At 70.2% G+C, this 115,343-nt stretch carries 88 protein-coding genes and 6 pseudogenes; 44 read left to right on the forward strand and 50 right to left on the reverse strand.

From position 1 onward, the window contains the following. The first annotated feature begins 86 nt into the window (after positions 1-86). Positions 87-2,423 carry a DUF4365 domain-containing protein gene (locus ACGF4F_RS26040; RefSeq protein WP_393081089.1) on the forward strand — a complete coding sequence of 779 codons (2,337 nt, stop codon included), beginning with the start codon at positions 87-89 and terminating at the stop codon, positions 2,421-2,423. Positions 2,424-2,484: 61 nt separating this feature from the next. Here ACGF4F_RS26040 and ACGF4F_RS26045 read toward each other — a convergent pair whose 3' ends face one another. From ACGF4F_RS26045 to ACGF4F_RS26055, 3 genes are all read right to left on the reverse strand, one after another. Next, positions 2,485-3,267, reverse strand: coding sequence for a transposase family protein (locus tag ACGF4F_RS26045; RefSeq protein WP_393081092.1), 783 nt, complete (start codon positions 3,265-3,267; stop codon positions 2,485-2,487). 1,112 nt (positions 3,268-4,379) lie between these two features. Then, positions 4,380-5,183 (reverse strand): DUF6308 family protein, encoded by an 804-nt coding sequence (locus ACGF4F_RS26050; RefSeq protein ID WP_393081095.1) that lies wholly within the window; start codon positions 5,181-5,183, stop codon positions 4,380-4,382. 143 nt (positions 5,184-5,326) lie between these two features. Then, positions 5,327-5,884 (reverse strand): hypothetical protein, encoded by a 558-nt coding sequence (locus ACGF4F_RS26055; RefSeq protein ID WP_393081098.1) that lies wholly within the window; start codon positions 5,882-5,884, stop codon positions 5,327-5,329. Positions 5,885-5,996: 112 nt separating this feature from the next. On the opposite strand from ACGF4F_RS26055, the gene ACGF4F_RS26060 reads away from it, so the two are divergent. The 7 genes from ACGF4F_RS26060 (at position 5,997) to ACGF4F_RS26090 (ending at position 15,318) form a co-directional block, all read left to right on the forward strand. Continuing rightward, positions 5,997-6,968: a nucleotidyltransferase domain-containing protein gene (locus ACGF4F_RS26060; RefSeq protein WP_393081101.1), complete on the forward strand. Its 972-nt coding sequence runs from the start codon at positions 5,997-5,999 to the stop codon at positions 6,966-6,968. 3 nt (positions 6,969-6,971) lie between these two features. Beyond that, complete coding sequence (locus ACGF4F_RS26065; protein WP_393081104.1) at positions 6,972-7,541, forward strand: hypothetical protein; 570 nt, start codon at positions 6,972-6,974, stop codon at positions 7,539-7,541. Continuing rightward, on the forward strand, positions 7,538-8,821 hold the full coding sequence (locus ACGF4F_RS26070; protein WP_393081107.1) for a HesA/MoeB/ThiF family protein: 1,284 nt from the start codon (positions 7,538-7,540) through the stop codon (positions 8,819-8,821). Before ACGF4F_RS26065 ends, ACGF4F_RS26070 begins: the two co-directional genes overlap by 4 nt. After that, on the forward strand, positions 8,818-9,330 hold the full coding sequence (locus ACGF4F_RS26075; protein ID WP_393081109.1) for a Mov34/MPN/PAD-1 family protein: 513 nt from the start codon (positions 8,818-8,820) through the stop codon (positions 9,328-9,330). The genes ACGF4F_RS26070 and ACGF4F_RS26075 overlap by 4 nt, the downstream gene beginning before the upstream one ends. A 92-nt stretch (positions 9,331-9,422) precedes the next feature. Then, positions 9,423-10,805 (forward strand): SAVED domain-containing protein, encoded by a 1,383-nt coding sequence (locus tag ACGF4F_RS26080; RefSeq protein WP_393081112.1) that lies wholly within the window; start codon positions 9,423-9,425, stop codon positions 10,803-10,805. Between the two features lie 796 nt (positions 10,806-11,601). Beyond that, positions 11,602-14,202: a hypothetical protein gene (locus tag ACGF4F_RS26085; RefSeq protein WP_393081115.1), complete on the forward strand. Its 2,601-nt coding sequence runs from the start codon at positions 11,602-11,604 to the stop codon at positions 14,200-14,202. A 174-nt stretch (positions 14,203-14,376) separates the two neighbouring features. Then, positions 14,377-15,318, forward strand: coding sequence for a hypothetical protein (locus ACGF4F_RS26090; protein ID WP_393081118.1), 942 nt, complete (start codon positions 14,377-14,379; stop codon positions 15,316-15,318). 139 nt (positions 15,319-15,457) lie between these two features. Here the strand turns inward: ACGF4F_RS26090 and ACGF4F_RS26095 are convergent, their stop codons facing one another. The 5 genes from ACGF4F_RS26095 to ACGF4F_RS26115 all read right to left on the reverse strand — a co-directional run bounded on the left by ACGF4F_RS26095 (position 15,458) and on the right by ACGF4F_RS26115 (position 21,307). After that, on the reverse strand, positions 15,458-16,405 hold the full coding sequence (locus ACGF4F_RS26095) for an endonuclease/exonuclease/phosphatase family protein (protein ID WP_393081121.1): 948 nt from the start codon (positions 16,403-16,405) through the stop codon (positions 15,458-15,460). A gap of 375 nt (positions 16,406-16,780) precedes the next feature. Then, positions 16,781-17,074, reverse strand: coding sequence for a hypothetical protein (locus ACGF4F_RS26100; RefSeq protein WP_393081124.1), 294 nt, complete (start codon positions 17,072-17,074; stop codon positions 16,781-16,783). A gap of 12 nt (positions 17,075-17,086) precedes the next feature. After that, complete coding sequence (locus ACGF4F_RS26105) at positions 17,087-18,928, reverse strand: FAD-dependent oxidoreductase (RefSeq protein ID WP_393081127.1); 1,842 nt, start codon at positions 18,926-18,928, stop codon at positions 17,087-17,089. A gap of 579 nt (positions 18,929-19,507) precedes the next feature. After that, entirely contained in the window at positions 19,508-19,663 is a 156-nt protein-coding gene (locus ACGF4F_RS26110; RefSeq protein ID WP_393081130.1) for a hypothetical protein, read from the reverse strand. A 1,167-nt stretch (positions 19,664-20,830) separates the two neighbouring features. After that, entirely contained in the window at positions 20,831-21,307 is a 477-nt protein-coding gene (locus tag ACGF4F_RS26115) for a hypothetical protein (protein WP_357442027.1), read from the reverse strand. Between the two features lie 326 nt (positions 21,308-21,633). On the opposite strand from ACGF4F_RS26115, the gene ACGF4F_RS26120 reads away from it, so the two are divergent. Both ACGF4F_RS26120 and ACGF4F_RS26125 read left to right on the forward strand, forming a co-directional pair. Further along, on the forward strand, positions 21,634-22,752 hold the full coding sequence (locus ACGF4F_RS26120) for a transposase (protein WP_393081133.1): 1,119 nt from the start codon (positions 21,634-21,636) through the stop codon (positions 22,750-22,752). A gap of 54 nt (positions 22,753-22,806) precedes the next feature. After that, entirely contained in the window at positions 22,807-23,094 is a 288-nt protein-coding gene (locus tag ACGF4F_RS26125) for a hypothetical protein (RefSeq protein WP_393081136.1), read from the forward strand. Here ACGF4F_RS26125 and ACGF4F_RS26130 read toward each other — a convergent pair. Next, positions 23,049-23,552: a hypothetical protein gene (locus ACGF4F_RS26130; protein WP_393081139.1), complete on the reverse strand. Its 504-nt coding sequence runs from the start codon at positions 23,550-23,552 to the stop codon at positions 23,049-23,051. The two genes, ACGF4F_RS26125 and ACGF4F_RS26130, sit on opposite strands and share 46 nt — an antisense overlap. Before the next feature lie 397 nt (positions 23,553-23,949). Then, complete coding sequence (locus ACGF4F_RS26135; RefSeq protein ID WP_357442022.1) at positions 23,950-24,567, reverse strand: hypothetical protein; 618 nt, start codon at positions 24,565-24,567, stop codon at positions 23,950-23,952. 525 nt (positions 24,568-25,092) lie between these two features. Here ACGF4F_RS26135 and ACGF4F_RS26140 point away from each other — a divergent pair. The 13 genes from ACGF4F_RS26140 (at position 25,093) to ACGF4F_RS26200 (ending at position 35,286) form a co-directional block, all read left to right on the forward strand. Continuing rightward, positions 25,093-25,269 carry a hypothetical protein gene (locus ACGF4F_RS26140; RefSeq protein WP_357442020.1) on the forward strand — a complete coding sequence of 59 codons (177 nt, stop codon included), beginning with the start codon at positions 25,093-25,095 and terminating at the stop codon, positions 25,267-25,269. 335 nt (positions 25,270-25,604) lie between these two features. Continuing rightward, positions 25,605-25,910, forward strand: a complete 306-nt coding sequence (locus tag ACGF4F_RS26145) for an HAD family hydrolase (protein WP_393081144.1) — start codon at positions 25,605-25,607, stop codon at positions 25,908-25,910. A gap of 131 nt (positions 25,911-26,041) precedes the next feature. Continuing rightward, positions 26,042-27,094 carry a LacI family DNA-binding transcriptional regulator gene (locus ACGF4F_RS26150; protein WP_393081147.1) on the forward strand — a complete coding sequence of 351 codons (1,053 nt, stop codon included), beginning with the start codon at positions 26,042-26,044 and terminating at the stop codon, positions 27,092-27,094. After that, a complete protein-coding gene (locus ACGF4F_RS26155) occupies positions 27,091-28,026 on the forward strand; it encodes a carbohydrate kinase family protein (protein WP_393081150.1) in 936 nt (311 codons plus the stop codon). The genes ACGF4F_RS26150 and ACGF4F_RS26155 overlap by 4 nt, the downstream gene beginning before the upstream one ends. A gap of 53 nt (positions 28,027-28,079) precedes the next feature. Next, on the forward strand, positions 28,080-28,730 hold the full coding sequence (locus ACGF4F_RS26160) for an ECF transporter S component (RefSeq protein WP_393081153.1): 651 nt from the start codon (positions 28,080-28,082) through the stop codon (positions 28,728-28,730). Continuing rightward, entirely contained in the window at positions 28,727-29,530 is an 804-nt protein-coding gene (locus ACGF4F_RS26165; protein ID WP_393081156.1) for an energy-coupling factor transporter transmembrane component T, read from the forward strand. Before ACGF4F_RS26160 ends, ACGF4F_RS26165 begins: the two co-directional genes overlap by 4 nt. Positions 29,531-29,544: 14 nt before the next feature. Then, positions 29,545-30,384, forward strand: a complete 840-nt coding sequence (locus tag ACGF4F_RS26170; RefSeq protein WP_393081159.1) for an energy-coupling factor ABC transporter ATP-binding protein — start codon at positions 29,545-29,547, stop codon at positions 30,382-30,384. Continuing rightward, positions 30,374-31,168 (forward strand): energy-coupling factor ABC transporter ATP-binding protein, encoded by a 795-nt coding sequence (locus ACGF4F_RS26175; RefSeq protein WP_393081162.1) that lies wholly within the window; start codon positions 30,374-30,376, stop codon positions 31,166-31,168. Before ACGF4F_RS26170 ends, ACGF4F_RS26175 begins: the two co-directional genes overlap by 11 nt. Positions 31,169-31,216: 48 nt before the next feature. After that, a complete protein-coding gene (locus ACGF4F_RS26180) occupies positions 31,217-31,951 on the forward strand; it encodes a BtpA/SgcQ family protein (RefSeq protein WP_393081165.1) in 735 nt (244 codons plus the stop codon). Positions 31,952-31,983: 32 nt separating this feature from the next. Continuing rightward, a complete protein-coding gene (locus ACGF4F_RS26185; RefSeq protein WP_073836501.1) occupies positions 31,984-32,745 on the forward strand; it encodes a glutamine amidotransferase in 762 nt (253 codons plus the stop codon). Next, entirely contained in the window at positions 32,742-33,413 is a 672-nt protein-coding gene (locus ACGF4F_RS26190) for a M24 family metallopeptidase (RefSeq protein ID WP_357442011.1), read from the forward strand. Before ACGF4F_RS26185 ends, ACGF4F_RS26190 begins: the two co-directional genes overlap by 4 nt. Then, the gene (locus tag ACGF4F_RS26195; RefSeq protein ID WP_393081170.1) at positions 33,410-34,354 is read left to right on the forward strand and encodes a nucleoside hydrolase; all 945 of its coding nucleotides are present in this window, start codon (positions 33,410-33,412) and stop codon (positions 34,352-34,354) included. Before ACGF4F_RS26190 ends, ACGF4F_RS26195 begins: the two co-directional genes overlap by 4 nt. 26 nt (positions 34,355-34,380) lie before the next feature. Beyond that, positions 34,381-35,286 carry a ribokinase gene (locus ACGF4F_RS26200; RefSeq protein WP_393081173.1) on the forward strand — a complete coding sequence of 302 codons (906 nt, stop codon included), beginning with the start codon at positions 34,381-34,383 and terminating at the stop codon, positions 35,284-35,286. A gap of 810 nt (positions 35,287-36,096) precedes the next feature. On the opposite strand, the gene ACGF4F_RS26205 is transcribed toward ACGF4F_RS26200, so the two are convergent. Beyond that, positions 36,097-37,248 carry a ThuA domain-containing protein gene (locus ACGF4F_RS26205; protein ID WP_393081176.1) on the reverse strand — a complete coding sequence of 384 codons (1,152 nt, stop codon included), beginning with the start codon at positions 37,246-37,248 and terminating at the stop codon, positions 36,097-36,099. Between the two features lie 17 nt (positions 37,249-37,265). Further along, positions 37,266-39,683: a PQQ-dependent sugar dehydrogenase gene (locus tag ACGF4F_RS26210; RefSeq protein ID WP_393081179.1), complete on the reverse strand. Its 2,418-nt coding sequence runs from the start codon at positions 39,681-39,683 to the stop codon at positions 37,266-37,268. Between the two features lie 443 nt (positions 39,684-40,126). Here ACGF4F_RS26210 and ACGF4F_RS26215 point away from each other — a divergent pair. Beyond that, positions 40,127-40,787, forward strand: a pseudogene (locus ACGF4F_RS26215) (transposase); the annotation flags it as partial. Between the two features lie 72 nt (positions 40,788-40,859). On the opposite strand, the gene ACGF4F_RS26220 reads toward ACGF4F_RS26215, so the two are convergent. Continuing rightward, the gene (locus tag ACGF4F_RS26220; protein ID WP_393081182.1) at positions 40,860-41,237 is read right to left on the reverse strand and encodes a nuclear transport factor 2 family protein; all 378 of its coding nucleotides are present in this window, start codon (positions 41,235-41,237) and stop codon (positions 40,860-40,862) included. A gap of 262 nt (positions 41,238-41,499) precedes the next feature. On the opposite strand from ACGF4F_RS26220, the gene ACGF4F_RS26225 reads away from it, so the two are divergent. From ACGF4F_RS26225 to ACGF4F_RS26255, 7 genes are all read left to right on the forward strand, one after another. Beyond that, complete coding sequence (locus ACGF4F_RS26225; protein WP_393081185.1) at positions 41,500-41,835, forward strand: hypothetical protein; 336 nt, start codon at positions 41,500-41,502, stop codon at positions 41,833-41,835. Positions 41,836-42,440: 605 nt separating this feature from the next. Further along, on the forward strand, positions 42,441-43,937 hold the full coding sequence (locus tag ACGF4F_RS26230; RefSeq protein WP_393081188.1) for a hypothetical protein: 1,497 nt from the start codon (positions 42,441-42,443) through the stop codon (positions 43,935-43,937). 215 nt (positions 43,938-44,152) lie between these two features. Next, entirely contained in the window at positions 44,153-44,608 is a 456-nt protein-coding gene (gene coaD / locus ACGF4F_RS26235) for a pantetheine-phosphate adenylyltransferase (protein WP_393081190.1), read from the forward strand. Between the two features lie 499 nt (positions 44,609-45,107). Beyond that, positions 45,108-46,742 (forward strand): DUF4331 domain-containing protein, encoded by a 1,635-nt coding sequence (locus tag ACGF4F_RS26240; protein ID WP_393081193.1) that lies wholly within the window; start codon positions 45,108-45,110, stop codon positions 46,740-46,742. A 276-nt stretch (positions 46,743-47,018) separates the two neighbouring features. Beyond that, on the forward strand, positions 47,019-47,519 hold the full coding sequence (locus ACGF4F_RS26245; RefSeq protein WP_393081196.1) for a sortase domain-bontaining protein: 501 nt from the start codon (positions 47,019-47,021) through the stop codon (positions 47,517-47,519). Positions 47,520-47,575: 56 nt separating this feature from the next. Next, positions 47,576-48,862 (forward strand): tetratricopeptide repeat protein, encoded by a 1,287-nt coding sequence (locus ACGF4F_RS26250; RefSeq protein WP_393081199.1) that lies wholly within the window; start codon positions 47,576-47,578, stop codon positions 48,860-48,862. Between the two features lie 35 nt (positions 48,863-48,897). Then, a complete protein-coding gene (locus ACGF4F_RS26255; protein WP_393081202.1) occupies positions 48,898-50,424 on the forward strand; it encodes a sulfite exporter TauE/SafE family protein in 1,527 nt (508 codons plus the stop codon). 575 nt (positions 50,425-50,999) lie between these two features. On the opposite strand, the gene ACGF4F_RS26260 is transcribed toward ACGF4F_RS26255, so the two are convergent. The 4 genes from ACGF4F_RS26260 to ACGF4F_RS26275 form a co-directional block, all read right to left on the reverse strand. After that, positions 51,000-52,829: a S8 family serine peptidase gene (locus ACGF4F_RS26260; protein ID WP_393081205.1), complete on the reverse strand. Its 1,830-nt coding sequence runs from the start codon at positions 52,827-52,829 to the stop codon at positions 51,000-51,002. Between the two features lie 864 nt (positions 52,830-53,693). Then, complete coding sequence (locus ACGF4F_RS26265) at positions 53,694-54,158, reverse strand: hypothetical protein (protein ID WP_393081208.1); 465 nt, start codon at positions 54,156-54,158, stop codon at positions 53,694-53,696. Further along, a complete protein-coding gene (locus ACGF4F_RS26270; protein WP_393081211.1) occupies positions 54,133-54,759 on the reverse strand; it encodes an RNA polymerase sigma factor in 627 nt (208 codons plus the stop codon). Before ACGF4F_RS26270 ends, ACGF4F_RS26265 begins: the two co-directional genes overlap by 26 nt. A 28-nt stretch (positions 54,760-54,787) precedes the next feature. Then, the gene (locus tag ACGF4F_RS26275; RefSeq protein WP_393081214.1) at positions 54,788-56,101 is read right to left on the reverse strand and encodes a S8 family serine peptidase; all 1,314 of its coding nucleotides are present in this window, start codon (positions 56,099-56,101) and stop codon (positions 54,788-54,790) included. A 187-nt stretch (positions 56,102-56,288) separates the two neighbouring features. On the opposite strand from ACGF4F_RS26275, the gene ACGF4F_RS26280 reads away from it, so the two are divergent. Continuing rightward, the gene (locus ACGF4F_RS26280) at positions 56,289-58,904 is read left to right on the forward strand and encodes a CHAT domain-containing protein (RefSeq protein ID WP_393081217.1); all 2,616 of its coding nucleotides are present in this window, start codon (positions 56,289-56,291) and stop codon (positions 58,902-58,904) included. After that, positions 58,795-59,427 (forward strand): tetratricopeptide repeat protein, encoded by a 633-nt coding sequence (locus tag ACGF4F_RS26285; RefSeq protein WP_393081220.1) that lies wholly within the window; start codon positions 58,795-58,797, stop codon positions 59,425-59,427. Before ACGF4F_RS26280 ends, ACGF4F_RS26285 begins: the two co-directional genes overlap by 110 nt. Here ACGF4F_RS26285 and ACGF4F_RS26290 read toward each other — a convergent pair. Then, a pseudogene (locus tag ACGF4F_RS26290) lies at positions 59,370-59,867 on the reverse strand (transposase); the annotation flags it as partial. The gene ACGF4F_RS26285 and the pseudogene ACGF4F_RS26290 overlap by 58 nt on opposite strands. A gap of 239 nt (positions 59,868-60,106) precedes the next feature. On the opposite strand from ACGF4F_RS26290, the gene ACGF4F_RS26295 reads away from it, so the two are divergent. Next, positions 60,107-61,543: a beta-propeller fold lactonase family protein gene (locus ACGF4F_RS26295; protein ID WP_393081223.1), complete on the forward strand. Its 1,437-nt coding sequence runs from the start codon at positions 60,107-60,109 to the stop codon at positions 61,541-61,543. Between the two features lie 388 nt (positions 61,544-61,931). Here ACGF4F_RS26295 and ACGF4F_RS26300 read toward each other — a convergent pair whose 3' ends face one another. Together ACGF4F_RS26300 and ACGF4F_RS26305 are read right to left on the reverse strand one after the other, a co-directional pair. After that, positions 61,932-62,300, reverse strand: coding sequence for a winged helix-turn-helix transcriptional regulator (locus tag ACGF4F_RS26300; RefSeq protein ID WP_393081226.1), 369 nt, complete (start codon positions 62,298-62,300; stop codon positions 61,932-61,934). 131 nt (positions 62,301-62,431) lie between these two features. Then, entirely contained in the window at positions 62,432-65,695 is a 3,264-nt protein-coding gene (locus tag ACGF4F_RS26305; protein ID WP_393081229.1) for a BTAD domain-containing putative transcriptional regulator, read from the reverse strand. Between the two features lie 119 nt (positions 65,696-65,814). On the opposite strand from ACGF4F_RS26305, the gene ACGF4F_RS26310 reads away from it, so the two are divergent. The 3 genes from ACGF4F_RS26310 to ACGF4F_RS26320 all read left to right on the forward strand — a co-directional run bounded on the left by ACGF4F_RS26310 (position 65,815) and on the right by ACGF4F_RS26320 (position 68,439). Further along, positions 65,815-66,456 carry a hemerythrin domain-containing protein gene (locus ACGF4F_RS26310; RefSeq protein WP_393081232.1) on the forward strand — a complete coding sequence of 214 codons (642 nt, stop codon included), beginning with the start codon at positions 65,815-65,817 and terminating at the stop codon, positions 66,454-66,456. 62 nt (positions 66,457-66,518) lie between these two features. After that, positions 66,519-66,944 (forward strand): DUF4267 domain-containing protein, encoded by a 426-nt coding sequence (locus ACGF4F_RS26315; RefSeq protein WP_393081235.1) that lies wholly within the window; start codon positions 66,519-66,521, stop codon positions 66,942-66,944. 184 nt (positions 66,945-67,128) lie between these two features. Beyond that, positions 67,129-68,439: an FAD-binding oxidoreductase gene (locus ACGF4F_RS26320; RefSeq protein WP_393081238.1), complete on the forward strand. Its 1,311-nt coding sequence runs from the start codon at positions 67,129-67,131 to the stop codon at positions 68,437-68,439. On the opposite strand, the pseudogene ACGF4F_RS26325 reads toward ACGF4F_RS26320, so the two are convergent. From ACGF4F_RS26325 to ACGF4F_RS26345, 5 genes and pseudogenes are all read right to left on the reverse strand, one after another. Next, positions 68,436-68,699, reverse strand: a pseudogene (locus ACGF4F_RS26325) (hypothetical protein); the annotation flags it as partial. The gene ACGF4F_RS26320 and the pseudogene ACGF4F_RS26325 overlap by 4 nt on opposite strands. 350 nt (positions 68,700-69,049) lie before the next feature. Further along, positions 69,050-70,255 carry an ABC transporter permease gene (locus tag ACGF4F_RS26330; protein ID WP_393081241.1) on the reverse strand — a complete coding sequence of 402 codons (1,206 nt, stop codon included), beginning with the start codon at positions 70,253-70,255 and terminating at the stop codon, positions 69,050-69,052. Next, positions 70,252-70,926, reverse strand: a complete 675-nt coding sequence (locus ACGF4F_RS26335; protein ID WP_393081244.1) for an ABC transporter ATP-binding protein — start codon at positions 70,924-70,926, stop codon at positions 70,252-70,254. Before ACGF4F_RS26335 ends, ACGF4F_RS26330 begins: the two co-directional genes overlap by 4 nt. After that, entirely contained in the window at positions 70,923-71,951 is a 1,029-nt protein-coding gene (locus tag ACGF4F_RS26340) for a peptidoglycan-binding protein (protein ID WP_393081247.1), read from the reverse strand. The genes ACGF4F_RS26335 and ACGF4F_RS26340 overlap by 4 nt, the downstream gene beginning before the upstream one ends. 80 nt (positions 71,952-72,031) lie before the next feature. Then, positions 72,032-72,541: a hypothetical protein gene (locus tag ACGF4F_RS26345; RefSeq protein ID WP_393081250.1), complete on the reverse strand. Its 510-nt coding sequence runs from the start codon at positions 72,539-72,541 to the stop codon at positions 72,032-72,034. Between the two features lie 181 nt (positions 72,542-72,722). Between ACGF4F_RS26345 and ACGF4F_RS26350 the strand changes: the two genes are divergently transcribed. Next, the gene (locus ACGF4F_RS26350) at positions 72,723-73,379 is read left to right on the forward strand and encodes a response regulator transcription factor (RefSeq protein WP_393081253.1); all 657 of its coding nucleotides are present in this window, start codon (positions 72,723-72,725) and stop codon (positions 73,377-73,379) included. Then, on the forward strand, positions 73,376-74,602 hold the full coding sequence (locus ACGF4F_RS26355) for a sensor histidine kinase (RefSeq protein ID WP_393081256.1): 1,227 nt from the start codon (positions 73,376-73,378) through the stop codon (positions 74,600-74,602). Before ACGF4F_RS26350 ends, ACGF4F_RS26355 begins: the two co-directional genes overlap by 4 nt. A gap of 63 nt (positions 74,603-74,665) precedes the next feature. Here the strand turns inward: ACGF4F_RS26355 and ACGF4F_RS26360 are convergent, their stop codons facing one another. Together ACGF4F_RS26360 and ACGF4F_RS26365 are read right to left on the reverse strand one after the other, a co-directional pair. After that, positions 74,666-76,009, reverse strand: coding sequence for an aspartyl protease family protein (locus ACGF4F_RS26360; RefSeq protein WP_393081258.1), 1,344 nt, complete (start codon positions 76,007-76,009; stop codon positions 74,666-74,668). A gap of 423 nt (positions 76,010-76,432) precedes the next feature. Further along, positions 76,433-76,624 carry a hypothetical protein gene (locus ACGF4F_RS26365; RefSeq protein WP_393081261.1) on the reverse strand — a complete coding sequence of 64 codons (192 nt, stop codon included), beginning with the start codon at positions 76,622-76,624 and terminating at the stop codon, positions 76,433-76,435. Positions 76,625-76,882: 258 nt separating this feature from the next. Between ACGF4F_RS26365 and ACGF4F_RS26370 the strand changes: the two are divergent. Then, positions 76,883-77,079 (forward strand): annotated as a pseudogene (locus ACGF4F_RS26370) (transposase family protein); the annotation flags it as partial. 21 nt (positions 77,080-77,100) lie between these two features. On the opposite strand, the gene ACGF4F_RS26375 reads toward ACGF4F_RS26370, so the two are convergent. Further along, complete coding sequence (locus tag ACGF4F_RS26375) at positions 77,101-77,505, reverse strand: hypothetical protein (RefSeq protein WP_393081264.1); 405 nt, start codon at positions 77,503-77,505, stop codon at positions 77,101-77,103. 749 nt (positions 77,506-78,254) lie between these two features. Here ACGF4F_RS26375 and ACGF4F_RS26380 point away from each other — a divergent pair. Further along, on the forward strand, positions 78,255-78,494 hold the full coding sequence (locus ACGF4F_RS26380) for a hypothetical protein (protein ID WP_393081266.1): 240 nt from the start codon (positions 78,255-78,257) through the stop codon (positions 78,492-78,494). Positions 78,495-78,830: 336 nt separating this feature from the next. Here the strand turns inward: ACGF4F_RS26380 and ACGF4F_RS26385 are convergent, their stop codons facing one another. The 21 genes from ACGF4F_RS26385 to ACGF4F_RS26485 all read right to left on the reverse strand — a co-directional run bounded on the left by ACGF4F_RS26385 (position 78,831) and on the right by ACGF4F_RS26485 (position 111,141). Continuing rightward, a complete protein-coding gene (locus ACGF4F_RS26385; RefSeq protein WP_393081269.1) occupies positions 78,831-79,955 on the reverse strand; it encodes a ScyD/ScyE family protein in 1,125 nt (374 codons plus the stop codon). Between the two features lie 750 nt (positions 79,956-80,705). Beyond that, positions 80,706-84,137: a DUF6519 domain-containing protein gene (locus tag ACGF4F_RS26390; protein ID WP_393081272.1), complete on the reverse strand. Its 3,432-nt coding sequence runs from the start codon at positions 84,135-84,137 to the stop codon at positions 80,706-80,708. After that, positions 84,134-86,257 carry a hypothetical protein gene (locus tag ACGF4F_RS26395; protein WP_393081275.1) on the reverse strand — a complete coding sequence of 708 codons (2,124 nt, stop codon included), beginning with the start codon at positions 86,255-86,257 and terminating at the stop codon, positions 84,134-84,136. Before ACGF4F_RS26395 ends, ACGF4F_RS26390 begins: the two co-directional genes overlap by 4 nt. Then, on the reverse strand, positions 86,254-88,710 hold the full coding sequence (locus ACGF4F_RS26400; RefSeq protein WP_393081278.1) for a putative baseplate assembly protein: 2,457 nt from the start codon (positions 88,708-88,710) through the stop codon (positions 86,254-86,256). Before ACGF4F_RS26400 ends, ACGF4F_RS26395 begins: the two co-directional genes overlap by 4 nt. Then, entirely contained in the window at positions 88,707-91,085 is a 2,379-nt protein-coding gene (locus ACGF4F_RS26405; protein WP_393081281.1) for a baseplate J/gp47 family protein, read from the reverse strand. The genes ACGF4F_RS26400 and ACGF4F_RS26405 overlap by 4 nt, the downstream gene beginning before the upstream one ends. Next, positions 91,082-91,444, reverse strand: coding sequence for a GPW/gp25 family protein (locus tag ACGF4F_RS26410; protein WP_357444588.1), 363 nt, complete (start codon positions 91,442-91,444; stop codon positions 91,082-91,084). Before ACGF4F_RS26410 ends, ACGF4F_RS26405 begins: the two co-directional genes overlap by 4 nt. Continuing rightward, positions 91,441-91,785, reverse strand: a complete 345-nt coding sequence (locus tag ACGF4F_RS26415) for a hypothetical protein (RefSeq protein ID WP_357444591.1) — start codon at positions 91,783-91,785, stop codon at positions 91,441-91,443. The genes ACGF4F_RS26410 and ACGF4F_RS26415 overlap by 4 nt, the downstream gene beginning before the upstream one ends. Next, a complete protein-coding gene (locus ACGF4F_RS26420) occupies positions 91,785-92,291 on the reverse strand; it encodes a phage baseplate assembly protein V (RefSeq protein ID WP_357444594.1) in 507 nt (168 codons plus the stop codon). Before ACGF4F_RS26420 ends, ACGF4F_RS26415 begins: the two co-directional genes overlap by 1 nt. Continuing rightward, positions 92,288-93,439 (reverse strand): hypothetical protein, encoded by a 1,152-nt coding sequence (locus tag ACGF4F_RS26425; RefSeq protein WP_393081286.1) that lies wholly within the window; start codon positions 93,437-93,439, stop codon positions 92,288-92,290. The genes ACGF4F_RS26420 and ACGF4F_RS26425 overlap by 4 nt, the downstream gene beginning before the upstream one ends. Then, complete coding sequence (locus tag ACGF4F_RS26430) at positions 93,432-93,854, reverse strand: hypothetical protein (RefSeq protein ID WP_393081289.1); 423 nt, start codon at positions 93,852-93,854, stop codon at positions 93,432-93,434. Before ACGF4F_RS26430 ends, ACGF4F_RS26425 begins: the two co-directional genes overlap by 8 nt. After that, positions 93,851-94,507, reverse strand: coding sequence for a hypothetical protein (locus ACGF4F_RS26435; protein WP_357444603.1), 657 nt, complete (start codon positions 94,505-94,507; stop codon positions 93,851-93,853). Before ACGF4F_RS26435 ends, ACGF4F_RS26430 begins: the two co-directional genes overlap by 4 nt. Beyond that, positions 94,504-102,066 carry a DUF4157 domain-containing protein gene (locus tag ACGF4F_RS26440; RefSeq protein ID WP_393081293.1) on the reverse strand — a complete coding sequence of 2,521 codons (7,563 nt, stop codon included), beginning with the start codon at positions 102,064-102,066 and terminating at the stop codon, positions 94,504-94,506. Before ACGF4F_RS26440 ends, ACGF4F_RS26435 begins: the two co-directional genes overlap by 4 nt. Before the next feature lie 14 nt (positions 102,067-102,080). Then, entirely contained in the window at positions 102,081-102,305 is a 225-nt protein-coding gene (locus tag ACGF4F_RS26445) for a hypothetical protein (protein ID WP_393081296.1), read from the reverse strand. Next, positions 102,302-104,146, reverse strand: coding sequence for an ATP-binding protein (locus ACGF4F_RS26450; RefSeq protein WP_393081299.1), 1,845 nt, complete (start codon positions 104,144-104,146; stop codon positions 102,302-102,304). The genes ACGF4F_RS26445 and ACGF4F_RS26450 overlap by 4 nt, the downstream gene beginning before the upstream one ends. Next, entirely contained in the window at positions 104,146-105,432 is a 1,287-nt protein-coding gene (locus ACGF4F_RS26455; protein WP_393081302.1) for a DUF4255 domain-containing protein, read from the reverse strand. Before ACGF4F_RS26455 ends, ACGF4F_RS26450 begins: the two co-directional genes overlap by 1 nt. Next, positions 105,429-106,199, reverse strand: coding sequence for a hypothetical protein (locus tag ACGF4F_RS26460; RefSeq protein WP_393081305.1), 771 nt, complete (start codon positions 106,197-106,199; stop codon positions 105,429-105,431). Before ACGF4F_RS26460 ends, ACGF4F_RS26455 begins: the two co-directional genes overlap by 4 nt. Further along, on the reverse strand, positions 106,196-106,897 hold the full coding sequence (locus tag ACGF4F_RS26465) for a hypothetical protein (protein WP_357444620.1): 702 nt from the start codon (positions 106,895-106,897) through the stop codon (positions 106,196-106,198). Before ACGF4F_RS26465 ends, ACGF4F_RS26460 begins: the two co-directional genes overlap by 4 nt. Then, positions 106,894-107,412, reverse strand: a complete 519-nt coding sequence (locus tag ACGF4F_RS26470) for a phage tail protein (RefSeq protein ID WP_357444622.1) — start codon at positions 107,410-107,412, stop codon at positions 106,894-106,896. Before ACGF4F_RS26470 ends, ACGF4F_RS26465 begins: the two co-directional genes overlap by 4 nt. 12 nt (positions 107,413-107,424) lie before the next feature. Beyond that, positions 107,425-109,440: a phage tail sheath family protein gene (locus ACGF4F_RS26475; protein WP_393081309.1), complete on the reverse strand. Its 2,016-nt coding sequence runs from the start codon at positions 109,438-109,440 to the stop codon at positions 107,425-107,427. Positions 109,441-109,934: 494 nt separating this feature from the next. Continuing rightward, on the reverse strand, positions 109,935-110,567 hold the full coding sequence (locus tag ACGF4F_RS26480) for an HNH endonuclease family protein (RefSeq protein WP_393081312.1): 633 nt from the start codon (positions 110,565-110,567) through the stop codon (positions 109,935-109,937). 397 nt (positions 110,568-110,964) lie between these two features. Next, positions 110,965-111,141: a helix-turn-helix domain-containing protein gene (locus ACGF4F_RS26485; protein ID WP_393081315.1), complete on the reverse strand. Its 177-nt coding sequence runs from the start codon at positions 111,139-111,141 to the stop codon at positions 110,965-110,967. Positions 111,142-111,203: 62 nt separating this feature from the next. Between ACGF4F_RS26485 and ACGF4F_RS26490 the strand changes: the two genes are divergently transcribed. Beyond that, positions 111,204-111,491: a hypothetical protein gene (locus ACGF4F_RS26490; RefSeq protein WP_357444634.1), complete on the forward strand. Its 288-nt coding sequence runs from the start codon at positions 111,204-111,206 to the stop codon at positions 111,489-111,491. 440 nt (positions 111,492-111,931) lie between these two features. Here ACGF4F_RS26490 and ACGF4F_RS26495 read toward each other — a convergent pair whose 3' ends face one another. Next, positions 111,932-113,134 carry a low temperature requirement protein A gene (locus ACGF4F_RS26495; protein WP_393081320.1) on the reverse strand — a complete coding sequence of 401 codons (1,203 nt, stop codon included), beginning with the start codon at positions 113,132-113,134 and terminating at the stop codon, positions 111,932-111,934. Between the two features lie 489 nt (positions 113,135-113,623). Between ACGF4F_RS26495 and ACGF4F_RS26500 the strand changes: the two are divergent. Beyond that, a pseudogene (locus ACGF4F_RS26500) lies at positions 113,624-114,114 on the forward strand (GNAT family N-acetyltransferase); the annotation flags it as partial. 378 nt (positions 114,115-114,492) lie between these two features. Then, positions 114,493-115,163 (forward strand): annotated as a pseudogene (locus tag ACGF4F_RS26505) (helicase-related protein); the annotation flags it as partial. Positions 115,164-115,343: the final 180 nt, after the last annotated feature.

A 115,343-nucleotide genomic window follows, 5' to 3' on the forward strand; every position in this document is an offset into this window, starting at 1 on the left:
CCCATCGCAGCCAAGAACATCTTAATGTCGTACCGGCCAGCTACGGTGTCGCTGCGTGGACAGCCGCACCCTCGGCTGACAGCACCGTGGAACCCACGACCAAGACGAAACGCGGTTGCGACGTGGCCGAACCCGGAGAGGAACTGGCCTGTATGACCCGGACAACAGCACAGAGCGAGCGCATCGGCGTCTCCGCCGTCGAAGGCGCTTTCAGCATCATGGGCTGGGCCTTCCGGGAACAAATTGTGTCCGACCACGGGATTGATGCCCTTGCCGAGGTCGACGGGCTCACAGCCGAGCCGTCGGGACGGTATCTTGCCGTGCAGATCAAGTGTGGGCCGTCCTACTTCAAACGCCGGACCGCCGGCGGCTGGCGGTTCATGGGAGAACCACGACACCTGCGGTACTGGCTTGCGAACCTGATGCCCGTGATCCTGGTGATCGTCGACGCCGATACCCGGGCCGGCTACTGGGTCCAGATCACGCACGACGCCGTCCACTACACCGACAAGTCCTGGTGGATCGAGATACCAGAAGCGCAGATCCTCGACGACCGAGCGCAGCTGCGGCTTCGCGAGCTCGCGCTCGCCACCGTTCCGGCAATTGCGGACCCCGTCGAACAGGCGCTGCCGTTGCTGCCGCCGTCTGCGGTGGAGATGCTGTCGGCGCTGCGTCCAGTCGACCCGGACGGGGCACTTCGCTTGGCGAAGTTTTTGAGCGAGGGTCGCGAACAGTCCCGGGACACGGTGGAGGCGCTGCTGGACGCGAGCCGGGGCTGGTCGCACGCGAGCACGTTGCGGCTGACGACGATCGGCGCGTATGCCAACGAGCACGGCCACCGTGACCTGGCAATGAGAGCGTTCGCGTTGGCCTCCGCCCGGACCGTGCCAGAGGCGGCCATGGCCGAACGGGTCCGGCTCGCCGGCGTCGCGGCCGTGATGGCGATGGTGGCCGACGACCGCCAGCACGCGAACGACCTGCTACGGCTCGCCCGCGAGCACGCCGGGGTGAGCCTGCTCGCCGACGTTGCAGTCTGTGCCTTCGACGCCGACGAAGCAGGCCGTGAAAGTGCCCTCGAAACACTGCTCCGCAACGCTTCGGATGAACAACTCAACGCTGAACCCACCTGCCTGCTGTTTCTCGCCGAACGCGCGTTCGCACGGGGAGATCTCGACCAAGCGCTGACGCTGTACGACCGGTCTTGCCGAAGGTTCCCGCGCATCGTCGGCGGCAGACTCGGGCAGGCGCGCGTGCTGATCGAACGCATGGTCCGAGGCAGTTCGGTGGTGCCGCACCACGACCAGCGCCGCGCGGTCGAGCTGGCCGTAGCCGTCCGCGACGAGATGCGCCGATGGGCCGGACCCAGCGAGGACGCCCACCGACTCGTCGTGCAGGAACGCATGCTCGCCCAGGCCTTCACCGAGGTTATCGAGCTGGCCACCCCCGTGGACTTCGGCGGGCAGGCCACCGATCGGGAGGCCGCCGATCCGACGGTCGCCATCGTCGGCGCCCAGGCCAGCATCGCCCTCGGCGACCGTGCGCGGGCCGCTCGGTTCGCCGACGCGATGCGTGACACCACGACCGAACCGCTGCTACGCGCCCTCGCCGCCGATCCCCGTCAGCCCCGGGAGCAGACGGTCATTGCGTGGAGGGCCGCGCTCGACGCCGCTGACACCGCGTTCGCCGCCCGGATCATCCTGCATCGGCTCGCCGCGCACGGAGCCCTCGCACCGGCCGATCTCGACCGCTTGGGTGCGCTGGCGAACCTCGACGACCACGATCGGCTCCTGTTCACAGCCCGCCACACCGCCGCGGCAGGAGACCTCGATGCCGCAGTCGCGATGCTACGGTCGCAGCCCTCGCCGTCTGCGGGGGAGATGCTGGTCGAACTGCTGCACGAGGCGGGTCGTTTCGACGAGGCGCTCGCGGTCTGCGATGAGATCTGGAGAATCTACGGGGCGCTTAAAGGCCTCCAAGATAAGATCAACATTTTGGCGTCGCGCGGCGACTTCGACGGAGCCGAGGCCTGCGCCGCACAATTGCTCGCCACCGGCGAGCTCCCCGCCGAACATCGTCGGCAACTGCACCGCCGCATGATCGAGCGACGCATGACGCTCGGGAACTGGACGGGCATGGAGGCGGTCTGCCGCACCGCGCTGCGCGACCAGGCCGACGACGCCGAGTACGGCTGGGGGCTGATCTATGCCCAGCTCAACCAGGACCACTGGGACACGGCCTGGACCACGTACTGCCAGCTACGCCCAAACGTCTTCCACCCGAGCGTCGTGCGCGCATGGGTCGAACTGCACCTGAAGTTCGGTGTCGGCCCGCAGTGTCAAGCCACGGCCATGACCCTGATGGACCGCTTCGAGTCGGATCACGACGCGCGTGCTCAACTCGCGAGGCTCGAAGCCCAGGACTGAGTTACGGGAGTCGCGGATGAACGGAGCAGACGGCGAGTGGACGCCCGATAATGAGCCCTTTTCATCCTGCGTAGCGGTTGGCTTCGACGTGGTGCAGAACGAGGATGGCCTGCACGATCGTGGTCGCTCGCCGTGGGCAGCAGCGCAGCTTGACCAGGATTTTCCAGGTCTTGAGGGTGGCGATCGCGCGTTCGCCGCGGGCGCGGATTTTCGCGTGGGCGCGGTTCACGGCCTTCTGCCGGCGTGACAGATTCGGCCGGAAGCGGCGCCGCTTGAACGGAGTGCGCACGCTGCCGCAGGCTCCTTGGTAGCCCTTATCGGCGAAGGTCATCACGTCTGCCCTGGTCAGCGCTTCGATGATGCCGTGGGTCCGGGCTGCGGTCAGGTCATGCACCGAGCCGGGCAGCGCCGGCGAAGCCCAGACGAGGCGGCCGGCGGCATCGGCGATGACCTGCACGTTCACGCCGTGGCGCTTGTGTTTCCCGGAGTAGTACGGCTTCTGGTCGGCGACTCGGTCGATCGGAATCAAGGTGCCGTCCAGGATCGCGTACGCCAGTCGGCGGATCCGGTCCATGGCGGTGGCCAGGTCGTCGGCGGCCGTAGCGAGCAGCGTGATCGCTTCCTGCACGTACCGCCATGCGGTGCTCACGCCGACGGCGAACCCGGCGGCCAGCCGGGTGTAGGTATCACCGTTGCGCAGGTGAGCCAGGGCGAGCAGTGCCTGCCGTCCCGCGTCGAGGCGCCGCCACCTGGAACGGCGCTGGCTGCGGTGGCTGCGGATGCGATCGGCCAGGTGGTTCAAGGTCCGACTGGACAACGAGATTGTGGAGGGGTAGGACAGCACAGGCGAGGCTCCCGGTCGGGGCATCGGGTTTTGGTCGATTTGCTGTCTTACCTGGAGCCTCGCCCTCATCGATCTGCGGACCCCGCCTACCACCCTGACCTGCAAGATCAGGTTGGAAAGGGCTCAATGTTGTTGCCATGATCGGCGACCCTTTCTATGCCGTGAACATCGCCCCCGACCTGGTTGTCGCGCACGATCCGATAATTCGGAGGAAGAATGGGTTGCGGCGAACGCGGGATTGATCGGCGAGCTTGATCCAGAGCCTTATCTGCGTAACCTTGTGGCGATTTTCAAGGGCGCGTACCCGAGGGGGTGACAACTCCAGCGTCCCCTTGAAATTATGCGCCGGTGCCCGTCGCTGGTGTCTTGCGGCGCAAACTCCAGTGCAAGCTATGCCTGCTGGAGATGCCCTTCTCCGTGGCCGGATTGACGGCTATGCTGCCATCGGCGCAGGCGGATCGAATTGGTTGCTCAAATTGCGCCACGCGGCAGCTCATGCCTGTAGTGGCTGAGGCCGCGCGAATGGCTGCGGCGATCACCATGACGGCCGCCCGGCAACCGCCCCCGCCGACGCCTCGACGAGCAGCTGATCGCCGCGGTCGTCCCCACCCCGCTTCCTCGCCCGGCACCGCCAGCGCTGCCCGCAGCCGTCCCACCTGCGCGGGAACCGGTCGACGGCATCGTCTTCGACGTGGCCCGCCCGGACGCCGACGGCCGGGTGGCCGCCCGGGCGTTGCTGCGGGCGCTGGGCTGGCCGTCCGGTCACCGCCTCCATGTCGACGTCACCGATGGCATTCTCCTGATCACCGCGAGACCTGACGAAAAGCACGCCGTCGGCGCCCGCGGGGCACTACCGCTGCCCGTCGCGGCCCGGCAGATGTGCGGCATCACCTCACACCAGGTGGTGCTGCTGCTGGCGGCGATCCCGGCGCGCGATTTGCTCGTCGTGCACCCCTCGACGCCGGGTCCGCTCCATTCAAGCCGACACCATCTGAATCCATGTCGCGTTGTCGGACGAAAGGGGCGCGCCATGATCACTTCTTGCGTGCGATCCGCAGCCGCGCCTCACGGATGGACGTTGACCAAGGTTCATATTTCATGCCAGCGAGTGGCTACTCGGCTGCGGGGATCGGTTCAGGCCGTAGCTCCTCGGCTGTGGCATGCTGGCCGACTGGCCGGTTGATCCATCGTTCACCTTGGCCGGGCCGCCGGTATGTCGGCTTGTCGTCCTGCGATGTCCACAAGACGATGTCGATCAACTGAAGGTCTGGTAGGTCGTGGATCTCGGGAACGTTTGGTGTCACGGCATCCCGCAGGGCCGCTATCTCGGCGCGGTGGATGCGAATCCAGATTGCCAGGGCCCGAACGACCTTGTCGATGCGCTCGCGGCGGTCCAGGCCGTGCTGGCGCGCCTTGCTCGAGAAGCCCTCACGGTTGAAGCCGAACACTTCCGCAACGTGTCCGTCGAGCACGGGAACCGCGTGGGGCCGATACAGTGCACCCAACTTGGTGATCTTGGGTCCCCAGACACCGTGGTACCCGAAGTGGCACAGGTTGACAACCGTGGCTACGCCATCGTCGTTCATCGTGTGCAGGTCGGTGTCCTCCGGTATGGCGGCGACTCGGGCTGCGAAGTCGCGTCGGCGGTCACGGGAGAATCCGGCCACGTCTTCGATGTCCACTCGGCCGGCGAGCGCGTTGGCGTAGAGCAGTGACCAGGTGGTGACCTGATCGAACAGGCCGGAGGTATGGGTGCTGCGGGCGGCGAGATGGTAGGTGACCCATCCGCTGCGCGGCTCGGTGCAGAAGGCGAGCACTCGTCGGGCTGCATCCGTCACGGGCACCGGAGCCAGCACGTCGCCGTCAAACCCTGCCGCTGCCGGGTCGATGACCATCTCGGGGAGGTCAGTAGTCACAGCGACACCGTACGGGCTGGTCTCCTGAAGATCGACGGACGACCCTGCCGTGGCAAGTCGTCGAGAGGTAGATGCTGGTTAGCCACTCGTCACTCCGGCCTGGAAGCGCGCCGGTCGGCTCCGCTCAGGGCAGGGTGAGCGCGTCATCCGGCAGGACGGGAAGCGACCAGCTCACCGAGATCTCCCAATACGACCAGTCCGTCGCAAAGGGCCACCGCGAGCTCAATGAACGCGACGGCCCGGTCGCGAGCCCGCTCAACCCGAGCGTGATCAGCGTCGGTGATCACGCCGAGCCGCCGCGCCCGCTCGTACTCGTCGCAGTCCTTCCACCTCCAGTTGAGGTCCTGGTCGAGCGTAATGTCGAGCAGCAGGTCGAACGTGTCGAAACCGATCGGGGTTTCGCGCACTGGCTGCTCGAAATCGACGCCCCACTGGACCGCGCCGCCGGCGATTGGACGGTAGAGGCGAACGCTGAAATCCGTGTCGAGGCCGTACCAGGCCAACATCAGGTTGTCTTGCCAGGTCCACCGGCTCAGCGCCCACTTGCCGCAGGCCATGTTCGGGATGCCCGCCTTGCCGATGTGGTCGTCCCTCGTCAGCATCCACTGGACCCAGGTCGCCGGACCCACGACTCGACACCAGGCCAGCAGGCGAGGCGTGATCCCGGACTGGATGTCGTACCCCGGCGGTACGGTCGGCATCTTCGACGCGAAGTCGGGAATGGACGGCCCGCCAGCGAGGTAGGTGACCGTGGGCTACCGATGAGCCCGGCGATCGCTCACCGATGCGATGGTTTGACCGTATAGGAGAGAGATGGGCGTAGACGAGGCGTTCGACGAGTTCCAGAAGACCGTGGACGCCGAGCGGCTGCAGGTGGTGTTGGCCCGCGCTCGGCGTGACATATTCAAGGAGGCGTTCGAGGCCGAGAGTGACGTCGCGGAGGTGTTCGGGTCGGGTTCGCTGCGCCGCAGCACACAACTCAAGCCGATCCACGACGTGGACCTGGTGGTCGTGTACGCGGAGGACGACCACCAGGATTGGGGCCAGCCCGGCGACTCGGCCGAGGAGGCTCTGGACTACACGCGGGGGCGGGTCAACGCGTTGCTGGGGGCGACCAACGGCACCATCGACAAGTTGGTCCGGCTGGCCCGCTGGCGCAACCACGCGGTGAAGTGCTTCATCGACGACCCGGACGACCCGGAGGCATTCACCGTCGACACGATGCCGGCGCTTCGACAGGCCGACAGCACGCTGCTGATCCCGGAGGCGCTGTCGCAGACGTGGGTGACCGCGGACCCGGAGGACCTCGTCCGGCGCGTGGCCAGCCATCAGGCGGACTGGGCGTATTTCCGGCCGATCGTGCGCGTCCTCAAGGACTGGCGGCGCTCCGTGAAGGTCGAGGGCAAGATCAAGTCGCTGCTGATCGAGGTCCTGGCTCTCGAATGCATGCCCCGCTCCGGGAGCCGGGCCGAGGCGTTGCGGGCGTTCTTTACGGCCGCGGCGGTCCGGGTGAACACGCCGATCGAGGACCCGGCGGGCCACTGCGGTCTGATCCAGCCGGACCTGGACAAGATCGGCCTGCGGACCGCGCTGGAGGAGGCGTCGGAGATCGCCACGTGCGCGTGCGAACATGCGGCGGCCGGCGACACGGACGACGCACTGCGGGCCTGGCAGGAGATCTTCGGCGAGGACTTCCCGGCACCGGCGAAGAAGAAGGCCAGGCCGGCCGTGACCGGACCCGCGTTGATCGTTCCTCGGCCGATCAAGGACGCCCCGCAGGGCTGACCGATGACACCTGACGATGGCGGCGCGGTGACGTGGTGGCAGTGCGAGCCGCGCCGGCTCGCCCGTGACGAGGCCGAGATCGGCGAATGGTTTCCCGGATTGCAGTGGGTCGACGAGGGCGCGGGCGGATGGGTTGGGCGGCTGCCTCGGTGGCCGTTCGACCGGCCAGAGCCCGCCGGCCTACCGGCGCTGGTCGGCGAGGAGGGTCTGGAGGCCCTTCTCGTGTACGGGCACGCCTACCCGATGGTCGCGCCGTTGATCTATCCAGGTGATCCGAGACCGGGGATCGCCCAGCGCACGGACCACAAGTGGCACGTCAACGGCAACGGCAGCCTGTGTCTGCTGCAGGACGATGCCACATGGAACGGCCGCGGGTCTGTGCTGGACCTGCTGCTGAAAGCGGCTGGCTGGCGGGTGGAGTACGCGCTGATGAAGGCTGGCGTGATCGAGGCAATGACCTTGCACGGCATCGTCGACGACGCGCAGTCCGATCACCTGATCGCGGTCGCGGTCAAGGCCATCGAGGCTTTCGGTGATCAACCGGCAGAGCGTGAACTGGATGGCGCCACGTGAACCGGCTACTGGTCATGGTCCCGCGCGAGGGCGTTGACCGACTGCGTGCCGCGGGCAGCCACGGAAGTGCGACCTTCATGGTCTCCGACGCCGAGAACGTCGGCTACCTGTGCGCGATCTCCGTGAAGGAGGGGCTGACCCTCCCCGTAGGGATGACGCCGCGTACGCATTTCCTGAACTCCGGCGAAGCTCGCCAAGGGGGCTTCTGGTACCGAGCCACAGCGGACCTCCACGTCCATGGGATGGCCGCGGGACACCGCCAGAGCGCGCTGACCGTCGCGTACTTCGCCGAGCAAGTACGCTCCGGGTTCAAGAACCCGGGCCGCAGCGACTACATCGCGTTGACGTATGCGCCCGGCGTGGAAGCCGACTATCCCGGCGCTGGGATCTCCGAGTTCGCGGCCTGGCGCGTTACCGCCGACGGCGTTGAGCCCTTGGACGTGGCCTGCGAACCGCAGGTCGTCGGTCACGCGCAACTCGCCCCGCAGTGGCCGGTCGACAGCCTGGCTGCGGCAACGGTAACCGTGGTCGGGGCCGGCAGCATCGGCGGCGCTACGGTGCACGCACTCGCTGATTACGGTGTAGGCCGGCTGGTGCTCGTCGACCCTGACCGCCTGCTGTGGCGCAACCTCGTGCGTCACGTCAGCGGCCCGGCACAGGTCGGCAAGATGAAGGTCTTCGCCCTCCGTGACGACCTCGAACGATTGCGACCCGGCACGAGCGTCGAGCCGCACGCCCTCGACGTCATCCGCGACGCCGACAAGGTCCGGCCGCTCCTGGCCCGCAGCGACCTCGTCGTGTGCACCGCCGATGGCGTTGCCCCGCGCCGGGTCGTCAGCCACTTAGGCCGCCGCGCCGGGCTGGACGCCGTACTCGCCTGCGTGCTGGAGGACGGCGGCATCGGCGAGATCCTGCGACTACGGCCGTGGCCGGACCGGGGATGCCTGGTCTGCCAACGGCAGGCACTCACCGACGCCGGAGCCATCGACCCCGAACCCGCCCTGGACGCCGGCTACGGCACCGGCACCCGCCACCGACCCATGACCGCAGTCGGGTCCGACCTTCACCTGGTCGGCCAACTCGCCGCCAAGGCCACCGTCGCTACGCTGCTGGAACGTGCGGGCCACCCGGACCAGCGGCTGCCCGGTGACCACGGGCTGCTCGCGCTCCGCCCGAAACTAGGCTGGCCGCCGCCGTTCGACCTGGCACGCGCCGGAGAACTTCGCTGGCTGGACGCTCGCCCGCCTGTACCCGGTTGCCCGACCTGCGAGGAACCGTGACCGTCGAGTCGCCGGTCCAGCGCGTCCATCTCACGGCCGCCGCCCACACCGTCGTCAGCCGAGAATGTGGTCGCTCCCTGGACGGCAACGAGACCGGAGGCATCCTGCTCGGCCACCTCCACGATGGCATGGCGGAAGTCCGGGTCGCCGGCGATCCCGGGCCGACGGCAGTACGGCAGCCCGACTTCTTCCTCCGCGATCTTGGACACGCCCAGCAGCTCGCTCACGACGCCTTCACCCGGGATGGCAGCATCTGGATCGGCGAATGGCACACCCACCTCGCCGCAGCCCCAGTCCCCAGCGAACGCGATCTCGCCACGTACGCACGGCTGCTCGCCGACCCCGATCTCGGCTTCGAGGCCATCGTCTCGATCATCGCCGTCGCGAACCCAGGGTGGGATCGGCCGGCCGCGTACGCCTGGACCTGCTTCGGAGACCAAGCGGTCGCCGTCCCCCTGATCCTTTCCACCGACGATTACTGCCCAACCGCACCGGAGGAACACCGATGAACGCGCCTCGTCCTGCCGCTGGCTCGCGGTCCCGGGTCGGAAACTTGCGATCTGGGTTCCACTACCAGGACCTCATCGCGTGGTCGGCGGCCATGCGCGTCATCCAGCCCCGCAGCCCGTACAGCCAACTGGAGATCGAATCCAATGGTGCCGGCAACGTGGACGACGTCATCCTCCGCGCCAACGCCGACCGGCACCGGTACGCGCAGGTGAAGTGGGCAGCCCAGACCGCCGACCTCATCAACGACGCCTACCTGACCGTCCCGCCGAGCAAGACGGGCAAGGCGCTGCTGACCAAGTTCCACGCGAGTTGGAAACTGTTGCGCCACCGTGACGACGCCCCGCCGATCATGGAACTGACCACCAACCGGGCGCTCGACCCTGCTGACCCGCTGCTGAGCCTCGTTGACGGGCGCACCGACTGCCTCAACCCGTTAGCCCGCCTCGCAGATCCCGCCTCCGACGCGGGCCGCCGCATCGACGACTGGGCGAAACTTCTGAAGTGCGACCGCGACGAGGTCCTCGCCATGCTCGACGCTCTCTTCTTCAAGGTTGGCCTGACCGTGAGCAGCGAAGAAGACCGGGCACGGACCCTCATGCTCGCCAACGGTCTGCTCTCCGACAAGGACGCCCTTGACCGCGGAGTCGGCCTCGTCGCCGAATGGGTACGCGAAGGCAGGAGAGTCCTCAGCCCCGAGGACATCCGCACGGAGGTGGAGCGAGTGAGTCTGCACGCCCACGATCCCCGCGCCGTACTCCTCGTACAGGCGATCAAACACGACCCGCACCCGGATGACGCCACCGTCGTCCTCGACTGGGTCGATCTGTACGAGGGCGACACACCACCCCTGCGACGCCGACCCCGTGATCCGGCGGACTGGGCCACCATGAGCGACGACATCGACCAAGCCGTCGAGACCATCGCTCTGCAGGGCCTCAAGGACATCGTGCTGCGCGGCTACATGCGTCAGGCGACCTTTTTCACCGTCGGGACCCGCTTCGCCCAAGTCAGCGGCACCACCATCACCTACCTACAGAACGGTGTCGCCTGGGCCTCGAACGCCAAGCACGTTCCGGTTCCCGCGCCCAGCAACATCACCACCACCATCGGCGCGGGCAAGGAACTTGCCGTGGCCATCGGCATGAGCGTCGACCCGACCACCGCGGTGACCCGCTACATCACCGACGCGAACCTCCCGATCGGCAGAGTCCTCACGCTCCTGCCCGCCGACGGTGCCCACGACCAATCCGTCGCCGGTCCCGGCGCGGCCGTCGCCTATGCCCAGGCCCTGCGTAACGCCATCCGGCAAGAACTCGAACGCGACCCTGCCACCCGTGTTCACCTCTTCCTCGCCGGACCAGGCGGCCTCGCATTGCTGCTCGGGCACCGCTGGAACAGGGTTGCCCCGACAGCCGTTTATGAAGATCTGGGCACCGGCCACGGCTACGTTCCTGCGTTCGAGGTTGATGCCTAACCGACGGTCGGCGGATGGGGAGATCTCGGTTCAGCGCGGCCAGGACGGGCCGATGCGCGATCGGTTGAGCACGCGGTTTGGGCGAACGATGCAAGCCACGCCGAGAGGGACCCCAGAAATCGCTAGATCGATTCGGCCTGATATGGAGGATGGCCGCCGAGGGTATGCCACGCAAAACCGGGGTGCTCAGACCGCAAGGCAGCGAGACCAGCCGCAGCCAGACCATGCCGCCTGACAGAAGGCGGCGTGTAGGGCTGCTCCACCCAGCCGATCCGGCAACGTCTGCAAACCTCGTAGTCGACGGCGAAGGCGTAATCACCCTGGCAGAGCCCTTCACAGACCGGGTCACGGAGATTCTCCGCGCGTGTCCGCCAGCCCGGTCGCTCCGCCGAGATGGTGCCCTGCCAAGGCGTGGTGAGGCGTGGAACCACCGGCCACCCGGATCGGCGTCCCCACCGCCCTCTGGTCAGCCAGACGAACGCATCTCGCCAAGGCTCGCGGCCGGAGACCCGGCCGACGTCGCGAGCGCGAGCGACGAGTTGCTCGATCGCTGCAACCTGCGCCGGGGTCAGAACCGCTTCGCCGGCACCTCCATCATCCACGTAAGTCACTGTTTTAGCGACTGCGTCGTTGCCGATGCATGCGCAAACCGGAACGCGCTCAACCCTGATGGAGCAGTCATCATCGGTGCGAAGCAGCGTGCGGGTAGACCAAGGTGGACGAACTACCCGTCGTCACTCCTGGTAGTTTCCGGCGGCCACCTCTTCCCAGTAGTACCAACGGTCGGAGAACAGTCATGACGCCCGGCGGCCTGAGTTACGCGACCCTGCGCACTACCCTGCGGCCCCCGCGGGTCGCAGTGGTGTTCGACGGGGGCCCGGACTGGCACTACTGGGTACGCCTGGCGTTGCGGGCGTGTTCGCGAGTTTGGGGCGGCAGGGGCTTCATCCTGGTTCCCCACCAGGACGGCCAGGTCGCTCCGGAGATGCTGCGAGCAGTCCGCACCTACGATCCTGACTACGTCGTCGCCCTGGAACGTACATACGGAACCACGGAGGCGGTACGTCGTGGTTCGGTCCGTATCCGATTCGATGAGACCCGAGAACTCGACGGGGACGAACGGACGAAGTTCATCGCAGAGCATCATGACGAGCCGATAGACGATCCGGCCGACGAGCGGGGACGGCGGGCGGTCGTGGAGGCGTGCGCAACCTACCGGCGGAGGTCGACGACAGGTCGTGCTGCCGGAGACCGCGAATGGATGGAGGGCGTAACGTCCTGCACTGCAGACGGGAAGTTCGAGCACCTCACCAGCGCCTCCGCGTTGGCTGTGAGCGCGTACGACGAGGTCATCGAAGGGTTCCCCTACCCGCGGGAGTCTTGCTTGGCGAGCCCGGCCGACTGGGGCGGAACTCTGGGTGTCGCCGTTGCGGCAGCATGTGGTGTCGTGGACTTCCCGCAGGTCGGCGTCGATCCAGTGCTGTCAAGCGACGACTTCAAGTCGGTTACTTCGTGGCTCGTAGACAACGGCTTGCCGTCGGATCGGTCGAGGGCAGGCTTTGCGAAGCCGGTTCAGCAGATGGTGTGGCATCCCGGTGCCGCGCTTAATCATGATCTGGCTCGGCTGCCGGCGGTCTTCGACTTCACGACCAAGGGGACCGTGCCAATTGCCCGTGACTTCGACTACCCTGGGCAGTCGCTGGTGTGCGTCGGCGACTCGGCGGTGGACTTCGCGCTCGCGTTCGCCCACCGTCGCATGTACGGGCAGGGGTTGTGGCTGCCTCCGGATTGGCTGTGGAAAGACGGGGTCCTGGATACCTCGTCGAGGGTCTTCCTTCTGTTGCGCTCGTCCGTGTATTGGCCAGCGAGGAATGGCCGCGAGATCCGGGTCACCTCATCGAAGTTGTCCGCCACCGAGTTGGACGAACTGTGCGACCGGCTTCGCGATCCAACGATGTACCGGGACCGCGACGGGCAAGCGGAGCGACTGGCCGAACGGATCAAGAGTGAGTCGGCGTCTTGGCCGAAGAAGGCTGTGCTCTACTTCGCGATAGCCGGAGACTTCGGGCGCGACTTCGCCGCGCCGGTCAACGCGGACGTGAACGGCGATGTCGAGATGGTCACACCGCTCCCGCCTCCGCTTGTCACCGACGGCATGTTGGCCGACCTCGCGACCGGGTTAGACCGCAATGGCGCTGCTCGGCTTCGGTGGCAGGTTGACGTCGAGTTCGATCCGAGTGAAACACCACACGGCCGTGGTCTCGACGGATCATCCTTGCTGGCATCGGGGTCGTCGCCGTTCGGCGAACGTGTCCGCAGCGGCCGGGACGGGGCCACCTTCGAGTCCGAACGGCTCGGCCTGCTCATAGCGGGGATGCCACCAGGGGCGAGACTCACCCGCCCAAGGTTGCGCATGCCGGGTCTGGCGACCTGGGCGAACCTGATGGCAAATCAGCACGGCAACACGATGGCGTTCTCCGCGGCGGGCCGTCAGGTAGAAGTGGTCCGCGAGTTGTGGGGTGATCGTGCGGCGCTGGCGACCGATTTTTCCGGCCCAATCGCGGCTGTGCTTCGCCGATTCCGCCCGGCCAAGACTTCGCAGCGACTCGAACTCACCGAGACGACCGGTGTCGCGATGCGCACCGGCGCGGGCGATGAACTGTTCGAGCCCTACCTGACGTTCGACGGGATCATCGCTGCAGCGGGAGACAGCCTGCCCATCGAACGGCTCCGTCACGACATCGATGGCTTCCTCCGCCGAGGAATCCTGCGGCGCGGCCTCGCGCTCGGCTGTGCCCGCTGCTCCACACTCGCCTTCTTCGCCATCGATGAAGTTAGCCAGGTAAACCGGTGCCCCCGGTGTCTGTCGCCCAACGACCTCGATCAGGCGCGATGGCGCAAACCCTTGAACGAGCCCGCCTGGTACTACGACCTGCATGCCGCTGCGCGGGGCCTCGTCGCGCAGAATGGCGACGTCCCGCTGATGCTGTCGCACTACCTGCGATCTGCGGCCCGGAACTACGCAGACGTCGCTGAACTCGAACTCCTCAATGAAGCGGGCAAAGCCATCGCCGAACTCGATCTTCTCGCACACGCCGACGGCCAAGTGATCACCGCCGAAGCCAAGCGACCAGCCGACCTAGGCAAGAACTCCGCCGACGCCATGGTCAAGCGTGCTCGCTTGGCCGAGCAGTTGCAGGCCGACCAGATCCTCCTCGCGACCGCCGCGCCCGAATGGCCTCCCGGAGTCGTTGCCGCGCTCGCCAAGGAGTTGAGAGAACACCCCTGGGAGCGCGTCGTCCCTCACGGGAGACTCGTCGCCGGCCTGAGAACGCCGAAGATCACCGACCTTGCCGTCGACGCCCAGACCGGAACAACCTCACCGTGGCCGCAGTAGCCCCTGATCAAGTACGGAGAAACCTCGCCGTCGATGTCAACGGAACACCTCGACCGTCGAACCCACCGCCAACAGTTTGGCCGACCGCAAGCCCTCAACGTTCCGGTCCGACTACCCGCCGGGCCCGGCGCGTCCAGCCCTCCTCCGCGGCAGGTCGTCAGGCACGATCTAGGGGTGCCTGATCTGACCTTGCAGACTCACGAGGGCGATGGGCTTCCGCCTGCGACGTCCGCTGACGCCCTCTCCCTAACGATCGAACCACTGCTCGATCGGCATGCGCCCCGTCCTCGGCGGTTGAGCGTGACGGTCATCGTTGCCGCCGACTTCGCGGCTGCGGTAGACGAGGCGTATCGGGTCGGTGGGCACGACTTCGGCCCATTCGGGGCAGCCAGGCTCGGCGGCGACGTCAACGGCAAGACGGTGCCGATCAGCGCCGACCATGCCTCAGCACGGGTGATCATCGACGCGAACTGGTGGACCAGGCAGTCAACCGCAGATGCCCAGAGAGCCGGCCTGCTGGCCCACGAACTGTTCCATCCCCGGCTCGATCGGCTGCGCGTCGAAGCCGGCAGTGCCGAACACCTTGCAAGGACAGTGCACACGCCGGCGGATGGAGCGCGCTGGTCAGTTCGCAACGCAGTCGACGAGTTGCGCTGCGACCTTGCCGCGGACTCCGTCCTGAAGCAGATGTTCACCGTTCAAACTCCACGAGGCATCCTGCCGCTCCCTTTGGGCCTCCTCGGCTCGGAGGACGACAACAACTACCTCGGTGCCACCCTCGATGCCTTCGACCACCTCCACGATGAGTGGTCCTCGCTCCTCGGCCAAACACTGACCGGCGAACAGCAGAGCCTCGTTGCACGCCAGACCGGGAGCCTGCTGACGCTTCTCGCGCACGCCGAGGCCGAGGCACGATCCCTCGACGCGCCAGGTGCCTTCGCCATTCCTGGGATCGCCGAACACCCCGTGGGGACCTTGTTGCACTCGACCTGGCAGCAGATCTGCGACGCCTACGACGAATACGCAGGCTGGCAGACGGTCGCCGCCAGTGACACTGCCATCGCCGACGCCGGGCAAGAAGCCGTCCTCAACCTCTGGCGACACTTCGGCTTCTGAGTCACCTCGGCCATCCGGCGGGCCCGCCCAGGCGTAGAGGGCCAGCACCGGCCAGGGATCTGTCCGGCAGGCCGTTCATTCACCGCGGGGAGGCTCCCCTCAGCATCTCCGCAAGTGCCTCGGCGGGTTGTCGGTTTGCTCAGGCGTGGAAGCGGGCGATGACGGGGGCGTGGTCGGGGACGGTGGCGGGGCGTCGGGTGTCGGTGGATTCGGTGATCGAGCCGATGTCGTCGACGAGGCTGTCGACGCTGGCGACTCGTAGGCGCAGGTCGCGGGAGACGAGTATGTGGTCGATGAGTTCGCCTCGGCCTTGGTAGATGCGTGAGTACGCCCGCCCAATCGGCAGGAGCGGGGCGAGGTTGTACAGCCGCACCGGGTCGCCCTTGTCTGGCCGGTTGATGTCTCCGTCGCTCGGGCCGCTGAGCAGGGTGGTCGTGACGGCGTCGGGCCCGTCGTTGAGGTCCCCGCAGAGAACGGTGGGTATGCCGGGTTCACCGTTGGTGGCGGAGGCGGTCATGACCTTGTTGACCTGGACGCGGACGGCGACGGCTTCGGCGGCCCGCCGCAGGAGGGCGTAGCCGGCGCCGCGGGCTCGCTCGTCTTCGTTCTTCGGGTAGCGGCGGTCGTCGGGGTAGGTCAGCAGCTTTGACTTGAGGTGACAGGTGAGAAGCCGCAGGCCGCCGCCGACGTCAATGTGGACTTGAAGGGCGCCGCGGCCCATCCGTTTCAGGGTCTTGCCATCGACGTCCGGCACCGCTGGCAGGCCGGCGTCGGGAAGTTTGACGACCTGGTCCTCGACTGTGACGGGGTGGGGCGACAGGACGCCGACTCGGATGGGGTGGTTGCCGGCGGCGGGATCGGCGAGTTGAACCTGCCAGCCGTCGCCGACCGCACGGGCGAGGTCCTGGGCGCACCGTGGGTCACCCACCTCCTGCAACGCGACCACGTCCGGGTTGAGACCTCGGATGGTCGTGGCAAGGTAGGCGATCTTGACGTCGTACGTCTCGCGGTCCGGGGGTCCGTACTTGTGGCCGACTGGGAAGAGGTTCTCCACGTTCCACGTCATCACGGTCAAGGTTGACGTCATGGTGCCTCCCGTCGTCGCTGCCATTCTGGCCTCTGCCACGGACGGTAATCACCGGCCCATCGTGCTGTCACCTGAACAGCCCCAAGCCCGACGGACGGGCCGCTGAGTTCGAGCAGCTTCGCACCAAGAACCCCCTCGGGCAGCCGGGCGAGCAGCCAGAGCGGCGAGCGTGGGTGGGCTGGTGTGCGGGTCCGGGATCGAGTCCGGCTGGACCGAGCGGGCCGGGGCGCAGTCAGTCACCGGAACGAACTCGCAATGCGTAGGCCGAGGGTTCCATTCCGTCCCGTCGGGCCGCTCGGTAGGAAGGCCCAGGTCACGGGCTTGATCGCCGATCGTGACCCGAGCCTTCTTCATACCGTCGAACGCCAGCCGATCTCACGGCCCGGTGGCGCTCGCCACCCCGCTCTCGTTGACGGTGAACTGTCCGTTAGAGGCGCCGTTGAAGGTTCCACTCTTGATCCACTCGATCAGCGCCGCCTTGAGCGTCGAGTGCGGACCGGCCCACGGGGTGCCGGGTGTGCCGCCGTAGGGCGTGCCCGAGGCCGGGGTGCAGCGGTGTCCGGAGCAGCCCTCCCACAGCAGCCCGTGACTCGCGCAGTTCACCTGTACCAGCACCTTGTTGGTAACCATCGTGAGGACGTCGACCGCCGGCCCGATGGTCGAGGTCAAGAACGAGATGGCTCAGGAGTCGTCCTGCCGCCGGGCTGCCTCCAGTCCCGCTAGGTAACCAAACACCAGCCCCAGCGAGATCGTCCCTCCGGCACCCCCGTAGAACCCCTTCGTTGGTGCGCCTCCTGCGTTGCCGGCGGCGTACAGGCCCGGGATGACCTTGCCATCGATGTCCAGCGCGTGCCCGTGTGCGTCAGTCTTCGGGCCACCCACCGTGCCGAGCGCGCTGGCCTCAACCTTGAGCGCGTAGTACGGCGAGGTGTTGATGGGTCCTAGGACGCTTGACCTCGGGCTCTTCAGGAGAGGTCGGACGATCTTCGCCAAGGGCCCGACCACGAGGGAGCGCAGGTGTTCGGGGTCGTTCTTCTTCGCCGCACGTGCCGCGAGCTTGTTCACGATCGGTCCGATCGCCCTTGCGATGCCCATCCGTGCCTTTGCGGTGGCGGCGGGGAACCGCACGTCGGGCGAGTACTTGCCCAGCCGGGGATAGAAGGCGCCGAAGTAGCGGTCGAACAAGGTGTCACCGCGGCCGAACTGCGGGTCGCGAGCCCGTGCGGCCTCGGGATTGAACCGGTCGACGGTGCGCAGCAGCCCCACCTCGTCGACCCCGATCTTGGCCGCCAGCTCGGACAGGGTGTCGGCGCGGTGGAGGAAGTCGGGCACCTCTCCGCCCGGCGTGATGCCGAAGATTCCGTACTTCGTCCAGTAGTTGTGGTCGAAGATCAGCCACGCTGTGGCGTTCGGCATGGTGCCCGTCTCCGGGTCGACCTCGCGCATGATCTTCCCGAACTGGTCGTACGCCATCGCCTCGTCCGCGAAGCGCTCACCCTTGCTGTTCACCATGATGCTGTGCGGCAGCGCTCGCTCGCCGAGGAACACCCGACTGAGTGGGCGGCCCTCCAGTTCTTCACCGGGCAACTGGACCCCGGGCATCCACCAGGCATCCTCCATGCCGGTCAGATCAGCGCCCACCTCCCGGGCCAACTGCACCGCGATGCCGTCATGGCCGCTGGGGGAGACCTGCACCCCGAAGGGCGCGCCGAGGTGGGTCGTGGTGACATCGGTCGAACTCTCGAAGCCGCCGCTGGCCAGCAGGACCCCCCTGGTGGCGCGCACCGTGTGCTGGACGCCGTCATCGGCCTGTACGACAACCCCCCGCACGCTCGAGCCATCCAGGAGGAGCCGGGTCGCGGGTGTCTCGACGCGTACGTCGACACCGTTGCGCAGGCCAGCCTCGAGCAGAGCTCCGATCAGCGCCGGTCCGGCGAGCCAGACGTCCTTGATGCCGATCCCAGCCAGCAGCCAGAACGGGAGCGGGTTCTTGGCCATGCCAGTCGTCAGAGCCGGCCGCACGAACTTCGCGGCCTCCCCCAGTCCCTCCGGGGAGTACGGGCCGGGAAAGAGGGCCCGACTGACGGACGCCCCGTCGATGTCGGAGCGGTAGTCCGGCCAGATCGTCGGGATCCACCCGAAGGAAGTGTGCTCTTCGATGAATCTGGCGACGTGGGGTCCGGTTTCCAGGAACTTCTCCACCAGGTCGTGGTCGAGTATCTGATCGCGGCCTTCGCCGTAGATGTAGCGCCGGGCCTGGTCCAGGTCGTCGTTCACCTTCAGGGCCTGGGTCGAGAAGCCGTGGTTGGGGATCCACGCGGCACCCGCGGAGATCCCGGTGGCGCCCCCAACGATCTCCCGGGACTCGACGACAAGGACTCGTGCGCCCTCCTTAGCGGCGGTGAGTGCCGCCATCAGGCCTGCACCGCCAGAGCCGATGATCGCTACGTCCACCTCGTCGGGGATGCCGCACTGTGACACGGTCCCGATGGAGCCACGGTGCTGAGTCGAACTGTTGACCACGATGCCCTCCGACGATCAACTTCGGTCATGACCTCCAGAGTCACTTTGCCGCAGCCAGCGGGAACATCTTGCGCATATCTGACCATTACCTGGGCGAGGCCCGGCGTGTGCCCCACAGCCACGCTCAACTGACTCCTAGAGCGGCGAGACGGTGTACTCGATCAAAGGTTGCTTCCCATCGCCGTCTGCACTGGTACGTCACGTCTATGCCGAGTCGTGGCCAGATGCCGCGATTCGTGAGATCCGAACCAGCCTCACCCCGCCGCGTGTGACGACTCGTGGGCCGAGAAACGCCCGGACATGCCCCCGACCGCGCACTACGCAGCGTCACAGTTTCGGATCAAGCTGGCGTCCGGTCGTGTCGATGTGCGCGCGGCGGGTGGACCGGCGGCCCGGTGCATTCGGCATGGCGCCTGTGTCGCATGTCAACGACCTCGCCGCCCTGATGCACCGCGGATTCGCCGTCTAGCGACCAAAGATCGCTAGGATCGCGACCGCCGCTACCACGCCGGACCGGCCTGGAGCGCCGGGGAATAACTGGGTCTGTCCGAGGCTGCGCTTCGGGACCTCGCCCGCCCCTCACTGCACCTGCTCCACACCCGGGTACAGGAAACGGTCCAGGTCATGGAGTTGCAGGGCGTCAACATCCGATTCCTCGACGGGATCGAATGCCAGGCGCCCCTGCGTGTCGCGTCGCGCCTCACGAATGTCGTGAGGGCCCACCGTGTCGACCACTTCCTACCTCCCTGGTCCCGCAGCCCGCCGACATTGATTGTGTTGCGGCTGGAGGTCTTGCGTGAACCCTGACACGTCCGCACAGGGGCGCGCGACTACCCGAGGCCCGCGCCAGCCGACCCCTTCACAAACGTGCGCCCCAAATGAACACCCAGGTCAACGCGGGGCAGATCGGCTGGCGCGGGTTCCATTGGTGGGTCCGTGGAAGCAATGTCAGAGGTTTGTCGGAGCTCCGGGGCAAGCCGCCGACAAACGCTGCGGGGAATGGCCGGGTGTGCGTCGGAGGCTGCCGCCACGCCGCCGCAGGGTGCGGTTGACCTGGAACGCCGCTATTACAGCGTCTGCGACGGCTGGGCTGCGGCCACTACCGCGACTCCATCGATCGCCGCGACCCGGCCTGCCCCGCATGCGGCACCGCACCCGTTACACGGTGGTGCTGTCATTCGATCCTGCCTCGTTCGCGTGTGCGCGGCTTGCGGCGGAGCTGGCTGACGAGTGGGTGGAACTCGTGCAGGCCGGACGGCTACGCGAGAGCGCAGGCCGCATGTATCTGACCGCGATGAAGGACTTCCTGGCGCACGTCGACTCCACGGTCGCGGGCGCCAGCTCGGCGTCACTGGCACGGAGCTCGCCGGACCTGCATCACGCGGTCACCGAGTGGATCCGGATTCTGCCGTCCCGGCACGCTCCCGGGGCCACGAACGCCGTGCTGGCAAGCCGGGCGGGTCCGTGCCCTGATCGCCCGGCGCGCCGAGCACCCGGATCGGCCGGTCGCCGGGCGCCTGAAGGGCTGGGTCGCCGGCGCGCTCACGCTCACCCGAACCACACCGTCCGCCGGGGCGCAAGGCAGTCAACGCCTTAGCTGTCCAGAAACGAAGGCCTCCTGGTTGGCGGAGCGGTTCCTAGACGGCTCCACTCCACAACCGGAGGCCTTCGTCATCACGCAGATTCAGGCCGTGTCGTCACACGACCTCAACCAACCGCCCTGGGCAGCCTACCTAGACCAACTTCGATGAGATGCCATCGTCGGGCTCGTCACCGGCTACCACTGTCCCGGATGAACTTCACGGTTCCAAGCAACAGAGTCGATGCGGCGCGACGAGAGAAGGCAGTGCTTCTGGAGCGGCGGGCGGCGGCCTGCATTGCCGCGGCTGGCCCGCCGTGACCTCAGATGTAGTTGTTCAGGTCGCACCGGTGCCACGGGTTCCAGCTGTAGCCGTAGCCGTAGTCGGTGCTGCACCAGAGATTGCCGCCCGCCCACACGGCGACTGTGCGGTAGTGAGGCTCCCTGGCCATTGCGCCGTCGACCTCGTCGGCAAGGCCGTTGTTGGGCATGACCACCCATCCGCTGCTCGCCCAAGAGTGCCAGATCGTCCGGTTGGGCGCGATGCCGAAGTACTCGATGCGGCCTTGGCCAAACCAGTTGATCTCCATGATCCTGGTCTTGCACCTGAACGTTCCCTTGTGCCCCCACCGGTCGGTGAAGCTCCAGGTCGTCGTGCAGGTCAGCGGCGGGTGGTGCGTTACCAGGGTTGTATCACCCGCCGCTGCGGAGGCGCTGCTCGGCGCCACAGCGCTGACGGCACCGAGGATGGCGGTGGACATGAGCACAGTCGCCAGGGTTGTGGCCAGGGTGCGTTTCATACCTTCTCCTAGCGGTGGGGGTCGATTGCGGACCAGCCTCGCGACCGAGCCTGGGCGTACGCCAGCGGATTGCGAGTAAACGCAACCAGCTTGCCTCGACGCGGACCAGCCGATACGGGCTAGGGTTTCGCGGGTGGCTACCGGACCGATCGAGATTGATAATGGAAATAGCGGCTGATCGACCCATCAATGGAGAGACGCCAGATGGCGACCGAAATCGCCTCGGGGCAGGAAATCGATCGTGGAGCCGGTGAGCGCGGTCGCGGATGAGCAGTTGATCGCGATGCTGGTCGATCGGGCTCGTGGTGACGGGCTGAAGCTGACCGGTGGGCGGGCTGCTGCAGCAGCTGGCCAAGCGGGTCCTTGAGTCGGTCTTCGACGGTGAGATTGCCGACCTCGTCGGCTACGACAAGCACGACCCCTGCCGGTCGGGCAGCGGGAACATCCGTAACGGCAGCCGGATCAAGACGGTGCTCACCGACGTCGGGCCGGTGCAGGTCCGCGTTCGGCGCGACGCTGCGGGCATGTTCGAGCCGCCGATCGTGCGGAGACGGCAGCCGCCGTCATCGCTATGGTCGATCCACACGCGACGGGACCGGTTGCGGGGAACCTACTCGTGGCCGCGCTCGGCAAACCGGCGGCTTGCGCCGCTGTGCCAGGCTGCCCTCGAAGCGATCCGGAGGGGTGCGACGGTGAGTGAGTCGAGTCCGATGGGTGCCCGAAGGTGGTCCGAGCAGGACGAACCCGCAGCCCGGGCACGGGCATTGCAGGCGTCGGTGTATGCCCGGATCACCAGCGTGGACCCGGCGTCGACCGGCGGACCGGTGCGTCTGTTCGCTGTGGGACTGCCGGCGATCCTCGAACGGCTCAAGCTGCTGGAACGAGCCACCTCGTCGGTGGTGTACAACCTTGCCCCGGGATGCCCGTTCGACCCGCATCGGCGAGAACGGGAACCAAACCTGCGTACCCGGGTGCGCGGCCTCCAAGGCCACATGATCACCGGCCCGCTGCAGCACCTGTCGCTGGTGGCGGCCGTCCATCCCGACACCTGGGTGGCCCCGAAGGTACACGGGGTCGGCATCGTCGTTGACGAACGCATCGGATTGTTCCCCGGTCCACCCACCCCGGACGGGCAACCGACCGCCTGGCTCTGCCGCGACTCGGATCTCGTCATGGCGTTTTGCCAGCTCTGGTGGGAGACGCAGCAGCAGGCCGTGCCGATCCGCGAGGCCCCTGGGGTCCTCCCGCTCACCGAGCGTCAGCTGCAGGTGGCCGCCCTGCTCAGCCGGGGCGCCAAGGATGCCACCATCGCCCGTCGACTCGGTGTCTCAACCCGGACGGTGACCAGCGACATCGGGCGGCTGTTGGACGCCTTCGGGGTCGCGACCCGGTGGGAGGGCGGCTTGGTGATGGGAAGAGCCTGCCCACCCGTGCTGGCCGGCTGACTCGGCCGACGGCTTGTCCGTTTCATCCGGCAGGGCATACCTGCCGGACGAAACGTGCCCCAGCTCCGCCCAAGGGCGGAGTCGATCATGCTGGCCGCGCTGCGGGCCCGGGCCGACGAGATGCTCATCGTGTCCGGCCGGCGGCAAGCAGCCATCGACCCGCCCCTACACCAACACGAGGTGCTCAAGCGGATGGAGAAGCAGACGGTCGCGACCCGCTGCCCGACGGCTTGCCCGAACCGTCCGGGCCGCGGCCGGCGGCACCCGCCCCGGCTGGACGGGCGCCGCCGGCCTGCTCAGCAGCGCACCCAGCTCTTCCAGCTGTACCCGTCGCCGGCATAGTCGGTGCTGCACCAGTAGCCGCTGCCGGAGACGTACACCGAGACTCGCCGCGTACCGTCGGAGTACTTCCACGCCCAGTTCATGGCATCGGCGCGGCCGTTGTTGGGCATGACGACGTAACCGCGGCTGCTGGCCCAGGAGTGCCAGATGGTCCGGTCGGGGGCGATGCCGAAGTACTCGTACCCGCCGGTGCCGGTCCAGTCGACCTGCATCACCTTGGTGCCGCACTTGAAGGTGCCCGTGTGGTTCCAGTTGTCACCGAACACCCAGCCGGTCGTGCACGCGGTACCCGGCCGCAGCCCGAAAAGCTGGACATCGATCGGGACGGTCGTCGCTGTGGTCTGCGCGGCGGTGTCCGTCTTGGTCGGCTGGGCTGCGGCGGGGCCGGCGTTGGCCAGCAGCGCGCCGGCGAGGGTCAGGATCGCTGCGGACATCCGGGCCAGGCTGCGAAATTTCATGGTCCTCCTCAGAGCGGTGGTCGCCGGCCGGGGGACGAGCCGGGTTGCCCGACGTCGACGCGGTCACGGCCGGCCTCTTCCGGCTGGCAAGCGTCCGTGAACCACTGAGCGGAGGGAAAGCTGACTGCGGAAAGTGGCAGCTGGCTTGACAAGCTTCTTTGCGGGCTGACGGCTGCGGTTCGGGGCGGCGTAGCCGTAGGGCGACGGCCAGCAGGACGCCGGTGACGCCGTCGACCTGGATGAACTGGTACCCGGTGTGGGCGAACGCTGGCGGTCGACACGGGACGCGTGCATCCTTCAGAGCCGAGCGGCGAATTCGCGTGACAGCTGGTCACCCAGGACATGACGGGTGCACCGCGAGGCGCGCCCCACAGTGCACCCGATCCGTCTGGATGTGTCAGCAGCCTTGGTAGCCGACGTTGCGAACCGTCACCTCACGGCCGCAGAAGACGGGACGCACGGCATAGCGGGTGCCGCTGACGATCTTGTGGACCGCGACATGGAGGTGGCACGAGCTCGTCCCGGTATTGCTGCTGTACCCGACGACGTTCGTCGGGCCGACGACGGCCCCCACGCCGTACTTCAGGTTCTTCATGTGCAGCAACTTGAGTTCGTAGACCTGCGTGCCGATCGTCTTGCGCAGGTACATCCCCCCGGTGCCGGAGGAGATGGCGTAGACCTTCATGTTGTCCCAGATCGGGTAAATGGGCTGCCCGCAGGAGCTCAGCCCCCCGGTCGGGGTCATGTCCAGGGCGTAGTTGTCCGAGAGGTGGTCGCCGTTGTAGTAGTCGACGTGGGTCGGCGGGGTGTTGTATCCGTAGCCGGTGAGAGCCCACGACTGGGTGTAGAGCCACGGCGACGCCCCGGACGGCGCGAGTTCGTTGAGCGTGTGCGCCTGGGCCGGGCTCGCGCCGAAGACCCAGAGGAGACTCGCGACGAGCATCATCGCGAATGCCGCGCTCCTGCCTTTGTGCCATCTCTTCCCGGCGGTCGGGTTACTGCTGGCACCGTTCATGTTTCCTCCTATGTCCTGCCCCGAGAGGGTGACCTCACTCCGCGGCCACCGCATCGAAAGCTAGCGATTCCCATGGGTGCGCGCCGATGCGCCTTGCGCATTTCGGCAGATCACTTGACAGCGTGGGCACCCGGCACACCCCGCTCAGACCATCGATCATGAGCAACGGCCGGCGCGGTGAGGAATTTCTATCGGCGGCCACCCTGCCCGTGGCGGAACCACCCGAGACCTGGAGCATTCCGGCTCTGCGCGCGGACTTCGCCGATGACGCCACCTGCGAACGCACCAAGGCGAAGATGGCGGAGACGTTCACTGGTCGACCCTGGTCCCTGCCGGCTGCTGCCAGTCTGTCGGTGCAAGGCCCGGTTGCCGCCGAGTCACTGCTGCTGATGCCTGCTCTTCGAGGGCCAATAGGAGTGAGGCAGCCGCTACGACCACCTCTGGAGACGCATCGGCGAACGCCTGCCGTGGGTCGCCGCGCAGGGCATCTCCACCCACTGGCTACGCCACACCACCCTCACCTGGGTGGAACGCCACTTCGGCTGCGGTGTGGCCCGCGCCTACGCCGGCCACGCCGACCGCCGCGGGCCCGCCACCACCACCTACATCAGAGCTGGCATGCATTCTGTCGCCGCCGCGCTGGCCGCCATGACGGGCCAGCCCCACCCGCTCGCCGCCCTCACGCGCACATCTCACCTGTAGGCGATGGTCTTTCGCGGGCACGACGGGATGTTCAGGTGGTCCCCAGGCGCTACAAGCCACCATCCGATCCGGGACTGGCGCACTTCGGTCTGGGCACCCTGCGGCTGATCGGGGAGGAACCGGGCGCTAGCGATCTTTGGTCGCTAGGTTCTTCACACTTGTGTCAAGTTTTCACGCGGCGCCTGGAAGGCGGGCGCGGGTTGCGTAGTCGTTGACGTGGCGGGTGATGGTGGTCAGCGCACGCGACTCCGACTCACCGCGATCACGTGGTTGAGGGAATCTTGCGATCCGCACCGCTCAACTCCAACTAAATTGCCCTTCCATCCGGACGCGGGGTGGGCGCGGCTACGCCGCCGCACTTCCTCTCCGTCGACGGCTACACCTGGGAGCACTGGCTCGAGATCCACGCCGCGGGCGGGACGAAGGCGCTCGCCGCGCGGCGGCTGGCGGACGAGCTCGGCACGGGGCGGATGATCGCCTTCGGCGACAACGTGAACGACGTGCCGCTGTTCGGCGTGGCCGACGAATCGTGCGCGGTGGCGAACGCCGTGCCGGAGCTGCGGGCCCTCGCCACGCGCACCATCCGTTCGAACGACGAGGACGGCGTCGCGCGCTGGCTCGAAGAATGCGTCCGCGGCTGAACCGCAACGGGGGCTGACGAAACCCTTGCGCTCGGCCGGAGGTCCGGCCCATACTCCTCGCCAAAGCGGTTTGCCAAAGCGCTTTGCAAGATCTGCAGTGCGCGCCCGAGCGAGCCGCCAGGTACGGCGCGGTGCCCGCAGCAGCATCGCGCCCCGACGACGAGGAAGCCGCACGGATGGTCTCGATCTCCGATGTCGCCCGGCACGCGGGCGTGAGCCCGACGACCGTCTCGCACACCCTCAGCGGCAAGCGCAAGGTGAGCGAGACGGTGCGCGAGAAGGTGCGCAGGGCGATGGTCGAGCTCGACTACGTGCCGACCCGCGCCGCGCAGAGCCTCGCGCTCGGAAAGACGAGCGTCCTCGCCGTCGTCGTCCCCGACATCGCGATCGAGTACTTCGCTGAGCTGGCGAAGGGGATCGAGTCCGTCGCAATGGAACGCGGATACAACATGCTCCTCGCGACGACCGGATTCGACTCCGGGAGGGAGAGCCGCTACCTGGAGATGATCGCCTCCCGCGCGGTCGACGGGATCATCTACGCCTCGGGCGCCGTGCTGGGCGCGAAGGCCCGGGCGGCCCTCAACGGGCATCTCCCCGTGATCCTCGTCGACGAGGAGATCGAGGGGATCGTCGACCTGCCGGCAATCGTCTCCGACAACGAGGCGGGCGGCCGAATCGTCGCCGAGCATCTGCTATCCCTCGGCCACCGCAGCGTGCTCGAGATCCAAGGAGCGCATGCACCGGTGACGAGCGTCCGGCGCAGCACGGGGTTCGCCAGCGCGTGGGAGCCGGCCGGCGGCCGGGTGTTCACGACGTCCGGCGACTACTCCGTCGAGAGCGGCCCCCCCGCGGTCGACGGATTCGCTGATGCCTTCGCCGCCGGCGAGATCACGGCGGTGTTCGCCCACAACGACCTCATGGCGCTCGGCGCGATCGAAGGCCTACGCGCGCAGGGGTTCGGCGTGCCGAGGGACGTCTCGGTGGTCGGGTTCGACGACGTGTCGATCAGCCGGCATAGTTCTCCGCCGCTCACGACCGTCCGCCAGGACACGCACGAACTCGGCACCCTGGCCGCCCGCACCCTGCTGCACGCACTCGAGACGGGCGAGCAACTCGTGCCCGGCCGCATCGCCATCCCGGTCGAGCTCATCGTCCGCGCCTCGACCGGGGAGGTCCGCCGATGACCCGCCATTCCGTGTTCCTCGGCGACGTCGCCCAGGACGAGTACTACGTCACGCCGCACTTCCCGCAGGCGAACGACAAGGTCATCGTGCAGGCGCTGGAACCCGAGTTCGGGGGAAGCATCGCGAACGCCGCGTCGATCTACGCCCACTACGGCATGCCGACGTCGTTCATCGGCCAACTCAACTCCGGCGCCCTCACGCAGAAGCTCCTCGCGCAGCTGCGCGAGCACGGACTCGACACCCGGTTCGTGATCTTCGACGAGACTGTTCCCGACTCGCACTGCATCGTCCTCATCTCGGGCGAGCAGCACATCGTGATCATCCCGACGCTTGGCATCACGCGCACCGAAATCACCCCCGAGACGTTCGAGCACCTCGCCGAGGCCGAGTTCATCGTGACGACCCTCACCGACGCCAAGCCGCTCCGGATGGGGGAGCTCGGCGCGCACGAGGTGCTCGAGGCGCTCCGCGCCCGCGGAGCGAAGATCGTCGTCGACCTCGACGTCTACAACGAGGAGAACCACGGCACGGGACTCATCGAGCACTGCGACATCGTCTTCATGAACGCCATGGGCGAGGCCCGCTTCGCCGCCACCGGCGGCTCAATCCCGGAGCTCCTCGTCGGAGGTGCGACGGCCGTCGTCGTCACGAAGGACAGCGAGGGCTGCGAACTGCACACCCGCGACGGCGTGGTCGCGGTGCCGGGCCTTCCCGTCGACGTCGTCGACGTCACGGGTGCCGGCGACACATTCACCAGCTCCTTCCTCTACGCACTCTCGATCGGCCGCGACCCCGTCGCCGCAGCCGAGTTCGCCAACGCCGCCGCCGCCCTCGCCGTCGGGAAGATCGGCGCGCGCGCCGGCATGACCACGCGCGAGGACGTCGACGACTTCCTCCGATCGTTCGCACCGACCACGTCGACGACGATGTGACTCACCCCGTTGAGGCTGAGTTCGGCGCACACAAACAAGAAAGGACGCCGACGATGGCTTCCAGTCGATTCGCAACATTCATGCGCGGTTACGGCCGCCTGACGATCTTCATGATCCCGATCGGTATCGCGATCAACTTCGTCGGCGGGCAGATCGCACTGCTCCTCAAGCTGCCGGTCTATCTCGACAGCATCGGAACGATCCTCGTGGGAGCGACCTGCGGCGGCCTTCCGGGCGCGCTCGTGGGCCTCATCTCGAACGGGATCAACTCGATCACCTCCCCGCCAACGTTCGCGTTCGCGATCCTCAACGTCGCGTTCGGTCTGCTGGCGGGCTATTTCGGCCGGATCGGCGTGTTCCGCACGTGGTGGAAGACGCTGCTGTCCGTGCTCCCGTTCGCCTTCATCGGCGGCTTCTGCGGCGCCCTCATCACGATCTGGGTGTTCGACGGGCTCGCCGTCGGCGGCGGCGCGATCGTCGTCGGCGCGCTCACGGCGATGGGCATGGACCTGAACACGGCGAACTTCGCCGCCCAGTTGCCGATGGACGTCCTCGACAAAGTGCCGACAGTGCTGATCGTGTACGCGATCATCAAGGGCATCCCGAAGCGGCTCCTCGTCAAGCTGCCGCTCGGCCGGGTGTACCTCGGCCAGCCGAATCCGCGCGCGAAGAAGCCGGTCGCCACGACCGCCACTCAGTCATGACGAACACCGCGGTGACCGCCGTCGCTGACCGCTACCGCCAGCCGATGACACTGGGGAACGCCGTCCTCGACATCCACCCCATCGCGATGGTCGCCGGCATCACGGCGCTGATCGTGGTGGGTCTGGCGAGCGCGGGGTGGATCGTGCCGCTGGCGGTCAGCGTGCTCTTCGTCGGAATCGCGTACCTCGCTGGGCGCGGTCCGTCCTACCTCGTCACGATCCTGAAACTCTGGATCGCGGTCGGGCTCATCCTGTTCGCCCTGCGCGCCCTGCTCGTGAAGGGCGAGACGGTCCTCGTCCCGCTCGGGCCGATCGCCATCACGCGCGAGGGCATCGAAAACGGTCTGCGCTTCACCACCGCGGTGATGGTGATCTGCGGCGGCGTGACGCTATTCTTCGCCATCGTATCGATGCGCCGGCTGATGCTGGCCCTCGAGCGGATCGGCGTGAGCCCACGCGTCAGCTACGTCATCCTGGCGTCATTCCAGGCGATCACCGACCTCGGCGCCACCGCCCGAGTCGTGCTCGACGCGCAGAAGGCACGGGGGATCGAGGCCGAGGGGAACGTGTTCGTGCGCGCACACGCGTTCTTCCCGGTGCTCGCCCCGGTGTTCCTGACGGCGATGACGGCGACCGAGGAGCGGGCGATCGCGCTCGACGCTCGCGCCTTCAACAACCCGGGCAGGCACACCAGCCTCCTCAACCTCAAGCCCTTTACCGCCGTCGACACCGTGCTCGTCGTGCTCTCGCTCGTCGTGGCCGCGGCCGCCGTCACCGGAGGGATCCTCGGATGGTTCTAGCCTCACTGACTGGAGTGGGCTTCACCTACGCCTACGCGGAGCAACCCGCGCTCGTCGGCATCGACCTGCAGCTCGAGGAGGGCCGGCTGCACGGCGTGGTCGGGCTCAACTCGAGCGGCAAGACGACGCTGTGCAGCCTGATCCGCGGCGTCATCCCGCACTTCCACCACGGCGATCTCACCGGCGAGGTGGTCATCCTCGGCAGGCCGCTGCTCGACTGGGACCCGGCCGAGCTGTCGCGGACTATCGGCTGCGTCTTCGATAACCCGTTCACGCAGATCAGCGGCATCCGCGAGACCGTGTTCGAGGAGATCGCGATCGGGCTCGAGAACCTCGGTGTGCCCCGCGACGAGATGATCGAGCGCGTCGAGAGCGTGGTCGAGCAGCTCGGCATCGAGGCGATCGTGGAGAAGAACCCAAACGAGCTCTCGGGCGGACAGCGGCAGAAGGTCGCGTTCGCGTCGATCATCGCCATGGACGCACCGGTCGTCGTGATCGACGAGCCGACGTCCCAGCTCGACCCCGAGGCATCCGAGGCCGTGTTCGAGATCATCGAGGGACTCAAGCACAGGGGCAAGTCCATCGTGCTCGCGGAGCACAAGATCGACCTGCTCGCGCAGTACGCCGACACCATCACGGTGATGAACGAGGGCACCGTCGTGATGCACGGGCCGACGAGGGATGTCGTCGGATCGGACGAGTTCGGCGCGTACGGCGTCGTCCCCCCAGAGGTGACCGAGCTCGGCCGCAGGCTCGCCGTCGCCGGGAAACCGCTCGACCGGCTGCCGATTAAGCGGGCCGAAGCGTTCAACGAAATCTCCGTACGGATCGGGAGGAGCACGCATGCCCATTGAACTGAACGGGGTGGGCTTCACCTACCCCGACGGCTCGCGCGCGATCGGCGGCATCGACCTCCGCGTCGACGACGGTGAGCGGCTGGCGATCGTCGGGCAGAACGGGGCGGGCAAGACAACCACGGTCAAGCTCATGAACCGTCTGCTCTTGCCGACCGAGGGCGAGGTGCTCCTCGACGGGGCGTCGACCGCGAAGCGCACCACCGCGCAGGTGGCCCGCGACGTCGGGTACGTGTTCCAGAACCCGGACGACCAGCTGTTCGCCGCCGACGTCCGCTCCGAGATCGAGTACCTACCCAAGTACCTCAAGTGGCCCGACGAGAAGCGCGAGGAGCGCTGTGCCCGCGCGATCGAGCTGACCGGCATCGGCGACCACCTCGACACCAACCCGAAGGACCTGCCGAGCGCGATCCGCAAGTTCGTCGCGATCGCCGCCATCCTCGTGTCGGAGTGCCGGTACGTGATCCTCGACGAGCCCACGGCGGGCCTCGACTCCCGGGGGCTCGCACTCCTGCACGGCATGCTCGACCGGCTCGGCGACGAGGGCGTCGCCGTCATCACGATCACGCACGACATGCGCTTCGTGATCGACGCGTTCAGGCGCGTCGTCGCGATGGCCGACGGTGCGGTGATCGCGGACGGCGACCGCAGGGACGTCTTCCTCGACGACGACATCCTCCGGCGCTCCCGCATCCGCCGGCCGGATGCCGCGCAGCTGGCACGCGACCTCAATCTGAGCCGCAGCGCCCTCACCGTCGACGACGTCGTCGAGCTCGTCCCCTGACCCGAACCCCGAATCCGAACCCCGAATCCGAATCCGGAGAAGACTCCCATGAGCAGGCCCTTCCGCACCGTCTTCCCCACGGGCACTCCCATCTTCGCGATGCTCCATCTGAAGGGCGAGGACGCGGTCGACCGCCTCCGCCGCGCCAAGCAGGAGATCGACGACCTATGGGGAAACGGCGTCGACGCGATCATCGTTGAGAACTACTTCGGCGAGGTCGAGGACGTCATCGCGGTGCTCGACCACCTGGCGGCGGAGCGCCCCGAGGTCGTCATCGGGCTGAACGTCCTCAACGACGACGCGCAGGCCTTCGAGCTCGCGCGCAGGTACCCGATCGCCTTCCTGCAGCTCGACTCGGTCGCCGGCCACCTCTCGCCAGAGGAAGACGCCGCGTTCGCCGAGCGGCTCACCGAGATGCGCGCCGGGGTAGAGGCATCCGTCTTCGGCGGCGTCCGCTTCAAGTACCAGCCGTACCGCTCCGGCCGGACCCTCGAGGAGGACCTCGCGCTCGCCGTCGGGCGGTGCGACGCGATCGTGGTCACCGGCGACGGGACGGGACTCATCACGCCGCTCGACAAGATCGCGGAGTTCCGGCGCATCGTCGGCCCCGGCTTCCCCTTGATCGTCGGCGCGGGTGTCACACCCGACAACGCCGCGGAGCAGCTCGCCCAGGCCGACGGCGTCGTCGTGGGCAGTGCCCTGAAGGACACGCTTGCCGACACCGGCGACGTCGCCCCCGAGAACGTCGCCCGCTTCGTCGCCGCGGTCCGCGCGACGCACTGACCCTCGCCCCTCGTCGAACGAACGGAGATTCCGTGGCACGAGTACTACTGGCCGGAGAGTCGTGGTCCACGACCTCGATCCACACGAAGGGGTTCGACTCGTTCTTCACGTCGACCTACGAGGAGGGCGGCGGCGCCTTCATCGCGGCCCTCGAGCGCGGCGGCCACGAGGTCGACTTCATGCCCAACCACGTCGCGTCGGCGCAATTCCCGGCGACGACCGCCGAGTTCGACCGGTACGACGTGATCGTACTGAGCGACATCGGTGCGAACACGATCCTGCTGCCCACGGACGTGTTCACCCGCGGCCAAGCGGTACCCGACCGCCTGGCCGCACTCGCCCACTGGGTACACGGCGGCGGCGCGCTGCTGATGGTGGGCGGGTACCTGAGCTTCCAGGGCATCGAGGCCAAGGCGAACTATCGCGGCACCGCACTCGCCGCCGTCCTCCCAGTCCACATGGAGGTCGGCGACGACCGCGAGGAGACGCCGCACGGCGTGCGCCCCCGCGTCGTCCAGCGGCACGCCGCCGTCGCGCACGTCCCGCAAGAGCTGCCCGCCATCCTCGGCTACCAGCGACTCCGGATGCGTCCCGCCGCCGAGACGCTCATCGCCGTCGACGGACGCCCACTCCTGGTCGTCGGCCGCCACGGTGAAGGGCGGGTCGCCGCGTTCGCGAGCGACATGGGGCCGCACTGGCTGCCGCCGGAGTTCCTCGCATGGGAGGGCTTCGACGCCCTCTGGCAGGACATGGTCGGCTGGCTCGCGGGCGAGGAAGAAGGAGAGAAGGAATGACAGACCACGAGATCACCGACGAGCCGCCTGCCGGCCTCGTCGCCGCGCAGCGCATCGCCATCAAGGTCGCCGAGGCCGGCACCGAGGCCGCCGTCGCGGGACAGACCGAGCGAGAGTTGCACCGCATCATCGACCAGATGGTGCTGGACGCCGGCGCGGTCGGCACGTGGACGCCAACGACGGTCGGCTTCGGGATCGGGACGCTCAGCTGCTTCCCCACCGATGTGCCCACCGACCGCGCCCTGTGGAACCTCGACCTCGGCATGATCGACGTCCACCCCGTCACCGTCGACGGATGGTGGGGCGACTGCACACGCTCTTTCCAGCGGGGAGACAACCACGCCCAGCGCGAGGCGCTCGCCACGATCGAGCGCATCCACGCGACGGTCCTCGCGGCCGCGAAGCCGGGGATGCGGGCGTGCGACTGGTTCGGCGTCTTCAGCGACGAGCTCGCGAAAACCCCGTACGTGCTACTCGATCGCCTGAGCAACATCGGCCACTCGCTCACCGCGAACTCGTCGTACGACGACGGGTACATCGACGCCTCCAACGAGACCGTAATGCGCGGGGCGTGGGCGGTGGAGCCCTTCATCGGCAACCACCTCTACGGGGTCAAGCGCGAGGACGTCGTGTGGTTCGGCCCGACGAAGGCGACGGTGATCCGATGAACGCCCGCCCCATCGTCATCGACACCGACCCGGGCATCGACGACGCGCTGGCGATCATGCTGGCCGCCGCAAGTCCCGAAGTCGACCTACGCGGGCTCGTCGCCGTGGCGGGCAACGTCGGACTCCCATACACGTCGGGCAACGCGGCCGCCCTCGCCGACCTGCTGCGGCTCGACATCCCGGTCGGCAAGGGCGCGTCGGGGCCACTGTGGCGGCGCGACATCGACTTCACGCCCGACGTGCACGGCGAGGACGGCTTCGCCGGCCACAGCCTGCCCGTCTCGACGCGGACCTTCGAACCCGGAGTCCCCCTACTCGCGCGTCTCATCGAGGAGAGCACCGACCCCATCACGATCGTCCCGATCGGGCCGCTCACGAACATCGCGATGCTCGTCAACGAGTACCCCGAGACGGCGCGCAAGGTGGAGCGGTTCGTCATCATGGGCGGGGGAGCGTTCGACGTACTCGGCAACGTCACGCCCGTCGCGGAGTTCAACATCTGGTTCGACCCGGACGCCGCGGCACGCGTCTTCGCGTTCGGCGTCCCGATCACGATGGTGGGGCTGAACGCGACGCACCAGGCCACGGTGGCGCGGAAGCACCTGCCGCGGCTGTTCGCCTCGGGTGGCCCGGTCGCCGAAATCGTCGGGCACCTGCTCGCCGGCTACCACAACGTCGGCGTCGACATGGAGGCCGCGATGCCGCAGCACGACTCGCTCGCGGTCGCCGGGGTGATCGACCCCGACGTGTTCACGACGGTGCCGGCGTTCGTCGACGTCGAGAACGTCGGACGCCTCACGTCCGGGATGACGCTCGTCGACCGCGCCTGCGAGAGCGGCGAGCCGAACTGCGACGTCGCGGTGAAGGTCGACGTCGAGCGATTCCGCGACCTGCTGGATTCGCGGCTGTCGGCGCTCGACGCGTCGCTGCGCCAGGATTGACCGGACCGGCGGTCGGAGGGATAGGCATGCCAGAGGTCGTGGTCGTGGGAAGCACCAACGCGGATCTGGTCGTCGAGGTGCCGCGGCGCCCCAGCGGCGGCGAGACGCTACTCGGCTCCAACCTCGCCCTGCACCCCGGCGGCAAGGGCGCGAACCAGGCGGCGGCGTCGGCTCGGGCCGGCGCCGCCACGCGGCTCGTCGGATGCCTCGGCGACGACGACCACGGCGCGTTCCTCCGCCGGGGACTGCAGGACGCCGGCGTCGACGTCGAGCACGTCCACACCGTCGAGCGGCCGACGGGCACGGCGATCATCCTCGTCACACCGGACGGCGAAAACTCGATCGTCGTCTCGCCCGGTGCAAACAGCGCGGTTGACGTCGAACTCGTGGAGCGGCCCGACGCGGGCTGGACCGAGGCGCGCGTGGTGGTGCTGAGCATGGAGATCCCCGCCGCGACGGTCGACCACGTTGCGACGGCGGCGGCGGCGCGCGGCATCCGCGTCGTGCTCAACGCCGCCCCGGCACGGGAGCTGCCGGCCGACACGCTGCGCGCGTGCGACCCGCTCATCGTCAACGAGCACGAGGCGCGGATCGTGCTCGGCCGCGACGCCTCGGGGTTCGAGGAACTCGCCCGCGGACTGCTCGACGCCGGTGCACGGTCCGTCGTCATCACGCTCGGCGTGGACGGAGCGCTCGTCGCCGATCCGGACGGGCTCCACCGTGAGGCGGGTCGTGTCGTGGAGGTCGTCGACACTACCGGGGCCGGAGACGCGTTCGTCGGCGCCGTGGCGTGCGAGCTGTCGCACGGAGCCCCGCTGCGGGACGCGGTGCGGTTTGCCGTCGCGATGTCGGCGATCACGGTCGGCGCGCGTGGCGCGCAGTCGTCCTACCCCGACCGGCCGGTCGTCGAGAGCCTGCTCGCGGGCAGATGAGCCGGCTCACGTCGAAAAACGGGGGGATTGCACTCCGGTCCCTTCCCGGCGGCCGCGGCCTGCTTCTCGCACGCCGGTTCAGGCGTTCTTCGCGCCTTTATCGCGCGCTGGCCGAACGGGCAAGGCCGATGTCACCCGACTCACCCCCCGTGACGCAGCGCGAGTCGCCTGGCGCTACGCTCCTCGGCCGGAGCTGCGGACCACCGTGGCGGAGCACGCTGATCTTGTCGCATTGGCGGCTCGAGCGGCGGTGGCGCTCGGAGAGGAGACCAGCCAGCTGCTCGCCGGCTGACTGGCGAGCAGCCGCCCCGGCGAGTGAGGTCCCTTCACGAGCGAGAGTCCACAGCGATCTCCAAGTGCTCCGCCTCGTGCGCTTGGTGGTTCAGGTGTTGAGGCCGGCCCACTGTGCGATCGGTGCCTTCGGCTCTATCCTTGCGCGGTGCCGTACGCCGACCTCAGCTTCGATGTCGATCACCGTCGGGCCCAGCGCGCCCGCGGCAGAGCCGCACTCACCACTCGGTGATCAAGAAGTTTGTGACCAGCACGGATGAGGTTTTCGGCACCTGCAACGGCGAGCCCGCCCCCAAAATGCAGGGGCACCCGGGCCGAGTCGACGCAGCGGGGCCACATTTGAGGCATTGATGATCAACTCGTTTCGTGGCGCCGGATGAGTTTGCAGCTGCAGGTCAGGCCACTGGCCGAGAGAGCGCAGAGGCGGCACCGCCATTCGTCGGTGGTGCCGCCTCTGCTGGCGATCTCCTCCGCGCCGCTCTTGTCAGTGCGGGATCGATTACGCCGCCGACGGTTGAATCACGTCCCGTACACCTGGAACGTGAACAGCGAGTAGCCGGCCTTTCTGGTGCCGCGGGCCGTGCCGTAGATGCGTACGTACCTGGTCGAGGCGTTCAGGGCGAAGTTGTCGTCCTCGCCGCCGTTGCCGTTGGTGATGGTCCGGATCGTGGTCCAGGTGTTCCCGTCGGCCGAGGTCTGGATCTGGTAGTTCTTGCCGTACGTGGTTCCCCACACCAGCAGGACCCGGTTGATGGTGTACGTGCCGCCGAGGTCGACCCGGATCCACTGCGGGTCGGACGACGCGCTCGTCCACTGCGTCGTGGGGGAGGCGTCCACGGCGTTCGAGGCGGGGAAAGAGGCGTTCTGCACGCTGGACGCCGTGGCGGGGTGGTTCAGCGCCAGGTCCGGCGGGGGAGCGCTGACCGTGCAGTCACCGGTGCCCTGTGCGGCGTAGCGGATGCCGCCGAGCAGGTGCGTGCGGTAGTTGGCTTCGCCGTAGCTGCCGATGGTGTGGCCCATGCCGGTGTAGAACGACCGGCCGCCGTCATAGGCCCGGCACCACGAGATGGGATGGTCGCCGCCCATCGTGCCGCCGGTATAGGTGGACTCGTCGAGCGTGGCGAGGACGTGCACCTGCGGGCGGGGGTTGGTGCGGTAGTTGTACCACTCGTCGGTGCGGCTCCAGGCGACCGGCAGACCGACCGTGGACGGGTGGGTGGTGTCGGCGATGCGGACCGTCGCGGGCTGGATTGTCGGGTGGCTGGCGAAGTACGCTCCGACGAGGCCGCCGTACCAGGGCCAGTCGTACTCGGTGTCGGCCGCCGCGTGCACGCCGACGTAGCCGCCGCCGGCGCGGATGTAGTTCTCGAACGCGGTCTGCTGTGTCGCGTTGAGCACGTCGCCGGTGGTGGACAGCCAGATGACCGCCTTGAACCGGGCCAGGTTCGTCGGGTTGAACTGGGCCGCGTCCTCCGTGGCCTCGACGGCGAAGTTGTTCGCCGTGCCCAGGTCGCGGATCGTCTGGATGCCGGTGGGGATGGAGTCGTGGCGGAATCCGGCGGTCTTGCTGAAGACGAGCACGGTGAAGTCCGGCGCGGCATGGGCCGGCACGGCGTTGAAGCCGAGCGCGGCGACCACGATGGCGAGGCAGAGAGCGAGTCTACGCGTCATGATCGGTGGTCTCCCTTCTAACCAGTGACGAACGTGTAGCTGTCCAGGTCGAACAGCGCGCGCTTGCCGTTGCCAGCGAACGTGACGTACAGCGAGGTGGTGCCTGCCGGTGCGCCGCTGATGGTGCCGCTCACCGTGACGTACGTGTCCCAGGACCCGGTCTGGGTGACCGTCGCCGAGCCGATGATCGCGCCGGTTGGTGATCCGGTCCGGAACCGCAGCATGCCGCCAGCCCCGGCGGACGACACCCGGGCGGTGAACGAGGTGACGTTGTTGAGCTTGTACGGGTCGAACTGGATCCAGTCGCCGTTGTTGATGTCGCCGACGGTCATGCCGCCCTCGGCCGTGGCCCTGCTGACCTTGTTGACGCCCGAGGAGGTCTTGTAGTGCTCGGCCTGCCGGTGCTTCGGCGCCAGGATGTTCTGTGCGTGGGTGGTGAGGCCGCCCTTGTCGGTGTAGGACGCGTCGAAGATCGGGAAGATGTTCGCCGCGTCGTCGTGCTCGCCGTCCGCCGGGATGGTGATCGTGCCGGAGCAGCCGGTCTGCGAGGTGATCTGGTGGGCGTGCTGGTCGTGCCCGATCAGATAGGCCATGGTCACCTTGGCGCAGTCGATCGTGCCGTCCTCCGGGTCGGTGACCGTGACGCTCCACGGGACGCTGTCGCCGAAGGCGGCCAACTGCCCGGAGGCGGGGCTGTTGACGGTGACCGTCGGGGCGGTGTTGCCGACGCTGATTGGCACGCTGGCCGTGCCGGTGGCGCCCTGCGGGTCACGCACCGTGAGGGTGGCCGTGTAGTTGCCGATGGTGGTGTACGTGTGCGACGGGTTGGCAGCGGTGGAGGTGCCGCCGTCGCCGAACGCCCACGAGTAGGTCAGCGTCCCGCCATCGGGGTCGCTGGAGCCCGCCGACGAGAACGTCACGGCCAGCGGCGCCGCGCCGGATGTCTTGTCGGCGCTGGCGACCGCGGTCGGGGCGCGGTTGCCGGCGGCGCCGACGTAGTCGTAGCGGTAGACTGCGGAGTTGGCGTCGCCGTTGAAGTATCCGGTGCCGTAGTCCAGGACGTACAGCGACCCGTCGGGGCCGAAGGCCATGTCCATGACCTGCTTGCCGTTCCACGGGAAGTTGTCGATCGCGCCCGGCGAGCCGTCCGCGTTGACCACGATCGGCTTGATCCAGCCGCGGCCGAACTCGCCGGCGAAGTACTGCCCGTCCAGGCTGGCGGGGAACTTCGTGGTCGACGGGTTCGTGGCGTCGTACCGGTAGACCGGGCCACCCATCGGCGACTCGGAACCTGTGCCGAACTCGGGCGGTGAGCCGGCGTCGCCGGCGTAACGAATCCAGGCGGGCTTGGCCGCCGGCAGCGTGGTCAGGCCCGTGTTACGGAAGGAGTTGTTCGTCGGGCCGCCGGTGCAGTTGAACTTCGGGCCGGTGGAGTTGGTGGCGAAGTTCCACTCGTTGTACGTCTCGGTGGTGGTGTTGGTGCCGGTGCAGTACGGCCAGCCGTAGAAGCCCGGCCCGGTGATCCGGTCGAACTCGACCTGACCGGACGGGCCCCGGTTGGCGTCGGTCCGGCCCGCGTCCGGCCCGTAGTCGCCGAGGTAGACGATGCCGGTGGCCTTGTCGACGCTCATCCGGAACGGGTTGCGGAAGCCCATGGCGTAGATCTCGGGCCGGGTGTTGGCGGTGCCCGGCGCGAAGAGGTTGCCGGCCGGGATCGAGTACGTCCCGTTGGCGTTGACCTTGATCCGTAGGACCTTGCCGCGCAGGTCGTTGGTGTTGCCGGCGGAGCGCTGTGCGTCGTAGGCGGGGTTGCGGTTGGTGCGCTCGTCGATCGGCGTGTAGCCGGACGACTCGAACGGGTTCGTGTCGTCGCCGGTGGACAGGTACAGGTTGCCGGCCGCGTCGAAGTCGATGTCGCCGCCGACGTGGCAGCACATGCCGCGGCTGGTGGGCACCTCCAGGACGGTGACCTGGCTGGCCATGTTCACCGTGTAGTCGGCGTTGAGGGTGAACCGGGACAGGCGGTTGACCCCAGTCCAGGTCGCCCAGTCGGTGGCGGTACCGGTGGCAGGCGCATCGCCGGCCGGGGTGCTCAGCGGCGGCGCGTAGTACAGGTAGATGTTGCGGTTGCTGGCAAAGTTCGGGTCCACGGCGACGCCCTGCAGCCCCTCCTCGTCGTGCGTGTACACAGGGATGTTCGCGATCACCGACGTGTTGCCGGCGGCATCGGTGCGGCGCAGGGTGCCGTTGCGCGCGGTGTGCAGCACCGAGCGGTCCGGCAACACCGCGAGCGCCATGGGTTCACCGGTCTCGGCCATGCCCTTGGCCAGCGTGACCTGCTGGAAGTCGGCGGGGTTGATCGCCGCCGCGGCCGGGGTTGCCGGCGCGGCGAGGACGCTGAGTCCCGGGGCGACCAGAAGCAGAGCGGCCGCCATTGGCTGCCATCGAACGATGGGCTGTCGTTTCACCAGTGCCCCTTCCTGACCAAGTTCGCCAGGCAGGGCGCGCGCCCGCCGCGCCGCATCCGAGGATGCCGCGACGTCGACCTGCGTCGTCGAGCACACTTCACGCGTCCGCCGCCGAACGGATCGTATAGAGAGCGGTCTCAGGCCGTGCGATCACAGTAGGGGACCCGGATTGACCTGTCTAGATGTATCGATGCCGCGCGTGAAACCTTTCGGCCGTGACCAAAAGGCGGCTGTGGGGCTCGGAAAGTCGTCGCTGCAGGTCAAGCGGCATAGCGGTACTCGTTGATGACGCCGAGGATGCGGGTACGCAGGAGTCGGCGGCCTTCGAGTTCGTGTACGGCGATGGGCTGTTGGTCAGCGGCCGGCGGGAGTTGGTTGCGGGCCCGGTGGGGGCGGTGCTCGTTGTAGTGACCTGGAAGGAGTCGCCCGACCCTGATCGCGACGCCAAGCTCGACCGGATTGAGCAGGTGCTGGAACGCTTCCCGGACCGGGTCTTCGCCTTCGACGAGTTCGGGCCTCTGGGGATCCGGCCCACCGGAGGCTCCTGCTGGGCGAAGCAGGGCAAGCCAAACCGGCTGCCGGCGACCTACCGCCGCACCCATGGCGTCACCTACTTCCACGGCTGCTACTCCGTGGGCGACGACCGCCTGTGGGGCGTCAACCGACGTCGCAAGGGCACCGCCAACCCTGGCCGCGCTCAAGTCGATCCGCGCCGCCCGACCCGACGGTCCCCCGATCTACATCATCCTGGACAACCTCTCCGCCCACACCGGCGCGGGCATCCGCCGCTGGGCGAAGAAGAACAAGGTCGAGCTGTGCTTCACCCCAACCTACGCTTCCTGGGCCAACCCGATCGAGGCCCACTTCGGCCCGCTGCGGCAGTTCACCCTGGCCAACTCCCACCACCGCAGCCACCCCGCGCAAACCCAGACACTGCACCGCTACCTGCGCTGGCGCAACACCAACGCCCGGCACCCCGACGTACTCGCCGCCCAACGCAAGGAACGCGCCCGCACCCGCAGCGAAAAGGGCATCCGCTGGGGCGGACGCCCCCTCAACACCGCAGCCTGACCAACCGCGAACCGCAGCCCCCGAACGCGGAAGGGGGCAAGTTCAGGAGAAGGACAGCGACAGAAGGATGACTCAGGAGGCGGACGGTTCGATCTCCCCCGCAAAGACGATGAACTGGTCGATGAGGCTCCGCCGCAGATGGACGACGTCCGTTCCCGCCAGGCGGGGACCTCCATCCGGCGTAGTGAAGACCCACTGGTACCGGGCCCATTCGTCAGGCATGTCCACCGCTGAGCAGCGCACCATCGTGCCGGTCCCCGCCGGGTGGCGTCGGATGTCCAGCACGAACCGCTCGACCGCCCCGATTCCTTCGCTGCGACCCAACGGCCCCCAGAAGACCACGTCTGAGGTCAGGGCCTGGGAGAGCAGGGCAGTCACATAGCTGTCGTCCGAGGCGTTGAACGCGGAGATGAACGTGTCGATCGCGGAGCGTGCGGTCTCTTCCTGCATGCCCCAGTAATACCAGCCGTTTCGCGTGCGCTCGTCCCGCGAGCCGCCTTCCGATCACGGTGAACCTTCCCGGTCACAGCACCAGAGAGGCTCCGCCTCGGACCGCCGAGCAGGCCAGTTGGGCTGCGAAAACGGCCTGTGGCCCCACCCCGGGCCAAGCTCACGCAGGGACCCGCGGCCCGAGCCGGTCACCAAGTTCGGCGGCCAGCCCGTCTGGCTTACCGGACCGCAGTGGCCGGTAAGCCAAGGCTGGGACACCCCGATGCGGTTCGTCTGCCAGATCGCATTGGAGCCCGAGCTCGCCGGAGCCGGCCCGGGACAGTTGGCCTACGTGTTCCTCACCCATGGCGACCACGGCAGCGACGTGGAGGACTTCGACCCGGACGTCATCTTCCCCGACGGCGGCGAGAACGCCGTCATCATCCAGCCCGGCGGCGTCTTCGACGGGCCGACCAGCCCACTGACCAGCGGCCCAACCCTCTACCACGGCGATGGGTCGCCGGCGGAGTACACCGTCGAGCTGGTCCGCGGCGAGGACCCCGAGCACCTGCCGTACGACGCCTACATGGCGCTGCCGCCACACGAACGGGACCGCTAATTCCAGCAACTGGACCAGGACAAGATCGGCGGGACGGCACTACTGCTCAACGAGCACGACTGGCCCACGAGCGGGCCGTGGCGGCCCCTACTACGCCTCGAGGCGAACTGGAAACCGTTCCACCTCAACCTCGGCGCCGCACCGGTGGCGTTCGCGTTCATCTCCACCGACGGCCGGCACGGGTGCTTCCTCGTCCAAGACTCGTAGTCAACCTGCCCGTACGCTGTCGTCAGCGGCGAACCACAACGCGCCCTGTCAGCGCGAGCCTCGCGGCACAAGCGGATGTTCGGGAACGCCCACTCGCCCCAGACGGCTGCAACCTCATCTTCTAGGCGGATGCTGTCGCGTGGGGCGGCCGGTACTCGCCCTCGCGTTCCTCGCCTACCAACTCGCGGTCCAGCTGTACCAGGCACCGCCGAGGTGCTTGAAGACCGGGGACTCAAAGTCGGGGGTTTCCGGGTCCGGAGTTGGGCCTTTGGGCAGGTACGCAAACCCGGCGTCGTCCAACAGGTATCCGTTCCCTCCCGAACACGACTCCGAGCCTGTTACCACGACGATGGGCGGAGCTGCCGCACCGCTCATCAACGAAGGCATAATTGCCGGTCGTGGATCTCGACCGGTTCGCCGCGCTCATCGGGCCGCCACCCGCCCACGTGCCGCCCGTCGACTGGGCCGACGTCGAGGCTCGCCTCGGGGTGCCGCTGCCGGCCGACTTCCGAGCCTTCGCCGCCGCCTACGGACCGATCGACCTCGGCGAGTACGTGTGGATCTGGTCGCCTGCCGGCAGCGAGGTGCCGTACCAGGTCCGGACCCTGGGCTGGCTGCGGTCCAACCGCGACGCCAACCCCGGCTCGGCGCCGTACCGGTTCTGGCCCGAACCGTGGGGGCTGCTCAAGTGGGCAACGAGCCGGGCCGGGGACGACTTCTTCTGGGACCCGTCCGGCTCCGAGGACCCGGACACCTGGCCGGTCGTCGCCCGGTTCGCCCATCACCGCTGGCACCGGTTCGACCTGACCATGACCGACCTGGTGGCGGCCATGGTCACCGACGGCATCGACTGGAGCCCCGGCCACCGCACCGGCCCGCTGCCCGCGCGGTACGGCCCCGACCTGAGCCTCGAACGGCCGCGTCCCACGCCGGTCGCGCCGCTCACGCCGTCACGGTCCGGGCTGGACCGACTGCTCGCCGCGCTGCCGGCAGCGGCAGCGACCCGCGACCGGGCCGGGCCCTGGGCTGATGTTGACGCCCCGGCGGACTACCGCGAGCTGCTCGACGCCACCGGGCCGGGAACGCTCGGCGGCGTGCTGCGCCTGCTCGCGCCGGGCGGGCCGGACGGGTTCGACCTTGCCGCCGAGCACGCCGCCGCCGACCTGGCGGACCCACCGGCCGGCCTGTACCCGGACCCGCCCGGGATGCGGCTGTGGGGCCGGATGGCCACCGGCGAGACGCTGTGGTGGCTGCCGGCCTGGCACTCCGCCGACCACTGGCCGGTCGTGGTGATCGGCACCGGCTGGCAGCGGATCGACCTGCCCACGACGGCGTTCCTGGCCGAGTGGCTCGACAGGCGGATGGACCTGCCAATCCTCGATCCGGCGGCCTCCCCAGGGGCGGCGCTGTGGACCCCGGCCGCCGACGGCGTGCCGCCCGCGCCGCCGCCGTCGACACGCCGCCGCGACCCGTTCGCCCTGCTCGCCACGCTGCTCGGCCCGCCCGACCCTGGCGAGGTCGACTGGACCGACACCGAGCGGGAACTCGGCCGGCGGTTGCCCGACGACTTCAAGCGGCTGGTCACCGGCTACGGCGAGGCCGTGCTCGACGGGCTGTCGTTCGGCGACCCGGTCGAGCACACGCAATGGTTCACCGACCTGCTCGACGACGAGCAGCCACCGTTCCCGGTGGTGATGTGCGGCGGGACCGAGGGCCGCGACCTGATCGGCTGGAACGCCACCGACCCCAACCCGAACGCCTGGACCGTCGTCGTCGAGCGGGCCGGGGAACTGGAGCCGTTCAACGGCACGCTCACCGACTTCGTAATCGCGGTGGCCACCGGACGGACGGACCTCATCGGCACCACGCCGAGCTGGCCCCGGTTGCGCCCGTGACCCAGGCTGGATACGGCTGAAGCGCTGGCTCCGGGCGCGGTCCGCGCTCGTTGCGGCTGATGGAGCGGGTGACCGAGCGCCTTGCGGCAGATCAGGATGTCGGCGGTGGCCGGCGGTGACGACAAGGCCCACAGTCGGGTCGGCAAACGTACGGCTGGGATGATCGTGGCCATGTGGTTGAAGTCGCGGTGACAGCTACGCCGGATCCTGGAGTGGTGCCGGTACGCGGTTCGTTGGCCGTCTATCCCGGTACGTTCGATCCATTCACCCCGGGGCACCGCGACCTCGTGGCCCGCGCCCGGGTGATGTTCGACCAGATCATCGTGTTGCTGGCCGTGAACGCCGACAAGCAACCAACCGCCGAGGCCACGACCAGGGCCGTACACGTGCGCGACGCCATGCCGGCAGCCTGGGGCAATGTCGAGGTGGACACCTGGACCGGCCTGACCACCGCCTACTGCCTGCGCCGCGGTGCCACGGTCATCGTCCGCGGCCTACGCACGGCCGCGGACCTTCGCCACGAGTACCAGCTCGCCGCGATGAACGAGCAACTCGGCATTCAGACCGTCTGGTTGCCGACCCGTCCGCAGCTGGCCGCCACCTCGTCCACGGTCGCACGCGCATACCGCTCCGCACAGTCGGCCCGTCCGTCCCTGAACGCTGAGGAGTGACCCCCAGGGGTACCGGCGGCCTTGCCAGGTGATGGCATGGCCGCCGTTCCAGGCGGTCTGGGTTTACTGCAGATAGGCGAAGACGACGATGGCGAGTATCCAACCGAAGGTTCCAGCGGGGGTTCGATGAAACCGGTACGCACCGGCGGGCCAGCGCGACGCTGATCTCTGGTTCAGCGACATCGTGCAGCAGCTCCACCCGGCAATGCCGAGGACGCCAGCCGGTGGATGCAGCCCGGCGCCGCTGATCTGACCAGCCGGGCCTGCCCAGGGACGGTTGCGCAGGCACATCGTCCCGCATCCGGCCCGGGCTGTTGCTGCCGACAACGCGGGCCGGACGACCGGGGCTTGGTTGCTGTGGGCAGGGCACGTTACTGCCCCCTGACCGTCGGCGGCGGGCCTTTCGTGGATTTCCCTCACGTTGCCCCCTCGCGTGCTTTGAATGAGCCAGGTGCCCGGCGGTTTGCCTCGGGGCGGGCTGATCATGGGGGGGTGGGGCGTGCGGATCGGTATCGGATGGAGTTCGCGCCGCAGCGTGCGGGCGTGCTACGCCAGCGCCGGCGTTCTGGCGTTGATCGCGGGAACCGGCGGCGCCGGGTTGGTGTCGGAGGTGGCGGGGGCGTCGAGTCACCGGGAGGCGCCGTTGATCGCGGGTGACCCGGAGGTGGACAACACCGACGTGTACGCCTTCGTGAGCCCCGACAAGCAGGACACGGTCACGTTGATCGCGAACTGGCTGCCGTTCGAGGAGCCCAACGGCGGTCCGAACTTCTACTTCTTCAAGCCCGGCGCGCGCTATGACATCAACATCGACAACAACGGCGACGCGAAGGCGGACATCACCTACCGGTGGGTCTTCACCAACGACGACAAGCGTGACGGCACGACATTCCTTTACAACAACGGCGTGGTCAACAATCTGACCGACCCGACCTTGTTGTTCAAACAGAAGTACACGTTGACCGAGATTCGTGGTGGCGAGTCGCGGGTGTTGGTGCAGGACGGCACGGCGGCGCCGTCGGATGTGGGGCCGGCGTCGATGCCGGACTATGGCCGGCTGCGACAGCAGGCGATACTTCCGGTGGAAGGCGGCGGTCAGACGTACGCGGGTCAGACCGAGGATCCGTTCTTCCTGGATCTGCGGGTGTTCGACCTCATCTACGGCGCGAACTTGTCCGAACGCGGGCAGGACACCCTGGCCGGCTACAACGTGCAGACCGTGGCGTTGCAGGTGCCCAAGTCGGCGCTCGCGTTGAACGGGGACGATACGAGGAACCCGGTCGTCGGCATCTGGAGCACCACCTCTCAACAGGGGATGCAGGTCAGCCAGCCGAGGGCCGGAGGAGACCAGGTTCAGGTGTCCCGGTTGGGTAATCCGCTCGTCAACGAGCTGGTGCCGGCCGCGAACCAGAAGGACGCCTTCAACGCCAGCACACCGGCGGACGACAGCAAGAACCAGCAGCTGATCAACCGGATCCTCAACCCGGAACTGCCGCAGGTGATTCAGAAGCTCTACAACATCCCGGCACCGGCGACGCCCCGCAACGACCTCGCCGAGATCTTCCTGACCGGCATCGCGAAGAACGCGCCGACCCTGGACAACACGAAGGCGCCGATCCAGGCCGACCTGAACTCGCAGATCCTCAACGCCGACGTCGACGCGGCGTCGTTCGTGCCCTCGGAGATGCTCCGGTTGAACATGAGTGTCCCCGTGACCGCCAACCCGAATCGGCTGGGCGTGCTCGGCGGTGACCTGCAGGGCTTCCCGAACGGGCGACGTCTCACCGATGACGTGCTGGACATCGAGTTGCAGGCGTTCGAGGGCGCGGCGCAGACGGGCCAACTGGTGCCCGCGCTCGCTGCAGGTGACGAGGTCAACACCAACAACGTGCCGTTCGGGAACACCTTCCCCTATCTGGCGCTGCCGAGCAACGTGGCGGTGAACCAGATCGACGCCGACGGTATGCCGTCAGGTGGAGTGCCCGGCGGCGCCGGCGGCACCGCGCCGCGAGCCGTCACGTGGATCCGGATCGCCGGCGGCCTCGGTGCGGTTGGCTTCTTCGGGGCCGGTCTGCTGCTCGGGCGCCGCCGCAACCGGCTGGCGGTGACGAGTCCCCCAGCGGACGGGAACTGACTGACAGCGCGGCGCCGGCCTGCGTAGGTGGCCGGCGCCGCACCCCATGGTTCGAGCTCACAGGAGGTTGCCGGGATGTGCGCGGTGGCTAAAGGGCGGGCCAGCGGGCGCACGTGGTCGACGGTGCGGCAGCGGCTCCGCGGGTTCCCGATGGCGGTGCTGTTGGTGACCGCCGCAGGGCTGGTTGCGGCTTCAGGCGCGGAGCGGCCCGCGACTGCGCGGCCACCGACGGATGCGGTGTGGGCGCCGGTCAACCATGTGGTTGCCGTCCCGACCGTGACGGCTGAGGCAGGCGCAGGCCGGATCGGCTCCGGCTCTCCCGCGCAGCCTGCCGAGCTGGCAATTCCCTCGATCGGGGTGCGGTCCACGCTCGTGGACCTGGCGCGTGAGGCTAATGGTGCGTTGCCGGCGCCCACCGACTATCAGGTAGCTGGCTGGTACGCCAGCGGTCCGATGCCCGGTGAGGCGGGCGGACCACCCGCGGTGATCGTCGGACATGTGGACTCGCACACCGGGCCGGGCGTGTTCTACCGGCTGCGGGACCTCGCGGTGGGCGGCGATGTGCAAGTCCGGGACATCGCCGGGAAGGAATGGCGGTTCCGGGTCTATCGGCTCAGCGAGTACCCGAAGGCGACCTTCCCCTCAGGCGAGGTATACGCCCCCAGCAATCGTGCCGAGCTGCGGCTGATCACCTGCACCGGCGTCTTCGACCAGCGGGCGGGCAGCTACCGGGACAACCTCGTCGCCTACGCCACCCTGTCCGGCGGCGGGTCGTGACCGGCCGGCGGCGCCGCGTGGCCGCCGCGTCAGGCGCGCTGACCCGACTGCCCTTCGTGCTTCTGCTAGCCGGCGTCGTCCTCCTGGTCGGCACCCCGATCGTCTCCACACACCTGCCGCGAGAGCACGAATCGCGCCCGGCGTTGCCCGGCGCGACGGCGGGCGGCAGCGCCCTGGACTCCACGGTCGCGGCCGCACAACGGCGCCTCAAGCGCCTACCCAACGACTGGGTGACCTGGGCCCAACTCGGCTCGGCCTACGTGCAACAAGCCCGGATCACCGCCGACCCCTCCTACTACCCAAAGGCCGACGGCGCGTTGCGGCGCTCGCTGGAGCTGGAGAGCGCCACGAACTGGCAGGCGATGACCGGGATGGCCGCGCTGGCCAATGCCCGCCACGACTTCACCGCGGCCCGGGACTGGGGACGCCGCGCCGAGGCGCTCAACCCGTACGGAGGCAGCGTCCACGGTGTGCTGGTCGACGCCCTCACCCAACTCGGCGACTACGACGGCGCTCGCACGCAGCTGCAGCGGATGCTGGACGTCGAACCGGGCGTGTCATCGTTCACCCGCGCCTCCTACGACTTCGAACAGCATGGCCAGGTCGCCGAGGCCCGCGACGCCCTCAACCGGGCCCTCGCCGAGGCAACCACCCCCGCCGACCAGGCATTCTGCCGCTACTACCTCGGCGAGCTCGCGTTCAACAACGGCGACCCGCAGGAAGCCCTGCGCCAGTACGCCGCCGGCATCACCGCCGACCCGACCTACCAGCAGCTGTACGCCGGCCGCGGCAAGGCGCGAGCGGCGCTCGGCCAGAGCACCGGCGCCCTCGCCGACTACGCCCGCGCAGTGCAGGCCCGCCCGCTGCCCGAACTGCTGATCGAGTACGGTGACCTGCTCGCCGCCACCGGCCAGCCCACCCAGGCCCGCCAGCAGTACGACCTGGTGAACGCCGCCCGGCAACTGTCCGCCGCCAACGGCGTTTCCGACCACCTCACCGCGGCGGCGTTCCTGGCCGACCACGACCAGGCCGTCGAAGCGCTGACCGAGGCGCGGGCGGAGTGGAACGCCCGTCACAGCGTCCTGACCGCCGACGCGCTTGCCTGGGCCTTGCACCGCAACGGACGCAACGCGGAAGCGCTCGAGTACTCCCTTCAGGCCACCCGCCTCGGCTGGCGCAACGCCACCCTCTATTACCACCAAGGGGCGATCCGCCATGCGCTGGGCGACGACGATCAGGCCCGGGCGGACCTGAGCCGCGCACTAGAGATCAACCCGCACTTCGACGCCATCCAGGCGCCGGTCGCGCGACACCTGCTGGACACCGTCGGCGGCGGCCGATGACACGGCGACGACCCGCCACCGCCACGGCGCTGAGTATGACCGCCGTGGCCATCGCGATAGGCGTCGGGAGTCCGGCCGCTGCCCACCCGCTGGGAAACTTCAGCGTCAACCACTACCACGGCCTGCACCTGTATCCCGACCGGATTGAGGACCTGGCGGTCATCGACGACGCGGAGATACCCACCCTGCAGCAGAAGGCCACCGTCGACCGCGACGGCGACGGCACTGTCACCCCCGCCGAGCAGACCACATACGCCACCGCCACCTGTACGGCAGTGGCCGACGCCCTATCGGTCAAAACCGGCGATCGGGTCCTCGCCTGGCGGGTCACCGCCAGCACCTTCACCTACCACCCCGGAGCCGCCAACCTGGCCACCGGCCGCACCGAATGCCACCTCACCGCCAACGTCGACCTTCGCAAGGCCGCCACGATCCACATTCAGGACAACTTCCGGCCCGACCGCGTCGGCTGGCACGAGATCACCGCCGCCGGACACGACATCGGCATCACCAAATCCCCAGTCCAGGCCACCAGCATCAGCGACGAGTTACGCAAATACCCCAACAACCTGCTGTCATCTCCGCTCAACCAACGATCGGTGCGGCTGCAGACCGCTGGCGCAGGCGCCGAAACAGGGGCGGCCAACAAGGTCAGCATCCCTGTCGCGGGACTTGTCGCCCGGTCAATGGGCGCCGTCGGTGACCGGCTCAACGCTCTCACCGGCGCTGACCGGCTGACCCCGCTAGCCGGCATACTCGGCATAGCGCTGGCACTACTGCTCGGCGCCGGCCACGCGATGCTGCCCGGACACGGCAAGACCGTCATGGCCGCCTACATCGCCGGCCGACGCGGCACCTACCGCGACGCCCTCACCGTCGGCGCCACCGTCACCGCAACCCACACCGCGGGCGTCCTTGCCGTCGGCCTGCTGCTCACCACGGCCACTACTTTGGCTGGGGAAACTATCCTCGGCTGGCTCGGGGCGCTCAGCGGTCTCCTCATCGCCGGCATCGGTGCCAGCCTGCTCGCCGCCGCCCTCACCGCACGGCCCCGCCGGAAGGCGCCGCAGGAACTCGTCCTCGCCGGGCCGGCGAAACCTGAGGAAGTCCTACACCACCACCCCTCCTCGGGAACGCACGCCTACAGCCACTCCCACCGCCACGACCATCACAGCCACGACCACCACACGCATGATCATTACAGTCACCGGCATGGCCTTCGACGTGCAGGGGGACTAGTCGGCCTGGGCGTTGCGAACGGAATTTTGCCCAGCCCGTCCGCCCTCATCGTCCTGCTCGGAGCCGTCGCGCTGGGCCGTACCTGGTTCGGTGTCATCCTCGTCTTCGCCTACGGCCTCGGCATGGCCGCGACCCTGACCCTCGCCGGCCTGCTGCTCGTCCGACTGCACCGACGGCTGACGAGCAGGCTCGAGCACCGGGTCGGGAACTGGGCAGACCGCCTCGCCACCGCCACTCCCATCTTCACCGCCAGCCTGGTCCTAGCCGTCGGCGTCATACTCACGCTCCGAGCGGCGTGGCCACTCCTGGCGCAGTCGTCCTAGACGAGCGGCGTTGGCTGGTGCTGCCGGCGCCGGCGCAGCCAGCAGCACGTCCGGGACCGCCGCGAGCGGCAACAATGGTCGGATCAAGAATGCGTTTTACGCGACGTCGGCCGGTCAGATGAGCCACGCCCTGGCCCCTCGGCTGCCAGGGCCCCAGCTACTCAGGGGCGGCCTACCGGGACACGCTCGGTCGCGCCGCAACAGCCGTAACGGCCGGCACGCCGGCAAGTACGTGGCACTACGGGCACTGAAGCGGCAGATAGTGGCCTACGCGAAGCTAATCAGGACGAGTCCGGTAGGACACGCGGGGCTCTGCAATCCAGCGCGGCCGACCCAAAGCCCGAGATCGACACGTCGGAAAGTCATTTCCCGGACCCGCCACACCCCAGCCTAGAACAACCCTCGCCGCCGCCCCTTGACACAGAAGGGTGCCAGAAGCGTGCACCGCGGTGGATCTACGCTTGTGGCCAGCGCGCACACCTGTTCCGGCTGGCCGGGCTGGACCCGCTCGCTGCGAATGGCCCGCCGCCCGCGCGGTCTTGGGCGCGGGCGGCGGGGGACCAGGGTGCAGTCGATTACCTGGTACGCGCCGACCAGTACACGGTCTGCGTACCGGTTACCGAGAAGCCGGTGATCCGTAGCTTCCATCCGCCGGCCCGCACATCGGACACTCCGGCCCGTTCGAACACGCTCACGCCAGAGATGCTCAGGTCACGCACCGTGCCGTCGGGCGCCACGAGGCGCAGGTCGACGTCGTTATGCCGGCTGACCGACTCTGGCCACCACAGCGCCCCTTCCAAGAGGGTCTTGCCGGCCGCCACCGTGATTGGGATGTCAACCTGGGTGCCCTGCGCGATGTTCACCTTGCCCCACCAGGCGTGGCCGCCGGTGCCGAGCCGGAACGGGCCGGCACCGGTGTTGTTGTCGAACGGCCACGTCGTCTGTCCACCGAGAATCGCGTGGCTGTAGACGTGCCCGGCGTCGATCGATCCCACCCCGCCACGCATCCAGTTGCGTAGCAGGCCCACAGCGCCACCGGCGATCGGCGTCGCGCAACTGGTCCCACCGAAGGAGCCCATCGCGGTGTCACTGCCGGACCGTGCAGTCTCCACGTTCGTCGGGAACACCAGGTCGGGCTTGTACCGGCCATCGGCCGTCGGGCCACGTCCCGAGTAGCCCATCAGCGCATCGCTGACCAGATCGGCGGCGCCGATCCCGAGTGCCTTGTGGGCGTTGCCCGGCGAACGGACTGTGCCCGCGCCCGATCCGAAGTTGCCGTTCGCCGCGACGACCACCGACCCGGAGGCGTACGCGTTGTCCGCCGCCGTCGACGAGGCGCTGGTCTCCGAGGCGTTGAGCTGGATCTCGGCGACGATCACCTTGTCCAGCCAGCGCACCGCCTCCTCGAAGCCATCCACTGTCGCGGCCCCGCCGACGAGGCAGTCGTTGCCGTAGACATCCCAGGAGTCCAGGCTGATGGCCGAGACACCGCGCCAGTTGGCGCCCAGGTTGCCGTTGCCGGTGATCAGCGCGGCCGACGCCGTACCGTGATTGCACTGATCGCTAGGGTCGCCATCGCCGCTGATGTCGTCCACGATCGCCAGGTGGTCCGGCCCGTTGAACACCGTGTGTGACTCGCGTACGCCGGTGTCCAGCAGCCCGATCCAACCAGCCGTCTGTCCTAGGTTGAAGTAGGGGTCGCTGGCGATCTGGGCCCGCGCGTCGATCGTGTCGTTGTCCGGGTTGGCGTCTGCTGGCGGCTCCGCCACACCGTCGGCCAACTCGATGTACTGCACGTCGTCGCTGACGACGAGCTCCCGCACCGCGCCCAGCGGCAGCACTGCCCGCACACCCTGGATCAGCCAGTACGTGTCCAGCGTCTTACCACCGAACTGCTCCAACACGGCTGTCTGCTTGAGGTACCGCGCGGCCCGCTGCGATCGCAGTTCCTCGATTAGGCGCTGCGCCTCGTCGAGCAGTTCCTTGTTGCGCTCGCTGGCACGGCCCTCGCTGAACTCCGGCATTGGGAAAGCCGGGATGTCCAGCCATTCGCGGTAGGTAACCACCACTTCCGCGTGCTTGGTAAGATCACCCGACGCCAACAGTTCTTCCAACGCCGGCTGGATCTTTTCCGGGTCCTTCGGCTCGGCCTCGCTCAGCTCCTTCTGCTCCGGGATGACCTTCCCGTACGCGTCGTCACCAAGCCGCTCCTGGCCGGCTTTGTAGATCTTGCCGTCCTCGTACTCCACGCTGTAGACGACGTCGAATGGATCAGATGTCGCGGTGGTGGCCAGCACGGCGGACCCGATCGGGTACGGGTTAGCCGTGGCCAGGCCGGCCTGGAGCAGCACGGCGGCCGTGGCGGCGCAGGCCGCGACGGTCACCCGCTTTTTCCATACGGACATGGGTGCCTCCTCCCTTGACGACGGTGCAGCGCCTGCCGCTGCCCGTCGAAACAACAGAGGCGAGGGGTAGAACGCCTGATACAGCCGGAACCTGGTAGGTCAAGTAATTGACAGTGACCGCGCTTACGATCAGCGGATGCCCGGCACACCATGGACAGCGCCTCGGTTGTGGTGGTCGGGTGCGCCTGCTGGTCACTGTCGACTCCAGCGTCTACGCGCTGCTGAGTGCAGTACGGCTCCAGGGACCTGGCGAAGGCGTTAGGTGATACCGAGCAGTGCCAGCGGGCGGGTGCTGTCGCGGACGTGATGCCGGTTGACGGCGGCGATGTCGGTGACCCCGGTCAGGCGTAGGGCGCCGTGGCGGCGTTGCGCAGAGCGGCCATGACCTGTGGTCTGGTGCCTGTCCCCGGTCATGGCGTCGGGGACCGCGGTACCTCGGTCAGCGCTGTTTGGCGAGATCAAAGAACGCCGGACGCCAGCCCGAAGATGAGCACCGGGTCCCTGTCGGTCCTCGCCGCCGCGTACGCCGACCACACCTGCCAATACTCGTTGATCAGCCCGCCGAGGATCGGTCGGCGGTGAACCCGAGAGACGTCGAGGTCAACGGCATGCGTCGCGGGTTTCGGTGGCGCTGGTCCAACGATTGGTGTGTTCGATCGCCGTTGTAGTGGCGGGTGTACCCGCGAGCACGGCCGCGAGGTGGCGCTCGCCGACGATGAGCGCTCGGTCGGTGCACTCCCGGCGTTGGTGCCCACCCACCGCTCGGCGAACGCGTACGGGAGCGCTCGGCCCTGACCTGCCAATGTTCGCGACCATGGGCACGTGGTCGGTCACCGGACGGCGAGGCGGCAGGCCGGCTCACCGTCAGCGCAGCGAGACCCAGGCGGTGGCCACCACGTACTCGTCGGTTTGGGCGCACAGCCGCACCGGGCCGGGTGGGGGAGAGCCCAGCGAAAAGAAGCCCACCGTGTCGACCGCCGCCTCGTCGTAGCTGCCGGAGGCGGTCTGCGCGCTGACCCGCCCGCCTCCGGGCGGGGACAACTGGCCGACGATTCCGGCGTCGGTCACCTCGATCTCGAGCACGACCGGGCCGCTGCGGAACGACAGCGTCCGCGCCGAGCCGGCCGAGCGGGTCGGCCCCGCCGGCTCCGCGTCGCACGCCGAGTCGAAAGTCAGCTCGGCGAGCGCCAGCTCCGTGTCCACAGTGCGCCAGGTGAAGGCCGCCCGCCCCGCGCCCAGGAACTCCTCGGGGACCGGTCCGATGGCCCACAGCGCCGCGCCCAGCTCGGCCGTCAGGGCGTGGTCATCGACCGGCGGCCACGGCTCCATCGCGTTCACCTCCGTTCGCCTGCGTCGCTGACGCCGTGAGGAACGGGGTCAGTGCTGGGCAGTTGCGCAGCCGGTGCAGGCAGCGGGCCTGGGTCGGCCCGATGCTACCGATCGGCATGCCCAGGCGCTCGGCGATCTCCCGGTAGCTGGCCGGTGGGTCGGCCGTCAGCAGGGACAGCAGCTCCTGGCAGCGCGGCGGCAGCTGCGCGAAGCCCTCACGCAGCGCCTGCTGCCGCTCCGCGCGCAGCAGTTCCTCGTCGGGGGCCGTGGCGTCCGTCGTGCGGGACAAGCCGTGATGCGCGTCGTCGTGCGGGTCGAAGGGCTGGGTGCGCCGGCCGAGGCGGGACAGCCGGTAGCACTCGCGCCGGGCCGTGGTAGCCAGCCAGGCGGAGAGGGCCTGCGGGCTGCGTACTTGGCCCAAATGCTCCACGAGGCGCAGCCAGACGGTCTGGTTGATGTCGGCGGCGTCGGCGTGGCTCAGGCCGTACGACCGGATCACCGAGTAGACGAGCGGGCTATATCGGTGGACCAGCCCCGCCCACGCCGATTCGTCCCCGTCCGCGGCGGCGGCCACCAGGCTGGTCGTACTCCGGTCGGTCATCGTGATTCCCCCCGGTCGCTGGTGCGGCTCATTTCACGAGCACGCCGTAGTCCGGGTGCCAGCGCGGCTCCGCGAGCAGCGCCAACCGGGCCGCGTCGGCGCTCAGGCCGCCGGCGGTCATCCAGGCGGCGAGCCGGCCGGAGACGTGCGCGGTGGCGAACGACGTGCCGGCCCAGGCGGCGAAGCCACGGAACACCCGGGTCGGCCGGCCCGGCAACGGCAGCTGGCCCTCGACGTACGTGCTGTCGCGCTCGCCGACCGCGCAGACGTCGACCCACGGCCCGAAACCACTGTAGGCGGCCGGCACCAGGCCCTCGGCACCCCGGCTGACCGCCGCGACCGCGATGACCCGCTCCAGGGCGGCCGGCCAGACGGGCCGGCTGCTGCCGGCGTTGCCCGCCGCCGCGACCACGGCGCTCGTCTTGGGCAACGCGGCCACGGCGTTGGCCAGCGGCAGCGACGGCTGGTCGTCCTGGGTGAACCCGCCCAGGGACAGGTTGACCACGGACACCTCCGGCGCGAGCCGGTCCATGGCGGCCACCACCGATTCCTCGTCGCCGACCCCGGTGGCGTTCAGTGCCTGCTCCGGGTCGACGCGCACCCCCGGCGCGGCCTGCCGCGCGACGCCGGCGACGAAGGTGCCGTGCCCGCCCTGCGCGGCAAGCACATCGGTGTGCACGTACAGCGGGTCCTCGTCGTCGATCTCCGGTAGGTACGCGCCGCCGAGCCACTGCGGGTGGTAGCCGCCGGCCTGCCGCCAGATGCCCGTGTCGCAGATCCCGACCGTCACGTCCGCGCCCTCGCCGAGCCGGGACTCGTCCGGTGGCGGCAGCTCGGCGGCCGCCACCGGCGGACTGCCCGGGTTGCCCATGATGTTGCCCAGTCCCAGCAGCACGTGGTGCGGCTGCACGTTCGGCACCGGTTGCCGGGGCCACTGCTCCGGGTCGCGCAGCTTCGCCACCACCGCGGGGACCTCGGTCTCCCGGTCGAAGAGCAGCCGGGTGACGCCGGCGAAGCCGGCCCCCACAGTCACCGGGTAATCGTGGGCGCGCAGCCAGGCGGTCACCCGCTCGGCGTCGGCGTCAGCGGCGAGGAGCTGCCGGGGGCGGTAGAGGAACTCCCGCCCGGGCGTGGTGTGCCGGCAGACGTTCTTGTCGTTGGCCAGCGCCTCATCGAACGTCCGCTGGTAGGCGTCGTCGTCCGCACCGTCGGCGAGCGTCGGCGCCGGGCGCAGTCCGACGCCGAGCGGGGCCGCCGCCGCGGCGAGCGCGGACGCCGCCAGCAGTTGCCGTCGGGACAGTCGGCCGGCCGGGCGCGGCGCGGTGGGGTGGTCAGGCGGCATGGGTCCTCCATGCGGTCGACGGGAATGCCCGCCGGGTGGCCGGCGTGACCACCTTCCCCGGGCGCCGCCGATTCTTCCAGCGCATAGCCCCGAGTCAATGTTGCGAATGGCAGGTGCGGGATTCCGACAATTCCGTGACTGGTTGCCGACATTGACGGACTCGTCGTCCATCATGGACGCTGTGCCCATGGCCGACAGCGCCGGTTCCGGTGCCGGGGCGGCCCAGGCGGCGCTGGACGCGGTCCAGCGTTATCCCCGCGAGGCGATCGCGATCGCTCAGCGCGCGCTCGCCGGCGGCCCCGCCGTCGGTGACGACGAGCGATCCACCGCCGAGCGCGCGATCGGCCTGGCCCTGCGGGAACTCAACGACCTGCCCGGCGCGCTGCACCACCTGCGGCGCGCGGTACGCCTCGCCGGCACGCCCCGAGCCCGGGCGCTGGCCCGGATGAGCCTGGGCTACGTGCTGGCCAACGCCGGCCACACCGCCGCCGCACTGCGCGCGGTGACCGCCGCGCTGCCGCAGCTCAGCGGCGCCGACGCCGGGCGGGCCTGGATGCAGCGGGGCGTGGTGCTGCACTACCGCGGCCGCTACCCCGAGGCGCTGCGCGACTACGGCCTCGCCATCGACATCGCCCAGCGTGAGGGCGACCTGCTGCTGGAGGCGCGGGCCCGCAACAACCGGGGGCTGCTCAACGCCGGCCGGGACGCCGCCGGCGGCGCGGACGACGACCTCGCCCGCGCGGCGGTCGCCTTCCACCGGCTGGGGCTGGATCTGGCGGCCGCCGACTCCCGCTGGAACGGCGGGATCGCCGCCGGCCGACGTGGCGACATCGCGGCGGCGCTGCGCTGCTTTGCCGCCGTCGACGAGGAGTACCGGCGTCTTGCCGTTTCCCGACCGGCGCTGCTGCTGGACCGGTTCGAGCTGCTGCTGTCGGTGCCGTTGGTCGACGAGGCGGTCGAGGTCGCCGCGGCGGCCGTACGGGAACTGCGCCGCCGGGGCATGGCTTCCGACCTCGCCGAGGCGCTGCTGGCGCGGGCCCGGGCCGCGTTGCTCGCCGGCGACCTGGACACCGCGACCCGAACCGCCGCCGAAGCCCGGGCCCGGTTCCGCCGGCAGGGCCGACGCACCTGGGCCGCCTTCGCCCGACACGTCGGGCTGCGCGCCGAGTACCGCCGGGGCATCCGCTCGACCCCGCTGCTCACCGCGATGACGCGTACCGCCGACCAGCTCGACGCCACCGGCTGGCCCGGCCCGGCCCTGACCACCCGGATCGAGGCCGGCCTGCTCGCCGCCGCGCTCGGACGCCCCGGCCGGGCCCGGGAACTGCTGGCGATGGCCAGCCAGGCCCGCCGCCGCGGCACCGCCGACCGGCGGGCGCAGGGCTGGTACGCGCTGGCCCTGTCCCGCCGGCTCGTCGGGGACGACCCCGGAGCGGCCCGGGCGCTGCGCCGGGGATTGGCCGTGCTCGACCGGCATCGCACGTCGCTCGGCGCCATGGAGCTGCGGGCTCACAGCGGCGCGTACGGGCAGGAACTGGCGGCCGAGGGCCTGGACATCGGGGTCCGGGCAGGCGCGCCGGCCCAGGTCCTGGCGTGGGCGGAGCGGTGGCGGGCCACCGCACTGCGGACCCGACCCGCGCTACCACCGGACGACCCCGATCTGGTGGCGGCACTCGCCGAGCTGCGACTGGTCAGCGGCCTGATCGAGGACGAGGCGCTGGCCGGCCGCTCCACGCGGGCCCTGCGCGGCCGACAGGCCCGACTGGAGCGGCGCATCCAGGACATGGCCCGGCGGGCACCCGGCGGGGGCTCCGTGGTGACCCCGCCCGGCGTGGCCGCGTTGGCCGCCCGGCTCGGCTCCCAGGTGCTGGTCGAGCTGGTGGCCCACGGCGACCGGCTCCGGGCGGTGCTGGTCCGCGACGGCCGGACCAGCCTGCACGACCTCGGCGCGCTCGCCGACGCGGTGGACCTGGCACGACGACATCGGTTCGCCCTACGCCGGCTGATCACCACCGGCGACGACGCCGCCGCGCGGGCCGGGGCCGCGCACGCCGCGGCGACCCTGGACCGGCAGCTGTTCGACCCGCTGCGGCGCCGGCTGGCCGACCGGGCCCTGGTGATCGTCCCCGTCGGGGCGCTGCACGCCGTGCCCTGGTCGGCGCTGCCGACCTGCGCGGGGCGCGCCGTGACGGTCGCCGCCTCGGCCACCGTCTGGCTCGGGGCGGACCAGCGGGAGCCACCGGCCGGCCCGCCGGTCCTCGCCGCCGGACCGCGCCTGCCGGCCGCGCACACCGAGGTACGCCGGCTCGCGCAGGTCCTGCCGGCGGCGCGGCTGCTCACCGGGCCCGAAACCACCGCCGCCGCGCTGACCGCCGCGCTGGACGGAGCCGGGCTGGTGCACATCGCCGCGCACGGCGCGTTCCGCGCGGACAACCCGCAGTTCTCCACCCTGGAGCTGGCCGACGGGCCGCTGTTCGCGTACGAGTGGGAGCGCATCGACCGCCCGCCCGGCTGCGTGGTGCTCTCCGCGTGCGATTCGGGCCTGACCGGGGTACGCCCTGGCGACGAGATCATGGGGTTTACCGCGGTGCTGCTGGCGCTCGGAGCCCGGTGCCTGATCGCGACCGTCCTGCCGGTGCCGGCCGAGCCCACCACCGAGCTGATGCTGGATCTGCACCAGCGGATGCGCGCAGGTGCCCGCCCGGCCCAGGCCCTCGCCGAGGCGCAGCGGGCCTACGTCGTGGCTGGCGACGGCCCGGCTCGGGCCACCGCGGCGGCGTTCGTCTGTTTCGGGGCTGGCTGACCGCAGGCCGTTCCTGCTGGCCGGCAATTACAGCGCTGGTGCCGAGGTCCTCAACGGTTCCGGCTGGTACCACGCGCTGGCCGGCAATCTCCGCCAGTCGTTGCGCCAGACCCGGACGGCGCTGACTCTGCTGCAGCGGTTCGGCGATCGGCACGGCGAAGCCAGCGCTTGGGATACCCTCGGCCGACTCTGCTCACGTCTCGGCGATCGAGGCCAGGCGGACCGCTGTTACGAGCACGCCCTTGCGTTGTTCCGGGATCTGGGCGACCAGTTCTTCGAGGCGGAGGTGCTGATCCACCGGGCGGAGGACCGGTGGGCGGTAGGCGACCAGGACGCCGCCAGGGCAGACTGGGACGCGTCGGCGCGAATCCTTGCGGGCCTGCACCATCCGTGGGCCGCAATCGTGCGCGATCGGATCGACCAGGCCGGGGGCGTCTGTCCGGGGGCGAAGTTCGTGCGCGGGGTAACCAGGCCCGCCACCTGCTGGCCGGTCACGCTGACCTGCGGGAAAGGCTGGTCGTGAACCTCGGCGTGCTGGGCCCAGGACACCTCGCGGGCCTGAGCCCGTGCGGCCCGCAACTGGGCCAGCAGGGTCTCGTCCAGGTGCGACAGCAGCCGCCACGCCGTCGGATCAGAGGCGACCGGCCCGAACAGGGCGGCCTGATCTCGTAGCACCGCGAGATCGGCGATCGCTTCGCCGCCGTCGGCGAGCATCACTGCCAGATCGACGGCGATCCGGCCCGGATCGTGCCCGCTCTGCCGCTGCCGCAACCTGGCGAGAGCCTGACTGAATGCGCTGGTCAACCCGGTCGCGTCGGCCAGGTCGGCGAGCAGGCGGGCACCCGCGTGACCGACCACGCCCCGCCCGCCGCCGGTCACCACGATCCTCGGACGTGTTGCGGTAGCCTTCACCCAGCAAGTGCCTTCCGTAACGGGATGATCAGGACCTTCGACAAGCCCTATCTTCCCTGATCAGAAGGCACTTCTTCTTTCTCCACCCACACTCTGGACGGGCCCTTAACGAAGGGCCGAGGCTAACAGGGGGCAACTCCCGCGACGCCGTGTTCAGTCGCCGGTTGTCGATCTCCTTCGACCATGACGTAACCAGCTGGCATAGCCGAACTGGCAGGTGGCGGTGAACCCTTCCAGGCACGCTTTCGTGAATCAGGGTAAATCAGCGCAGCCTGGGATAAGGAGTCCGCATGCGTTCTCATTCAGCTTTCCTCTGCGTCGTGTTCAGCGTCGGCGTCACCCTGGCGCCAGCCACGCCGTCGCCTGCGGCTGCGGGTTCGACGTCCGGCCCACCGGGCCGCGTGTTGTATTCGACGAACGCTGATTCGGCGAACATTTCGATCTTTCCGGTCGGTCCCGCCGGCACGCCGCGTCAGCCCGCCAAACTCTTGGCAACCAGCAGTGATCCAAATGGGATGGTGATCACTGCGGATGGCCGTACGGCGTTCGTCATGAACAGAGGTGTCCACGGGGTAACGCCCTATTCCATCGGCCCGAAAGGCAACCTCACCGCGCTGTCGTCGCCGGTGGCGACAGGCGGCCTATTCCCGTTCGGCATCACGATCACGCCGGCCGGGAACCTGCTGTTTACCTCCAACATTGACTCCGGCACGATTTCGACATTCGCGATCCACGGTGACGGGACACTGTCGTTGGTCGCCGACCCGCTGCCGACCGGGTTCGACTCGCCGCGTGGTGTCGCGGTGACCCCCGACGGCCGGTTCCTCTACGTCGGGCACGGCCGCCCGACGGACCACGGCCCCAACGCCCTGATCGGCTTCGCCATCGACAGAGACGGCACGCTGCGCGAGGTCAGCCGAACGTTCACCAGCGGCGCCGGCGCGCAGATGGCGATCTCACCCGACGGGCGTCTCCTGTACCTTGCCGGGCAGGGGGCCAGAGCGGTATTCGGGTACCACATTGCCCAGGACGGCACCCTGACCCCGGTGCCGGGGGAGAAGTTTGCCGCCGGCGAGAACACCGAAGGCGCCGCAATCACCCCGGACGGGCATCACCTCTACATCGCCAGCCCCGGCTTGACCCGCCCTGACACGCAGCGGAACGTGTCCGCCTACACGATCAATGACAACGGCTCTCTAACACCGGTTACCGGGTCGCCGTTCCAGGCTGGAGCCGGACCGCTCGGGATCGTCGCCTCCCCCGACGGGCGGCATTTGTATGTGTCCAACGTCGACTCAAGCGACCTGCACATCTTCGCGATCGGCACGGACGGGGGACTTCGCCAGGTGGCAAGATCGCCTCTACCCACCGGCGGCATCACCCCCGGATTCCAAGCGCTCACGCTGACACCAAACCAGGGTCCCGCCGCAGCGTTCGTCGCCGATGTACCCCGGGCCGGCAACGCCGCACGGTTCGACGCATCACCATCGACCGACCCCGACGGCCATATCGCGCAATTCGCCTGGGACTTCGGCGACGGCACACGACTCGACGACGGCGGATCCAACCCCACGCACGCCTACCGACGGCCCGGCACCTACACCGTCACCCTAACCATCACTGACAACGAAACCTGCTCAACCAGCCGGGTATTCACCGGAAGTCAGACACTGTGCAACGGCTCGGCGGCCGCTCAAGCCTCACACGTGCTCACCATCCAACACTGACCACAACCCAAGACGTCCCAACCGGTGGTGCTGTGGCCGGAACCCTCCGCAGCACCACTCTGAACCTCCCACAGGCGCATGACCTGCTCACCCGAAGGTCAGCGCCCGGGCCCCGTCCCGGCCTCATTTCCAGCACCCTACGTACGTCCACACTGCTGTGAGGGCCTCGGAACCCCGAGGCTGAAGCCCAGCCCGTTGCCAACTATCGCTGGGAGTCACAGCCCGCCCCCCGCACCAAGGACGCTCCAACAGCGCTGGTCGCCGCCGGGCATCGAAAGCCCGGGCGGTGATCCCGCCCCAGGGATGTCGGTCAGACGAGCGACTCGGTCACATCACGTTTGAAAGATCGCGGTCCGCGCGGCCACAGACGGTGATCCAGTGCGCACATCTAGCCGATGAGCGGAGATGTTGCGCCGTCTTTGAGGAGGTTTAGGGGGCGTGCGTCGAATTGGGCGCGGGCTTCGAAGACGCGGTCCATGTGTGTCTCCGCCCAGTTCTTGATCGCGATCATGACCGGGAACAGTTCATGGCCGAGCGGAGTGAGTTCGTAGTCGACGCGGACCGGCACCGAGGCCGTGACCGTGCGGGTGACCAAGCCGTCGAATTCCAGCGTGCGCAGGGTCTGGCTGAGCATCTTCTGGCTGACGCCGGCGATGCGGTTGGCGAGTTCGCTGTGCCGCTGCGGGCCGTCGGCGAGGCGTCGTAGTCGCGTTTGGCCTGTTCGCGGCGTGTGCCGCGTTCCGCACGCGTCGTGCATACCTGTACGGACTTAGATTTCGTCCCTGTTCATCATGTTTCGGGCACATTCCCACACGCGAGCGGGAACATGCCCCTGGTGATGATGGCAGCCCTCAAGGCAGCTGAGGCACCCCAATCCCGTTCTTGCTTTCAGCGTTCCTGTGGGGGCGAAACAGGGACGCCGAGGGCAAGATCGGCGTGTGTTCGGGCGTCGGCGGACCAGTGGGGGGCGTTCCACCGGTCGGCGATGGCGGCGGCCTGGGCGAAGTGGGCGGCGGCCTCGTCGTCTCGGCCGAGGAGGAGGGCGAGTTCGCCGAGCGTGTGGGCGACCGGACGCAGGGCCAGCGACAGGCTCTCCGCGCCGGCCGGGGGACCGTCTCGGTGGGGGAGCAGGTCCGCGTAGATCTCCGCGGCGGCGTCGCGGTCGTTCAGTGCGACGATCGCCATCGCGCGCAGGCTCGTCAGGAAGGTGAAGAAGAAGTCGGGCCGGATCGGGCTCGGTGACCTGCGTGCCTCGTCGCCGCGGCCGGCGGCGTGGAGGGCGAGCGCGAGCAGGTCGGCGACCATCGGGCCGAGCGCCTCGTGGAGAGCGCGCACCTCGTCCAGGTGGTCGCCGAGCGTGCCGTCGTTCAGCCAGATCGCCGCCAGCGCGAGGCGGAGGAAGCCAGCGTGCACCGATCCGGCGCGTTCCATGTGTGCGGTGGCCTCGGTGTAGAGGCGCTGGGCGTCGGTGAACCGACCCTCGATGAGCACCAGGGTCGCCAGCGCGATCTCAGCGGCGCTGATCGCCTCCGGCATCCGGTAGGCGCGCGCGAGGTCGAGCGCCTCCCCGGTCACGTGGCGCATGGTCGCGGGGTCGTTGGCCGCGGCGGCGTTCGCGGCCTGGTTGAGCAGCCCGGTCACGCGGTAGACGGGCAGGTCGTGCTCGACGCCGATCTCCACTAGCTCGCGGGCGTACTCCTCCCGCCCGGGGTCGCTGGCCAGGACCAGGAGCGCTGCGGCCCGGAGGCGGGGATCGGTGGTGAGGTCGAGTGCTTCCCGCGCCGCCGCCATGACCGTCGGATCGTCCTCGCCCACCAGCTCGTTGGCGTACGCGATGAGCAGCCGGGACCGCACGTCGGGGGCGAGGTCGGTCCGCTTGAGCAGGCGGCTGAGGCGGCCGACGATGGGACGGTCGACCGTGCCGTACGTGCGGGCCCGCCAGGGGGTGGGCTCGGTCCAGGCGGTGAACGCGGCGATCATCAGGTCGTCGCGGCCGATCGACTCGGCGTACTCCACGGCCTGCTCGCGTGTGTCCCTGGCCGCAGCGACGGCCCCGGCCCTGATCTGCGCGCGCAGCAGCCTGCCGAGCAGGCCGACGCGCTCGTCCGGTTCGCTGGAGTTGGTGACGGCGTCGGTGAGGAGTGCGGCCGCCACGTCATGGGCGTAGCGCGCCTCGGCCAGTTCGGCGGCCCGTACGCAATAAGCGACGGCCTTCGGTGATCCCGCTCGCGCATAGTGATGGGCGAGCGCCGCGACGTCGCCGGTGCCCTCTAGGGCGGCGGCGATCCGGGCGTGCATCCTGGTGGCCCGCAACCGGGTGACGTCGGTGACCAGCGTGTCCCTGACCAGCGCGTGAACGAACCGGACGCGCCCGGGCTCGGGTTCGTCGAGCAACCCGGCGATGACGCCCGCGTCCAGCGCGTCCAGCACGCTGTCCTCGTCGGAGTCGGCGGCCTGCACGAGCACGTCCACCGAGCTCTCCCGGCCGGCCACCGCCGCCAGCCGCAGGACGGACACGCCGCTCTCGGGGAGCCGTGCCAGTCGGCGCCGCAGCACGTCCCGTACGCCCTCGGGGACCTCGGAGAGCGCGACCAGCGCGCCCTCGCCGGTCAGCAGCCGCGCGCTCTCCCGCACATAGAACGGGTTGCCGCCGGTTCGCTCGGCGATCCCGGCCACGGTCGCGTCGTCGGCCTCGCACTCGGCACGTACGAGCTCCGCGACGGCGTCGCCTTTCAGTCCAGGCAGGTCCAGCCGGAGGGGTGCGGTGCGGGCGAGGGACCCGAGCGTTTCGGTGAGGCGCTCGCTCTCGTCCGCGCGGTACGCCGCGACGACCAGGATCGCGGCCCGCGCGCCGACGCCGCCGCCGAGCAGTTCCAGCGTGGCGGCGTCCGCCCAGTGGAGGTCGTCCAGGACGACGGCGACCGGCCGTTCGGCGGCGGCCGCCGCGAGCCAGTTCCACACGGCCTGCCGGAGCCGGAACCGCCCGGCCGCCGCGTCATCGTCCACCGGCGCGGAGTCGGAGAGCAGCGGCGCCAGGTCGTCCGCGAACTCTCCCGGAGGAACGCTCACGGCCACCTTCCGCAGCGCCTCGACCCACGCCCACGCGGGTGGCGCGCTGTCCACCTCGGGACAGCGCCCGGCGGCCACGAGCCACCCGTCCTGTCTGAGTCGCGCGCCGAGGTGCTCCAGCAGCGTCGACTTGCCGAGCCCCGCCTCCCCGGTGACCAGCGCGACGCGCGCCCCATCGGCGGTGGCCTCCCCGGCGGCCGCCACCAGCGCCGCGAGCTCGCGCTCCCGCCCCACGAACGTTGTCGCGCGGGGCCCGTTGTTCGGAGGCGGCGGCGCGGTTGCCCGGGGCCGGGGCGTGTCCGCGGGGGGCGGAGGGACGGCCGCGCGGAGGACGTCCGTGCGCTGGGTGAGGATCGCCTCTTCCAGGGCCACCAGGTGCGGGCCGGGGTCGAGGCCCAGCTCGTCGGCGAAGGTGGCGCGGGCGCGGCGGAGCGCGGCCAGCGCGTCGGCCTGGCGGTCGCTGCTCCACAGCGCGAGAGCGTGCATGCGCCAGCCCTCCTCGCGCAGGGGAGCGTCGCGGGTGAGGCCCTCCGCCTCGGGTACCACCGCCCCGGGGTCGCCGAGCCGCAGTCCCGCGGCGATGTGCAGTTCGCGGGCGACCAGGCGCAGCTCGTTCAGCCGGGCGGTCTCGGCGGCGGCCCACGGCTCGTCGGCGACCTCGGCGAACGCGGGTCCGCGCCACAGCGCCAGCGCCTCGTCCAGCCGGGCCCGGGTGTCACGGGGATCGGTGAGCGTACGGGCCTCGTCGAGCAGCTCCTCGAAGCGCCATGCGTCCACCGCCCCGGGCGGCAGCCGCAGTGCGTAGCCGGGCGACGCGCTCACCAGCAGTCGGGCCGGGGCCCGCGGCGGGCGGCCGGGTTCCAGCAGGCGGCGCAGGTTCGACACGTACGCCTGCAGCGACGCCAGGGCGCGCGACGGCGGTTCGCCGCGCCACAGGTCCTCGACCATCCGGTCGACCGGCACGACTTGCCCGCGCGCCGCCACCAGCAGGGCCAGCACGCTGCGCTGCCGCGGTCCGCCGAGGGGAACGGGCTCGCCGCCGGCCTCGGCCGCGAACGAGCCCAACACCCTGATCAAGACCATGAGGTGACACATCGTACGCGCGGCCGCCGCACCCGTTCCAAGTCGGCTCCAAGTGCCTTCCAAACCCCCAGGAGCAGTCTCGAGCACGTCGAACAGAACAGATGAAGGTGCAGGAACAGATGAGCGTCAACACCCAGGACATGGAGATCGTCCACCGCGCCTTCCGCCGCGAGTCGCGGCTGCTGATGGAGCTCGTCGCGGCGGTCGCCCCGGGCGACACCGCTCGCGCCAAACTAATCGCCGACCACTTCCGCGACTACCGGCTGGGACTGAAGAACCACCACGAGGGCGAGGACGAGCTGCTGTGGCCGCCGCTCCTGTCCCGGGTAGATCTCGAGGCGGACATCGTCCTGCGCATGGAGGCCCAGCACGAGCGCGTCGCGGCCACGCTGACCAGGCTGGACGCCGCAGTCCCGGCGTGGGAGGCCACCGCCGGAGCCGACGAGCGCGACACCCTCGTGGCGGTCCTCGCCGATCACCGGGCGGTCCTGCTCGAACACCTCGACGACGAGGAGGCCACTCTTCTTCCGCTCGCGGCCGAGCACATCACCGAGCAGGAGTGGGCCTCCCTGGGCGACCACTTGGTGGCCAACACGCCCAAGCTCACCCTGCTCACGCTCTTCGGCCTCGTCCTAGAGGACGCGAACCCGGCCGAGCGCGCCACCCTCCTCTCCGCCCTCCCCGCGCCGGTGCGCGGCATCTGGCACGTCATCGGCCGCCCCCGCTACGCCCGCCACATCCGCCGCGTCCGCGGCGCCTGACCAGACCCCAAACCCCACGCACGACTCACCAAGCTCACCGAAGACGCGCAAGGAGAAGAACAATGTCGCTGAAGAAGATCAACACCGCCCTGGCCGCCGCCTTCATCCTCTTCATCCTCTGGTTCGGAACGGAGTTCATCCTGAGCCCAGAGACGACCGCGCCGAGCTTCGGCCTGCCGAGCTGGCCGTCCGGCGACGGCGACGGCTTCCTGATCATCAAAGGAATCCGCGACGTCGTCTTGGCCCTGGTCCTGGGCATCCTGCTGGTGACGGGCCACCGCCGCGCGCTGGGCTGGGTGCTGCTGGTGGAGGCCCTCGCCGCGTACGGCGACATGACCAACGTGCTGGCCCACCACGGCTCCGTGGCCACCGCGCTCGGCGTCCACGGCCTGACCGCGACGCTGATGGTGGTCAACGGCCTGCTGATGATGCGCGAGACCCGCAAGGTCGCGGCCGCTCCGGCGACGCCCGCCCCGCAGCCCGCCTGATGCCATCGCCCCGCCGAGGGCCAATCGAGGATTGAGGGGACAACTCACGCTCAGCAACATCGCCACTGTGCTCGCCGGACTGATCGGCGCCGTGGTGATGCTGGCGATCAGTGTGCTCCTGCTCGTCGCGTAAACCGCGTGGTCCGGCAGGCGCATTTCCGAGAACATGAAGAGGGAAACGACTATGACGATCAACGATGTGCGCGGTGTCCTCAAGGGGCGCGTGCTCCTGCCTGATGACGACGGCTTTGAGCAGGCGGCCACTGCGTGGAACCTCACCGTCAGGCAGCCGGTCGCGGCTGTGGTGGAGGCCACGGACGCCGATGACGTGGCGGCGCTCGTGCGATACGCACGGCGGGCGGGCATGACGGTGACCGCGCAGCCGAGCGGGCATGGCGCCTCCGGTGATGTGGAAGGCCTGATCCTGCTGCGCACCGGCCTGCTGAACGAAGTGGAGGTACGCGCGGAGGAGCGCGTGGCTCGGGTGGGCGCGGGCGTGAAGTGGGGGCAGGTACAGGCGGCGGCCGGTCCGCTGGGTCTGACCGGCCTGTCCGGCAGCGCGCCGGGGGTCAGCGTGACCGGCTACACCCTGGGCGGTGGGGTTGGCTGGTTCAGCCGCAAGTACGGCTTCGCCTCCGCCAGCGTGCGGGCCATCGACATCGTGGACGCCGATGGCGAGCCCGGCAGGGTGACCGCCGAGTCCGATCCCGAGCTTTTCTGGGCGCTGCGCGGCGGTGGCGGGGACTTCGCGGTGGTGACCGCCCTCGAACTCGCACTGTACCCCGTGCCCACCATGTACGGCGGGCGCGTCATCTGGCCGGACCACCGGACCAGAGAGGTATACGACGCATTCCTGGAGATCACCGCCGAGGCGCCACGTGAACTCAGTGTCTGGATCAACCGGCTCCAGCCACCCGGCGCATCACCAATGGTCACGCTGGATCTGGCCTACCTGGGTGAGGCGGCTCAGGGGGAGGACCTGCTGACTCGCCTCGACAAGATCGAGGGCCCGATCTCCGACAGCCGCGGCGTCGTCCCGGTTGCCGACCTGGGTGACATCACCGCCGAGCCCACCGACCCGGCCCCCACCATCACTCGTGCCGAGCTGCTCACCGGCCTGGACACGGACGCGGTGGAGCTCCTGCTGGCCAAGCCGGTCGAACCACTCATCAACATCCAGATCAGACACCTGGGCGGAGCACTCTCCGAGCCGGGCGGCGGGACCGGTGCAAGCGGCGCGGTGGCTGAGCCGTACCTGCTGGGCCTGCTGGGTCTCGGCCTGCCGCACATGGCCGATGCGACGCGCGCCAAGCAGGCCGAGGTCGTGGCCGATCTAGAGCCCTACATCAGCGGCCGCAAGCCGTACACCCTGCTGTCTCCTGGTGAGACCGCGGAGAAGTCCTTCTCCGGCAGCGCGCTCGCGCGGCTGCGGGAGATCAAGCGGGCCCGCGATCCGCACAACGTGTTCCGCGCCAACTACCCGGTGCTCGTCTAGACCCAACGCCATTCAAGCGCCGGCAGGCGCACGGCACGGTCGGGCCGGTTGACCTCGATGACCTGCACGCCGTCGCGGTGCAGGTGGCGGGTCAGGGCGGTGCCGTGTGAGCTGGTGCCCTCCACGCCAGCGCGCCGCAACCGGCCGTGCTCGCTGGCCCAGGCCAGCAGGTCGGTGTAGCCGGCGGTGGTGGTGGGGAAGGCGCGGGTGCCCAGCAGGGCGCCCAGCACGGTGATCACCGCGGCGACGTGCGTGTCGTTTGGGTGTCCACGCCCAGGATGATCTCCTCATCCACGGCGTTAAATCGGTCGAGGCGACGGTGGACAAACTGGGGATTCCTTCGGTGCGGGGTCAAGGCAGTGACGCCGACCGGACGCCGGTGATCAGGACTGTGACGGTGCATCGGCGAGGCCCCTATCGGGACACAGCCACACCCGGCCGGGTCACTGCCGCCCGCGGGGAGGTCGCCCGTGAGATCTACCACCTGCTCCGCCGCTCGATCCCGTAGATCCGACCCCACGAACCGCTTGACAGAACATAAGGGCATCAGCGCCGCCTGCGCCGTTCCGGTGGCTGTGGCACGAGTCCGGCAGCCACCGGAGTCCGGCGGTCAGGGTGTGGCCAGCGCCTCGGTCGGTGACAGCCGCGACGCGCGGATGGCCGGGTACAGGCCGGCCAGGCCGCCGATGGCCAGGGTGGCGCCGACCCCGCCCAGTATCGCCCAGGAGGGTAGGACCGTCGCCCACTGCTGGTAGAGGGCGTAGCTGGCGGTGCCGGCAGCGCCTAGCAACGCGCCGCCCGCCCCGCCGAGGGCGGACAGTAGCAGTGATTCGGCGAGGAACTGGGTGCGGATCTGCCCTCGGGTCGCGCCGAGCGAGCGGCGCAGTCCGATTTCGGCCCTCCGTTCGAGCACCGAGATCACCATGGTGTTGGCCACCCCGACGCCGCCGACGAGCAGCGCTACCGCGCCGAGACCGAGCAGCAGCCGGGTGAACGCCTCGCCCGCGGCCTGCTTGGCGGCCAGCGCGTCGGAGGGACGTGACACCTCGACCTCGTTGGGTGCCTCGGGGTTGGCGGTCGGGCCGAGCACGTCTCGGACCGCACCGACCTGGCGTTCCTCGGAGCGGGTGTAGATGGTGGTCGGGTGCCCGTTGAAGTGCAACTTGGCTTCGGCGACGGGCCAGCCGACGAGCGCCGCGGTGTCCAGGTCGGGGGCGAGTGGTGTCGGCTCGAGGATGCCGACGACGGTGAACCACTCGCCGCCGATGAGGACCTGGGTGTCGGGTCCGGCGTGGCCGATGCCGAGCCGTTCGGCGGTAGCCGCGCCGAGCACGGTCGCCGGGTAGGTGCTTGTCGCCGTGTTGAGCCAGGTCCCGTTGCGGATGCGTGCTCCGACGGTGTCGAGCAGGTTGAGGCGGGCGGCGTACCCGGCGATACCGTTGGTCTGCGCCTCGGGAATCTTGTCGGTCCGGTACACCTTGACGTCGTCGAGGCGGCCCACGGCGGACAGTTGCCGCACCGGGTCGATCCGGCCGATCATCGCCTCAGCCGTCTCGGGCAGGGTCGCCTGCTCACCTACCAGCGTCCTGCCTCGAGACACGGTCAGCAGATTGGTCCCCAGCGCGTCGAGGGTACGGTCGAGTTCCGCGCGCGACGAGGACGAGATGCCGACCACGGCGACCATCGAGGCGATACCGATGGCGATGCCGAGCGCGGACAGGAACGCCCGTAGCGGTCTGGTGCGCAGCCCAACGAGGCCGACCTTGACCAGGTCGCCGGGCCACAGCCGGGCCGGACGCAGCGGATGTGCCATCACCGTACCGCCGGGCCTGAGTCGGCGATGATCCTGCCGTCGCGCATGCGTACCTGACGGGGCAGACTATCGGCGATTTCCCGGTCGTGAGTGATGATCACGACGGTGGCACCCGCAGCGTGCAGCTCGCGCAGCAGCTGCATCACCCCGGCACCGGAAGCCGAGTCCAGGGCGCCGGTGGGCTCGTCGGCCAGCAGCAGCGGCGGGTCGCCGGCCACCGCCCGCGCGATGGCCACCCGCTGGCGCTCACCGCCGGACAGCTCGTGCGGCCGGTGATCTGCCCGGTGGGCGAGACCGACCCGTGCCAGCGCGGCGGCGGCTCGGCGCCGCCGTTCCCTGGCACGCAGCCCGCAGTAGAGCAGCCCGTCGGCGACGTTGTCCAGCGCGGGGACACCGGCGGCGAGGTGGAACTGTTGGAAGACGAAGCCGATCCGGCTCGCTCGCAGCGCGGACAGCTCGGCGTCGCGCAGCCGGGCGATGTCGTAATTGTCGATGCGCACCTGCCCGGTGGTGGGGCGGTCGAGCGTGCCGAGCAGGTTGAGCATGGTGGACTTGCCGGAGCCGGACGGACCGACGATGCCGACGAGTTCGCCGGCGCCGATGTGCAGGGAGACATCGGTGAGCGCGGCCACCCCGCCGGTGTACACCTTGCTCGCCATTGTCAAAGAGATCATTTCGGCATCCCCACTGTCGTGCCCTCGGCGATGCCGTCACCGGAGATCTCCACTGAGCCGTCGGAGAACAGGCCGGTGCGGACCGCGACGTAGCGGGAGGTGTCTTTTTGGACAACCTCCACGCCGAAGCCGCCCTCACGAAGGGCGAGAAGGGCGGCGACCGGCACCGTCAGCACGTCCTTCCGCTCGGCCGCGGTGAACGTCACGTCGACCGAGGCCAGCATGTAGGCGTCGGCGGCCTTCTGGTTGTCGAGCGTGACGACCACCTCGACCTTGGTCTTCGGGTCGTCGCCCTGTGCCTCGCCGGGCTGGATCACCGTGGTCACCTCAGAGATGTGCCCACCGACGGAGCTGTCGTCCGGCAGCGTGACCGTCACCGCCGCACCTATCTTCGCCATCCGCTGGTCGGCGGTGTCGAGCTGGACCGTGACGGCCTTCGCCGTTTCGGTGTAGCTGAGGATCCGCTGACCGGGTGCCACGGGGTCGCCCTGCGCGGCCTGGAGTCCGGCTATGCGAATCGCGGCGGGCGCGAACACCACGCGGCCGAGTTCGACCACGCCGGTCTCGTCCAGGCCCTGGTCCTCCTGCCACCGTTTGACCGCCGTCGCCGTCGACTCGGTGTACTCCTCGTCAACGGTAAATCCGGAGTAGCCCAGCGCACGCAGGTTCTGCTCGAGCTGCTTGACGTCCGGGCCCTCGACGCCGGCCGCGAGGTTCCGGTACGCGGGCGTGTGCCCGTACATCAGGGTCACCGGCTTGTTGTTGAGCTTGTACAAGGGCTGGTTGCGGGTGATCCGCGCGCTGGTGTCGGGCAGGTATGTGAGGGTGCCGGGCAGCCGGCTGGTGGCGGTGCTCGTGGTGCCGTAGCCGAGCTCGCCGTCGGCTGTGTGCGCATCCTTCAGCGTTCGCCGGGTCACCTGGGTGGTGTCGGGCGGCAGCGTGTTAGCCGCCGCGTCGCCCGATGATCGGCCGCCAGCGATGCCGAGCCAGATGACCACCGCCGCGCCGGCCACGAGCGCGGCCACGGCGGCAACGGCAGCTCCCCGCCGGCCCCGGCGTCGAGGCAAGCGCTCCACCGCCGGTGCCTCGACCGCGGTAGCGGCCATCACCGGCTACCCGCGAGGATGCTCTGGCACTGCTGCTGGGCCTTGGCGAAGTCCGGATCCTCGGCGATCTTCCCGTCGATCCGGACACCCATCTGTCCGGGCTCGGGATCGGGGAACTGCTCCACGCCGTTGTCGCGCATGCACGTGGCGAACTTGCGATTGTTCTCGTCCATCTGCGCGTTGCCACCGGACGCGTCCGCCATCGGGTTGTACTGCCGGCACGCCTCCATCGCCTTGTTGACGGTCTCCTCGCTCGTGCCACCGCCAATTCGGACCTGCGGGCCCTTGCCCGGCTCGGGATCGGCCATGTCGACGCCGTTCTCGCGCATGCACTGCGCGAACTTCACACCCATCTCTTCCCGGCTCAGACTCGCCGCGGCACTGGGCTGGGCCCTCGTGCCGCCCCCAGCCGAGGCCACCGTGCCGCCGCCGTCCTCCGAACCGCATCCGGCCAGGGCCACGGCCAGCACCAGCGGCAGCACCGCAAGCGCGCCACCGGTCAGCTTCACCCTCACGTTCGTCTCCTTGGATCGAGGCCAGCACCAGCGCCGGCCCGGTCGAGAGAAATCCAACGCGACGGCCCGTTTCCCTGCCGTTTGCTGCTTGAGCGCCCGGTCGGCAACGCCGAGGAAACACCAGATCGGGAACCATGCACCGTGGTGCACCGGGACAGGGAAGGAACCAGAGAACATGCGCGTGCTGGTGGTGGAGGACGAGCCGATGCTCGCGGACGCGATCGCCGAGTGGCTGCGCGAGGACGCGCACGCGGTGGACGTCACATACAACGGGGACGCCGCCCTGGAACGGTTGTTCGTCAACGACTACGACGTGGTCGTGCTCGACCGCGACCTGCCGGTCGTGCATGGAGACGACGTGTGCCGGGAAATCGTCGGGTCCGGGTCACTCACGCGGGTGCTGATGCTGACCGCAGCGGCCGAGGTCACCAATCGGGTCGCTGGGCTGTCCCTCGGCGCGGATGACTATCTCGTCAAGCCCTTCGCGTTTCCCGAGCTCGCCGCCCGCGTGCGGTCGCTGGGGCGGCGCAGCCGGCCGGCCGCGCCGCCGGTGCTGCGCCGTGCTGGGATCACCCTCGACCCGGCATTGCACAAGGTGTTCCGCGACGGCGCATACATCCCGCTGTCGAAGAAGGAGTTCGGGGTCCTGGCCGAACTGCTGCGCGCCGACGGCGCCCCGCTCTCGGCTGAGTTCCTGTTGGAGAAGGTCTGGGACGAGCATGCCGACCCGTTCAGCCCGGCCGTCCGGCTCACCATCCTCAAGCTGCGACGCAAGCTCGGCGACCCACCGGTCATCGAGACCGTCACCTCGGTGGGGTACCGGATCTCATGACCGCCCGGAAGCTTCTGCCGTCCCGGATCACCCTGCGGGCCAGGCTCACCCTCATCTACGGCGGCCTGTTCCTCGTCGCCGGTGTCGTGCTACTGGGCACCACGTACGCGCTCTTCAACCAGCAGCTGGGTAGACCCAATCTGCAACTGTTGACCGTCAAGGCCACGCCGAGCCCGGCCGCCTCACCGGCCCCCGATGTCGATGCCCCGCTGCCCGAGACCGATGCCATGCGATGGATGCAGGACCAGCAGCGGCAACTGCGCGAAGCGGCCGCCACGTCGCTGCTTACCCAGGGCAGCATCGCGCTCGGTCTGGTCGGCGCCGCGGCGGCGGCGTTCGGCTGGCTGGTCGCTGGCCGGGTGCTTGCCCCGCTCCATCAGGTCACCGAGACCGCGCGGCGGATAGCGGCCGCCCCGGCCGCCGGCGGTGGGCTGCACGAGCGCATCGCGCTGCGCGGCCCGGACGATGAGGTGAAGGAGCTCGCCGGCAGCTTCAACACGATGCTGGAGCGGCTCGACCGCTCCTTCGACGGGCAGCGACGGTTCGTCGCCAACGCCTCGCACGAGCTGCGCACGCCGCTGACGGTTGGTCGCGCCCTCGTCGAGCTCGCCATGAACCGCCGGACCGTTTCAGAGGACACCAGGCAGCTGGGCGAGAGCCTGTTGCAGATCAACGCCCGCCACGAACAGCTCATCACCGGCCTGCTCCTGCTGGCCACCTCCGAGAAGGAACTCACCGAACGCCGGCCGGTGGACCTGGCGGACGTCGCCGCGTACGTGGTGGCCCAGGCCGGCTCGCTGGCGAGCCGAGCGGGCATCACTCTGCACGACAAGCTCGACGAGGCACCTACCACGGGCGACGCGCTGCTGCTCGAGCGGATCGTGCACAACCTCGTCGAGAACGGCATCCGGTACAACACCCAGCCCGATGGCTGGGTCCGGGTCGTCACCCGCACCCGCGACGACGGTCACGTCGAGGTGGAGGTGAGCAACACCGGACCCGTCGTGCCACCGTACGAGGTTCCAGCGCTGTTCGAACCGTTCCGCCGCCTAGGGGATCACCGCCAGATCACGGCCAAGGGGGCCGGGCTCGGCCTGTCCATCGTCCGGTCGGTGGCGGCCACCCACGGTGGGTGGGCCACCGCGACCGCCCGGGAAGACGGCGGCCTCGTCGTCACGGTCACGCTCCCGGCCGGGCCGGACGACGACGGCCTCCGCCGATGAGTACGTACACCGCCTGCCGCAGCCGTGCGGCTCCAGACCGAGGGCGGATCACCATCGGCGGTGTCACCGCCGGGTGATGTAGAAGTGCCTGTGGGTGTAGTCGAATGTGATGGCGAACGGCTTGAGGAACTTGTGGGTGAAGTTCGCGATGATGTCGAACCCGAACAGGGCGGACTGGCCGGGGCCCGGGAAGCCCGGCCAGGTGGTTGTCACCGCCATTCCGCTTACCTCATGTCCGACCGCCTTCCCGAGGCTGATCCGGTCCGGGGTGATCGGATAGATGGTGCTCCCGTTGAACTCCTGCGGATGGGCGTAGTCCACCTCGATGCCCGCCCGCTCGGCTATCTCCACGGTCGTGTCGACGCCATAGAGCGTGCCGCCCGTGTCCAGGGTGACGATCCGCGGCCCGTAGTCACCTAGGCTGCCCAGCGTGCATGGGTAGTGATCACCCGCCAACCACAGCGGCAACCTGTCGAGCCCCGGGTGCCCAACCTGGGCTCGGAAATCGCGCAGCTGGGTTGCGGTCTTGCGCCGCAGCACCAGCGCGCGGTTGGCGTAGTCCATCGTGGAGAGCGCGTGGTAGAGCAGCGTTGTGCCGATAACGCCCGCCGCCTGCGAGCCGTCGGGAAGGGGTGGCCGCTGGGCGTCGATCCACTGCACCGGAATGTTGCGGAACTCGATGTCCCCGAGCCGGAACGAGTCCATAACGCCCAGGTAGATGGTGACCGGTCCGTTGCTGGCCACCCCTGAAGTGGTGGCCACCGCCCGAAGTCCCGCCTCCTCCGCCACGTCCTGGGACAGGTCGAGCGTCGCATAGGTGTCAAGATAGAACCGCTTGGGATTTCCGCCGTTGACGGAAGCTTGGACGTGCGGCAGGGGATCGACACCCAGGAACGGGACGCGGGTGCGCTGTGCGCCGTGCACCTGCCACGGCGCGTCGGGCAGATGGGCGTACAACTCGGCAAACGCCTCGTCACGTGGCCGGCCCGTGCTCCGCAACAGCGGGATGGCGCGGGCATGCTGATCCTGGCGGACGAAACACTCCGCGAGCCGCTGCCGTGCGGCAATATCGTCGGGAGCCGAGCTGACAGCCTTGGACAGGTACGTCTCGGCATCGGCGAACCGGTTGGACAGGAGGGCGATGTACCCACGCTGCGCCAGCGCATGCGCATTTCCCGAATCCTCCCGCAGCAGTCGCGCGTAGCCCCGATCCGCCTCGACGAACAGGCCCGCCCTGAAGAGTTCGTCCGGGTCGCCACCGGACGACGGCGGGGTCGAAGCCGGCGCGGCGGAGGCGCCGTCCCAGCCGCCCAGCATCGGAAGAACCGCGACGGCGCCGGCGGTCAGGCCCGCCCGACGCAGAAACGCACGCCTGCCGACGCTTCCGGGATCACTCCCGTTCACCATGGCAATACTCCTTACGTTGGCGCTGCCGGAATGGATCCGGTCGGTCGAGGGAGATACAACCCGGTCGCCTGTTTCCCCGGCGTTTTCGTGCCCGGCCGGCGGCTGTCCGCCATCGCGGCTGGGACGAGGTGTCAGGGCATCGGCCGGCCAGGCTGACTGCCATGGCTGTTCGACTGTTCCCGACGCGTGATAGCGCAAAGCGACGCCCGACAAAACCGTGAGGACGGGCGATGCCACAGTGACCTGCCCAGGCGGCACCACACCTCCGGGAGTACCGACTCCCACAACGACGGCTGCACGTTCCGCGTACGAAGCATCAGATCCCCTTACGCCGCACCGACCTGCCCACCCTGATCAACGACAACGAGGCCAACCACGCAGCGCGCAGCCAGCCTCGTCGATCTACTTTTCAGGTCGAAGTAGCTACTTCGACCGGAAAAACCCCGGTTGAGGGCGGTCCTCGCCCACCAACAGGGCATAGGCGTTATGCGACACGGGGTCCTCGGTGTAAGTGAGGCTTGTTCCCGGACTGACGATCCAGAGCACCTGGCGTGCACCCTCCTCGGCGACCTCCTCGACACGCTGCCACCCCTGCTCCGAGGCGAGTTCCTCCACCGCCTCGTCCTAGGTGAACGACCCAGAACCAACCGGTCCGACCGGTGGCGGGGCGAATTCATGGTCTTGCACCTCGCGGTGCTGTACATGTCAGGAGGTTTCCGATGGCGGCCTGCGAACACTACTACTCCAGCCGCACTTTCAGGTCTCCACATTGGCCCCGTGCCCAGGCCTGGCTCACCCTCTGGAACGCCGTCTACACCACCTGAGCGCCCAGACCCACAACGCCATCGCGCCAGCACACGGCATCCACGCTGACGATCTCTGGTCGCCAGGCGGCAGAAGGCCGTCAACCGGGCCCACGCGAAGATCCGCGCCCGCGGCGAACGAACCATCGCCACGCTCAAAACCTGGAAGTCCTCGCCAAGCTGCGCTACTGCCAGGCCGAGCCACCGCGATCGTGCAGGCCATCCTCGTCCTGCACGATCGCCGAAGCGAACCGCTACGCAGGATGAGAACGACTCACTATGAATGCCTCAGTGATCATTAGTCCAGAAGCCGACTTCATGGGAGTCGCCGACGTAGAACGAGACGCCGTAGTAATGGCCTTCGACCAAGTTGTAGCGTCCCCCCATGCTGGCTGAAAGTTTGATGCAGGTAAACGCACCCGCAGTTTCGTCGAACTCGTACGCGATGATTCCCGTGTAATAGTCCTTCACAAGGCCGTGAACGCCCTTACCATCGGCCTTGGTGTCGCACACCATCACAATGTCGCCGTGTTCCTCAACGTAGACATCGCCGCCCGGGACAGACCAGTGGTGATCCCAGTCGATGCCATCGTCGGCGCTTGCCGGGCCTGCGATTCCCAGCGTGACGGCCACGGTGAGAGAAGCAGCGACCGCGGTGATACGAGAAAGCCGTCTTTTCACTTGCAATCCCATCGATCTGAGGAATGTAACGACGGACAGTGAAGCATTCCGCGCGCCTGTTTGACGCCTGGTTCCTGCATGGTTCCTGCATGTTGAGGTCGTGCGCCTTGACGAGGGTGCCCAGGCACACCAGGATCGCCGCCGAAGCCGGCCACCGCCCGGCCGGCGAGCAGCCTCGGCGGCGAACCCGCCGGGTCCGCCGGCGGTGTGCATCCGACCGGCGAACACCTCGGCTGCCTCGCCGTCGTACCGACGCGATGGAGCGGTGCCGAACAAAGGACGGTCGGGATGCCGGTGGGCCGCGAACCATGGCCCCGTGAGTGACCGTCGAGAATGGTTATTCCGTGGCCAAACGGCAGCGCACGTAAGGGGTGCCCGGCACAGCAGTGCCATTGCGACGCTGCTGGGGCTGGTGTACGGTCGCGGGACCGTTGCTGGAAGGTCAACATCTTCCAATGCAACGGCTTGCGGGCCATGATTGATTAACCAGCCCGTGACCGCGCGTGGCGTGCATCATCGCGTTCTCGATGCAAGGCGGCGCAGCGACAGGAAGTCATCGGCACGATCGGCAAGAAGCAGGATCCACGGCTGCTTCGGTCGCTGGAATTCCAGTCACGCGTGAGCTCGGTGAGCAGCTCATCGCGCCGGCCACCGCCGAGTAGGCACATCCCGCTGCGCGCCGAAGATCGGACCGCATCGTCCGAGTCGAGCTCTTCGAGAAGCTCGCGCGCGGTTGAGAACAGGTTTGCGCGTCAGTACGAATGCCGGGCGGCTGGGCGAGCACCGCCGACGGGCTCGTGGAGAGCTGCAGCACCCCGACCGGGCACGTGTTCCTCGTCGCTGCGGTCACCCACGATCGCGGGGTGATCCTGGGTCACGTCAGGTCACGGACAAGCGCGGCGAGAGCGCGGGTCATCGCCGACTTGCTGGCACCCCTGGACGTGACCGGGATGATGCTCACTCTGGATGCGCTGCACTCCAGCAAGGAGACGCCCGCCTGATCACCGGACCGCTGGGCACCCGCTACATGCTGATCCTGAAGGGAATCAGCCGCTGGCCATTCAGGCCGCCCAGGCCATGCTGTCGGCGCTGTCGACGCTGGCGAGGCGTAGGTCGCGGGAGACGAGGGTGTGGTGGATGAGTTCGCGTTGTCCTTGTTAGATGCGTGAGTAGGCCGGCCCGAGGGATAGGAGTGGGGCGAGGTTGTACAGCACGCCCGCTGGCGGGAGCCGTTCGGCCGTTGTTCACCTGGCTGCCCACCGCCCGGCCGGCGCCGTGAGGCCGGGCGGTGGGCGGCGTTGACGGAGCGGGGGCCCTACTGGCGGTTGCTCAGTGGGTCATTGGCGCACGTGCAGCCGCAGCACCTCGCCCTGCCCGACCATGGTGCCCTTGTTGGAGATGTAGATGGTGCCGTCCGGGGCGACCGCCAGGCCGGTGGGGGTGATGAGGCCGGCCCGGGCGAGTTCGGTGTGCGATCCGTCGCGCTCCACCCGGATCAGCGCGCCGGTCGGGTCGCCGCTGAGCAGGCCGTTGGCGGTGATCTCGAGGACGAGCAGCCTGCCCTTGTGGTCGAAGGCGATGTCGGTGATGTTGGTGAAGCCTTCGGCGTAGACGGTGGGCGTCTGGCCGGGCGTGACGCGCCATACCTTGGCCCCGCCGACGGGGAACGGGAATCCGGTCAGCTGGCCGACGTAGAGGGCGCCGCCCGGTCCCGTCGTCACCGTGGTCGGCACGAACTGCATCGGGATGTTCGGTCCGCCGAACGGGTTCGGCGTCGGGGTGGTCGGGAACACGGCGAGCGGGGAGATGCGGCCCCTGCGGTCGAGACGCAGCAGGGTGTTGCCGCCCGCGTCGGTCACCACGGCTCCATCCCGGTATGGCACCAGTCCGTACGGGTTGCTGTCGGGTCCGGTGCCGGGCTGGTCGCTGTCTGGGTTGTTCGCCGCCTCCCAGCCGGCCAGGTCGGCGAAGGAGTTTGCGCCCGACGGCCCGAGCCGCACGGTCTGGCCGATGAGCGCCCCGGCGGTACCCAGCTGGGCCCGGCGCTGCGGGTCCGTGCCGAGGCCGATGGTGACCAGCGGCCCGGCTGGGGTCAGCGCGATGTCGTGCGGTCCGAGGACCTCGGACTGGGTAGGCGTGCCCAGTGACGGAAGCCCGGTGGCCACCCGCTTCTGCTGGTGTCCCCGGACCGCGGTGATCGCGCCTGTGGCTCCCAGGCAGAACACCTGGTCCTGGCCGCCGACGAGGCATGGCGCCTGGCCACCTCTGCCGGCTTCGGCGACGAGCACGACTCCCTCGGGCGTCACGGCAAGGCCCCGCGGATTGTCGAGCCCGGTGGCGATCACACTCATGCCCTCGGCGCGGGTCTTGCTGGTGGCCGCCGTCGCCGCGTCGGGTGTCGACGCGACGACGAGGCCGGCGACTGCGACGGCAACGCCGGCAGACCGGAGCTTGAGCCTCACCATTGGGTCTCCTTCCTCGTGTTTTCGAATCATGCTGTGCACAACGGTCACAACTTCCGCGACGCTAACCGGGTTCCGGGCCTGAGCGGCGACGTTGTCGGGTGGACGACCGCCGAGGCTGCCCGGACAAGATGCCGAGGCGGGTTTGCGCAGGGCGATCGGGGTCGGGGCAGGCACACCGAGGTGGACAACTTGATTTCGTTACGCGCAGGTCGCATGCATTCGTTGTGCCTGATCTGCGCCCGAGGCCCGGTCCCGCTGCCTGACGATGTCGGGGGAGGGACGGGACATGAGCAGCGCTCGCGGTCGGGGCGGACAGGGCCGGAGGGGGTAAGCCCGGCCCGGCGGTGGGAGACGTCGCCGGGTGGGCTGGTGCTGCGCCGGCCTGTCGCCCCGATGCTCGCCGCGCCCGTCAATTCCGTGCCCGAGGGTCCGAACCTGGCCTATGCACCGAAGTGGGATGGCTGGCGGGCGCTTACCTTCCGCAGAGCCTCCGACGTCTACTTGCAGTCACGTGCCGTCGCCGGGAGGGGCTGGCCTGGCGGACTGGCGGTGGGGCGTCGAAAAGCCCCATCTGGGCGATCAGAAACTGGACAAGGCGGGCCCCTGCGGGACCCGCCTTGCCGTTTGGCGACTACCTAAGAGGACTTGAACCCCTGGATCGCATCTGCTCTCCGCAACCGTGCTGACTTGGCAGTCATGGACAGCGTAGGCCGATTGGCGTGGCCGTGCAGTCGTCCATATGACAGCTCAACTCACGTTGCCGGAGCTGCGCGCCCCACCGCCGATCTGCAGCGGCCCGTCCATCGAGACGTTGTCGGTGACCGACCACAGGCGCTTGGCCGGCTGGCCGTTCCAGGACGGGTTGCACATGATCCCGGGATTGCAGTTCTGCACCAGGTTGTCGCGGATCGCCATGATCGGGCCGCCGGCGGACAACGCCCAGATGCCGACCCCCGCGCCGGCGGCCACCGAGATCCGGTTGTCGGAGACGAACACGTTGCGCATGCTGCCGATCTTGATGCCGCGGGTCGAGGCCGCGCCGCGCCACCAGGGCTTGTAGAGGTGAATGTCGTTGCCGGTGACCCGGATGGTGCGGCCCTGGATGGGCGGCCCCTTGCGGTACGACACTCCGATATGGACGCCCTCGGCGACCTGGTCGAAGCGGCAGTTCGAGACCTCGACGTCCCCGACGGCGGTCCCGCCGCCGATCACCACCCCGCAGGCGGCCACCGAAACCTCGGCGGCCGCCATCAGCTCCTGCCGGTAGGTGCCGGCGTACTTCTCGCCGAAGGCAGGCTCCACCAGGATGCGGTCGGCGACGCTACGTAGGTGCCTGGCGGCGGCGGAGGGCGTCTGCACCGGACGCGACGGCGGCGAGGCGGCGACCGCCGCCTCCCATGCCCCTTGCGACACGGCCGAGTCGAAGCGGAGGCTGGCACCAGCGGCGGGCAGGGCGACCTGGCGGCGGTCCCGGGCGAGGTCGTCGCCGCGCCGTACGTCAATCCCCTCGCCGATCAGGTAGTCGCGCAGGGTCTTGCGTCCCTCGTCGGTGTCGAAGATCCGCCCGGCGGTCCCGCCGAGGCGCCCCTTCAACGATGTGAGCTGCCGCTTGTAGGTCGGCAACCGTCCCGGGTCCTCGGTGGCCAGGTCCGCCAGCCGCAGCACGTACGCCCCGGCGGTCTCTTTGCTGCGGACGTCCTCGGCGGTGGGCGGATACATCGCGCTCAGCGTTTTCCACTCGCTCTCCGGGACCATCGAGTTCATCCGCACGGCCCACTGGCCGACCCGCACGACGGTGTTCCACTCGCCGCGTACCAGCAGGTTGTCGCGGTCCAGGACGAGCCGGCCGACGAGCTGGGTGGCGAGCTCGCTGCGGAACTTCTCGTCCTGGACCAGCTCGGTGAGGGTGAGCGAGTCCGGGCGGGGCGGGCAGGAGAAGCGGCAGCGGGTGATGACGGCGTGGTCGGGGTTGACCAGGAGCACGCCCTGCTGGCCATGGCCGATGAGGAAGTCCGAGTCGAGTACCCGAACCCGGCCGGGCGGGGTGCCCTGGTCGTTGCGGACGGTCAGGCAGGTGCTGTGCGCAGACGCGCCAGCCACTCCGGCGAGCTGGACGTGCTCGACGGTGACCTCGGCGCAGTTGACCGCGGTGACCGGTCCGAGTCGGCCACCGTCGTCCGCCCGGCCGGGAGTCTCGACCGCCAGGTGGGATACCGACACGGAGCCGCAGTTGTCGAACATCAGCGCGTACTCGTGGCCCTCCACGACGATGCGGCTGGCCGGGCCGCTGCCCAGTAGCCGGATGTTGGCCCGGCCGGTGAAGGTGACTGGTGTGTCGCTGGTGTAAAGGCCGGGGGCGAAGCAGATCAGCACGTCCCCGGCGGGCAATGTGTTGAGGGCCCGCACCCAGTCGATACCCGGCCGGATGGTCAGGGTCGCCCAGCCGCCGGTGGCGCTCGCGGCGAGTTGGTTGATGGCGGCCTGCACGGTGGTCGCCCCGGCCAGCGCCGGACGCCCGGTCGGGTCGTACGACACCCGGTCGGCGCGGGCCAGGCTGGCGGTGAAGGTCAGCGGTAGGTGGGTGGGCTGCCCGGCCTCGTCGAGGAGCTGGGCGGTGACCTCCTGGGTGGCGGTGCCGGAGTCGAGTTGCCAGGCGCAGCGGGCCCGCCCGTCGGTGCCCGTCTCGACGGTGACGCTGGCGGCGGTGGTGGCGCCGGAGGTCACCTTGCCCTGGCCGGTGGTGACGCTGAACCTGACTCGGGCCTTGGCCACCGGCTGGCCCCCCATGGCGACGCCGGCCACCAGGTCGTGGCCGAGCGGCACCAGGGTGGCCGGGCTGGCCGGCACCGGCACGGCCTCCTGGCCGTCCCCGCCGAGCAGGCTCAGGGTGAGCTGCCGGGTCAGCGGGGCGAACACCGGTCGACAGTCGCGCAGTACGCTCCACTGGGTGCCGTCGTACGCGACGATGCCGATCCGGCCGTGCGTCCGGCGGGGACCGTGCGGGGTCTGCGGCACGGGCGTGGTGCCGACCCGCGGCCACTCCACGTCGTGTACCGCCGACCGGGCGGGGAAGGACCACCAGTCTCCGGTCCGGTAGCTGCCCGAGGCCGCGAAGCGGATCTTGATGCCGAGCTCCAGGTCGAGTTCGGCGCCGCCGGCCGGGACGGTGCCCCGCCCGTCCCAGCGGCGCACCCGCGGCCGTTTCGGGAAGTCGGCCCGATTGAGGCTGCCGGTTGCGGTGGCGGGCCGGATCACGATCCGGTCGCTCTCCACCCGGTCGACCTGGACCAGGGTGCCGGGCACGCCGTTCTGCTCCCGGGTGTCGTCGGTCAGCTCCACCCAGGAGCCGTTGGCGAAGCCGGCGCTGCCGTCCCGCCCGGGGACCTTCACGGTCAGCACGTCGACGTCGATGCTTTCCCAGGTAGCCAGGGTGGAGGCGTTGTCCCGGGACCAGACGTAGGTGGCCGTGCCCGGGGCGCCGCCGGCCAAGATCTCCACCCGGTAGTACTGGTTGTCCAACCCGGCGTACGGCGATCCGGCCGGGATGACGCAGTCGCCACCGGAGGTGCCGGTCGGGTCGGCGCGCACGGCGAGGGTGCCGGTGGAGGCGGCGGTCAGCTCGGCCCAGCCGGGCGGGGTGTCCGCGCAGCCGACCGGGGCGTTCGGCGGCCCGGCCTGCAACAACCGCACCTGCCAGGCGGTGCGCAGGCGGGTGGTGGTGTCCGGGCCGCCGAGAGCTACCTCGCGCAGGCTCGGGTCCTCGATGGCGGTCAGGTGCTGGGACCACACCTGCAGCCAGGCGACGTACACCCCGGCGGGAACCGCGGCGCCGGCGGCCAGCCAGGTGCCGTCGAGCTTGCGCACGAACGGCCCGGCCGCCGGGACGTCGGGCTGGGCGAAGACGGAGACCTGGGCGTCGTTCTCGCACAGCACCCCGTCGAGGTAGTACCGGCCGGCCGACAGCTTCAGGTCGGCGCCGCCGGTGAGCGCGAACGCCCCGTCGACCAGCGGCGCGCCGGCCGCGCCGACCACGTCGGTCAGCGCCGTCGCCCGCAGATGCCCCTGGATGTCCTGCTGCTCGTTCCAGTCCGCGTCCAGGTCCACCCGGCCCTGCTGCTTGCGTACGCTCGTGGCGTGCCGCCGCTGGTCGAAGGTGGAGCGGCTGATGTCGCCCTTCATCGTGGGTATCCTCCGGTGGGCAGGACGGGTAGGGGAGCGGCCACTCGCCCCAGCGGCAGGTACTCCGCCAGCGCGAGGGCGAGGTTGTTGAGGCGTTGCGGGGTCAGGGCGCGCCGGAACGCGCCCATCTCGGCGCCGGACTCCGCGCCGCTGTGCAGCTCGGCGGCGGCGGTTTCGGCGAGCCGGCCGTACGTGGCGTTGCCGTAGCTGGTGCTGGCGAAGGCCGGTCCGACGCGGGTGGCCACGTCGGGATCGCCGGGGCGGGCCTGCTGGGCCAGGTCCGGCTGGCAGCGGTACCGGCGTGGGGTGACCGAGCCGGGCCGCAGGTAGCTGAAGCGGACGTGGCCCTGCTGCCGCCGGGCCACCGTGACCGGCTGGTCGAAGAGACAGTCGGTGGCGGTCAGCACCCGCGCGGTGGTGGTGCCGATAACGGTCACCCCGGCCAGGTCCGCCTCGGCGTCCGGGGCGGCGATCCCGCCGTGCACCAGGGTGTCGGCCACGGTGAGCGGGCCGCCCCCGATGGCCAGCGCGCCGGTGACGCAGCGGTGTACCAGCACCCGGGTCCGGTCGTTGCCGGCGGCGACGGCCAGCCCGGCCGCCGACGGACCGACGGTGCAGTGCCGCAGTTCGACCCGGCCCAGGCCCGGCCCGCCCCCGACGGGCGCGGTGACGGTCAGCGGCTTGGAGATCAGCAGGCCGTCGACGATCAGCTCGCCGGGGCGGTCGCCGGTGCCGGTCCCGGTGACCGACACGTTGCCGAGCAGGCAGGGTCGGACACCGACCGGGTCGAGGTCGCTCTGCCGGCGTGGCCGATCTGGCGGCCGGGGCCACTGGGCGGCGACGATGCTCAGCCGGCTGCCCTGCCCGACCTGCACGGCCAGGTTCTCCAGGTAGCGGTGGCTGTCCATCAGCACGATCCGCCCGGTGGTGCCCGGGTGGGCGGCCTGCCAGTCATGCCAGGCGGTGACGGCCTCCCCGACCGAGGCGACCACCTCACCCGGGCTGGGCGGCTCGGTGACGCTCACCCCGAGCTGCCAGTCCACCGGCCCGTCGGCCGGGCCCAGGTCACCGCGGCGGGGGTACGGGCCGGCGCCGATGTCGGCGCTGAAGGCGTACCACCAGGAGACGGCGAGGCGGTGCACGGGCCGTCCGGCCGCGACCGTCACCCGGCCGAGCACCGGGTCGACCCGGACCAGGCTGCCGGTTGGCAGCCCCCAGCCGGTCAGGTCGCAGATCCGCAGGTGTTCCAGGGGTACGGGGCGCAGCTCGTCGCCCGGTGTCGGCTGGATCCACACCACGAAGGAGGGGTCATCCTCCCGGAACCAGCGCAGTTCCTCGGCGGCGGGCGGTGCGGCGGAGGTGAGCGCGGCCAGTTCGTCGCGCAGCGGACGGCGGCGCAGCGGGCCGGGCACGTTGGCTTCGTCGGCGCGGTGGTCGATGTCCGGCTCGGTCACCGTCGGTCCGGTGAGCTGCCGGTCCACCCCGGTCGGGTCGATCCACCACCGGCTGTCGGGCAGGTTGGCGGCCGGGGCGGCGGTTGCCCTGTCCAGCCGATAGGACGGCAGCGGCCACACGTACATGCCGATGTTGGGAATGTTGGGGCGGCCCTGCCCGGCGCCCATCGCTCGCACGTCCACGGTCCGGCAGACCGGCTCGAACGGGCCGCCGACCAGTTCGAGAGGCTCGGCGTCGCGGATCGCCGCGGTCGCCGGCGCGGTCGTGACGTGGTTGACGTGCTGGGTGACCACCAGGCGTTCGAAGAACTCGACCGCGGCGGTGCTCCAGCCGGTGTTCGCCCGGGTCAGCTCCTCCAGCGCGGCGGTGGTGCCCTTGCGTCGCCGGAACCGGATGGTGTCGGCGACCCGGGCCCGGTCGGAGAAAGCGGTCCCGTCCGGCAGCGGGTGCAGCCGGCCCGCGCCCACCAACTCGCCGAGATAGGGCACCACCCACTCGGCGCAGGTCTCCACGAACCAGTCGTCGGCGAGCTGGTCGATGTCGGCGTCGAGCAGGACGGCCTGTTCCGCCATCACCTCCACCAGTGCGCGCAGCACACCGCCGGCCGCCTCGTCCTGGCTGCGCAGGGCGGCGGGCAGCAGCGCCCAGATCTCCTCGGCCCTCACGATGCCTCCAGCAGGGTGATGTCACCGGTGTCCGCGGTGAGCAGGTCGGCGGGGAGCAACAGGTCGCCCATCCGGCGGGCCGGGGCGGCCGCGATGACGTCGGCCCGGATGGCGGGCTGTTCGGCGTCGTGCAGCAGCTCCAGCACCACGGCCGCGACCCCCGGCACCTCGTGCAGCAGGGCCTGCACCTGGCTGGCGCGTACCGGCTGGGCGTAGTCGCGGGCGTCGAAGCAGAGGCCGGCGACCAGCGCCGACCGGGCGGCCGCGGCGACCGTGGCGAACCGGTGCCCGGGTGCGACAAGCAGCCGGGCCGTCACCGCGACCCGCCGGCGACGGTGCCCGAGGATCCGCACCGGCACGGCGGGCTGCCGGGCGGCGTCGAGGGCGCGCAGCAGGTCGGCGCGCACCGCAGCGCCCTCCGGGATCGCCGTGCCGTCGGGACCGGCCACGGTGAGCAGGACGATCTGCCGGTGCCCGTCCCAGACCAGGTCCGCGCGGGCCTTGCCGACACCGGCGAACGCGCGGGCGAAGTCGGCGTAGTCGTCGAGGGAGACGACCCGGCCCAGGGTCCGTACCGCAAGCGGGGCGTTGCGGCGCGCCCGGTCCACGCCCTCGGGATCGTCGGCGCCGGCGGCGGGGACCGGATTGGTGACCTCCATCAGGCCCAGCGGTCGGGACAGCGGGATGGTCAGCCGTCCCGGCGCCAGGTCGGCCAGGCGGCCGATCCCGGACCGGTAGGTGGCGACCACGTTGTCCTGCCCGGTGGGCAGCCGCGCCCCGGTCCGGCCGTCGCCGAAAGTGACGGTGACGGTGCCGTCGTCGGCTCTGCGGACGGTGTAGACCCGGGCCGTGGGGGCCTGACCGAGCAGGGCGGGCACCTCCTGCCAGCGCACCCCGTCCACCCAGATCGCCAAGGTGGTGCGCGATCCGCTGGCGGTGGCGGCGGGGACGTGGGTCAGCGGCGTGTGCCGCAGCGTAAAGCGTTGGAACGCCTGCCGGGCGTCGCCGCCGCCGAGCACCTCGGTCCGACTCTCCCCGTGGGTCGCCTGCGCCACGTTGCCCAGCACCCGGACGCTGTCGCGCCGGTAGGCGTGCACGATGGTCGCCTCGAGATCCACCGTGGCGTCGTCGCGAACCCGCCGCACGGTGACCACCTCGCAGACCACGGCGCCGGCCGGATCAACGCCGGTGAGCACCAGCCGTCGGCCGGGTTCCAGGCCGGGCGTCGGGCGGGCCAGCTCCAGGGTGGCCACCCCGGCCAGCGGCGCGGTGCGCGGCACCGGGGCGAGATCGAGCAGCCGGCTGTCCCCGAGCACCACGGTGGTGCGGCGGGAGAACGTGTCCGAGTCGCCGCCCGTCACGGTGACCCGGGTGGTGCGGGCGGCGATCCCGAAGTCCGCCGCCGGCAGGTCCGCGACCGTGCTCACCCGGCGCAGCTGCGGCGTCCCGTCGGTCTCCAGCACCAGCCACGAGCCGGCCACGATCGACGGGTACGACTGGTCCAGGTGCAGCTGGCGGTCCTCCTTGTCGAATGGGGCGTCGGCCCAGGTGTCCTTCCGGGTCGCGTACGCCCCGGGCAGCACCTGTGTGGTGCCCGGGTTCAGCTCACCCACCCGCAGCGCCACAGGCAGCGCCGTCCAGGGCTGGGCGTTGTATCCGAACAGCGCGGCCCGCTGCGCCAGCAGGTGCACCTGCACCCCGGTCACCTGCTGGCGAAGCTCCGCGCCAAGGGCCCGGGCGACCAGTGGCGCGTCCAGCTCCACCACGGTGTACGCGGGCACCAGCTCGCCGCCGTCGAGGGTGGCCGCAGCCGGCGGCAGCACCGCCGTGGCGGCCCGCACCCGGCATACGTCGAACCAGTCGGGGCCGAGCACCAGCAGCGCGCTGCCGGGGGTGAGCACGGTGTCCGTGCCGGCCAGGTACAGCGTGGCATCCCCGGAGCGGGGCGCGCGGGGTTCGGTGACCCGCAGCCCCACCGCGTTGAGCTCGGGCCGGGCGAGCAGCGGTGCGACGGTCTCGAACACCTGGGGCAGCTCGCCGGGGCCGGGGACGCTCTGCGCCTGGCTGCCCACCGGGATCGGCACGCCGTCCGGCGCTCCAGGGGTGGCGCTGACGGTGAAGGAGAGCCAGCTGGTGGCGGCGACGCCGGGGCGCAGCTCGTATCCGATGGCCCGGGCCAGCATCAGCACCGAGCCGCGCTCGGTCGCGGTGCCGAGGAACCCCTCGTTGGCGATCCGCTCCTGATAGAAGGCGAGCACGTCCAGGGTGGTCGCCCAGGCGTGCAGCAGGGCGATCGCCGGGTCGTCGACCTCGCGCGTGGTCAGGCCGGCCAGTTCCGGGCGGGCGCCCAGCCCGCCCACCATGTCCGCGGCGAAGTCCGCCTGCCGGCCCAGCCGGTAGTCGATGCCCTCGCGGCCGGGCGGGTTGGGGCCGCGGCCCACTTGTGTCGTCACAGTCCACCCACCAGGTCGAGGTGCAGAATGCCGTGCTCCGGCACGCTGGGGTTGTTGTCGAGGCGGATCACTTCGGCGTCGCCGGCGCGCAGCACCTGGGCGGTCAGCTCATTCCCGGGTGCCACCCCGACCGGGTGCAGCTCGGTGACCCGGACGTCGGTGACGCCCGGGACGGCGACCGCCGCGGCGAGCACCTGGCTCACGTAGAGCGGGGTGCCGAAGCTGAACCGGTCGGGGTGGAAGAACCCGCGGTCCCCGCCGGGCAGGTCCCGGTCGGAGAAGAGGTCCAGCAGGGCCCGGCGGACGTCGGAGCGGAAAGTGCCGGGGGTCACGCACACCCACAAACGCAGCTCGACCGGCAGGTCGACCGGGTCGCGCAACTGCAGGTCGTACCCGGCCACCCGGAACCGGTCGAGCCGGCCCGCCAGCCGGCGGGCCAGGCCCGGCTCGTCGGCCAGCCGCTGGCCGCCGACCAGGTCGAGGGTGAGGAACACCGTCCACCAGGAGCCGGTCCACCGGATCCGGGCGGTGGCGTTGTGCACCTCCGGCAGCCGCAGCGCCGCGGCCACCCAGTCGTCGGTGGTGACCGCGCGTTCCTGGCTCAGAAAGGCGACCGGCGCGTGCTGCCGGGCGTGCTCGATGTCCTCCGGGTCGGTGCCGCCGACGGCGGGCAGCGGGTTGGTCACGCCGAGCACGCCGGAGCGGTCGGTGGCCAGGGTGGTCAGCGCGTTGTGGCCGAGGTTGCCGGACACGCCGCCGCCGCGCCACCAGGTCGCCTGGAACACCGTGCCGGCGGGCGGCCGGCGGCCCGACACGTCGTCGCCGAAGCGCAGGCTGACCCGGCCGTCGCGTTCGCGTTCCGGGACGAAACCCTGGTCGAACCGGTCGGCGTTGAGCAGGTCCCGGCGCGGCCGCCAGATGCCCTCGGTGGTCTCCAGCCGGATCAGCGGCACCGCGGCGTGCGGGTCCTGCTCGAGGGCCTGGCTGGCCGGCGCGTCCGCCGCGAACGGAACGGCTGCCGCCACCGGCTCGGCCGTGAGCACCGGACGCCACCGCGTCTCCGCGGCGGGCGGTAGCTGCCCGCGTACCTGGATGGCGTGCTGGACGGCCACCACGTTGCCTCGGGCGACCGCGCAGGTGACCACGTGGTCGGTGCCCGCACCGGCCACGGGGGCGGTGACGGTGAGCGGGAACGCCAGCCGGTCGGCGACGCTCCACTCCACGTGCAGCACGTTGACCCCCTGCACCGGGTCGGTGTCCGGGCGCACCGACACCAGGCGCACCACCTGCCGGTGCGTCGGGTCGGCGTCGGCCCGTCGGCCGGTGTACGGGGAGACCACCTCCTCGAGCAGGAGCAGGTCGCCGCGGGCCAGACCGGTGGCCGGCTGGTCGACCAGGGTGGCTCCCGTCGCGCCAGCCGGCAGGCGGCAGTCGCGGCCGCCCCAGACGTACAGGGCGATCTCGTTGCGGTCGGCCCGCGGGGCGAGCGCGGTCAACGTCTCGAAGCCGGAGGCGCCGGCGGCCAGCAGCACGGCCGCGTCGGCGGGCCGCACGGTCGGGGTGGCCCGGTCGGCGGCCAGCACGGGGGTGCCGGCCGGGATCCCGCGAGCCTCGACGTCGGACCCGGCGGCGACCCGCACGCTGAGCCAGGCCCGGGCGGCGCAGCCGTCGTGGACGGCGTAGTCGAGCAGCCGGGCGTGCCGGCGCACCGAGATCCGGCTGCGGGCGGTGCCCAGGTACGCCTCGGTGCCGGCGGCGTCCTGCCGGTAGGACAGCCGGTCGGCGACGTGCGCCAGCGCCTCCACCACGGTGATCAGGGGGTCGGCCGGGTTGCGTTCGGCCCAGCCGGGCAGGGCCGCGAGCCGGTCGAGCATCAGCCGCCGGAAGCCGGCGTAGTCCTTGGCGAGGTAGTCGGCCGGGGCGGCGGGCGCCCGGGGCGCGGGGGCGGTGGCCGCCGCCGCGGCCGGATCGAGATCGCTGGGGCAGTTCGCCTTGAAGGAGAACGTCGCCGCCGACAGCACCGGGTCGAACCCCGGCGGCACCTGGTCGTCCACCGCCGAGCGCACCAGCCGCAGCGTGTACGGGGAGAAGTCGCCCGCCCGGTCGACCTGCACGGTGAGCACCGCACCGGCGGCGGCGATGCTGAGCACCCGGACGCCGGTGATCCGTACCCCGCCCTCGACCAGCACGTTCGCGGCGACGAGCGGCGCCCCGGCGGGCACGCCGCCGGGCTGGCCGGGCAGCGGATGCAAAAACCCGACCCGCAGCAGCTTCTGGTCGGCCGCGTCCACCTCGACCCAGTCGATGCCGTTGAACGCGCTGCCGGGGCGGGCGATCTCGGCGCGGCGCTCGTCGTCGGTGCACCGTGCGGTCATGGGTTCCCCCTTGCGATGGAGACCTCCGCCGGCCGGCCGGTGGCGCGCAGCCGGTAGCCGACATGCACCCGCACGGCCGCCTCGGCCAGGTCGACGCGGACCTCGTCCACCTCGATCAGCTCACCGAGCCAGCGCTGCAGCGCGCTGCGGGCCTGCAGTTCGGCGGCACCCACCACCGCGTCGTCGACCGGGGCGAAGAGCAGCTGGCCGAGGCCCGCACCGAAGTCCGGCCGGTTCACCCGCTCGCCGGGCATGGTGAACAGCACCGCCTCCACCAGGTCGGCGACGTGCCGCTCAGGGCTGGCCAGCCCCGAGCGGCCCCGGTTGTCGGGACGCCAGGGAAACGCGGGGTACGTCATGACGCGACCGCCCTGATCTGGAATCCGGCCACTGTCGGTGGCCCCTGCGGGATGCCTTCGGCGCTCATGCCCAGCCCGACGCTGGTGGCGAGCATCGCCGGCTGGCCGTTGACCAGCACCCGGGCGGCCGGGGTGGTCCACTGGATCCGGACGCAGGGCTGGGGTTTGGTGCCCGCGCCGACGGGCACCTGGAACGGGCAGCCGGTGACCGGGTACGCGTCGGTGGCGGTGACGACCGGCAGCCCGTTGACCAGCACCCGGGAGTTGCCGGTCTGCGGGGTGACCGGCCCGGCGTGCGGGCAGGACATGACGGCTCCCACATGCAGCAGTGGTCCGGGCATCACGTCACCGTCAGCGCGGTCTGGTTGACGGCCACGGTCGGCCCGAGCAGCGTGATCGAGGCGCCCTTGCCGTTGGAGATGATGATCCCGGTGTCGTTGATCGAGATCATCGCCCCGGTCAGCGTCTTCAGCAGGATGCCACCGGCCGGGCCGGGGGCGTCGGAGATCATCAGGGTGGCCTGCCCGGGGGTCTGCAACACGATCGGCGGGGTCGGGGGAGGGGCGGAGGCAACCAGCGCGGGGATCTCCGCCTTCGACCCGTACCAGCAGCCGGTCCAGATCGGATGGTCGGCGTCGCCCTGCTCGAACTCCACCCACACCCCGGTGCCGGGCAGCGGCACCGCGAACATGCCCGCCTGGATCCCGGCCAGCGGGAAGCAGGGCATGGCCCAGGTGGACGGGGGCAGCGCGACGTCCGGGACGGTCACCTGGATCCGACCCTGCTGCAACGGGTCGATGTGGTTGACCACGGTGCCGCGATACTTGCCGTAGTACCTGGTCGTCATGTCTGTGCCCTTCCGGAGTTAGAGATCTGCGCATTGCGGCTGAGGCTGAACCGCTGCTTCACCTCACCCGCCTTGACCGTGGTGGTGACGCTCTTGACCGCGTACTCGCCGTCGTAGGCCCGCCCGGCACCGCGCACCCCGACCAGCCGCCGGCACTGCAACAGCCGGCCGTAGCGCAGCACGTCCAACGAGCCGGAGCCGGTGATCACGTTCGCGGACTGGGCGGCGCGGGCCAGGCCCCGGGCGAGCGTCTGCACCACGTCCATCCGCGCGGTGGCGTCGTCGGTGCTGCTCGGGTTGGACCGGCCGATGTTCATCCGCCGGTACGACAGCGGGACCGGGACCTTCCGGCCCAGCGGCGGATTCAGCGGGGTGACGTCCGGCACCGGCAGCGGAATCGGCACCCGCAGCTGCTCCGGGAAGGCGGTGAGCAGGTAGACGGTCTTCTGCACCCCGTCGAACGAGAAGGACAGCGACTCCACGTTGGACCCGGCGTCGGAGTTCACGGTCAACGCCGGCTGGGCCTGGCCGGCGCGGACCTCCGGCCCCCAGTAGGCGGTGTTCACGCCGGGCGTGGGGCCCGGCTCGACGTAGAACGTGTATCCGACCTCGTCGGCGAGCTGGGACAGGTACGCGAAGGCGGTGCCCCGCACCGCCGGGACCCGCTGTACCGGGTTCGGCGCGAAGACCAGCACGCTGGGCACCAGCATCGGCACCACCCCGTACGCGGCGAACGGGGCGAGCAGGGTCAGCACCCGCGCCTCGGCGGGCATGGGCATCGGCAGCCCCGACAGGTCGATCAGGTCCATCATCTGGCTGACGTCGACGCCGGTGAGGGTGAGCGTGGACGCGCCCGCCTCGTTGCTGCGGGCGACGTCGTGCCGGGTGACCACCCCGTCGGAGAGCACCTGCGGGCGGCCGTCGAGGTGCAGCACCAGCAGCACCCGGGTCGGCGGGTCGAGGCTGCCGTCGGCCAGCATCCGCTCCACCCGCGAGCCCCGGCCCATGGCGAAGCGGAGCTGGAACCCTGAACGCTGCCCGGCGTTCTGGGTGACCTGCGCCTCCTGCAACGCCTCCACCAGCTCAAACGGGGCGGCACGGAAGGTCAGCGGCCCGATCAGCAGTTGCAGCCGCACCCCGCTAGGCATCGCCGACCCCCGGGAAGCCCTCGGGCAACGCCACCCGGACCACCAGGCCCGGCTGCTCCAGCTCCGCCGCGTCGAAGGCGCCGTTGGCGTCGCAGAGCTGCCAGAACGCGGACGGGTCGCCGACCGTGCGGGCGGCCAGCAGGTCGGCCCGGTCGCCGTCGGCGACCCGCTCCCAGCCGGCGGTGGCCAGCCGCTCGGCGGGCGGCACGAACCGGCGGCGCAGGTGGACGATCTCCTGGCCGGTGTCGGGGTCGACGGTCACCGCGGTGCCGACCGTCGCGTACCGGCTGTCCGGGAGGATCGCCCCGGCCGACGGTGTGCCGACGCCGCCGGTGCCGGTGGCGGCGAAGACGGTCTCCGCGACGCGGCTGTGGGCGGCCACCAGCGCCGGGTCGATCTCGGTCGGCTCGCTCACGGCAGCCGGCCGATGCCGAGGTCCGTCAGCCGGCCGCCGCGCGCCCGGCCGGCGAGCTGTTCGAGCTGCTGGTGCGCGGCCATCGCCAGGCCGGCGGCGCGGCCGGTGGTGCCCACGTCGTTCACGGTCAGCACCCGCAGACCCAACCGGATCTTGGCGCGGATCGGATTCAGCATGGGGTCGAACGCCTCCTCAGTGATGGTCAGCTCGGTGATGCGTACCGGCCAGAGCCGGCGCCGTCCGAAAGCCAGCAGCACCAGCGGGGCCGGTGGCGGCACGACTTCCAGGGTTCCGGCGGCCAGCAGCGCCGCGGCGTCCTGTACGGCGGTCAGGGCGGGATAGGCCAGTGACTCCAACGCGGCCAGCTGGGCGGTGAGGCCAAGTTCGAGCGCGTCGGGGTTGCCGTCGGGCTCGGCGAGCTGGTCGGCGGCGTCCAGCTCGGCCTCGAGGGTGAGGGTCTGCACCGGCGGGCCGGTGATCCGCAGCGCCTCGGCTTTCGCGCCGCCCTCGGCGCCGCCGGTCTTGAGCTGGAAGCCCCGGGTCAGCGTGTCCGGGTTGTACTGAAGGGTGATCACGCGTCGGGTCCGGCCGCTGTCCGGGTCGAGGACGACCAGGCCGGCGCGGAGCAGACGAGGGCTGAGCGGACTGGTCAAGGGGTGCCTCCAGTGGTGGGACGACTCCAGCGGATGTGCTCCGCGACGGCCCGGGTGATGCGGCCGGTGAGCAGCTGCGGATTCAGCCCGTCGAAGCTCAGCGAGCAGTCGGTCAGGTCGGTGATCCGGATCTGGCCGGTGGACAGACCGACGTTGTCGAACAGCAGGTTGACCCGGGCCACGGTGGCGCTGCGCAGCGCGATGGGCCGCAGGGCGCCCGGCCGGCCGATCCCCGCGGAACCACGCCTCAGCGCGCCGCCGACCGTGAGATGTACCAGGGCGTCGGGGGCCAGCACGATCTCGTTGTCGCCGCCGAGTGGCAGGGTGATCTCCCGCGGGTTGTTGACCGACAGGTCGACGTCGATGTTGCGGATCGCCAACCGGCCGGGCGGCTCCGTCGACGGCTCGTCGTCCTGCAGGTCCGCGATGGTGTGAATCAGGTCGTCGCGGGATTCCGTGGCCGGACGCAGCAGCCGGTTGAGGCGGATGAGGTGCGCTCGGGCCTGCTCGACCTCGCCGGTGGTGAGCCGCCAGCGCAGCAGGTCGATGTTGTTCGGCTCCTGCATGCCCGCGGCTTCCGGTGCGGCGTTCGGCAGCGTCACCCGGTAGATCAGGTCGTCGCCCTCGAGGGTGAAGCGGCCCGGTGTCCACCAGGGCAGCGCGCCGGTGAGCCGCCGGTAGTCCAGCGCTCCGTTGCGGACGGCCAACCGGACCTCCCAGGTCCGCTCGCCGTACAGGAAGCCGTCGTGGGCGACGTCGAAGTCGATGTGGCCGTTGAGGCTGTCGAGGACCTCGCCGAGGTGGTAGGTGTCCAGGTTCCGCAGCAGGGCGTCCCACTGCGTGGCCATGGCGGCGCGTCGTTGCGCGCTCGTGGTGCGGGCGGCTGGGGTCGGCGCGCCGAGTAGCGCGCCGACGTCCAGGCTGAATGTGGCGTTGCGGATGTCCAGCGAGGGCAGTTCACCGGCGCCGGAGTTCAGGTCGTGGGTGAGGTCACCGAGCAGGCCCTGCTCGACGAAGACGTGCAGGCCGAGGCCGGGATCGGTGAAGGTCAGGCCGGTGACCTCCCCGCCGGTGGCGGTCACCCGTCGGCCGGGGGTTGCCGCGCCGCCGGGCGTCGCCGGTTCCTGCTCGTAGCCGATCGAGGTGAACCGCAGCCCGTACTCGGGCCGCCCGGCGGGCGCGCCGAGCAGCCGCAGTGCCCGCCGGGAGTCGGAGATGACCTGGGCGCTGATCGCGGTGAGGGTCGGTTGACGCAGGTCGAGCCGTAGGCCGCCGTAATCGAGGAAGTTCACGGTGAGACCGGCGGCGCCGAAGTCGGCGGTGCCGCCGGCGAGGAAGGCGCCAATGTCGAAACCGACCCGGGGGGCGCTGATCGCGGCGATGTCCAGCCCGCCGAGGATCCGCATCCCCTCCGCGGTCTGGGTCGGCTCCACCAGGAACCCGTCCAGCGGCGGGGCCGGCCGCAGCCGCAACTCACCGAGCACCGCCTCGCGGTCGGGATCCAACCGGATGGTCGTACCGTCTCCGAGGTCGACCAGCAGGCCGCTGGCCAGGGTCCGCTCGACCACCAGTTCGCGCAGCAGCAGCGCGCGGAGGCGGCCGCCGGGGGTGCCGGGCGGGTGCAGGTCGATTCTGGCGCGCGCGGTGATCCCCATCAGGCTGATCGCGCCCTCACCTTGAGGGATGCGCAGGCCAAGCGACTGCCCCTGCCAGTTGAGCGCGTCCACCGCGACGGTGGCCAGCCGTAGCCCCGGCTCGCCGTCCGGGCCGATGTCGATCCGGTCCGGGCCGATCCGGATCAGCCCGGTGTCCAGGTCCTGGATCCCCACGTGCTGGGTGTGTTCGCCCGGTCGGGGTCCGAGGCCGAGGTGCCCCTCACCCCCGACCACCCGGGCATCGATCCGGCCGCCCCGGCCGAAGGCGAGGGTGAGCTGGGCCGCCCAGAGCGCACCGTCGACGTGCAGCGCCTCGTCGACCCGTCCGGCGATCTCCAGCCGGGTGGCGCCGGTGGTGAGCCCGCCGGCCACCAGCCCGGCGGCCCGCGACCAGTGCAGGTCATGCAGGCTCACGTCTAGAATTTCCAGCGGTGGCAGGTCGGGTACGCCGGCCGGGAGCCGTTGCCCCCGGCCGATTCCCACGTCCAGCACGCCGCTGCGGTAGCGCAGGTCGCGGCCGGTGATCCGGTCGATGTGCAGGTGCTTGACGACCAGGTCGGCGGTGCCGGGGACGATCTTGTCGTCCGGGCCGCGCCGCTCGGGGGTGCTGTCCCAGCGGCCGGTGACGGTGACTCCGTCCAGCACCGTCGGGCCACGGGAGGAGATGCGACCGTCACCGGCCCGCCAGTCGATCGCGGAGAGCTCGATGCGGGCGGGCCCGATGTCTTCGAACCGCAGGCCGCCGGCCTGCTCGGTGACGATCCGTCCCCCCAGGCCGGCCCGGCGGACGGTGACCACGCCGTCCGCGGTACGCATCGTGGTGTCGGTCAGGGTGAGCCCGTCCAGCTGGACCCGCTGGCTGTCGACGGGATCGCTGATGATCCGCCCGGTGTCCGGATCCACCTGGTGGTCGCGGGCGCGGATCAGGTCGACCGTGACGGCGGCGGCCAGGTCGCGGCGTGCGGAGCTGGAGTTGTCACCGGGGTCCGCTGACTCCGGCGCTGATCCGGTCGGTCGGCCGCTTATCGTGCCGGTGATGGTGGTGGGGTCGCCCTGCAACGCCCGGGAGACCACGGCGAACCGCAGCTGGTCGAGTTGGGTGATGCTCAACCGTCCGGAGTAGGTCATCTCCTCGCCGGACAGGTCCAGGTCGAGGTCGCGGAGTCGGAGCCCGATCAGCGCGCCGGAGGTGGCCTCCGCCGAGTAGCCGGGAGCGGGATCGGTGACGTCCATGCCGACCTGGTCGGCGTCGATCCGGTCGATCTCCATCGTGCGGATCAGCGCGCCGCGGACCTGTCGGCCGCCCGCCGCCGCGCCGGTCCGCACCAGCACGTCCAGGCTCGTGCGGCCGATGCGGGTGCTGCCGGTGGAATAGAAGCGGCGGGTGGGTGAGCGGAACGCGGCCCCGGTCAGTTCGGTGTGCTCCACCACCAGGTCGGGCAGTTCCAGGTCGTCGCCGCGGGGGACCACCCGGCCGTGGATCGCCTCGCCGGGCTGGCCGTCGGCGCGGGTGGGCGCGGTGAAGGCGATCCGGGTGGCGGTCGTGCTGGGCGTCGTGACGCCGGTGATGGCGAGGTCGCCGACGCCGAAGCCGACGGCGGACCGTCCGGCGGGCAGCCCCTGCGCGCCGGCCGGGGCGGCCAGTTCCGCGGGCAGGGCCCCGCCGTCGGCGTTGTCCAGGTCGGCCCGCAGCCGCAGCCGGTGCGCGTCGAGGCGGTCCACGGTGGTCGCGCCGGTGTGCAGGTCGGTGGCGGTGACCTCGGCGAGGCGGAGTTCGACGCCCAGCGTGGCCGGGTCCATGGTCGCGCTCAGCCCGGTCGCGGTGAGCCCGCCGATGGTGAGGCCGAAGTATCGCCGTGCCTGTTCCCGCAGCTGCTGAAGCTCCCGCTCCTGGATGGCGGTGCGGTGCCGCGGGATATACCGGCGGGCCTCGTCGACCGGCTCGGCGGGCAGCGATTCCAGGTCCCGCAGCCGACCGAGGTCGGTCACCCAGCGGGTCAGCTCGGCCCGCCGGGTGGCCCACGCCGGTTCGTCGGGCAGGGCGCGCACCTGCGCGGCGACCTGCTCTGGGGTGGGCAGTTCACCGGCCGTGATTCGGACGGCCGGTTCGCCGTCGGCGCCGGGCAGCAGCCGTACGCCGGCGACGCTGACCGAGCCGGTGCTGGCCCGGGCGGTGGCGACCGGGTCGGCCGGTGCCCGGTCCTGGCGGAACCGGGATATCAGCTCGTCGTCGGGCAGGTACTGCCCGGAGCGGGACGGCATCGAACCCTCGGCGTGGATCGGGTCGATCTCCAGCCCGGCGGCCTCGACCTGGCCGGTCAGCCCGGTCACTCGGATGCCGCCGATGTCGATGGTGCCGCCGGTCGACTGCCGCAGGCGGTCGGACAGGTCGATCATCTGGCGCCGTTCGGCCTCGGTCAGCGAGTCGGCGTGCCAGCGGTGCCGTGCCTCCAGCGTGTGCAGCTCCCGCTCCAGCGGCTGCAGCTCGGTGAGCTGGGTGGTGACCGCGGTCAACCGCTCCTGCAGCGCGGCGCGGTCCGGGCCGGTGGCCCGGCCGAGCCGTTCCCGCAGCGACTCCCGCTCGGCGCGCAGCTGGGCCGGCAGGGTGTTGCCGAGGCCGATCAGGGTGCGGCCGACCTCGATCCGGCCGATCTGCTGCATGCCGGCGAAGGAGAGTCCCTCGGCGGTGGCGCTGGCGAAGCTGACCTGCAGCGAGTGCAGCATCGCCACCGCGTCCTGGGCCCGCTCGCCCACCGTGCGGGGCGGGCGGAACACCCCGTCGGTGAGCAGGCCGAGGGTGGCGTTGGCCAGCGGCGCGAAGATCTCCCCGGCGGTCAGCGAGGTGAACTGCCGGGCCAGGAAGGGAGCACCGGCGGTGTACGGGGCGAGCAGCGCGTCGCTGATCTTCGACAGGAACGGCAGTCCGCCGTAGAACGAGATGACGTTGTGCAGCAGGTGGATCAGCGGGTTGATGATCGGGATGCCGATCCAGCCCCGCCGGCTGGGTTCGGTCACATCCTCATCGCCGGTCGCCCCGGTGCGGAAGCCCAGCGTGGACAGTCCGAACCGGGACAGCCCGAGCAGCCCGCCGGGCAGTGAGTCGCTGGCATACACCACGTCGGAGACGCTCAGTGCGCTCATCCCGACCTGCCCGCCGACCGGCCGTTCGTACCCGCGGTCGGAGAAGGAGGCGACGACGTCCAGGTCGGTCAGGGTGATCCGGCCGGTGCGCAGCGAGCTGCCGGTGAAGGTGCGGTTGACGCTGTCGATCTCCAGCCGGGGCAGCCGGATCCGCAGGATGCCCTGCCGGGCGTCGACCGCCAGAGACAGTTTGTTGGCCTCTTCGCGGTCGGTGTCGCGCAGCCGGGCGCCGGCGAGGTCACCGCTGATCCATTGGGCATCGTGCAGGTCGAACTCGTGCACGGTGATCTGCGGGGTGAACATGCTCAGGCCGGCACGGCTGAGGAAGAGCGTCTTCAGCCCTACCGCGACCAGCCGGGCCAGGTCGCCGAGCACGGTGGGAGTGCCGTTGGTACGCAACATCTCCGGCTCGAAGGAGGGCTGGCGTTCGGCATGGTAGAGACGCAGCTCGTCGACGAGCACGGCCAGCTGCGGCACCCGGTCGGCGCGCACGTCACGCGAGCGCAGGAACACCCAACGCCGGTCGTCCAGGGCGTACAGCTGGATGATCAGCGACCGCAGCTCGGCGGCCCGCTCGGCCCGCCACAGCCGGTCGTCGCGCAGCCGGTCGCGCAGCTGGTCGCGGGCCTCCACCCGGCGGGGAGCGGAGATCGCGGTGACCGCGAGGGAGGCGCGCATCTGCGGGGTCATCCCCGACCGCATCCGGGCCCACCGGTCGGGATTCTCGGCCTCCAGCCGGGCCTGATCGGCCGCCGACAGGTTCCGCACGAGCTGGAAGGCCAGCCAGGCCTCCCGGGGGTTGACCGCCCAGTCGGTCAGCCCGATGTCGAGCAGTTGGCGCACCTGCCGTTCCAGGTGGGCGGGGTCGCGCAGGGCGAACAGGTCGAGCAGCTCGGGGCGCCACATCTCGTGGGTGAGGTACGCGTCGGGCAGCGCGTCGAGGATGCGGTCCAGGTCGCGCAGGGTGTCCAGGCGGCGGACCGCGGTGCGCAGCGCCTCCCGGCCGCGTAGCGCCGCGTCGGCGGTCTCGTCGGCGGGCCGGTCGTGCCCGATGAGCCGGCGCACCAGCTGGACGGCGATGTTCCCGTTGAGTCCGTCCTGCACCTTATGGTGGATGTCGGCGACGATCTGCTCGGCGTCGACCTGACCGGGGCTGCGCCGGGCCCGGTCGAGCGGTTCGGCCAGGGTACCGACGCCGGTGTACGCGCCGCCGAGGACGTCCTCGGCGGGGATGTTCTCCTCCAGCCGGTCGAACCAGCGGCCCTCGTCCAGCCGCCGCCACCGGTCCTGCGTTGCCAGCGGCAGACTGCGCAGCAGCAGGTACGCGAAGCGGGCCTCCCGGTCCCGGATCTCCCAGTCGAAGATGCCGTACGACAGCAGCCCTTCGATCCGGGCCAGGTTCTGGTGCTCCTCCCGGGCGGCCAGGACGACCAGCAGCCGCGGGCCGAGGTCCGCGTCGACCCGCTTGTCCTCCCACGGCAGCTGGTCCAGGAGCGTGTCGATGTGGCGGGCCTCGTCGAGGCGGCGTACCGCGTGCCGTAGTCGCGGTCCCGGCTCGGGCGGGCCGGCGCTGGCTGGGGCGTCGGCGGTGGGTGGGGTCGGGGCGAGGGCGGCCAGAAGTTCCAGCGCCTCGCCGTCGCGGTGTTCGCCGATCAGCCGCTCGGCCTGGCGCTGCCGTTTGGTCAGGTCGGTGTCCTGGTCGAGCCGGGTCGCCTCGGCGACCTCGTCGCGCAGCGCGCTGACCTGCTCGCGCCGGGCGTCGTCGTCGCGTGGCGGCCGTTGCGTCAGCAGGCCCTGGAAGTACGACTTCCGGTCACCGGCCAGTAACTCCCGCAGCACGCTGCTGCGCAGGGCACGCAGCACGTTCGCCGCGGTGAGCTGCTCGATCGGGCCGAGCCCTTCGGTGCTCAGGCCGTGCACGTTGCCGGTTTCCAGCTGCCGGAGCTGGCCGGGCGGCTGGCCGCCGAGCGCGGCCAGCGCGGCGCGCGGGTAGAGCCGGTGGTGGCCGTCGTCGAGGTGGCGGGCCAGATCGAGGCACCGCGGCGGGGGGAGGCTGCGCACCAGGCTGCGGGCGGCCAGGAAGGGCAGCTTGTCCAGCACCCGCAGGCAGCCTCGCACGTCGTCGCCGGAGACCCACAGCCCGTCCAGCAGGTCGATGATCCGCGCCCGTTCCGCCTGGTAGCGGCGGTCCACCAGGTCGCTGAGTTCCGCTTCCGGCGGCCGGGTCGCGGCCTGTTCGGCCGCCTGTGAGCTGGGCGCGGCCGGGCCGGGGCGCGGTGCAGCGGTGAGCACGCCGGTGTCGGCGGCGACCGCGCCGGCGGGCAGCCGCGCCGCCGGTGTCCAGAGCGCCTGGCCGGCCGCGGCCGCCTCCGCCAGCGCCCGGGCCTCCGCCTCCGGGTCGGTCGCGTGCTCCGTCGGGTACGCCGTTGCGGCCGTGCCGGCGGCCTGGCTACCGCCCTGACCTGCCTCGCCCGCCTGGGCCAGGTGCCCGAGCTCGTGGGCCAGCAGCGCCCGTCCGGTCGACCGGCGCGGGTCGTATCCGGGGGCCAGATAGAGCGCGCCGTCGGCGTAGAGCCCCTTGGCGCCGTGGTTGACGGCCCGTCGCCCGGCCTCGCCGAGGTGCACCTGGACGGCGTCGGGGCGCAGGCCCAGCGCGGGGGCGTACCGGCCGACCAGGTCCCGGGTCAGTTCGGCCAGGGCCTCGTCCCGGGCCGGGGCGCTGCCCGCCGGCTGCTCGCGGACGGCCGCCTCGCGCTCGTTCATGGGTCCGCTTCCCGTCACGCGGACCGGCCCAGCTGCGCCCAGATTGCCTCCGCCAGGGCTGCCGGCAGGTCGGCCCCCGGCCGGGCCGGCAGCGGACCGGGTACCGGCGCGGCCTGCGGCAGACCACGCTCGGCGACCAGCCGGGCCAGCGCGGCGGACACCGCGGCGCCAAGCGCGGCCGGGTCGGGTGCCTCGACCCCGGTGAGGACGAGTTCGCGGACGTCAACCTCGATGGTCATGACCACAGCCCCGGGTCGGCGGGCCGGTCGTGTTTGGCGTACTCGGCGGCCACGGCGTCGAGCACGTGCCGCATCCGGACCGGGGCGTGCTCGCCGGTCGCGACGAGCGCCGCCCGCAGGGCGATGGTGTGGATGTCCCCGCCGGTGAGGTCCAGCTCGGCGAGGCGGTGCAGGTCGAGGTCCTCGGTGGCGACCTTCGGCGGGAAAGCACGCCGCCACAGGTCGGCCCGCTCGGCCGGGCCGGGGTGTCCGAAGGGGACGAGCACCCGCAGCCGGCGCAGGAACGCCGGGTCGATGGCGGTGCGCATGTTGGTGGTCAGCACCGCCACGCCCCGGTACTGCTCCATCCGTTGCAGCAGGTACGACACCTCGATGTTGGCGTACCGGTCGTGGCTGTCCCGCACCTCCGACCGCCGGCCGAACAGCGCGTCGGCCTCGTCGAAGAGCAGCACCGTGCCGCCCCGCTCGGCGGCGTCGAAGATCCGCCGCAGGTGCTTCTCCGTCTCGCCGATCCACTTGCTCACCACGGTGGCCAGGTCGACGCGGTGCAGGTCCAACCCGAGGGCCCCGGCGACCACCTCGGCGGCGAGGGTCTTGCCGGTGCCGCTCGGCCCCGCGAACAGCGCGGTGACCCCGAGCCCCCGCTCGGTACGGTGCCCGAAGCCCCGCTCGGTGAGCCGCGCCCGACCGGCCGCGGCGGCGGCCAGCTGACGCAGCTGGGCCAGGGCCGGGGCGGGCAGCACCAGGTCGTCCCAGCCGGCCCGGACGGTGATCCGCTCGGCCAGCCCGTCGAGGTCGCGGCGTACCCGCTCGCGGACCAGGTCCCGGGCGACCGCTACCGGCTCGACGGCCCGGCCGGCGGTGGGCCGGGCGGCGGCGAGGATTTCCCGGTGCCCCAGGTCGAACTCGCGGGCCAGCTCGGCGGCGGGGCGTCCGGAGCGGCCGGGCAGCAGGTCGCGCCACAGCGCACGCTGTTCCTCGCGCGTCGGCCGGTCCACCGTCGGCCCGGCGGTGACGCCATCGAGCGGGACGGCCCGCGGGGTGGAGACCACGACGTCGCCGATGATCCGCGCCACCAGGTGTTCCACGACGATTGTCAGCTCGGGCGGCTCGTCGCCGGTCAGCTCGACGACCAGCACCGGGTCGGCGAGCACCACCTCCCGGTTCCACAGCCGGGCGAAGGCGTCCCGGTCGGTGACCGCGCGCGGCAGGTCAGCGGCCACCACCCGCAGAGCCGGCCGGTCCACCGTGGCGGCGGCCGCCGCGACCACGTCGGTCCGGTCGGCGTGGTCCGGGCCGAGGATCCGCAGCGGACGGCGTCCCAGCTGCCAGGCGGCGCAGAGGTCCGCCGCGGCCCGCCGACGGCCGGCGGGCAGGGTGGCCGGCGGCGCGGGCAGCGGTGCCAGGTACGGTCGCAGCCGCTCGTCGAGCCGCCCGGCGCCGTGCACCTCGTGCAGGATCCGTTCGTCGGGGCGGACCGGGGCGTGCGGCAGCGGCCCTTCGGCGACCTCGACCAGCCGGGCGGCGCGCAGCGGACGGTCGGCGGCCAGGGCGTCCCAGTGCCCGCCGGGCAGGGCGCGCAGGCACCAGGCGAAGGTGACCGGCCGGTCCAGCAGCCCCAGCTCCCCGGCGACCGCGGCGACCAGCACGTCCCGCTCGAAGTCGCTGAGCCCGAATCCGGCGGCGATCCGGTCCAGGCGGGGGTTGCCGGCGCGGGTGCCGGGCGCGGCTTCGCCCTTGAGCACCAGCCGGATCCGTTCGATCTCCGCGGCCAGCAGGTCGTCGTCGGGGGCGGCGACGGCCGGGCCGGGCCAGCGGACGGCGGGACGCGGCGCGGGCATCACACCACCACCGAAGGGCCGCTGTACCGGCCGGTGGGGTCGGTGGCCAGCGGGCTGTCCACCCCGTCCACCCGCAGCCGGGCCAGGTACGTCCCGGCCGGCAGGTCGCGGAAGCCGAACCGGATCCGGTCGGTGCTGTCGGCGCCCGCCGCGACCCCGTTGCCCGGCGGCGCCGGCAGGACCGTGCCGCCCTCCCCGGTCAGAGACAGGGTCACCTGCTGCGTCACCCCGACGCGGGGATCCACCGTGACGGTGACCGAGCCGGTACGCAGCGCCACTCCGTCCGTGGTGCGGCTGGAGTCGACCACCACGTCGCCGGGGGCCACGGTGATCGCCGGTTGGTAGACGACCGGCACGGCGTCCGAGCTGAGCACCGGCCGGGGCACGGGCGGGTCGCCCAGGTCCACGGAGTGGGTGACGACCAGCCCGCAGATGCCGGCCGGGACGGGCCGGTCGAAGGCCGCAAGCGGCAGCCGCAGTTCGGTGGCGGACAGGGTGGACGGGCTGGCGGTGGCCGCTCCGATCCGTACCCGGGTGCTCGGGCCGGCCAGGTTGCGGCCGGTCACGACCAGGGTCGCGCCGGCGGTGACCGGGGTGCCGGTCGGGCCGTCCGCCCGTACCTGGTCGACCTCGGGGCCGCGGACGTCCACCGCCCCGGAGGCGACCGACCGCACCGGCAGGGGTTCCCGCGCCCCGCGCTTCGGGTCGATCAGCACCACCGAGACGTCGAAGAAGACGCTGGTCCGGTACGGCGCGCTGAACGCCGACCAGAGCCGGAAGCTCTCCTCGCCGCCCGGGCTGTTCGTCACGCTGATCCGCAGCTGCTCGACCTGGTCGGCGAGGCGGGAGTCGGCCACCGGCGCGGGCAGCGTCGGGTCCGGCGGCTCCGGCGCGAGCGAGCGACGGATCACCGCCCGGGTCAGCACCGGTGTCTCATGCAGCATCGCCAGCACATGGCCGAGGAGGATCTCACCGGTCAGCGGGTCATGGCCGTAGACGCTCGCCACGTAGTGCAGGTCCACGCCGAGCGGCGGCGCGGCGACGTCCTCGCCCGCGCTGCTGCGCGGCGGCGGCCCGAGATTGGCCCAGGTCGGGTTGCGGGTGACCCGGCTGAGGAAGAGGTTGACCTGGTTGGCCTCCTGGTTACCGACGGTCACCCGGTCCGGCGGGCCGGCGGAGACCGAGACTCCGCCGACGGCCGAGGAGGCGCCGGTGGCGCGCAGGTACGCCATCAACTGGCCGCGCAGCACGGCGGTGACGGCGGCAAGGGCGTACGCGGTGCTCATCGCGGCCCGCCCTGGGGATCACGCAGGTACGCCTCCAGCTCGGGGGCCGGCCCCGGCTCGACAACGGGGGCCGGCACGGCGGGCGTTGCCGGCCGTGGCGCGGCGGGCGCGGGACGCTGCCCGGCGGCGAGCCGCACGTCGATCCGGCCGATGTGGACGTGCACAGTCGGGCGTTCCGCGGCCCGGGCCGCGGCCCGGGTCACCGGGACAGCGCGCGCCGGCACGGCGGGCGATGCGGGGCGTATCACGGCCGCCGCGACCACCGGCGGCGCGGGGTGCGGCGCCGCAGCCGGGGTGGTGGGCCGGGACTCCGGTGCCGGCGGCGCGTCCCGGCGGGCCGCGCGCGCCGGCTGCTCACCGGGCGCCTGCTCGACCGTGCGCCGTTCCATCTCCTGCCGAATCGGCGGTACGAGCACGGGCGGCGGTGTGCTGGCCATCGCGGGCGGCGCGGTGGCGGCGCCATCGGCCGGTGCCATCGGCTGGGCCCGATTGGCCGCCGGCGCGGCGGACACCGGCCGTGGCATCGGCACCGGCCGTGGTGCCGACACCGGTACGGCGGGCGGCGCCGGAGCCTCCACCCGGGGCGCGGCGGGTAGCGGCGGCGTGTCGGGCCGGGGCGGGACAGGGCTCTCCCGCTGCACGTCGTACGCCTCGAATCCGCCATCGGCCTCGGGCCGCTCCGGCTCGAACCGGCCCAGCACGCGGGGCCGCAGCCGTGGCGCGGTGCCGACGGCCAGCGCGGCCAGCGCGGCCAGGTAGCCGGTCACGGGACCAGCTCCAGGTACGCGGCGCGGCGGTGCGGGCCGAGACCCAGCACCTCCGCCTCCGACCAGCCGTACGCGCAGGCGAGCCGGTGTACCTCGCCGAACAGCCGCCGGACCCGGGCGTCGGCAGCCTGCCACGCCCAGGCAGGCACGTCCAGCAGGGCCTCGGTCGCGGTACCACAGCCGGGGCAGGTCAGCACGACGCCGACCACCCCGAGCGGGTCGCGCGCGGCCATCGCGGCCGACACCTCCGGCAGCGCGCCGCAGGGGTCGGCCAGCGGCGGGTCAGCGGCGACCAGGCACGCCTCGAACAGCCACCGCTCGGCCGTCGCCGCGTCCCCCGTCCGGGCCGCTTCGGCCAGGTCGGCGGGGGTGGGCAGGCGCAGCGTCAACCGGTGTCCCCGCCAGTCCAGGGTGAACGACCCGGCGGCCGACTCGGGCGCGCCGGCCAGCAAGTCGGCTACGGTGAAGCCCACCTCGAGGCATTCCGGGCAGGCCGGGCAGTCCACGGTGGCCTCCACCCGGCCCCCGGCCCAGCCGCCGGCCGTCGCCAGCAGCAACGCCGCCACCTCGCCCACCGGGAGCCGGTCAGCGTCTTTTCGACCGAGCAGCGCGAGCGGACGCCGCGCCGCGGGCTGCCCGAGCGCGCGGTCCCACGCGGAGACCAACTCCACCTCGGTCAGCGGCGGCCGTGCCGTCACGAGCCGAGCCGCGGCTCGGCCGGCTCGGCGACCGCCTCGTCGCGCTCCCAGCCCTCGTTCTCCAGCTTGAGGTGCTCGATGGCCACCGCGTTGGCGTTGGCGTCCAGCTCCGGCAACGCCTGGTACTCCGACACCCAACAGCGGAACAACCGGTACGACTGAGCGACCTGCCCGGCCTCGTTGAGCAGCTCGATCGTGATGTCCTTGCGGAAGTCGGCCAAAGACACCTCCGAACCGAGCCCGGCGTGCAGCGACCAGATCTTGCCGGCCCACTGGGCGAACTCGGCGTCGTGGGTCAGCCCCCGCTCCAGGGTGACCGCCTCGAACTCCGTACGCCCCGGCGACTTGCGGCTGGTCGACGGGTCCCCGCCGTCGCGGTGCTTGACCACCTCAGTGGTCCGCTTCAGCGCGCTGACCTTGCTCACCCCGGCCACGTACCGGCCGTCCCACTTCACCCGGAACTTGAAGTTCTTGTACGGATCGAAGCGCGTCGGGTTGACCGCGAACTGCACCATGACTCACACCTCTCAGGACGGGCTCTGGCCAGCGAGCTGCTGGATCCGCACGATCACGAACTCAGCGGGTTTCAGCGGGGCGAACCCGACGACCACATTCACCACGCCGCGGTCTCGGTCATCGCTGGTGGTGGTCTCCGCGTCACACCGCACCAGGTACGCCTCGCGTGGGGTCCGCCCGGCGAACGCGCCCTTACGGAACAGGTCCTGCATGAACGACGTCAGGTTGAGCCGCAGCTGGGACCAGAGCGGCTCGTCGTTCGGCTCGAACACGGCCCATTGGGTCCCGCGGAAGACACTCTCCTCGATGTACAGCGCGAGCCGGCGTACCGGGGTGTACTTCCACTGGCTGGCCAGGACGTCAGCACCGGCGGTCGTCCGGGCACCCCAGTTGACCGTGCCGATCACCGGGAAGGTCCGCAGGCAGTTGAGCCCGAGCCGGTTGAGCACGCCGTTCTCGGCGTCGGTCAGCGGGTAGACCAGGCTGGTCACCCCGCGCAGCTGCGCCTCCGTACCCGCAGGAGCCTTCCACACGCCCCGCTCGGCGTCCTGGCGCGCATACAGGCCGGCGAGAGTGCCGCTCGGGGCGACCGTGCGCGGCTGAAAGCCGTCAGCTGGATCGGGGATCCGCAACCGGGGGAAGTGGGCCACCGCATTGGACCCCTTGACGCCGAGCTGGTTGATCCAGTCCAGCGCGCGGTCCGGGTCGTCCACTCCCGGTGGCGGATCGACCAGCAACACCGCTCGGCGTCGCTCGCAGAGCTCGTACGCGGCCGCCCAGACCGCCTCCGGGTCCAGGCCACTGTCGACGGAAGTCGGGTCGCCCTGCTTGGCGCGGGTCGCATCGGGGATGCAGAGCATGTTGAACAGGTCAGTCCTGAGCAGCGCGTAGATGCCGGAGTAGGCGGCCTCGGAACCGATCAGCGCCGCGGTGCCGGGCAGCGTCGTACCGTCCGTGCCGGAAACCACGTCGCCCTGGCCGAGCCGCTTGGCGCCGACCGGCGTGTACCGGCCCACGTTGGCCGTGCTGCCGCCCAGGCCGAGCAGGGCCGCGCCGTCGGCCACGTCACCGGCGGCAGTCACCCCCGCGATGGTGAAAGCCGCGTCCACGGCCGCCGGCGCCACCATCGGGTCGACGTCGCCGAGGATGCGCAACCCGCCGTCAGCGGTGGGCAGAACCCGAACCTGCAGCCCCGCAGCTCCGTCCGCGCCACCCAGCGCGGTGTTGATTTTCCGTTGCAGCAGCGCGGCCACGCCGGCGGGGGAGGACGGCAGCCGCTCGCCCTTCTCCAGCACCGTGACGGTCACCGGGCTGACCGCGGGAACGGTCTTGGTGGCGTCCGACGGGTCCGGCTTGGTGGGCCGATCCGGCTGCACAGTCAGCCGGTACTTCTTCGCCGCATCCACAGTGGGCGCGTTGATCGCTGTCCCGACCGTACCGCTGCCGGCCGGTCGGCCGGCGCCGCTCGCCCCGGCCCGGGCCCGGACAAGCGACGAGCCGCGGTCGGGGTCGTTGAGCAGGGTGACGGCATACGTGGCGCTGGTCGGGTCCGCGGAGAGACCGGTGAACCGCTCGGCCGTGCCGGTGGCGGCGTCGTAGACGCTCAGGTTGAACGACTTGGCATCGGGCGCGCCGTCATGGTCGACGTCGATCAGCAGATTGCTTCCCCACTGGCCGGTGCTGGCCGCGTCCAGCACCAGCGCCGACTTCGGGCTGGAGCCCACCTTGTCCAACAGGGTCACCGAGGCCGCGCGGGCGTCGGCGCGTGGCACTCGCACGACCAGAGCGGCCGAGCCCCCGTTGCCGAAGAACTGCCGCACCGCCAGGCTGAGTTCGGAGTCCCGATCGACGCCGCCGAACCGGCGCTCGAACTCGCCGAAGCTGTTCACCCGGACGGCGCGGTGCTCGGGCCCGGTGCGGGTGTATCCCACGAAGGCGGCCACCCCGGTCGCCACACCGATCACGGGACGGACACCGCTCGGGACTTCCTCAATGTAGACGCCGGGATAGCTCGGAGTCACGGGCATGAGTACCTCGTCTCGGAGTGGAGGATCGGCCTGTGACACCCTCCGCCCGCACCCAGCCCGCCCTCTAGCGCACACCCGACTGCGGTGCGACGCGTACCCGACACACCCTGCCGGTGCGGTCACCTTCCAGCAAACGGTTGGCGGAGCGCCCATCACTGAAGAATGTCGGCCCCCACACCATCAGGCGGGTCCCGCCGACGACCGGCCGACACCGCCGCTCGATCACCCGATGCCGGTCGGTCCGCACGACTGGCTACGGCCTCTGCCGCGTGCACCACGCAGGCATCTGCGCGGATCTCCAGCAGGTCACCTGCCGTTGGCCGATCTGCTGGAAAGCGCCCTGATCATGACCGAATGTGTCAGCACCTCCGGGACCAGGCGAATTGTGCGTGTGTCGAACGGGCCCCAAGAGCGAGCGCTGCCTGGACCCCATCATCAGGCTGGGTGGCTACACCCATGTCGGGTGCCCAGGACTTCGGACTCGAATCGAGCGGTCAGCAGGTGCTGAGCATCGAATTCAGGGCCGATTTCTCAGCGCTGTCGACCGAGAGACTGTAGTACCACTTGACCTGAATCCAGGCCTTGGCGTAGGTGCAGTGGAATGCCGTCCGTGGGGGCTTCCAGTCGGCCGGGTCCTTGTCGCTCTTGGACTGGTTGACGGTGTCGGTGACCGCCCACAGCTCGGGGCCGCCCAGGTCGTTGGCGTAGGTCTGGCGCTTCGAGGTGGTCCAGGCCCACGCCCCGGACCGCCAGGCCTCGGCGAGCGGAACCATGTGGTCGATGTCGATGCTCGAGGGGCTCGTGCGGGTCACCCCGTCGTACGGGCTGTACCAGGACCCGGAGATCGGATAGCAGCTGGAGCCGACGACGACGTTGGTGCCATCGCGCTTGAGGACCTCCTCACGGGTGTTGCACGTACCGGAGATCGTGATCCAGTGCGGAAACAGATCGCGGCTGTAGCTGGACTCGTGGGACTCTGCCGCGACGGTGAGCGAGTTGAGCCGACTCACCGCGGTGCTGTACGAGGGGATGTTGGGAGGTGTGGCATGGGCCGGTGTCGGGGCCAGGACGATGGTCAGGACGGCGGCGGCCACCGTGGCGAGGGCGGCCTTGCGTATGCGGGCCACTGGGGGACCTCCTGTCTGTCGCCGGCCACGGCCGGGTGGGGGAGCCCGGCTGACGGCGTGGCAGCGACAGATGAACTGTCTCAAAAATCGCCGTCGATGGACACATTCCTGTAGGAAGGCGACGTAAACGCCGCGTTAAGGCAAGGCCCCCGCGCGGGGCGACCAGGCCGAGGGGCGAGGCCAGCACGGCCACGCGACGTGTGGAGGGACAGTGACCACGTGAAGTGAAGGCAGCGACCCGCCGGTTTGGCACCGCAGGGCAGCACCGGCCCACGGCGAACGGCATGAGTTCACGACGGCACCGATTGGCCACACCGCCGGGCCTCAGTTCAAATCGGATCAGATCCTGCTTGTCTTTCAGGCGGAGAACACGGGGTACGAGACCTTGACGGCTGCATCAGGCAGAGCCACCGGCACCGGAGGCGTCGTGCCACCGGTACAGGTGTTCTGGGTGCCCCTGCGATCCGTACCGCAGGTTCAGTTCCAGTTTGCCGCTCTCGGCGAGGTCGGCCAGGTAGCGCTGGGCGGTCGTGCGCGAAATTCCGGTCGCTTCGGCGATCTCCACTGCTGTCATCGGGGATCCGGTCCCTGGGGCCGGGCCTGGTGTCGGGTGCCGCGGACACCGATCCGACCACGGTGGCGACGTTGGTCGTGGTCGGGGCGAGCACCATGCTCGGGCTGGCGTGGCTGACCCTGTTGATGATGCCGGCGCTGGTGGTGGTGCAGATCCTCGCCACCCGGGTGAGCGTGCTGTCCGGGCGCGATCTGCAACGGGCGGTGCGCGACGGCTACGGCCGCCTGGCGAGCAGCCTTCTCCGCTTGGGAACGGTCCAGCATCCCTGTACGAGTGGGGTTGAACCTTGGGCCCGGTGCCGTCCGCTCGAATTCGAACGTGCGGCCGTCATCCCTAGGCCGACGCGATGAGGATCATGGCCCGCTGAGATGGCCGGACGTACCGCGTAAACGCCACCTGTCCTCCGCCGGCTGGAGCACTCCGTCGCCAGACCGCGAAGCCGGTCTCGACAGCGTCGATCACGAACTCGTGGCTACCTCGGCGATGGTCGGACCGGTGAACGGGGCGGTCACGCGACGCATGAGCCGGATGCGGGTGCCGCGGGAGGCACCGGGCAGGTGCTGTTACCGCAGCCGGTTGATCTCCTCGGCGGTGGCCGGGGTGTTCCAGCGCGGTGCTGTGAGTCCACCGCTCGGCCGGCTCCCCGAACGCCACCGGGGATCGTTGCCGCACCATATTTGCAGCGGCGTCAGCACCGCCGCCTACTGGTTGGATTGACGAGCGGTGTACAACCTGCCTGTGTTGGCGTGCGCTGCTCAGGCGGGTGTAGCCGCCCTGTCATCTGTGATCTCTACATGCCTCGATACCGCCCGCCTGGCGGGGGTGGAGTCGGCTTGCTGGGGCGGAACCGCCAGGAGACGGTGTCCGAGGTGGCGATGATGAGGAGGATGACGACCGCGACCACGGCGATCAGGATCGGTGGCAGGAACGCGACCACGGGTGCCAGCGCGACGAGTACGACCAGTCCGATCACCCTGGACAGGGCGACGCGGCTGAAGGACAGGTAGTCGAGCCGGGCGCGGCCGGCCAGGTAGATCGCCGGCCCGCAGAGGATGACGGCGGACCAGACCAGGTTGGGCTTGGCGAACGGGTGGTTGATGATGATCTCGTCGCCGACCGAGCTGAGTACGATGCCGCCGGCCATGAGCAGATGGGCGTACGAGGCGGACCGGGCGAACACTGCCGGCCTGGCACTCGCGGCGATCACGGCCGGCAGGAGCAGGCCCGCCCGGTAGAAGTAGATCCGCCACAACAGCGCGGTGATGGCGAACGCCAGCACGAGGGCGATCACCCGATCCGGCTTGAAGCCGAACGCCGCGAACTGCCCGCCCGAGGCCAGGATCGCCTCGCCGAACGCGACGATCATGAACTGCTGGTAGCGTTCGGCGAGGTGCTCCGCGTTGACCACCTGGGTGGCGATCCGGGCCGAGCCGAGCCGGGGCAGCCGGAAATCCAGCTGGGTCATCGTGTAGCCGAGGGCAGCCGCGAACAGCCAGATCAACACCCGGACCGGGCCTGTGGTGAACGCGCCCACAATCCACAACACGCCCGAGAAGCAGGCCCAGATGAGCTGTTGCAGCGAGCCGATCGACACCTCCCGCCCGCGCAGCGCGACCGTGACGAAGAAGGCCCGGCCGATCTGGATGACGACGTAGGTGACAGCGAAGGCCAGGCCGTCCTTGCCGAACGCCGCGGGGACCGCGCCTGCCATGATCAGGGTGCCTAATGCGATCGGGACGATGACGAGCTGGATCGCCGGCTGGGCGGGGTTGAGGCGGTTCGTGGTCCAGGCGGTGAAGACCCAGACCCACCAGAACGCGGCGAGCAGGATCACGGTGTGCAGGGCGCCGAGCCAGGTGAGGTTGTGGAACAGGGTGTTCGACAGCCGGGTCAGCGCGAAGACGAAGATGACGTCGAAGAAGAGTTCGACGTAGGTGGCACGCTGCGGCTCGGCGTGATCCCGCAGCAGGTCCCTGGTGTTGCCGGCGGTCATCGCAAGCCCGTTCTGTCGGCTTCACGTTATATGCCATCAGTCGTACCATGCATGATGCAGGTCGGGGCACGCCTAGCTGCTTTGGTCCACCAGCGTCTGGCGATAGCGGGGCGGACGCACTCCAACGGGCCGACGCGTTGATCGAGCAGTTCGTGCATGGCCGCGTGCCGCTGCCCGGACCACTCGAGTTCAAGCCCCCTTATCGCCGCGGACGAGCGTCGAACTGGTCGCGGTCGTACCGGCAGATCAGGCGCAGCCGGTCGTCGGCGAACGGCCCGTCCACCTCAGTCTCGAACGTCAGCAGCAAATGGCGAGTCGTCGTTTAGAACGCTCATCGAGAGGTGATCGAGCGGAATTACAGTAGTGGCACTTCCCTGGGGACTGAGAGCGTGATTGAGAAGCGTGTGAGTGACGCTCCGACGGTTGGCGCGACTCGTCCAGCGGGGACCTCGGGAGGTCTTTTGACCTGATCCGCCGATACACTTGATCATGTCATTCGATCTGCAGTCCGTGCTCCGCGGGATCTCGTTGGCGTCAGGCCCTTGCGTTCGGCAGACTTCGATGAGCTCTATCAGGTTGCTCGTGACCCTTTGATCTGGGCTCAGCATCCGGTCAAGGATCGGTACCGGTACGAGGTCTTCATGCGGTTTTTCGCGGAGTCCCTGGCATCTGGCGGCGCTCTGGCGGTCACGTCGACGGCGGGCAACATCATCGGATCATCCCGATTCCACGGTTACGATCAGCGACGCAGCGAAGTTGAGATCGGGTGGACGTTCCGCGCCAGGTCGTACTGGGGCGGCCAGGCGAACGGCCAGCTCAAAGCCCTCATGGCGAGACACGCGTTCCGCTTCGTCAAGCGGGTCGTGTTTCTCGTCGGTCCAGACAATCGGCGTTCGCAACGAGCACTTGAGAAAGTCGGTGCGGTTCGCGTAGGGAGCCGGCCTGACGCGGCAGGCCACGACAGCATCCTGTTCGAGATGCGGCGCCCAGCAGGCTCTACGAAGTCCGGGTGAGTCGTGGAGACGCGCTGGTCAGAGGTTGAGATGGTGGATCATCAGGTCCAGATGAACGTGCGACGGAGCCGTCGGCGGGCGGGGTGTCCGCTGGTGATGCGGCGGGTCATGCCGGCGATGGCGGCCCAGCGGATGAGGGCTTCGGAGACGGCGGGGTGGCGTTCGTAGTCGTGGACCAGCCGGCGGCAGACGGTGAGCCAGGCCAGGTGCGCTCCACGACCCAGCGGCGTGGATGAACGGCAAAGCCGCGCTGGTCGGCGGGTTTGCGAACGATCTCCAGCGTGGTCCGTAGGCGATCGCGGGTCCAGCCGACTAACCGGCCCCTGGTCGGCGAAGACGTGCCGGATCATCCGCGGCCTGGACCGCCCGCCGGTGGTGGCGCTGACCGTCACAGCCTCCCGCCGGTACGTGAGGACATCACCGCGCGGCTCGGCATGCGCAAGCCGCGACTGATTCTGTCCGGGTTGGACCGTCCGAACCTATTCGTCGCCGCCGCGCATTGTCCCACCGAGGAATGCCGCTGGCGGAGGCTGCTTGCCCTGCTCAAGGAGGCCGACCCGCCCGGCATCGTGTACGTGCCGACGGGCGTGCCGCCGAGGACCTCGCGCAACGGCTGTCCGACGCGGGTTATCCCGCGCAGGCATACCACGGCGGCATGGCAGCCGGGATGCGTCGCCGTCGTCACGAGGACTTCCTGGCCGACCGGGTGCCGATCATGGTCGCCACCTCGCCATTCGGCATGGGCATCGACAAGCCGAACAGAGAGCAGTTGAGCCACCCCTGCGGGCACTGCGACAACTGTCACGGGGGCACCTCTGAGGTGCCCGGAAGACGGGCCGTTCCCGCTGCACAGAATCGTGCGGCACGCAAAATTGGGATCAGGCATGGTCCTCGGCTACGAACAGGACTGCATAACCGTGTTGTTCGACGACGTCGGCTACAAGACCCTGTCGGTATCCGTCGTGCAAAGCGCACGGCCTGCTGGCACTCGGCACGGATCGCCGCTGACCAGCTAACCTCTTCGCCCGCCGCGCCGATGCCGCAGCGATCAGTCTGCTGCGTCCTGTTGGCGGGGCGGCGCGCGCGCCGGTCGAATCGGCCCCATGGGGGCGGTCGCCACGGCCGGCCCCACCCCGATTGTCATGATCGTGACCTCGCTGGAAACCGGCGTGCCATGTCCCAGTTGCAGAGGACTC

This window comes from Micromonospora sp. NPDC047740 (assembly GCF_043204735.1).
GTDB lineage: Bacteria > Actinomycetota > Actinomycetes > Mycobacteriales > Micromonosporaceae > Micromonospora.

What these genes read in the sequence shown, in the direction of transcription:
- ACGF4F_RS26155 (WP_393081150.1), top strand. Translation starts at nt 27,091, where the DNA reads ATGACCCGCCATTCCGTGTTCCTCGGCGACGTCGCCCAGGACGAGTAC.
- ACGF4F_RS26065 (WP_393081104.1), top strand. Translation starts at nt 6,972, where the DNA reads ATGACACCTGACGATGGCGGCGCGGTGACGTGGTGGCAGTGCGAGCCG.
- ACGF4F_RS26085 (WP_393081115.1), top strand. Translation starts at nt 11,602, where the DNA reads ATGACGCCCGGCGGCCTGAGTTACGCGACCCTGCGCACTACCCTGCGG.
- ACGF4F_RS26205 (WP_393081176.1), bottom strand. Translation starts at nt 37,248, where the DNA reads ATGACGCGTAGACTCGCTCTCTGCCTCGCCATCGTGGTCGCCGCGCTC.
- ACGF4F_RS26055 (WP_393081098.1), bottom strand. Translation starts at nt 5,884, where the DNA reads ATGCCGACCGTACCGCCGGGGTACGACATCCAGTCCGGGATCACGCCT.
- ACGF4F_RS26095 (WP_393081121.1), bottom strand. Translation starts at nt 16,405, where the DNA reads ATGACGTCAACCTTGACCGTGATGACGTGGAACGTGGAGAACCTCTTC.
- ACGF4F_RS26445 (WP_393081296.1), bottom strand. Translation starts at nt 102,305, where the DNA reads ATGACCATCGAGGTTGACGTCCGCGAACTCGTCCTCACCGGGGTCGAG.
- ACGF4F_RS26355 (WP_393081256.1), top strand. Translation starts at nt 73,376, where the DNA reads ATGACCGCCCGGAAGCTTCTGCCGTCCCGGATCACCCTGCGGGCCAGG.
- ACGF4F_RS26270 (WP_393081211.1), bottom strand. Translation starts at nt 54,759, where the DNA reads ATGACCGACCGGAGTACGACCAGCCTGGTGGCCGCCGCCGCGGACGGG.
- ACGF4F_RS26440 (WP_393081293.1), bottom strand. Translation starts at nt 102,066, where the DNA reads ATGAACGAGCGCGAGGCGGCCGTCCGCGAGCAGCCGGCGGGCAGCGCC.
- ACGF4F_RS26405 (WP_393081281.1), bottom strand. Translation starts at nt 91,085, where the DNA reads ATGACCGCACGGTGCACCGACGACGAGCGCCGCGCCGAGATCGCCCGC.
- ACGF4F_RS26220 (WP_393081182.1), bottom strand. Translation starts at nt 41,237, where the DNA reads ATGCAGGAAGAGACCGCACGCTCCGCGATCGACACGTTCATCTCCGCG.
- ACGF4F_RS26455 (WP_393081302.1), bottom strand. Translation starts at nt 105,432, where the DNA reads ATGAGCACCGCGTACGCCCTTGCCGCCGTCACCGCCGTGCTGCGCGGC.
- ACGF4F_RS26485 (WP_393081315.1), bottom strand. Translation starts at nt 111,141, where the DNA reads ATGACAGCAGTGGAGATCGCCGAAGCGACCGGAATTTCGCGCACGACC.
- ACGF4F_RS26190 (WP_357442011.1), top strand. Translation starts at nt 32,742, where the DNA reads ATGACAGACCACGAGATCACCGACGAGCCGCCTGCCGGCCTCGTCGCC.
- ACGF4F_RS26360 (WP_393081258.1), bottom strand. Translation starts at nt 76,009, where the DNA reads ATGGTGAACGGGAGTGATCCCGGAAGCGTCGGCAGGCGTGCGTTTCTG.
- ACGF4F_RS26210 (WP_393081179.1), bottom strand. Translation starts at nt 39,683, where the DNA reads ATGGCGGCCGCTCTGCTTCTGGTCGCCCCGGGACTCAGCGTCCTCGCC.
- ACGF4F_RS26470 (WP_357444622.1), bottom strand. Translation starts at nt 107,412, where the DNA reads ATGGTGCAGTTCGCGGTCAACCCGACGCGCTTCGATCCGTACAAGAAC.
- ACGF4F_RS26410 (WP_357444588.1), bottom strand. Translation starts at nt 91,444, where the DNA reads ATGACGTACCCCGCGTTTCCCTGGCGTCCCGACAACCGGGGCCGCTCG.
- ACGF4F_RS26060 (WP_393081101.1), top strand. Translation starts at nt 5,997, where the DNA reads ATGGGCGTAGACGAGGCGTTCGACGAGTTCCAGAAGACCGTGGACGCC.
- ACGF4F_RS26255 (WP_393081202.1), top strand. Translation starts at nt 48,898, where the DNA reads ATGACCGCCGTGGCCATCGCGATAGGCGTCGGGAGTCCGGCCGCTGCC.
- ACGF4F_RS26335 (WP_393081244.1), bottom strand. Translation starts at nt 70,926, where the DNA reads ATGATCTCTTTGACAATGGCGAGCAAGGTGTACACCGGCGGGGTGGCC.
- ACGF4F_RS26180 (WP_393081165.1), top strand. Translation starts at nt 31,217, where the DNA reads ATGAGCAGGCCCTTCCGCACCGTCTTCCCCACGGGCACTCCCATCTTC.
- ACGF4F_RS26425 (WP_393081286.1), bottom strand. Translation starts at nt 93,439, where the DNA reads ATGCCTAGCGGGGTGCGGCTGCAACTGCTGATCGGGCCGCTGACCTTC.
- ACGF4F_RS26390 (WP_393081272.1), bottom strand. Translation starts at nt 84,137, where the DNA reads ATGAAGGGCGACATCAGCCGCTCCACCTTCGACCAGCGGCGGCACGCC.
- ACGF4F_RS26225 (WP_393081185.1), top strand. Translation starts at nt 41,500, where the DNA reads ATGCGGTTCGTCTGCCAGATCGCATTGGAGCCCGAGCTCGCCGGAGCC.
- ACGF4F_RS26265 (WP_393081208.1), bottom strand. Translation starts at nt 54,158, where the DNA reads ATGGAGCCGTGGCCGCCGGTCGATGACCACGCCCTGACGGCCGAGCTG.
- ACGF4F_RS26305 (WP_393081229.1), bottom strand. Translation starts at nt 65,695, where the DNA reads ATGGTCTTGATCAGGGTGTTGGGCTCGTTCGCGGCCGAGGCCGGCGGC.
- ACGF4F_RS26420 (WP_357444594.1), bottom strand. Translation starts at nt 92,291, where the DNA reads ATGACGACCAGGTACTACGGCAAGTATCGCGGCACCGTGGTCAACCAC.
- ACGF4F_RS26495 (WP_393081320.1), bottom strand. Translation starts at nt 113,134, where the DNA reads ATGACCGCCGGCAACACCAGGGACCTGCTGCGGGATCACGCCGAGCCG.
- ACGF4F_RS26295 (WP_393081223.1), top strand. Translation starts at nt 60,107, where the DNA reads ATGCGTTCTCATTCAGCTTTCCTCTGCGTCGTGTTCAGCGTCGGCGTC.
- ACGF4F_RS26135 (WP_357442022.1), bottom strand. Translation starts at nt 24,567, where the DNA reads ATGAACGGTGCCAGCAGTAACCCGACCGCCGGGAAGAGATGGCACAAA.
- ACGF4F_RS26275 (WP_393081214.1), bottom strand. Translation starts at nt 56,101, where the DNA reads ATGCCGCCTGACCACCCCACCGCGCCGCGCCCGGCCGGCCGACTGTCC.
- ACGF4F_RS26380 (WP_393081266.1), top strand. Translation starts at nt 78,255, where the DNA reads ATGCCGGGCGGCTGGGCGAGCACCGCCGACGGGCTCGTGGAGAGCTGC.
- ACGF4F_RS26475 (WP_393081309.1), bottom strand. Translation starts at nt 109,440, where the DNA reads ATGCCCGTGACTCCGAGCTATCCCGGCGTCTACATTGAGGAAGTCCCG.
- ACGF4F_RS26300 (WP_393081226.1), bottom strand. Translation starts at nt 62,300, where the DNA reads ATGCACGACGCGTGCGGAACGCGGCACACGCCGCGAACAGGCCAAACG.
- ACGF4F_RS26310 (WP_393081232.1), top strand. Translation starts at nt 65,815, where the DNA reads ATGAGCGTCAACACCCAGGACATGGAGATCGTCCACCGCGCCTTCCGC.
- ACGF4F_RS26160 (WP_393081153.1), top strand. Translation starts at nt 28,080, where the DNA reads ATGGCTTCCAGTCGATTCGCAACATTCATGCGCGGTTACGGCCGCCTG.
- ACGF4F_RS26195 (WP_393081170.1), top strand. Translation starts at nt 33,410, where the DNA reads ATGAACGCCCGCCCCATCGTCATCGACACCGACCCGGGCATCGACGAC.
- ACGF4F_RS26280 (WP_393081217.1), top strand. Translation starts at nt 56,289, where the DNA reads ATGGCCGACAGCGCCGGTTCCGGTGCCGGGGCGGCCCAGGCGGCGCTG.
- ACGF4F_RS26315 (WP_393081235.1), top strand. Translation starts at nt 66,519, where the DNA reads ATGTCGCTGAAGAAGATCAACACCGCCCTGGCCGCCGCCTTCATCCTC.
- ACGF4F_RS26350 (WP_393081253.1), top strand. Translation starts at nt 72,723, where the DNA reads ATGCGCGTGCTGGTGGTGGAGGACGAGCCGATGCTCGCGGACGCGATC.
- ACGF4F_RS26130 (WP_393081139.1), bottom strand. Translation starts at nt 23,552, where the DNA reads ATGAAATTTCGCAGCCTGGCCCGGATGTCCGCAGCGATCCTGACCCTC.
- ACGF4F_RS26260 (WP_393081205.1), bottom strand. Translation starts at nt 52,829, where the DNA reads ATGTCCGTATGGAAAAAGCGGGTGACCGTCGCGGCCTGCGCCGCCACG.
- ACGF4F_RS26115 (WP_357442027.1), bottom strand. Translation starts at nt 21,307, where the DNA reads ATGAAACGCACCCTGGCCACAACCCTGGCGACTGTGCTCATGTCCACC.
- ACGF4F_RS26320 (WP_393081238.1), top strand. Translation starts at nt 67,129, where the DNA reads ATGACGATCAACGATGTGCGCGGTGTCCTCAAGGGGCGCGTGCTCCTG.
- ACGF4F_RS26415 (WP_357444591.1), bottom strand. Translation starts at nt 91,785, where the DNA reads ATGCCCGGACCACTGCTGCATGTGGGAGCCGTCATGTCCTGCCCGCAC.
- ACGF4F_RS26175 (WP_393081162.1), top strand. Translation starts at nt 30,374, where the DNA reads ATGCCCATTGAACTGAACGGGGTGGGCTTCACCTACCCCGACGGCTCG.
- ACGF4F_RS26375 (WP_393081264.1), bottom strand. Translation starts at nt 77,505, where the DNA reads ATGGGATTGCAAGTGAAAAGACGGCTTTCTCGTATCACCGCGGTCGCT.
- ACGF4F_RS26200 (WP_393081173.1), top strand. Translation starts at nt 34,381, where the DNA reads ATGCCAGAGGTCGTGGTCGTGGGAAGCACCAACGCGGATCTGGTCGTC.
- ACGF4F_RS26080 (WP_393081112.1), top strand. Translation starts at nt 9,423, where the DNA reads ATGCGCGTCATCCAGCCCCGCAGCCCGTACAGCCAACTGGAGATCGAA.
- ACGF4F_RS26165 (WP_393081156.1), top strand. Translation starts at nt 28,727, where the DNA reads ATGACGAACACCGCGGTGACCGCCGTCGCTGACCGCTACCGCCAGCCG.
- ACGF4F_RS26450 (WP_393081299.1), bottom strand. Translation starts at nt 104,146, where the DNA reads ATGCCCGCGCCGCGTCCCGCCGTCCGCTGGCCCGGCCCGGCCGTCGCC.